The sequence below is a fragment of the Maridesulfovibrio bastinii DSM 16055 genome (genome assembly GCF_000429985.1).
Taxonomy (GTDB): Bacteria; Desulfobacterota; Desulfovibrionia; order Desulfovibrionales; family Desulfovibrionaceae; genus Maridesulfovibrio; species Maridesulfovibrio bastinii.
The window spans coordinates 1-111,133 of sequence record NZ_AUCX01000019.1 but is presented as its reverse complement, the minus strand read 5'-3'; the positions used below and the strand labels follow the sequence as shown (position 1 = coordinate 111,133).

General features: G+C 41.9%; 95 protein-coding genes, 2 tRNA genes and 1 other RNA gene. 44 read left to right on the top strand and 54 right to left on the bottom strand.

The features are described 5' to 3' along the window. Together tnpA and G496_RS0110880 are read right to left on the bottom strand one after the other, a co-directional pair. Positions 1-174, bottom strand: a 174-nt coding sequence (tnpA, locus tag G496_RS20900) for an IS200/IS605 family transposase (protein WP_027179321.1), incomplete at its 3' end; no start/stop codon positions are given. 200 nt (positions 175-374) lie between these two features. Further along, complete coding sequence (locus G496_RS0110880; RefSeq protein ID WP_027179320.1) at positions 375-1,262, bottom strand: mechanosensitive ion channel family protein; 888 nt, start codon at positions 1,260-1,262, stop codon at positions 375-377. A 228-nt stretch (positions 1,263-1,490) separates the two neighbouring features. Between G496_RS0110880 and ffs the strand changes: the two genes are divergently transcribed. The 6 genes from ffs (at position 1,491) to G496_RS0110855 (ending at position 7,161) form a co-directional block, all read left to right on the top strand. Next, positions 1,491-1,586, top strand: an RNA gene (gene ffs, locus G496_RS20895) — signal recognition particle sRNA small type. 321 nt (positions 1,587-1,907) lie between these two features. Further along, on the top strand, positions 1,908-2,375 hold the full coding sequence (locus G496_RS0110875; protein WP_051294983.1) for a rhodanese-like domain-containing protein: 468 nt from the start codon (positions 1,908-1,910) through the stop codon (positions 2,373-2,375). Further along, positions 2,375-2,791, top strand: coding sequence for a MauE/DoxX family redox-associated membrane protein (locus tag G496_RS0110870; RefSeq protein WP_027179318.1), 417 nt, complete (start codon positions 2,375-2,377; stop codon positions 2,789-2,791). The genes G496_RS0110875 and G496_RS0110870 overlap by 1 nt, the downstream gene beginning before the upstream one ends. Positions 2,792-3,087: 296 nt before the next feature. Beyond that, positions 3,088-4,980, top strand: a complete 1,893-nt coding sequence (locus G496_RS21565; protein WP_051294982.1) for a HAMP domain-containing methyl-accepting chemotaxis protein — start codon at positions 3,088-3,090, stop codon at positions 4,978-4,980. A gap of 9 nt (positions 4,981-4,989) precedes the next feature. Next, the gene (locus G496_RS0110860) at positions 4,990-5,490 is read left to right on the top strand and encodes a CBS domain-containing protein (protein WP_027179317.1); all 501 of its coding nucleotides are present in this window, start codon (positions 4,990-4,992) and stop codon (positions 5,488-5,490) included. Positions 5,491-5,628: 138 nt separating this feature from the next. Continuing rightward, positions 5,629-7,161 (top strand): DUF4139 domain-containing protein, encoded by a 1,533-nt coding sequence (locus G496_RS0110855; protein ID WP_027179316.1) that lies wholly within the window; start codon positions 5,629-5,631, stop codon positions 7,159-7,161. Between the two features lie 126 nt (positions 7,162-7,287). On the opposite strand, the gene G496_RS0110850 is transcribed toward G496_RS0110855, so the two are convergent. The 13 genes from G496_RS0110850 to G496_RS0110790 form a co-directional block, all read right to left on the bottom strand. After that, a complete protein-coding gene (locus tag G496_RS0110850; protein WP_051294981.1) occupies positions 7,288-8,580 on the bottom strand; it encodes an OmpP1/FadL family transporter in 1,293 nt (430 codons plus the stop codon). Between the two features lie 697 nt (positions 8,581-9,277). Continuing rightward, complete coding sequence (locus G496_RS0110845) at positions 9,278-10,021, bottom strand: TlyA family RNA methyltransferase (RefSeq protein WP_027179314.1); 744 nt, start codon at positions 10,019-10,021, stop codon at positions 9,278-9,280. Beyond that, positions 10,022-11,470: a threonine synthase gene (thrC, locus tag G496_RS0110840; protein ID WP_027179313.1), complete on the bottom strand. Its 1,449-nt coding sequence runs from the start codon at positions 11,468-11,470 to the stop codon at positions 10,022-10,024. A 480-nt stretch (positions 11,471-11,950) separates the two neighbouring features. Then, positions 11,951-12,451, bottom strand: coding sequence for a DUF456 domain-containing protein (locus G496_RS0110835; RefSeq protein ID WP_027179312.1), 501 nt, complete (start codon positions 12,449-12,451; stop codon positions 11,951-11,953). A 6-nt stretch (positions 12,452-12,457) separates the two neighbouring features. Next, positions 12,458-13,756, bottom strand: a complete 1,299-nt coding sequence (locus G496_RS0110830) for a phenylacetate--CoA ligase family protein (protein WP_027179311.1) — start codon at positions 13,754-13,756, stop codon at positions 12,458-12,460. A 44-nt stretch (positions 13,757-13,800) separates the two neighbouring features. Further along, positions 13,801-15,267: a replicative DNA helicase gene (dnaB, locus tag G496_RS0110825; protein ID WP_084407545.1), complete on the bottom strand. Its 1,467-nt coding sequence runs from the start codon at positions 15,265-15,267 to the stop codon at positions 13,801-13,803. Beyond that, positions 15,194-15,706 carry a 50S ribosomal protein L9 gene (gene rplI, locus G496_RS0110820; RefSeq protein WP_027179309.1) on the bottom strand — a complete coding sequence of 171 codons (513 nt, stop codon included), beginning with the start codon at positions 15,704-15,706 and terminating at the stop codon, positions 15,194-15,196. Before rplI ends, dnaB begins: the two co-directional genes overlap by 74 nt. A 12-nt stretch (positions 15,707-15,718) precedes the next feature. Next, complete coding sequence (rpsR, locus tag G496_RS0110815) at positions 15,719-15,979, bottom strand: 30S ribosomal protein S18 (protein WP_027179308.1); 261 nt, start codon at positions 15,977-15,979, stop codon at positions 15,719-15,721. Between the two features lie 2 nt (positions 15,980-15,981). Next, positions 15,982-16,296 (bottom strand): 30S ribosomal protein S6, encoded by a 315-nt coding sequence (gene rpsF, locus G496_RS0110810; protein ID WP_027179307.1) that lies wholly within the window; start codon positions 16,294-16,296, stop codon positions 15,982-15,984. 298 nt (positions 16,297-16,594) lie between these two features. Next, a complete protein-coding gene (locus tag G496_RS0110805) occupies positions 16,595-17,359 on the bottom strand; it encodes an enoyl-ACP reductase FabI (RefSeq protein ID WP_027179306.1) in 765 nt (254 codons plus the stop codon). A gap of 33 nt (positions 17,360-17,392) precedes the next feature. Next, entirely contained in the window at positions 17,393-18,295 is a 903-nt protein-coding gene (locus G496_RS0110800) for a phosphoribosylaminoimidazolesuccinocarboxamide synthase (protein WP_027179305.1), read from the bottom strand. A 16-nt stretch (positions 18,296-18,311) separates the two neighbouring features. Next, positions 18,312-19,616, bottom strand: coding sequence for a histidinol dehydrogenase (hisD, locus tag G496_RS0110795; RefSeq protein ID WP_027179304.1), 1,305 nt, complete (start codon positions 19,614-19,616; stop codon positions 18,312-18,314). A gap of 191 nt (positions 19,617-19,807) precedes the next feature. After that, a complete protein-coding gene (locus G496_RS0110790; RefSeq protein WP_027179303.1) occupies positions 19,808-21,241 on the bottom strand; it encodes an outer membrane homotrimeric porin in 1,434 nt (477 codons plus the stop codon). Positions 21,242-21,542: 301 nt separating this feature from the next. On the opposite strand from G496_RS0110790, the gene uvrC reads away from it, so the two are divergent. Next, positions 21,543-23,345, top strand: a complete 1,803-nt coding sequence (gene uvrC, locus G496_RS0110785; RefSeq protein ID WP_027179302.1) for an excinuclease ABC subunit UvrC — start codon at positions 21,543-21,545, stop codon at positions 23,343-23,345. A 391-nt stretch (positions 23,346-23,736) separates the two neighbouring features. Continuing rightward, positions 23,737-24,870, top strand: a complete 1,134-nt coding sequence (locus tag G496_RS0110780) for a 5-methyltetrahydropteroyltriglutamate--homocysteine S-methyltransferase (protein ID WP_034633024.1) — start codon at positions 23,737-23,739, stop codon at positions 24,868-24,870. 82 nt (positions 24,871-24,952) lie between these two features. On the opposite strand, the gene G496_RS0110775 is transcribed toward G496_RS0110780, so the two are convergent. Both G496_RS0110775 and G496_RS0110770 read right to left on the bottom strand, forming a co-directional pair. Beyond that, positions 24,953-25,642: a metal-dependent hydrolase gene (locus G496_RS0110775; RefSeq protein WP_027179300.1), complete on the bottom strand. Its 690-nt coding sequence runs from the start codon at positions 25,640-25,642 to the stop codon at positions 24,953-24,955. A 12-nt stretch (positions 25,643-25,654) separates the two neighbouring features. Continuing rightward, on the bottom strand, positions 25,655-26,230 hold the full coding sequence (locus G496_RS0110770; RefSeq protein ID WP_027179299.1) for a UbiX family flavin prenyltransferase: 576 nt from the start codon (positions 26,228-26,230) through the stop codon (positions 25,655-25,657). Positions 26,231-26,541: 311 nt separating this feature from the next. Between G496_RS0110770 and G496_RS0110765 the strand changes: the two genes are divergently transcribed. Genes G496_RS0110765 through G496_RS0110755 form a run of 3 tightly spaced genes read left to right on the top strand, consistent with a single transcriptional unit; the run spans position 26,542 to position 29,964 of the window. After that, a complete protein-coding gene (locus tag G496_RS0110765) occupies positions 26,542-27,108 on the top strand; it encodes a TetR/AcrR family transcriptional regulator (RefSeq protein ID WP_027179298.1) in 567 nt (188 codons plus the stop codon). A gap of 60 nt (positions 27,109-27,168) precedes the next feature. Further along, positions 27,169-28,380 carry an HlyD family secretion protein gene (locus tag G496_RS19420; RefSeq protein WP_051294980.1) on the top strand — a complete coding sequence of 404 codons (1,212 nt, stop codon included), beginning with the start codon at positions 27,169-27,171 and terminating at the stop codon, positions 28,378-28,380. Between the two features lie 9 nt (positions 28,381-28,389). Beyond that, positions 28,390-29,964: a DHA2 family efflux MFS transporter permease subunit gene (locus G496_RS0110755; RefSeq protein ID WP_245577900.1), complete on the top strand. Its 1,575-nt coding sequence runs from the start codon at positions 28,390-28,392 to the stop codon at positions 29,962-29,964. Positions 29,965-30,110: 146 nt separating this feature from the next. Here the strand turns inward: G496_RS0110755 and G496_RS0110750 are convergent, their stop codons facing one another. After that, a complete protein-coding gene (locus G496_RS0110750; protein ID WP_027179296.1) occupies positions 30,111-31,457 on the bottom strand; it encodes a DEAD/DEAH box helicase in 1,347 nt (448 codons plus the stop codon). A gap of 415 nt (positions 31,458-31,872) precedes the next feature. Here G496_RS0110750 and G496_RS19415 point away from each other — a divergent pair, with 415 nt between their 5' ends. Then, a complete protein-coding gene (locus G496_RS19415; protein WP_084407544.1) occupies positions 31,873-32,805 on the top strand; it encodes a tetratricopeptide repeat protein in 933 nt (310 codons plus the stop codon). 86 nt (positions 32,806-32,891) lie between these two features. On the opposite strand, the gene G496_RS19410 is transcribed toward G496_RS19415, so the two are convergent. From G496_RS19410 to G496_RS0110725, 3 genes are all read right to left on the bottom strand, one after another. Further along, on the bottom strand, positions 32,892-33,281 hold the full coding sequence (locus tag G496_RS19410; RefSeq protein ID WP_051294978.1) for a hypothetical protein: 390 nt from the start codon (positions 33,279-33,281) through the stop codon (positions 32,892-32,894). A 457-nt stretch (positions 33,282-33,738) separates the two neighbouring features. Beyond that, the gene (locus tag G496_RS20575) at positions 33,739-36,024 is read right to left on the bottom strand and encodes a carboxypeptidase-like regulatory domain-containing protein (RefSeq protein WP_084407543.1); all 2,286 of its coding nucleotides are present in this window, start codon (positions 36,022-36,024) and stop codon (positions 33,739-33,741) included. Positions 36,025-36,144: 120 nt separating this feature from the next. After that, positions 36,145-37,857, bottom strand: a complete 1,713-nt coding sequence (locus tag G496_RS0110725) for a hypothetical protein (protein ID WP_027179295.1) — start codon at positions 37,855-37,857, stop codon at positions 36,145-36,147. A gap of 588 nt (positions 37,858-38,445) precedes the next feature. Here G496_RS0110725 and G496_RS0110720 point away from each other — a divergent pair. Beyond that, positions 38,446-40,617 carry a malate synthase G gene (locus G496_RS0110720; protein ID WP_027179294.1) on the top strand — a complete coding sequence of 724 codons (2,172 nt, stop codon included), beginning with the start codon at positions 38,446-38,448 and terminating at the stop codon, positions 40,615-40,617. 215 nt (positions 40,618-40,832) lie between these two features. Here G496_RS0110720 and G496_RS0110715 read toward each other — a convergent pair whose 3' ends face one another. From G496_RS0110715 to G496_RS0110655, 10 genes are all read right to left on the bottom strand, one after another. Further along, entirely contained in the window at positions 40,833-41,753 is a 921-nt protein-coding gene (locus G496_RS0110715; protein WP_027179293.1) for an FkbM family methyltransferase, read from the bottom strand. Between the two features lie 681 nt (positions 41,754-42,434). Then, positions 42,435-43,412, bottom strand: a complete 978-nt coding sequence (locus G496_RS0110710; RefSeq protein WP_027179292.1) for a caspase family protein — start codon at positions 43,410-43,412, stop codon at positions 42,435-42,437. Between the two features lie 79 nt (positions 43,413-43,491). Next, a complete protein-coding gene (locus tag G496_RS0110705; RefSeq protein ID WP_027179291.1) occupies positions 43,492-44,094 on the bottom strand; it encodes a hypothetical protein in 603 nt (200 codons plus the stop codon). A 70-nt stretch (positions 44,095-44,164) separates the two neighbouring features. Next, positions 44,165-44,992, bottom strand: a complete 828-nt coding sequence (locus tag G496_RS0110700) for a DUF4384 domain-containing protein (RefSeq protein ID WP_027179290.1) — start codon at positions 44,990-44,992, stop codon at positions 44,165-44,167. Next, entirely contained in the window at positions 44,979-45,281 is a 303-nt protein-coding gene (locus G496_RS21125; protein WP_156900633.1) for a hypothetical protein, read from the bottom strand. The genes G496_RS0110700 and G496_RS21125 overlap by 14 nt, the downstream gene beginning before the upstream one ends. Before the next feature lie 577 nt (positions 45,282-45,858). Continuing rightward, positions 45,859-46,860 (bottom strand): caspase family protein, encoded by a 1,002-nt coding sequence (locus G496_RS0110690; RefSeq protein ID WP_027179288.1) that lies wholly within the window; start codon positions 46,858-46,860, stop codon positions 45,859-45,861. A 2,283-nt stretch (positions 46,861-49,143) separates the two neighbouring features. Continuing rightward, positions 49,144-49,455, bottom strand: a complete 312-nt coding sequence (locus tag G496_RS0110670; RefSeq protein ID WP_027179285.1) for a HigA family addiction module antitoxin — start codon at positions 49,453-49,455, stop codon at positions 49,144-49,146. A 13-nt stretch (positions 49,456-49,468) separates the two neighbouring features. Then, positions 49,469-49,747 carry a type II toxin-antitoxin system RelE/ParE family toxin gene (locus G496_RS0110665; protein ID WP_027179284.1) on the bottom strand — a complete coding sequence of 93 codons (279 nt, stop codon included), beginning with the start codon at positions 49,745-49,747 and terminating at the stop codon, positions 49,469-49,471. 37 nt (positions 49,748-49,784) lie between these two features. Continuing rightward, positions 49,785-51,002, bottom strand: a complete 1,218-nt coding sequence (locus G496_RS0110660; protein ID WP_027179283.1) for a tyrosine-type recombinase/integrase — start codon at positions 51,000-51,002, stop codon at positions 49,785-49,787. 180 nt (positions 51,003-51,182) lie between these two features. Further along, positions 51,183-51,259 (bottom strand) — tRNA-Arg (locus G496_RS0110655). Between the two features lie 178 nt (positions 51,260-51,437). On the opposite strand from G496_RS0110655, the gene G496_RS0110650 reads away from it, so the two are divergent. From G496_RS0110650 to argH, 10 genes are all read left to right on the top strand, one after another. Beyond that, the gene (locus G496_RS0110650) at positions 51,438-52,481 is read left to right on the top strand and encodes a hypothetical protein (protein WP_027179282.1); all 1,044 of its coding nucleotides are present in this window, start codon (positions 51,438-51,440) and stop codon (positions 52,479-52,481) included. Further along, on the top strand, positions 52,478-52,936 hold the full coding sequence (locus G496_RS0110645; RefSeq protein WP_027179281.1) for a hypothetical protein: 459 nt from the start codon (positions 52,478-52,480) through the stop codon (positions 52,934-52,936). Before G496_RS0110650 ends, G496_RS0110645 begins: the two co-directional genes overlap by 4 nt. Before the next feature lie 184 nt (positions 52,937-53,120). After that, the gene (locus tag G496_RS0110640; protein ID WP_027179280.1) at positions 53,121-54,365 is read left to right on the top strand and encodes an HD domain-containing phosphohydrolase; all 1,245 of its coding nucleotides are present in this window, start codon (positions 53,121-53,123) and stop codon (positions 54,363-54,365) included. Between the two features lie 243 nt (positions 54,366-54,608). After that, positions 54,609-55,766, top strand: coding sequence for a THUMP domain-containing class I SAM-dependent RNA methyltransferase (locus G496_RS0110635; protein ID WP_027179279.1), 1,158 nt, complete (start codon positions 54,609-54,611; stop codon positions 55,764-55,766). Between the two features lie 137 nt (positions 55,767-55,903). Further along, the gene (locus G496_RS0110630) at positions 55,904-56,272 is read left to right on the top strand and encodes a response regulator (protein ID WP_027179278.1); all 369 of its coding nucleotides are present in this window, start codon (positions 55,904-55,906) and stop codon (positions 56,270-56,272) included. A gap of 99 nt (positions 56,273-56,371) precedes the next feature. Further along, on the top strand, positions 56,372-57,343 hold the full coding sequence (locus tag G496_RS0110625) for a PhoH family protein (RefSeq protein WP_027179277.1): 972 nt from the start codon (positions 56,372-56,374) through the stop codon (positions 57,341-57,343). 12 nt (positions 57,344-57,355) lie between these two features. Continuing rightward, the gene (gene ybeY, locus G496_RS0110620) at positions 57,356-57,802 is read left to right on the top strand and encodes an rRNA maturation RNase YbeY (RefSeq protein ID WP_034633022.1); all 447 of its coding nucleotides are present in this window, start codon (positions 57,356-57,358) and stop codon (positions 57,800-57,802) included. A 199-nt stretch (positions 57,803-58,001) separates the two neighbouring features. Continuing rightward, positions 58,002-58,979, top strand: coding sequence for an ornithine carbamoyltransferase (gene argF, locus G496_RS0110615; protein ID WP_027179275.1), 978 nt, complete (start codon positions 58,002-58,004; stop codon positions 58,977-58,979). Positions 58,980-59,000: 21 nt separating this feature from the next. Further along, positions 59,001-60,230 (top strand): argininosuccinate synthase, encoded by a 1,230-nt coding sequence (locus G496_RS0110610; protein ID WP_027179274.1) that lies wholly within the window; start codon positions 59,001-59,003, stop codon positions 60,228-60,230. 278 nt (positions 60,231-60,508) lie between these two features. Continuing rightward, complete coding sequence (gene argH / locus G496_RS0110605; protein WP_027179273.1) at positions 60,509-61,891, top strand: argininosuccinate lyase; 1,383 nt, start codon at positions 60,509-60,511, stop codon at positions 61,889-61,891. A gap of 271 nt (positions 61,892-62,162) precedes the next feature. Here the strand turns inward: argH and G496_RS0110595 are convergent, their stop codons facing one another. The 3 genes from G496_RS0110595 to G496_RS0110585 form a co-directional block, all read right to left on the bottom strand. Then, a complete protein-coding gene (locus tag G496_RS0110595) occupies positions 62,163-62,564 on the bottom strand; it encodes a bacteriohemerythrin (protein ID WP_027179272.1) in 402 nt (133 codons plus the stop codon). A 3-nt stretch (positions 62,565-62,567) separates the two neighbouring features. Next, entirely contained in the window at positions 62,568-62,990 is a 423-nt protein-coding gene (locus tag G496_RS0110590) for a bacteriohemerythrin (RefSeq protein WP_027179271.1), read from the bottom strand. Between the two features lie 267 nt (positions 62,991-63,257). Then, positions 63,258-63,351: transfer RNA gene (locus G496_RS0110585), tRNA-Sec, on the bottom strand. A gap of 190 nt (positions 63,352-63,541) precedes the next feature. On the opposite strand from G496_RS0110585, the gene ftsH reads away from it, so the two are divergent. The 9 genes from ftsH (at position 63,542) to G496_RS19400 (ending at position 76,115) form a co-directional block, all read left to right on the top strand. After that, on the top strand, positions 63,542-65,638 hold the full coding sequence (ftsH, locus tag G496_RS0110580) for an ATP-dependent zinc metalloprotease FtsH (protein WP_027179270.1): 2,097 nt from the start codon (positions 63,542-63,544) through the stop codon (positions 65,636-65,638). 10 nt (positions 65,639-65,648) lie between these two features. Next, entirely contained in the window at positions 65,649-66,491 is an 843-nt protein-coding gene (gene folP, locus G496_RS0110575; protein WP_027179269.1) for a dihydropteroate synthase, read from the top strand. Next, positions 66,491-67,237: a diadenylate cyclase CdaA gene (gene cdaA / locus G496_RS0110570; protein ID WP_027179268.1), complete on the top strand. Its 747-nt coding sequence runs from the start codon at positions 66,491-66,493 to the stop codon at positions 67,235-67,237. Before folP ends, cdaA begins: the two co-directional genes overlap by 1 nt. Before the next feature lie 4 nt (positions 67,238-67,241). Further along, the gene (locus G496_RS0110565; protein WP_034633021.1) at positions 67,242-68,168 is read left to right on the top strand and encodes a CdaR family protein; all 927 of its coding nucleotides are present in this window, start codon (positions 67,242-67,244) and stop codon (positions 68,166-68,168) included. 32 nt (positions 68,169-68,200) lie between these two features. After that, complete coding sequence (gene glmM / locus G496_RS0110560; RefSeq protein ID WP_027179266.1) at positions 68,201-69,550, top strand: phosphoglucosamine mutase; 1,350 nt, start codon at positions 68,201-68,203, stop codon at positions 69,548-69,550. Positions 69,551-69,603: 53 nt separating this feature from the next. Beyond that, entirely contained in the window at positions 69,604-70,473 is an 870-nt protein-coding gene (gene galU / locus G496_RS0110555) for a UTP--glucose-1-phosphate uridylyltransferase GalU (protein WP_027179265.1), read from the top strand. After that, complete coding sequence (locus G496_RS0110550) at positions 70,464-71,228, top strand: hypothetical protein (protein ID WP_027179264.1); 765 nt, start codon at positions 70,464-70,466, stop codon at positions 71,226-71,228. The genes galU and G496_RS0110550 overlap by 10 nt, the downstream gene beginning before the upstream one ends. A gap of 12 nt (positions 71,229-71,240) precedes the next feature. Beyond that, positions 71,241-73,583: a replication restart helicase PriA gene (gene priA, locus G496_RS0110545; protein WP_027179263.1), complete on the top strand. Its 2,343-nt coding sequence runs from the start codon at positions 71,241-71,243 to the stop codon at positions 73,581-73,583. Positions 73,584-73,967: 384 nt separating this feature from the next. Next, on the top strand, positions 73,968-76,115 hold the full coding sequence (locus G496_RS19400; protein ID WP_051294976.1) for a molybdopterin-containing oxidoreductase family protein: 2,148 nt from the start codon (positions 73,968-73,970) through the stop codon (positions 76,113-76,115). A gap of 84 nt (positions 76,116-76,199) precedes the next feature. Here G496_RS19400 and G496_RS0110535 read toward each other — a convergent pair whose 3' ends face one another. Then, positions 76,200-76,850, bottom strand: coding sequence for a flavodoxin family protein (locus tag G496_RS0110535; RefSeq protein WP_027179262.1), 651 nt, complete (start codon positions 76,848-76,850; stop codon positions 76,200-76,202). 142 nt (positions 76,851-76,992) lie between these two features. Here G496_RS0110535 and G496_RS0110530 point away from each other — a divergent pair, with 142 nt between their 5' ends. Next, positions 76,993-77,361 carry a winged helix-turn-helix transcriptional regulator gene (locus G496_RS0110530; protein WP_027179261.1) on the top strand — a complete coding sequence of 123 codons (369 nt, stop codon included), beginning with the start codon at positions 76,993-76,995 and terminating at the stop codon, positions 77,359-77,361. Positions 77,362-77,467: 106 nt separating this feature from the next. On the opposite strand, the gene G496_RS0110525 is transcribed toward G496_RS0110530, so the two are convergent. The 6 genes from G496_RS0110525 to G496_RS0110500 form a co-directional block, all read right to left on the bottom strand. After that, the gene (locus G496_RS0110525) at positions 77,468-78,139 is read right to left on the bottom strand and encodes an adenylate kinase (protein WP_027179260.1); all 672 of its coding nucleotides are present in this window, start codon (positions 78,137-78,139) and stop codon (positions 77,468-77,470) included. A gap of 70 nt (positions 78,140-78,209) precedes the next feature. Next, positions 78,210-79,244, bottom strand: coding sequence for a tRNA lysidine(34) synthetase TilS (gene tilS / locus G496_RS0110520; RefSeq protein ID WP_027179259.1), 1,035 nt, complete (start codon positions 79,242-79,244; stop codon positions 78,210-78,212). A 9-nt stretch (positions 79,245-79,253) separates the two neighbouring features. Further along, on the bottom strand, positions 79,254-79,589 hold the full coding sequence (locus G496_RS0110515; RefSeq protein WP_027179258.1) for a hypothetical protein: 336 nt from the start codon (positions 79,587-79,589) through the stop codon (positions 79,254-79,256). 6 nt (positions 79,590-79,595) lie between these two features. Then, positions 79,596-80,924, bottom strand: coding sequence for a glutamyl-tRNA reductase (gene hemA, locus G496_RS0110510; RefSeq protein WP_027179257.1), 1,329 nt, complete (start codon positions 80,922-80,924; stop codon positions 79,596-79,598). Positions 80,925-80,927: 3 nt separating this feature from the next. Next, positions 80,928-81,755 (bottom strand): cytochrome C assembly family protein, encoded by an 828-nt coding sequence (locus G496_RS0110505; protein ID WP_027179256.1) that lies wholly within the window; start codon positions 81,753-81,755, stop codon positions 80,928-80,930. After that, the gene (locus G496_RS0110500; protein ID WP_027179255.1) at positions 81,742-82,419 is read right to left on the bottom strand and encodes a precorrin-2 dehydrogenase/sirohydrochlorin ferrochelatase family protein; all 678 of its coding nucleotides are present in this window, start codon (positions 82,417-82,419) and stop codon (positions 81,742-81,744) included. Before G496_RS0110500 ends, G496_RS0110505 begins: the two co-directional genes overlap by 14 nt. Positions 82,420-82,548: 129 nt before the next feature. Between G496_RS0110500 and G496_RS0110495 the strand changes: the two genes are divergently transcribed. From G496_RS0110495 to G496_RS19395, 4 genes are all read left to right on the top strand, one after another. Next, on the top strand, positions 82,549-83,781 hold the full coding sequence (locus tag G496_RS0110495) for a glycosyltransferase family 9 protein (protein WP_027179254.1): 1,233 nt from the start codon (positions 82,549-82,551) through the stop codon (positions 83,779-83,781). Between the two features lie 8 nt (positions 83,782-83,789). Next, a complete protein-coding gene (locus G496_RS0110490; protein WP_027179253.1) occupies positions 83,790-85,067 on the top strand; it encodes a CgeB family protein in 1,278 nt (425 codons plus the stop codon). 417 nt (positions 85,068-85,484) lie between these two features. Beyond that, positions 85,485-86,705, top strand: a complete 1,221-nt coding sequence (locus tag G496_RS0110485) for an HDOD domain-containing protein (protein ID WP_027179252.1) — start codon at positions 85,485-85,487, stop codon at positions 86,703-86,705. A 50-nt stretch (positions 86,706-86,755) separates the two neighbouring features. Next, complete coding sequence (locus G496_RS19395) at positions 86,756-87,133, top strand: STAS domain-containing protein (RefSeq protein WP_051294975.1); 378 nt, start codon at positions 86,756-86,758, stop codon at positions 87,131-87,133. On the opposite strand, the gene G496_RS0110475 is transcribed toward G496_RS19395, so the two are convergent. The 11 genes from G496_RS0110475 to xerD all read right to left on the bottom strand — a co-directional run bounded on the left by G496_RS0110475 (position 87,097) and on the right by xerD (position 100,812). Beyond that, a complete protein-coding gene (locus G496_RS0110475; protein WP_027179251.1) occupies positions 87,097-88,230 on the bottom strand; it encodes a two-component system sensor histidine kinase NtrB in 1,134 nt (377 codons plus the stop codon). The two genes, G496_RS19395 and G496_RS0110475, sit on opposite strands and share 37 nt — an antisense overlap. 129 nt (positions 88,231-88,359) lie before the next feature. Further along, positions 88,360-89,616 carry a replication-associated recombination protein A gene (locus tag G496_RS19390; protein ID WP_034633017.1) on the bottom strand — a complete coding sequence of 419 codons (1,257 nt, stop codon included), beginning with the start codon at positions 89,614-89,616 and terminating at the stop codon, positions 88,360-88,362. An 18-nt stretch (positions 89,617-89,634) separates the two neighbouring features. Then, positions 89,635-90,363 carry a 16S rRNA (uracil(1498)-N(3))-methyltransferase gene (locus G496_RS19385; RefSeq protein ID WP_034633009.1) on the bottom strand — a complete coding sequence of 243 codons (729 nt, stop codon included), beginning with the start codon at positions 90,361-90,363 and terminating at the stop codon, positions 89,635-89,637. A gap of 148 nt (positions 90,364-90,511) precedes the next feature. Then, positions 90,512-91,750, bottom strand: coding sequence for a diaminopimelate decarboxylase (lysA, locus tag G496_RS0110460; RefSeq protein ID WP_027179250.1), 1,239 nt, complete (start codon positions 91,748-91,750; stop codon positions 90,512-90,514). A gap of 21 nt (positions 91,751-91,771) precedes the next feature. Beyond that, entirely contained in the window at positions 91,772-92,224 is a 453-nt protein-coding gene (locus G496_RS0110455; RefSeq protein ID WP_027179249.1) for a hypothetical protein, read from the bottom strand. A gap of 3 nt (positions 92,225-92,227) precedes the next feature. Further along, positions 92,228-94,858: a DNA mismatch repair protein MutS gene (gene mutS / locus G496_RS0110450; RefSeq protein WP_034633030.1), complete on the bottom strand. Its 2,631-nt coding sequence runs from the start codon at positions 94,856-94,858 to the stop codon at positions 92,228-92,230. A 41-nt stretch (positions 94,859-94,899) separates the two neighbouring features. Continuing rightward, entirely contained in the window at positions 94,900-96,042 is a 1,143-nt protein-coding gene (locus tag G496_RS0110445) for a tetratricopeptide repeat protein (RefSeq protein WP_245577899.1), read from the bottom strand. Positions 96,043-96,056: 14 nt separating this feature from the next. After that, positions 96,057-96,410, bottom strand: a complete 354-nt coding sequence (locus G496_RS0110440) for a LapA family protein (protein ID WP_027179246.1) — start codon at positions 96,408-96,410, stop codon at positions 96,057-96,059. A 17-nt stretch (positions 96,411-96,427) separates the two neighbouring features. Continuing rightward, positions 96,428-96,916 carry an HIT family protein gene (locus tag G496_RS0110435; protein ID WP_027179245.1) on the bottom strand — a complete coding sequence of 163 codons (489 nt, stop codon included), beginning with the start codon at positions 96,914-96,916 and terminating at the stop codon, positions 96,428-96,430. 252 nt (positions 96,917-97,168) lie between these two features. Continuing rightward, positions 97,169-99,883 carry a CBS domain-containing protein gene (locus tag G496_RS0110430; RefSeq protein WP_027179244.1) on the bottom strand — a complete coding sequence of 905 codons (2,715 nt, stop codon included), beginning with the start codon at positions 99,881-99,883 and terminating at the stop codon, positions 97,169-97,171. Positions 99,884-99,894: 11 nt separating this feature from the next. Next, a complete protein-coding gene (xerD, locus tag G496_RS0110425; protein ID WP_027179243.1) occupies positions 99,895-100,812 on the bottom strand; it encodes a site-specific tyrosine recombinase XerD in 918 nt (305 codons plus the stop codon). A gap of 123 nt (positions 100,813-100,935) precedes the next feature. Here xerD and G496_RS0110420 point away from each other — a divergent pair, with 123 nt between their 5' ends. From G496_RS0110420 to G496_RS0110395, 5 genes are all read left to right on the top strand, one after another. Further along, positions 100,936-102,102 carry an LL-diaminopimelate aminotransferase gene (locus G496_RS0110420; protein ID WP_027179242.1) on the top strand — a complete coding sequence of 389 codons (1,167 nt, stop codon included), beginning with the start codon at positions 100,936-100,938 and terminating at the stop codon, positions 102,100-102,102. Next, positions 102,081-102,596 (top strand): 2-amino-4-hydroxy-6-hydroxymethyldihydropteridine diphosphokinase, encoded by a 516-nt coding sequence (gene folK, locus G496_RS0110415; RefSeq protein ID WP_342665378.1) that lies wholly within the window; start codon positions 102,081-102,083, stop codon positions 102,594-102,596. The genes G496_RS0110420 and folK overlap by 22 nt, the downstream gene beginning before the upstream one ends. 72 nt (positions 102,597-102,668) lie before the next feature. Continuing rightward, entirely contained in the window at positions 102,669-102,980 is a 312-nt protein-coding gene (locus tag G496_RS0110410; RefSeq protein WP_027179240.1) for a transcriptional regulator, read from the top strand. Then, entirely contained in the window at positions 102,940-103,716 is a 777-nt protein-coding gene (locus G496_RS0110405; protein ID WP_027179239.1) for a beta/alpha barrel domain-containing protein, read from the top strand. The genes G496_RS0110410 and G496_RS0110405 overlap by 41 nt, the downstream gene beginning before the upstream one ends. A gap of 2,351 nt (positions 103,717-106,067) precedes the next feature. Beyond that, a complete protein-coding gene (locus G496_RS0110395; protein WP_034633029.1) occupies positions 106,068-108,143 on the top strand; it encodes a tetratricopeptide repeat protein in 2,076 nt (691 codons plus the stop codon). A gap of 167 nt (positions 108,144-108,310) precedes the next feature. Here G496_RS0110395 and G496_RS0110390 read toward each other — a convergent pair whose 3' ends face one another. Further along, on the bottom strand, positions 108,311-108,505 hold the full coding sequence (locus G496_RS0110390; RefSeq protein ID WP_027179237.1) for a hypothetical protein: 195 nt from the start codon (positions 108,503-108,505) through the stop codon (positions 108,311-108,313). Positions 108,506-108,700: 195 nt separating this feature from the next. Between G496_RS0110390 and G496_RS0110385 the strand changes: the two genes are divergently transcribed. Beyond that, positions 108,701-109,054, top strand: a complete 354-nt coding sequence (locus G496_RS0110385) for a DsrE family protein (RefSeq protein WP_027179236.1) — start codon at positions 108,701-108,703, stop codon at positions 109,052-109,054. A 497-nt stretch (positions 109,055-109,551) separates the two neighbouring features. Continuing rightward, positions 109,552-110,688 carry a Rid family hydrolase gene (locus tag G496_RS19380; protein ID WP_051294974.1) on the top strand — a complete coding sequence of 379 codons (1,137 nt, stop codon included), beginning with the start codon at positions 109,552-109,554 and terminating at the stop codon, positions 110,686-110,688. Positions 110,689-110,929: 241 nt separating this feature from the next. Here G496_RS19380 and G496_RS0110375 read toward each other — a convergent pair. Next, positions 110,930-111,133, bottom strand: a 204-nt coding sequence (locus tag G496_RS0110375; RefSeq protein ID WP_027179235.1) for an IS200/IS605 family transposase, incomplete at its 5' end; no start/stop codon positions are given.

Genomic DNA, 111,133 nt, shown 5'->3' with positions numbered 1-111,133 from the left:
GCAACATTCTGCCTCAACTATCTCAACGCCTTTCCACTCACAGAGCTTTCGTAAAATTTCACCTATTGCTCTTTTAGTTTCATAGTAGAAAACTTGGCGACGATATTTTGGAGCAAAGACTATATGATATTTACAGTTCCATTTTGTATGGGCTAAACTTTCAGTGTCTCGCAAAGGGACCTCCTTTTGATTTGTTACTACCGCAGCTGCTAGACCGCGGAACTCATTTAACAAATCAAAAGGAGTTTTGCTGATTTATTCATAGCTGTAAGCTTTACGGAACCCCCCGCATAGCGGGGGGTTTTCTACATACAAAAAAAGCCCCCCGTCTGGAATATTCCTGACGGGGGCTTTTATGGTTTCTATATTGAATGCTATTCTTCTATGGCTTTGGGCTCTTCACCTATAATATGAACATCCTGCTGAGGGTAGGGGATTGAGATTCCTTCTTTATCAAAAGCTACTTTGATAGTTTCAAGCATATCCCATCTAACGCTCCAGCAGTCTTCGGTGCTTGTCCATGGGCGTACATAAAGGTTTACGCTGGAATCACCAAGTTCACCGACAACAATTTTAGGTTTAGGATCTTTAAGGATTCTTGGATCGCTTTCAATAAGCTTCCATAAAATTTCTTTAGCCCGTTTAATATCGTCCTCATAGCTGATTCCGATAACCATATCTACACGGCGGGTAGCATAAGCTGTTGTATTAATGATTGTAGCATTAAGAATTGAAGAGTTGGGTACAACCACTTTCTGATTGTCTGTTGTTGAAAGCTCTGTATAAAAAGCGGTCAGCCCCTGTACCGTTCCTGATTTGCCGGCAATAGTGACAAAATCGCCTTTTTTGAAAAGTCGCAGCAGAATAAGCACTACACCTGCCGCAAAGTTGGACAGTGTGTCTTTTAATGCCAGACCAACAGCCAAGCCTGCAGCACCTAAAACAGCGAGGAACGAGGTGATGTTGATTCCAGCCTGTCCCAGAGCTGCTACGATGAAAGCTGCCAGAACAGTATAGTAAACTATATTCTGCATAAAAGAGTTGAGTATGTCGTCAACTTTGGCTTTCCGCAGGATTCTGGACATTATTTTTGAAGACTGGCGGGCTACAAGGATTCCGAATAAAAGGACTACGATTGCTACGATAAGGCGTAATCCGTAAATACTGGCAAAAGAGATAGCTTTCTCTACCAGAGAGTTAAGGGAATCAGGACTGAGCATATCCAGACTTAAGTTGTCTACTATAGGCTGAGTTGCATTCATTATAAATAACTACCCCGTAAGCTTATAAGTTAATTCTATAAAAGTTTAATACAGACCCCATATCTAAGTGGCTAGTGCTTAATTTTTTATACTATAAAAGGCAAATTATTAAAAGGATGTTTTAGTTATAGATTTAAGTTGGCATGAAAATATTCTTTATTCCTTTTTTACTTGACAATTAACCTCTCAGAACATAGTTAAACCACCTGCGCACGGATAGTGTGTTTTTCAGGGAGGCCGGACGGCGGGTGCGTCGTGAACCCCGTCAGGCCTGAAAAGGAGCAGCGGTAACGGTATATCCCGGGTGTCTGGTCTCCCTGAAAGAAGGGCGTATTCATAAAATTATGAATACGCCCTTTTTTTATATAATTTACTGTTTTTCTTATTGTTGCAGGAAAATGGTACAAACTGTATGCTTTGCCTGAATATGTCCGATTATATCTGAAAGTAGTTTTAATGCTAAAATTGATATTTACTCTGGAGGGCTTCTACAGATTAATTCGTATATATTTATGGCTGTTATGGCAGCAATGAATTAATGAAAACATTAAAAATTGATGTTGTTTATAAGCTGCCAGCAGCTGCGGGTTAGGCTGGTTATCTGTCGTATTAAACAAATTATACGGTATAGTTGCAGGTATAAATTTGAAAAAAATAGTTATAGTTGTTCAGATTATTATAATCGTTGCGGTTTCATCTTTTCTTGGATTTGCAATGAATAAATTGCGTCTTGAGCCTTTCCCTATGGCATATTCGCATGAAGTGCAGGACGAATCTGTAGGGCTTGTTGATATAACCAGTCAGGACTTATCAGAAATTGCGGATAAGAACGGGACTGTGTTTGTGGATGCCCGTGATTCAATGGAATTCAGTATGGGGCATATACCCGGAGCAATCAATATACCTTCCACCGCTGAGGGAGATATTTTACAGGACGCGGTTGCAAAACTTAATGCTAATGCCACTGTGGTTGTTTATTGTGACGGCCTGACCTGCGGTAAAAGTAGAATTGCCGGAGAAAAGCTTCTAGACCTTGGATTCAAGGATGTCCGGGTATATCCGGATGGCCTTGATGGCTGGTTGAACCTTGGAAAAGATCTGGAGGCACAATAATGACTTCATTTTTTAGAATAGTCAGAATCCTTTTAGGTTTAATTTTTATTGTTGCCAGTGTGGATAAAATATTTGACCCGATGGGATTTGCGGGCATCGTTTATAATTATCAGATTCTTCCTGATTCATTTATATCTCCAGTGGTTATAGTTCTTCCGTGGCTGGAATTCGTCTGCGGAGCTTTGCTGATTACCGGAGTTATGACCAGAGCTTCCTCATTTATTGTTTCACTGATGCTTTTTATTTTTATAGCAGCTCTGGCTTATAATAGTTCCAGAGGTCTGGATATTGCCTGTGGCTGTTTTTCTACTGATGCCGAAGCTACTGAAAGTATCACAACACTACTTGTCCGTGATGCGGTATTTCTGGTTATGTCGTTGATAACTTTTATATCTTCTTCCAGAATTAAAAACTGAAGTTACACATCATAAAATCTGCATAAGCCCTTCATTCACTGAAATGTGTTTGAAGGGCTTTTTCAATTTATACATTATTCCGCCTGTTGATTTTTTTTACACACTGCAAACATCCCCGACATGGTAAATCCACTGTTAAAATTGATTCCTATTTTTAAAAATATAAAATTTAATTAAATTAGAATGTTGAAATAAAAATCAAAACGAATGTTCTGGTACATTAATTGCCATTCCTTAGATGACGCCACCTGATGTGCGTAAAAGGTTTACAGGCGTCATACTTAAGGGGGATCTAAATGTTCGGCAATTTAAAAATCAGTTTAAAACTTTTAATCGGATTCGGTCTGGTTTTTATTTTTACAGCCACAGTAGCGGTTTTTGGAATTATCGCTGTAAACTCAATAGAAACTAATTTGAAAATTCAAAGCGCTGCTTCACTTATGTCTAATGATATTCTGCAGGCTCGGAGGCATGAAAAAAATTATCTTATCAGAGGCGATGGCGAATATATCAGCAAAGTTGAAAAATTAAGTAATGATGTAGTTAAATTGGCTGAGCAGTTTTCAACTCTTGAAAGCGGCGACCGTCTTGGCGAAATTTTTTCAGGAGCAGCCGTTGCCGCGCGGTCTTATTATGACAGTTTTCGCGAAATGGTTAATCTGTTCGAACTTTCCAGAAAACATGAAAAAATTCTGGATAAGAAAGTATCGGAATTAATCAGGCTTGGATTCGCTACTCCTCAGGATTTTCATGCTGTGGGCAAGAATATTTATAATCAGATCACAGGACTTGATTATAGAAATATCCATCTTGAAGCCAGAACGGTTGAGTCTTCTTTAAATAAACTGGATTCAACGATAGCGGATTTAAAAAATAAATTTCCAGATTCTGCGGAAATAACAGCATTTCTGGATAAAGCCTCAGCTGTTGAAGCTGATTTCAAAGAGCTGGTAAAGAAAAGGCGAGAAATGGGTAAAGCTGATTCCAGAATGGTTCACCATGCCCGTGAAGTTCATGCTCTGTGTGAGCAGATTGTTGAGTTACAGCAGCAGCATAGTGAAGCAGCTATTCATTATGCCGTGATGATGATTCTTATGTGCAGTGTGCTTGCAGTTATAGCAGGAATTATTTTTGCGGTGATCATTACTCGCAGCATTACAGGCCCGGTTCGTCTGGGGCTGGATTTTGCCAGAAACCTTGCTGAAGGGAATATAAATGCCCAAATCACTTTAAAGCGTCGGGATGAACTTGGGCTTCTGGCAAAGGCTCTTAGTGACATGGCTTCAAAATTCAAACAGGCCATAATGGATGTTCAGGAAGGTGCTGATAATGTTTCCAGCGGTAGCAGGGAGCTCAGTTCGGCATCCGAAAGTCTTGCTAATTCCGCAGCGGAGCAATCTTCTGCTGTAGAAGAGATTATGGCCAGCGTTGAACAGTTCTCTGACAGTGTCATCCATAACAGCAAAAATGCTTCTGAGGTAGATAGCGTTGCCGGTAGTGCGCTAAGTGATGCTGAAATAGGAGCGAAGGCCGTCAAAGATACTGTTGAAGCGATGAAAAATATTACTGAAAAAGTTTTGATAATTGATGAAATAGCCCGCCAGACGAATTTGCTGGCTCTAAATGCAGCCATAGAGGCGGCCAGAGCCGGAGAAAGCGGTAGAGGGTTTGCAGTGGTTGCTTCCGAAGTCCGTAAACTTGCGGAGCGCAGTGGGGCAGCCGCATCAGAGATAACTGAACTTTCCGGTAAAAGTATGAAAATAGCCAACGAGGCCGGTGATAAGTTTGACAGCATCCTGCCACAGATACGCAAAACTTCGGAGCTTGTTCAGGAGATTTCGGCCGCATCGCGGGAACAGAGTTCCGGCTCTGAACAGATAAGTACAGCTGTTAAGCAACTTGAGCAGACAATTCAGCAAAGTGCGGCGGCATCACAGGAAATGGCGGCAACATCACAGGAATTACAAGCCCATGCCGTACGCCTTAAAGATTCTGTGGGATATTTTAATCTCAAATCTGAATCCTACCGCGCCGATGATTTTTCCAACCCAAATAGTAATCAAACACCTAAGAATAAATTTTCGGCAGATGGTTCGGGGCTGAATGATACTGATGAAATACGCCGGAATTATTATGCGGCAATTCCATCTGGTCAGGATTATGAACATTGTGAATTTGAAAGATTCTAGGGGGAAATCATGCAGGTTAAAGATCACATGCGTTTTAATATAATAACTGTGGATAAGGACCTGAAAATTATTGATCTAATCAAAATTTACCGCACTGTAAGTTTAAAATCTCGTCTTAGTTATGTTGTTGATAAAAAATACAAGTTGTACGGAGTTATTTCCATGTATGACATCGTCAATCTGCTTTGTACCAATGAGTTGCAGATAAAATGGCTTGAGGAAGCAGATGATGAGCATCGTTCAGAGATATTTGAAAGTATTTACCGTCACCGCCTTGATATAAATGTGTGTGAGATAATGCAGACTTCATTTCTTTCAGTAAAACCAGATGAAGAGCTCATGTCCGCATGCAGGGTTATACAGGATAATAAAGTTACTGCTGTTCCTGTTATAGATGAGAAGGGAGTCCTTCTTGGTGAAATTTCCCGCAGAACAATGCTTGAATATCTTACTGATCTGGTTCTTGAACCCCAACAGGATGTGATGCAGCAGTTTTTTCCATGTATATGAAAATATTATTTCAAGGTAGACCTTAAGGTATAAAAACTGTTATTGAGAGCATGTTGTTTTAATTATTCCACTGTCGCCTTGATGTGATTTTTATACGTTAAATTTAAACACTAAGCATCTTGTGTTTTGGAGGTTGGTTTGAAATTCAGGTTATTTTCATTGCTGATAATGCTTTTTATGTTTTCAGCACAGTCCGTTTCAGCTCAGATGAGGGTTGTTTTTTTTCCAACAGGTGCCGAAGTAACATCGAGTTCTATTTTTACAGTATCAAAAGATTCAGGTGAAAGTATTTTAAACCTGAAGCTCCCCGGTCACGCCCGTCCTGAAACATTGACGGTTTCCAGTTCTGTTCCTGGAATATCGGTAACGGATATTATCTGGACCCGTGACAATATCAGTGAAACGCCTGCTGTAGCAGCTGTCAGAAAAGATCTGGATAAGGCTGTTGTGGATAGAGATTCCATTGCCGCTAAAATTAAAGCGGTCGATGGAGGTATAGCATACTGGAGTCAGGGTAATGCCGGAGATGCTTCCAGACCGGTGCTTTCAGAAAAACTATCCGATATGGTTGTTGCCAATTTATCCGAGTATTATTCTCAGAAATCCAAGCTTACCAGAAGTCTGGCTGTGCAACAGAAAAAAGTTGAAGAGTTACAGGCGAAGCTTAGAGAAGTTTCCGGTAAAAATTTAGGAGTCTGGAAAGTAAAAGTTTCTGTTTCCGGACTAACTGCACCTAAAGCTGAGTTTACTTTGAAGTATATGGTTGATGGTTGTGGCTGGAGTCCTGTTTACAGTCTGGATGCCAATCCTGATTCTAAACAGGTTAACTTTCGTTTTGATGCTAAAGTCAGACAGGCAGCCGGTTTTGATTTGAAGAATACCGAGGTGGAATTGGCAACTGTCAGACCGGGATCACGAATTTCTCCGCCATACCTGCCAAACTGGAATATCAGGCCGGACCGGGTGATGGATAATGCTCCGGTTGTAGGGCGCGGGGTAATGATGGTGCAGGAAGCTGCGGTAAAACGTTCAAAAAATACCTACTCAGCACCAAGCGTTCAGCATAAGGCCACCTATTCATTATGGAAACTTGGCAAGCGCAATATCCCCGCAGGGGAGAGCAGGCTTTTCAATATGAGTAAGGAAGTCTGGAATGCTGATTTTTCATATCTGACAAGGCCTTCGCTTGGTTCGGAGGTTTTTGTATCAGCATCGGTTACACATGCTGAAGCTAAGGATCTTCCCAGAGGTACGGCTTTTATTTACATGGAAGGAACAATGCTGGGCAGCATACAGCTTGATCTGACAGGAAAAACAGTTGAAATGTTTTTTGGTTCCGACCCGTTACTCAAAGCTGAGTTTAAAACAATTCAAAAAGCTTCCGGTGAAAAAGGTCTGTTTGGATCAGACCAGACATATAGCTGGAAATATGCTATGACAATAACCAACAGTAGGAATTCAGCCCGAAAAATAAAAGTTGAAGAGCCATTCCCGGTTGTTGGTGATAAGAGAATTGAGATTGAAACAGAATCTAAACCTAAGGCTGAAACCGAAAATAGAAAATTTGTCTGGGAAATTGAAATTCCGGCATCTTCTAAAAGTTCAATAGAATATGGAGTTGAACTTAAAGCTCCTGAGGATATGAAACTTGATCTTGGTATCGGCAGGTAACTTATAGATAATCAGCTGGTTCCTGTTATCTCCCCCCCCTTGATATTCAGGAACACAGAAAGGTTATAAAAAAAGCCGGATCAGAATTTTTAACTTCTGATCCGGCTTTAATTCATTGTTTTAATTTTAAAATGTACATTTTAAGCTGGCTGCGAACATGTGGGACTGGTTGTTTGTTGAGGTCGTATCAAGAACCCCTGAACCCGCGCGAGCTTCAATTTTTCTATCTTTCATCCACAGATAACTGTAAGAAAGGTCCAGAACTGTTTCTCCGAAGTGAAGACCGACACCGGTTGAAATGATCTGACGGTCATTTGTGGGCATCATGTAATCTTCATAGCCGTCACGGATAGGGCTTTGGTCATAAACATATCCAACTCGTAAATCCAGATCCTCAACAGGGGAATATTCTACACCCAGCTGAAATCTCCAGACATCACTCCATTTCTTTGCTACGTCAGCTTCTTTTCTGCCGATAGCTGTAGCACTCTCGAAACGGTATGACAGATTTTTAAATGAACTCCACTGTGAGAATATGGCGTCACCTTCAATACTGAAATTCTCGAATGGTTTGTAGGCCACACCAATAGAATATGTGTTCGGTGTGGACATCGCCATAGTGACGTTTGTGTCATTGAAGTAGAGTGGGGAGCTTATGCCTGCTGGAGAATCATAAGTGACATCACCCTTGGCATGATGATTCATCTGGCTGCGATATACAAAGCCAATGGCCCACTGATCATTGGGGGTTACCCTTAAAGCTGCGTTGAATCCGGGAGTAATTCCGTCAACACGGATACGCTGGTCTATGTCTGTAGCTCCTGAAGAATCAGGGTTGTTAACTCCGGTAGGGTCTCTTTTGCAGCGCAGGTCAGCTTTTACATACATCAGTTCCATGCCTATTGCGGCTGAAAAATATTTATTGAACTTGTATGCAAGGTTCGGGTTGACAGAATATGTTTCAATAGAAGTGTCATAAGATGAGTATCTTCCACGCCAAGTTTCAGAGTATTTGGTTCCGAGACCGTATTTGGAGTAAAGTCCAAGTCCGAACCATGCATTATCATTAATTTGATGTGTTAAATAGGCGTGTGGAGCCAGATAATACTGTTCTTTAAGACTCTCGTTTTTTTCATCTCCACCATAATTTGTAATCAGACTGTTGGTTAGAGTCAGCGTGGTGAAACCAGCTAATGTCTGCGTTCCATTAAGCTGTGTAATACCGGCAGGGTTATAGGCTACGGCAGAGGGATCATCGGCCCTGGCAACAAGGGTTCCGCCAAGTGCATTACCTCTCGCGCTCCATTCATACAATGCAAACCCGGAGGCGTATACTTTACCAGAACAGACCGTAACCATAGCGAAACAGAAAGTCAGCAAGGCGCAATACAACAGTTTCGCTTTAAAAAAATTCTTCATGACCACTCCTTAATAAAAATAATCGGCACATATGGCACCGTGCCGTAAACCTGAGCATCTTCCTCCTGTGCTCAAGTCCCTGAGTCAGATAGTCATATTGTATAAAAATGTAAAGATATTATTTAGTAGTGCATAGATACTAGGTTTTATTTTAATTTTATGTATTCGATAGCTGAAGGATTTATCCATACATGTGTGTAGGTATATTTATTGGAATATAATAAAATCAAAAAAACAACATATATATTACAGTTGTTTTTGATTTAAAATTAAAATATATAAAATTAACACATCATAAAATTATATAATAAAGAGTAAATAAAATATAATATGATATTGTAATGTCTTAATTACATTATTATATAGTTTTAATTTTAAAAAATATTAGTCTTTAATATGATGATTTTAAATTTTGAATACTTGAAAGAAGTAACAATAATAAAACATGCCTAACTCTGCTAAATATAATATGCTGTATTATGTATTTAGTAATTTTAAATTTGTTAGAAATTGAAATTGAAATTTTAAAATATATAAGAATGTAAAAAAGCCCGGACAATTTGCCCGGGCTTTTAAATTATTACATATAACTATAGTATGTTACTTAATTATAAGTGAATAAATTATATTGATCTGCTTATAAGCTCTGTTGTTAGATATAAAGAATAAGACCGTTACACAACAGAATATACTAATTTTATCCAACAAAATAAGTCAGATATTCCTGATTCCCTTTGGGACCTTTGATGCTGGAAGGTTTGACTCCCTTAAGGTGCAATCCAAGTTCTGTCTCGGCGAAGTTGACAATCATATCAACCATTTGCTGGCGCAGAGATTCATCGCGCACAACTCCTTTATCAGTCATCCCCGGACCTACTTCAAACTGGGGTTTGACCAGAGTCACGATTTCACCACCTTCTTTTAAAAATCTCATAAGTGGCGGCAGAACTTTGGTGAGTGAAATGAAAGAAACATCACACACGATCAGATCCACTTTTTCCGGTATCAGGTCAGCTTCGGCATGGCGCAGGTTGACCCTCTCAATATTTACAACCCGTTCATCCTGCCTGAGCTTCCAATGCAATTGGCCGTAACCAACGTCAGCAGCATAAACTTTTTTGGCACCGAATTGCAGCAGGCAGTCGGTAAAACCGCCAGTTGATGCTCCGGCGTCAAGAACAACCATACCTTGAGGATCAAGACCTAATTCTTTTATCGCGGTCAGAATTTTATATCCCCCACGGCTTACAAATCGGTCCTGACCTTTTACAACCATTTCTATATCAGGTGGCAGCTGTTGCCCCGGTTTATCTACCGGTAGCTTCTGCCCGTCTTTCAAGTAATGAACCTGACCAGCCATGATCAGGCGTTTGGCCTGTTCACGGCTTTCAGTGTGTCCATTGGAAAAAAGAATCTGATCAGCGCGTTCCTTTTTAGGCACTCACTTTTTCTCCAGTCCAAGCATTTTTACTACTTTTTCAGCAGCTTTCGTAGTGTATTCAGCTGGGGTTGAACTTGTTTTAACTTCCGGCTCAATCACCAGTTCCGGTTTGTTGCCTCTGGAACTGTCAGGGGTGATTTCATATTCTTCCGGAAATTCATTTTCATAATACATGTTCTGGAATCCGATAAATTTAAGCTGGTGGGCCGTGGAATCAAGTATTGCTGCTTCGTGGTCAGCTATAAGTCCAAGTTTTCTGGCCTGTAGCAGACCTGCAAAGCATTCACCACCCTGTGTACAGGCAATATGCCCTTTAGAGTTGGCAAGCAGCATGCCTTCAATAATATCCTGCTCGCGCACATGAACAACCTGAAATCCTTGTTTGCCTGAAATAGCTTCATATCTCTCAGCAAAATATTTTACTCTGGGGAATGAAACCGGGTTACCGATCATTGCAGCCTGAGCAACTGAGGGACGTACTGCAACAGGTTCAAAATTGCGTTCCTTAGGATCGTCAACGGCGTAATAGCGGTATACAGGATCAGCGTGTTCAGACTGCACTCCAAAAATTCTGGGAAGTGTCTCAATGATGCCCAGATCGTACATCTTGAGAAATCCTGCCATGATGGCTGTTATATTTCCGGCATTGCCAATGGGAACGAATACACATTTGTCTTTAAGGTCCCAATCGTACCACTGGGCAACTTCAAAAGCATAAGATTCCTGACCCAAAATGCGCCATGCGTTTTTGGAATTAAGCAGGGCAACACGATAATTATCTGCAAGGTGTTCAACAACTTTCATGCAGTCATCAAAGACACCCGGAATTTCGAGCACGGTAGCTCCACTTCCTAGAGGCTGGGCAAGCTGCTGTGGAGTTACTTTTCCCTGAGGCAGCAGAACAACAGATTTTACCGGTCCGCCGAGGTAGGAAGCATATAACGCGGCCGCAGCAGATGTATCTCCTGTGGATGCGCAGACGGTAAGCACCTGATCCCATTTATTTTTACGAACCAGAGCATTGAGGTAACTGAATGCACAGGCCATTCCGCGGTCTTTAAAAGATGCACTGGGATTTTGACCGTCATTTTTGAAAGCTGTTTTAACTCCGGTGACTTCGTTGAGGGCAGGGCTTGATGAAACAATAGGTGTATTGCCTTCACCAAGGTATAAAATATCTTCTTCTTCGATTACAGGAGCAAAGAGTTCATAAAATCTGAAAATTCCGCGTAATTTATCATTTTTAGTAGATGCACGCTCATCAAATATTTTGCGCCATTCTTCTCCGGAAGTCTTTTTAAGGCTTTCAAAGTTGTCATCCTGCAGGATAAAAACAGATCCGCATTCAGGGCAGGTATAGTAAAGCTCATCAATTGCCAGCTTAGCGCCGCAGCCAAGGCAGTTATAGTGAAGGTCACCCCTGTAGTTGGGAAATGATTCAGTCGCCATGAAATCCTCCAGATATAAAATCTTACGTTTCCAGCTCGGAATGTCTTTGGAATTTTATAAGTCCTGAGCTGGTAAAAAATTTGCAATTAAAATTTAATTCCTGACACAGATCGTAAAAGTATGCGGAACAAAATATGTACCAAATATGGTGACAGAAATTAGTTCAATGCCCCAAGAAAATCCAGAACTTTACTGGGGCCGTGAATCAAAAAAGAACGATTGTCCCTTTTTAGGCTAAAACCGGAAAATTAACCGTTCAGCACAGATCAGGAACTATTTTTTATCGGCCTGAGTTTTTGGCAGAGGACTTACACTTAATTTATTTGCAGCATAAATAAATGCAGACTGCTGATCAGCATTTTACAGATCAATGCTCGTGCTCCATGAAGGCCCAGTATGATAAAGCTTCGCTGTTTTGAAACTCAAAACAGCGAAGCCTGTTAATTACTATAGAGTGCTGCAAAGCCTGCGGAAGCTTATTTAAGGCCAGACTCTGGAAACGCTTAAAGCAAACATCCAGACTCCGAGGCTTACTTTAACTGTCATGCCGAAAGCTTTTCCCCAGAAGGCTCCCCATGCACATCGCTGTGCTTCCTGAAAACTTCTGCCATGCGACATTTCCAGAATCAGGCATCCAGCGAAAGCTCCAATAAGTGCTCCGGGCAAAGCTCCCAGACCGAAAAAAAATGGTGCTCCGAGCATTGCTCCGGCTATGGCTCCGATAAAAGCTCCGAAGTTGCCCCGTCCTGATGCACCGAATTTTTTACCACCCATATATTGGGCAGCAAATTCGAGTAGTTCTCCAATGAGAGCAATGACCGCAATCCATGAGATAAAATTCCATGTCATTGCATGAGGCTGAAAGAGTTTCCAGCCCACAACAAGCAGCAGGAGAACCCAGTTACCGGGGAGTCCGAATACATGCAGACATAGTGAAAGCAGCATGAGGAGTATTAAAATGATTGCCAGTGCGGTAATCATCGCTTGTTATCCCTCCACGTCTCTCAGGTCTACCACACGCTGGGCCTTACCTTCGGATTTGGGAATTGAATTGTGCATGACAAGCTCAACCCTCGGGGTAACCAGAATTTCATCACGTAATTTTGCCGCAATACGTTTTTGCAGTGATTGCAAAACACGCATATCTTCGACAAAAAATTCATCTTTAATTTCAACTTTTACTCTGATCTGATCGATGAATTTTTCACGAATGAGTTCTATCAGATAGTTCTGTCCGACTTCAGGCATGGCCATGAGGATTTTTTCAATCTGCATGGGGTAAATATTAACACCCTTAATAATCAGCATGTCGTCAGCACGTCCGGCTATGCGGTCCATTCTGCGGTGAACTCTTCCACAAGCGCATTTGCCGGGTATAAAACGAGTAAGGTCACGCGTTCTGTAGCGTATGAGCGGCATTCCTTCACGGGTCAGGGTCGTCATGACCAGTTCTCCGATCTCGCCTTCTTTAACGTGTTCACCAGTCTGCGGATTGATTATTTCAGGTAAGTATGAATCTTCCCAGATATGCATACCGTTTTGATGTTCACACTCGAAAGCTACACCGGGACCATTCATTTCAGTCATACCGTACGAATTGAAAGCCTTGATATTCATCAGCTCTTCAATTCTTTTACGGGTGTCCTCGGTATGCGGTTCAGCACCTATTAAAGCTATACGCCAGGGCATTGTTTTCGGTTCAAAACCTTCATCGCGGACTTTCTGTGCAAAATAAAGGGCAAATGAAGGAATGATATGCATTACCGAAACATTAAAATCTCGGATCAGTTTGATCTGGCGTTTTGTATTTCCGGCACCTGCTGGAATCGTCAGGCAGCCAAGCCTTTCTGATCCGTAGTGGATGCCAAGTCCTCCGGTAAAAAGACCGTAACCGGACATATTTTGAAGAACGTCAGACTTGCGCACTCCACAACAGTACATCGATCTGGCCATAAGATCGGCCCATTTATCAAGATCGCTCTGGGTATAATATACTGCTGTAGGTGTTCCGGTTGTACCGGATGAGACATGCAGCCGGACAAAATCTTCAACCGGTCTGGTCAGGAAGCCGTCAGGGTAATTGTTGCGGAGATCATTCTTAGTGGTGAAGGGTAGTCGGCGGACATCATCTACTGTTTTTATGCTTGCAGGATCGATATCCGCTTCAGCATATTTTTTTTTGTAGAAGGGTGAAGCCATTGCTGTTTCAACAACTTTCCTGAGCCTGTCTGCTTGAAGAGCGTCAATTTCATCACGCTCAAGACTTTCCACCTTGTCGTAGTACATTTTGAAATCTCCGGATCAATTTGGCCCCTCGCCGGAGCAGAACATTATTCTGCGTCGTATTCGGAGGGATAGGGTTCTGCTGCGAGGTTTTCAAAAGCGGTATACGGACCGAAAAAGGCCAGTTCAACAATGCCTGTAGGACCGTTTCTCTGTTTGCCGATTATGACTTCCGCTTTATTGGTAAGAGGTTTATCCTCTTTTTTATTGTAGAAATCCTCACGATAAAGGAAAAGGATGATATCCGCGTCCTGTTCGATAGCTCCTGATTCACGCAAATCGGACATCATCGGACGTTTATCCGTGCGTTCCTCAACTTTACGGTTGAGCTGGGACAAAGCGATGACCGGTATATTAAGTTCTTTTGCAAGAGCTTTAAGTGTACGGGAAATATCAGAAATTTCCTGCTCGCGGGAATCAACACGGGAACTTGAACGCATAAGCTGTAGATAGTCAACCATTACAAGCCCCAGATTATGCTGGGCTTTCAGGCGACGACAGCGGGCGCGAAGCTCCATTGTTGTGATAGAAGGAGTATCATCAATAAAGATAGGGGCTTCTGTAAGATCCTGAGCGGCATCATACAACCGGGCCCAATCTTCATCTTCCAGAAAACCACTTCTGATGCGGGATAATTCGACCCGCGCGTGACAGGCTAGCATACGGGTCATGAGCTGACCCATGGACATTTCAAGAGAGAAAACCGCTGTAGTTGTATTGTTGTTAAGAGCGGCTCTCATGGCCACGTTCAATGCAAAAGCGGTTTTACCCATACTCGGGCGTCCGGCTATGATAATCAGGTCTGAATTCTGCAATCCGGCAGTCATTTCATCGAACTTGTGGTAAGTGGTAGGGATACCGGTTACCAGTGATTTTTGTTCAACCCTTCTTTCAAGTTCTTTGAAAACGTCTTTAATCAGTTCCTGACTGCCTTTGACAGTGGAACCTTTTTTAGCATCGGTAATATCAAAAACAGCCTGTTCTGAATGGTCAAGAAGTTCTTTGACGTTAGCAGTTTCAAAACAGTCGGTTATGATATTGCTTGCAGTATTTATCAGATTTCTCTGTATGGATTTGTCAGATACGATTTCCGCATGATGCAGGGCATTAGCCGAGCTGAAAACCGAGTTTGCAAGTTCTGCCAGATATACAGGTCCGCCGGCACTTTCTATTTCTCCAATTTCAGTCAGATAGTTGTTGACCGTTACCAGATCTATAGGAGTGTTGCGGGAATACAGAGTCTCAAACGCTCTGAAAATTACCTGATGTGTGGGAGAGTAGAAATCATCGGCATTGATAATGTCGACAAGATCGTTGAATATGAGGTTATTAACAAAAACACCACCAAGCACAGCCTGTTCTGCTTCCAGATTGTGTGGTGGAACTTTTCTTAAAAGATCGGACGAAGCTTCAGAAGCTTCGCCCGAATTATAATTGGAGTTACGCCTCTTCTGATTCCACTGCTGTTTCTTCAACTGTGGGCTCTGATTCGGGTTCTTCCTCGATTTTTCCATGCTTGGTTACCGCAACTTTAATTTCACCACGAACTGCGGGGTGAAGCTTGACTTCAATTTCATATTCGCCAAGTGAACGGATTGGGTCGGAAAGCATAATTTTTCTGCGATCGACTTCAATTCCCTGCTCAGCAAGAGTTTCGGAGATGTTGGTGGCTGTAACGGAACCGTACAGTTTGTCACCTTCACCTACACGAACTTCAATTTTGATAACAGCTGCTGCGAGCTTTTCAGCCATGGCTTCAGCTTCAGCGCGAACACTGTCGGCCAGAGCCTGCAGTCTTTTCTTTTCAAGTTCGAACTGTTTGATGTTAGCTTCAGATGCGGGCATGGCAAGTCCCTGAGGAATCAGGTAATTGCGACCGTAACCGGGCTTAACGGAAACAATTTCGCCGAGGCTGCCGAGAGCGTCGACATCAGCACGTAAAATAAGTTTCATTGATAAGCCCCCTTAGATGCTCTTTTTCTTAACGTCAGTGCTATGCACAGTAGTGTAAAACATAAGAGCCATCTGCCTTGAACGCTTGATCTCGGTAGTAAGCTGACGCTGGTGCTTTGCACATGTTCCAGTAATTCTACGAGCGATGATTTTACCGCGTTCGGTTACAAAATCTTTCAGAATATCAGGACGTTTGTAGTCCAAAGGAAGATTTTTATCTGCGCAGAAACGGCAGAATTTCCTTTTCGGTGTGAATTTTCTTTTGAATGCCATGATTAAGCTTCCTCCTGAGCCTTTACGCTGTCGTCAAGTTTGACGGTAACGAATTTGAACACGCCATCGGCAATGCGGATGTTACGTTCGAGTTCTGCAACAGTTGCACCTGGAGCAACATAGTCCAGACGGACGTAGTAGCCACGGGACTGTTTCTGAACAGGGTAGGCCAGCTGACGGGAACCCCAATCATCTACTTCATTGATCTGTCCGCCTTCACGTTCAATGATGGCGGTGAACCCTTCAACCAGAGCAGTGCGGTTATCACTTGCCAGTTCGGGGCTCAAAAGCAAAAGTGTTTCATACTTTTTGAGCATTTAAATAAAACCTCCTTGTGGTCTATGGCCCTCTCCTTTTGATAAAGGGCAAGGCGAAAGAAAGAGTTGATAGACTCTTTCCCCTTAGGTGTCAAGCACTCTATGTCAGATTAAGAGTTAAATCAAGATTTTCAGAAATTTATGGTCTTACACAGGAAATCTGATCAGTGTTTTTTTAATTAGTAAACAAATTCAACACTGAGACAGATCACTTAGAAAAAACGTCAAATGCGCTGCCTTCATTTAAATGACGGCAGCGCATTATGAACCGATTAAAATTAAAATCGGTATAATATTTTTAAATGCCCATATTGCGGTAACCGCAGTCTACGTAATGAACTTCTCCTGTTACGCCGTCTGCAAGATCAGAAGCGAGATAACAGGCAGTTTTACCTACGTTTTCAGTAGTTACGTTTCTTCCAAGCGGAGCACGGTCTTCAATATGCTTGAAGATGGATTTAAAGCCGGAAATACCGGATGCAGCCAGTGTTTTGATAGGACCTGCGCTGATAGCATTAACCCGGACATTGTTCTTGCCGAGATCATTAGCAAGGTAACGGACGCTGCATTCAAGGGCAGATTTTGCAACACCCATGACATTATAGTTGGTTATTACCTTGGATGATCCCAGATAGGTCATTGTCAGCACGGAAGAGCCCGGTTTCAGCAAGGGTTCAAATGCTCCACATAAAGCCACAAGGGAATATGCAGAAATATCAAGAGCAAGATGAAAACCTTCGCGTGAAGTTTCAATGTAACGGTTTTTAAGGTCGTCACGATTGGCAAAAGCAACAGAATGAACGAGGATATCGATATCACCCCATTTTTCTTTTACTATTTTGACAGCTTCGGCGATCTGCTGATCATCGCTGACATCACATGGAAAAGTAAATTCACCGCCAAGCTCTTCACTTATCGGATCAACTCTCTTCTGGAGTTTTTCATTAACGTAACTGAAGGCGAGCTTCGCGCCCTGTTCTTTAAACTGCTTTGATATTCCGTATGCGATACTCTTATCATTGGCGACACCGAAGATGAGGGCTTTTTTTCCTTCGAGTAACATGCGTTGTATCTCCTTTAATTTTAGGGTGCGAAATTATGCTTCCAGATCTGATCCTGTAAGAAGTTTATATGCTTCCAGATATTTGTTTCTGGTTTTGGTCTGAATTTCTTCCGGAATTTCAGGAGCCGGGGGCATTTTATTAAATTTTATATCCGTCAGCCAGTCACGCAGGAACTGTTTGTCAAAACTTGGCTGGGACTTGCCTGCTTCATAGCCTTCCATAGGCCAGAAGCGAGAAGAATCAGGAGTTAAAACTTCATCAATGATGATTAGCTCACCGTCGACCAGACCGAATTCGAATTTTGTATCAGCAATGATAATTCCTCGTTCACGGGCATAGTCACGAGCGCGTTTATAGATAGAAAGGGTAGTATTCTGTACCTTTTCAAGCAGATCATCACCAAGCATTTCCATAGCCTTTTCCACGGTGATGTTTTCATCATGTTCACCGAGGTCGGCTTTAGTTGATGGAGTAAAAAGCGGCTCAGCAAGCATTTCGGATTCTTTAAGACCTTCAGGAAGGTTGTGCCCGCTTACTTTGCCTGTTTTAAGATAATCTTTCCAGCCTGAACCGGTGATGTAGCCGCGAACAATACATTCGATGGGCAGTGGTTTTGCTTTGCGGACTATTACGCTTCTACCTTCAAGCTGATCTTTGTATTTGTGCAGAACTTCAGGATATTCCTCAACCTTGGAAGATATTGTGTGGTTGGGGATGATATCTTTTATTTTATCCATCCAGAACAGAGTGATCTGGTTCAGGATTTTACCCTTGTCATCAATGGGATTGGGCATGATGACATCGTATGCGGAGATTCTGTCAGTTGTTATTATCAACAGTTTGTCAGCATCAATTTCATAAATATCGCGAACTTTACCACGTGAAAGAAGCTTGAGCTCCTTGATATCCGTTTCAGTTACAGCTGATTGTGACATTATGATTTTCCTCGCTTTATTTGTAGCGTGATTCAATTGAGCGGGCGTGAGCTTCAAGCCCTTCCAGACGTGCCATGCGGGCTATTTTTGCTCCGTGGCGCGTGACATAATTTTTGTCTGTATAAATCAGACTTGATTTTTTGCAGAAAGTTTCCACGGAAAGAGCGGAAGAAAATCTGGCTGTGCCGACAGTGGGCAGAACATGGTTTGGTCCTGCAAAGTAGTCGCCGACCGGTTCAGGACAGTGATGTCCCATAAATATTGCACCAGCGTGGGAGATTCTACCCAGAATGGACCATGGATCGCTAACCGAAAGTTCCAGATGTTCAGGAGCTATGCGGTTAACCAGATCAATTGCGGCATTCATACTGTTCACAGTTACAATAGCTCCCCATGCGGCAAGGGATTTGAGTGCTATTTCACCTCTTGGGAGTCTTGATGCCTGTAATGAAAGCTCTTCGGTTACTTTTTCAGCAAGGGCTTCATTGTCGGTAATGAGAATTGAAGAAGCAAGAGGATCATGTTCGGCCTGTGAAAGCATATCCGCAGCAGTCCAGATCGGATTGGCTGAAGAATCAGCAATGATTGCAATTTCACTTGGTCCGGCAATCATATCAATTCCTACTTCACCAACCAGCTGGCTTTTAGCAGTTGCTACAAAAACATTACCCGGTCCGGCTATGACATCGCACGGCTTTATAGTTTCTGTTCCGTAGGCAAGAGCAGCGATGGCCCATGCACTGCCGGAAACGTAGACTTCGTTTATACCGAGTTCTTTAGCTGTAGCAATAATATATGGATTGAGAGTTCCATCTTTTCTCGGAGGTGAGATTACGGCAATTTCTTTTACTCCGGCAACCTGAGCCGGAACAGCATTCATTATCATGCTGGAAATAAGGGGTGTTTCTCCGCCCTGACCACCAGGAACATAAAGTCCAACTCTATCAACCGGGCGAACTATCTGTCCCAGAATAGTACCGTCTTCCTTAGTGGTCATCCATGATTCTTCAACCTGCCTGCGATGGAAGTCGCGAACATTTCTTATGGACTCTTCGATTATTTCGAGATCTTCATTTTTAACTTCGGCAAAGGCCATGGACATCTGATCCAGACTGACTCGCATCATAGATTCGTTGAAATCCGGGCAGTCGAATTTTCTAGTATATTCGATCAGCGCACTGTCTCCGTTTTTACGGACATTAGCCAGAATTTCGCGGACGATATCGTCAACTTTGCTTTCAGGGTTTTTTCTCAGGTCAAGCCAGTCTTTAATTTCAGGCCAGTCTTCGGAACCGGAATAAAAAATTTCTTTACAGGCCATATCTAGGCTTCCTTGTTTAGTAATTTTGATGAAGTTAACTTTGTATCATATATTTATGCCGGGTTATCTATCCCAATGCAAATTAAAAGTCGAGTCTTGTCCCACAGGTAACAAGGTTTGATTCAAATAAAAAAAGGCCGGAAGCTTATGCTCCCGGCCCCGGCGTATGGTCTATGTAAAATCAGCTGTAATTAGAAGTTGTAGATGAGGCCAACAGCGAACTTGTAAGCGTCGGAGTCACCGTTACGAGGAGTTGCTCCGTAATTTTTCCAAGTATCCTGATCGAAGTCTGCATTGATGTAGCTGAATTCAACGATAGCTGCCAGTTCGTCATAGATCTGGTAGTTGGTGTTGATGTCAACTTCAAACAGATGATCTTCGTCAGTCAGGAAGGAACCGTCACTGTCGATGTTAGTAAGACCACCGGGGTTCTTTTTGATGAGGTCAGCATCGTTGGTACCCTGGTAGTACAAGAAGTTTACGGAGTGGGTCAGTTTTTCGATGAAAGAGATATCGTCAAAGCAGAGACCGATTGTCCAGTAACCATTCTGGTCGCCCTGGAGACCATCAGTGTCGCCGGTGAAAGCGGAACCAACCTGGTAGTAGGAACCGAAACCGAAGTCACTGTGGAGAACGGGAAGACGTTCAGAACCGTTATCTTTGTCATCATCTTCACCAGAGGTGTAGGTGAATACGAATTTGGGTTTTACGAAATCAAGACCGGTGTAAGCAACAGAACCATCAAAGCCCCAGCCTTCACGATCATTTTGGCTCTGATCGGCATCTACGGAACCGTAGAAAACGTCAGCTTTAAAGATGATCGGGTCGAACATGGTTACTTCGAAAGCACCACCGAGCCACCATGCGGTAACATCATCGGTGAAGTATGTAGCATCGGGACCTGTCATACCTGCAAGAGAGCTAACACCCTTTTTGGCTGAAGTTCTAGTGTCATCAAATGTGTCCTGACCGATCATAGCGTATGCAAACCATGGAGTTGCCTTGAAACCATCAATGGTAACAGGAACGGTTGCAAAGAAAAGATCCATTTCATCGTCCATGTTGGTAGATGAAGTCAAATTTTCTTTAGTGTCACTTGAGTTGGAGTCGAAAGGACGAGCAAAACCAACAGTCAGTTTAACTGCGTCAGTGATAGGAGCTTCAACAGCGATAGCACCAGTGTGATAGTCACCAATGATCATGTTGTTGTTACCAGCAGCCTGAGGCATGTTCAGGTCGAAGATACCAGCCTGAGTGTATACTTCAGTACCGGGGTAACGGAAGCCCAAGTAAGCCTGTTTAACTTTAAGAGTACGGCTATCGGTTCCGCCACCTCCGAGGGTGTCAGCACCTTCTGAGCCGATTCTTGCTTTGTATTCAGTGTACAGAACTGCCCACAAGTTTTCATTGGCAATCATGCGGAACTGTGTACGTGCGCGGAACCAGAAGTTCAGACTGTCATGGTCGTCGCTATTCTGGTCAGCGTCTTTAAAGTTAGGATTCTGAGTGAAGTCGGCCTGGAACTGGAATTTACCAGTTGCTTCCAGGTCAACGCCGGCAAATGCGGAGCCGATCATGCCGAGCACGAATGCTGCGGTGATGGCAAGTACTACCAAACGTTTCATAATTAAATTCCTTCCTTCTTTTGCTAAAAAAGATAATTAAACAATAGACCAACGCCTACCTTCAAGACCCCTTGTATATGCAAGGAAAAAGCTTTGCAAGACAAAAATTACATTTTTTTGACTAAAGTTTAAATTTTTTTACCGTCAAAATTTTTATACCGGCTATTTTTATAAAACTTATTAAAACTGATGGGCCGAAGCCTGTTTTTTGCTTACAGTTCCATGGTTGACATGGATCATTGCAGGTCATATTTCAAAATTGTTCATAGAAACAGTATAAAAAATTGTACAGGATGTCTGAATGGAATTTGAATTCAAAAGTGCTGATTATACAACCTCACCCGGCGTATATTTAATGAAAGACGAGTCGGGTCGTATTATATATGTAGGTAAAGCTTTAAATTTAAGAAAAAGACTTTCGTCATATTTCAGATCCGTTGACCGCCATACACCTAAGACAAAGGTTATGGTTTCTAAAATCAGGAAAATAGACATACTTGCCACTTCTACGGAGAAAGAAGCTCTGCTGCTTGAATCCAGCCTGATAAAAAAGCATCGTCCGAAGTACAATATAGTTTTGCGGGATGATAAACAGTATGTTTTATTTCGTCTGGATAAAAAGGCTGAATATCCGAGGCTTAGGATCACCAGAAAAGTTGTCCGGGACGGTTCGGTATATTTCGGACCTTACACATCCAGTTATTTTGCAAGGGAAACATGGAAAATTCTGGGCAAGGTTTTTCCGCTTAGAAAATGCTCGGATACATCATTTAAAAACAGGTCCCGCCCGTGTTTGTATCATGACATGGGCCAGTGTCTGGGACCGTGTGTTAATTTTGTTCCCCGGGCGGATTACATGGAACATGTCAAAAAAGTGGAACAGCTTCTTTCCGGTAAAGCCTCGGAGCTTGTAGGTTCGCTGGAAGCGGATATGAAAAATGCTTCTGAAAATCTTGAATTTGAGCAGGCTGCAAAATTCAGAGATCAGCTAAAAGCTATTAGGCGGACAATTGAAAAACAGTCAGTTGTTCTTAACTCCTTTTCAGATATGGATATAATTGCTCTGGCTGCAACCGATCAGGGTCTCGGGCTCGGGCTGCTTTTTATAAGGCAGGGACGGCTCCTTGATAATAAAAGTTTCTTCTGGCCGGGGTTAACTATGGATGACAGTGAAGAAGTTCTCTCCAGCTTTTTAAGCCAGTTTTACTCTTCAACAAAATTCATACCCGGAAAAATTTTGATTCCGTTTGAGCTTGATCTTGCATCTGCAATGGAGCTTCTTTCTGAACGCAGCAAATCTCAGGTGAGTATCAGAGTACCTCATTCTCTTGAGGAAAAGAATCTGCTTGAAATTGCCCGCAGGAACGCTTTGTTAAATGCCTCAGAGCGTAAAAAAGAATCTATTCTCGAAGTTCTGGCTGCAAAATTGAAATTATCCGAGCCTCCAGCGCGAATTGAGTGCATTGATGCTTCCCATCTTGGCGGGGAAGGGATGCGGGTCGGCATGGTAGTCTATGAGGAGGCCCTGCCTGAAAAAAGCCAATACCGTGTTTATTCGTTTCCAGAGCTTGAAAACTCCAGCGATGATTATGCCGCTCTTTATAACTGGGTTTCCCGCAGGATAGAATCCGGCCCTCCGTGGCCAGACCTTATACTTATAGATGGCGGACTGGGGCAGTTGAATTCTGTTGAGAAAGCATTCGCAGAATTCTGGAAGGAAGAAGAACCTGCTCCGGCATTATCTTCAATCGCCAAAGGTCCGACAAGAAAAGCAGGGGAGCTTGATGATAGAATTTTCAGACCGGGGCGTAAAAATCACCTGCCGCTCAAACCGGGCAGCCCTGAATTGTTATACCTGCAACAGATTCGTGATGAAGCTCATAGATTTGTAATCGGGCGTCAACGCAAAAGTCGTAAAAAGAAAACATTGAACAGTGAACTATTATCCATGCCGGGAATCGGTCCTAAAACTGCGCGCTTACTCTGGGATAATTTTAATTCGGTTGAAGATATGAAGAAAGCCTCAACAGAGGAGCTTTCCGCTATTGAGGGTATAGGACAAAAGAAGGCTGAGCAAATTTATCATGCCTTTCAGAGCCTGTGAAATATTCTTACAGTAGGATTATACCTACTGCCTGTTTAAGTATTGCCAATAAAATTAATTAGTTAGTAATCAGTTTTAAAGATATGCAAGTCACATTGTTAAATGTGTTGCAGTCTTATTTAATTGAATATTTTAAGAGCTGATCCTGATTGGTTCGGATTATTTTTCAGAATAAATTGTAATCCTCATTTAAGTTTGATCATTAATTAAATGATAATATTTATCTTTTGAAAGTGATTTTCAATTGACAATATCTATTATGGTCTATATATAAATATCTTTATATAGTTCATTAAGAATTGAGTTGTTGGTTGCTTTTGCTTGAAATGCTTTTCTAGTGGCCCTGTGACGATTAATTTTAGATAACTTATAGATAAATAGAGGTTGAGATATGAGCAATTTATTCGAAAATGCTACTGCAAGAGATATTCCCCCTTTTCGTGCTGATCATGTTGGCAGTTTTCTGCGTCCTGAATCTGTAAAAGTTGCCAGAGCTGATTTTCAGGAAGGAAAAATTAATTCCAGAGAATTGAAGGAAATTGAAGATAAAGCGATTTCAGAACTTGTTGCCAGACAGATTGAGTGCGGATTGTCGTCAGTAACTGATGGTGAATTTCGCCGCAGCTGGTGGCATCTTGATTTTATGGAAGGTTTGGATGGAATAAATAAAATAGTGCCTGAAAAAGGTTTTGTTTTTCATGGAATGCACACAAGAGCCGAAACCGTTGAAGTTGCAGGACATATTGGTTTCTCAAACCATCCGATGATTGAACATTTCAAATTCCTTAAAAGTTGCGCTGGTTCGCATACGGCAAAGATGACCATTCCTTCTCCTGCAATGCTGCATTTTGTTCTGGCTATCAGAAATGTAGAATTTGAAGTTCCTGATTTCTATAAGAGTGAAGATGAATTTATTGATGAAATTGTGCAGGCTTATAAAGATGCAGTAGCTGCGTTTTATGCAGCCGGATGCAGATACCTTCAGCTTGATGACACCAGCTGGGGCGCATTATGTTCAGGAGAGCAGCGCGAAAAACTTCTGGAACGCGGTATTAATCCCGATTTTCTGGCAAAGAAATATGTGGAAATAGTGAACAGAGCTATTGCTGACCGTCCTGCTGATATGCGCATTACCATGCACATCTGCCGTGGTAATTACAGATCCACATGGTTTTCAAGCGGTGGCTATGAACCTGTTGCTCCGTTTCTTTTTGCTGATGGCAGACTGGATGGATTTTTCCTTGAGTATGATACTGAAAGGGCCGGTGATTTTTCACCACTAAGATTTATAAAAGATCAGCAGGTTGTTCTGGGGCTCATATCGTCTAAAACAGGTGAGCTTGAAGATGAAGAAGCAATAAAAGAGAGAATTGCTGAAGCTGCTGAAGTTGTCCCCATCAATCAGTTGTGTTTGAGTCCGCAGTGCGGATTTTCTTCAACTGAGGAGGGTAATACCCTGACTGAAGAGGACCAGTGGAATAAAATACGCCTTGTGACTAAAATTGCTGCTGATATCTGGAAGTAATTCTAAGTAAAGTCATTAATAAATAAAAATAAGCTGCCAGTTGTAATAATTGGCAGCTTATTTTTAAAAGTATTAGTGCAGCTTATTTTTCAAGTGTCACACTCTTACCTGGTGAAAGTTCAAGCATTTCGGTTTCAGGAGAGTAGTCCTCAAGATATTTTTTGAAACTGTCAGTGCCCTGTTCCAGTATGGGGAATGTGCTGAAGTGCATTGGAATTACCTTTTTGCATTTAAGCAGAGCGCACGCATAGGCGGCTTCTTTGGAATCCATAGTAAACCAGCCTCCAGTAGGCAGTAGAGCCAGATCAATATCATGGAATTTTGCAAAAAGCTCCATGCTCGAAAAAAGGCCCGTATCACCGGCAAAGTAAAAGCAGAAACCATCTTCCGAGGTGACAATAAACCCAGCCGGTGCTCCTGTTTCGGCTGAGTGCATAGCCTGAACCATTTTTATTTTTAGACCTGCAACGGTAACAGTGCCGCCTATATTCATGCCAACCAGTTGTTCGTTAGGCATTCCTTTCTGGGAGAATCTCTGGAGGGTATCAAAAATACCAACTATGGAGGCTCCTGTTTTAATTCCGATTTCAAGAGCCTGTCCAACGTGATCACCGTGGTCGTGGGTAACCAGAATTACATCTGCTTTTTCAATCTCTTCGTAACTGATATCGGCACTTGGGTTTCCTGAAAAAAAAGGATCGATGATAATTGTTTTATCACCCGATTCAACCATGAAATTAGAGTGTCCGTGCCAGGTGAAGGTATGTTTCATAAGTCACTCCGATTATTCCTGACCCCAGCGTTTATAAAGATTGTGGGGCAGTTTTAATTGTTCAAGTATCCTGCCGCAAAGATGGGCGGCTAAATCATCAATAGTTTCAGGACGGTGATAAAACCCGGGAGATGCGGGCATTATTATTCCACCGGCCATGGTTACAGTGCGCATATTGTTGATATGTATCAGGCTTAGCGGTGTCTCGCGGGTGATGAGAATAAGTTTTCTTCTTTCTTTGAGGCATACGTCCGCGCTTCTGTGGATCAGATTATTCCCCAGTCCTGAGGATACAGCTGAAAGAGAAGCCATCGAGCAGGGGCAGATCACCATGCCGTCGTGTTCCCATGAACCGCTTGCCGGTGCAGCCGCAATATTATCTTCAGAATATATGAAATCGGCTGTATCGGTCAAATCACTCTGTTTGAAAGATGTTTCCAGAGTCATCACTTCAAATGCGGCATTGGATATGATCAGGTGCAGTTCAACGTTTTCTATACACTGTAAGGTTTCAGCAAGTTTCACAGCATAAAGAGTTCCACTTGCTCCGGTGACAGCCAGAATAATACGTTTTTTTGGGTTCGACATTTAATATCCGAAATTTTTTTAAATTTTTATTGCTGATAGTTGTGTGTTCAAAATTATAACTATTTAAATTTTACTGGATGGATAGCCGAGGGAGTTCTGCATTGCAAGAATCAGTTAATGATTGGGAAAATATTTAAATATTAAATTTTAACTGATTATTTATAAATTGTTAACAAAAAAAGTGAAAATACTGTTTTTGTCTTTGACAATGCCTGTTGCGAAGCATAATTGTTGCTGAGAACTGACTGGTCAGTTCTATAACTGAAATTAAGTTTTTCAGGAGTTAACCGGAACAGACAGTAGCTAAAACTATGAAAAAATATTCTGAGAAAGAAATAAGAATACTTGAATCAGCAGGAGTTATGTTTGCTGAAAAGCCTTACCATAAAGTTCTTTTAAGCGAAGTCGCCAAAGCAGCTTCAGTGGGTAAGGGTACTTTGTACCTTTATTTTGAGAGCAAAGAGGATCTCTATTTTGCGGTCCTTTTTCGTGAATTTGTCATGCTCGTCAATAAAATGGAGCAGTCCGTCAAGCGTGAAGATATCGGCAGTAAAGAAAAAATGTCCTGTATTGTCAGAGAAATGGTCAGACACCTTGCCCGTAAAGCTTCCAATGTAAATCTCGTCAGCAGGGGGCTTATCTGTCCGCGTGATGCTGACTGGGAGGAAAAAAAGGCGGAATTGTGGGGACTGATTGAGTCCGTAATCATCAGCGGCATTAATGAAGGAGTATTTAAGGATGATAAGCCCGAGCTTTCAGCTATTTATATTCCCGGAATGATACGCTCAGTCTGCATTTTCAAGCCGGGAGAGATCAGCTTTGATGATCTTTGCAAGCATGTCTTAGGCTTTGTGTTTAAAGCACTTGGAGCAGCCTGATTAAGTTTAAGCCTGTTCTGATAATATTTAATTGAATAAAAATTTATCCCATAGAAAAGTATGAATACAGAAGAAAAAAAATCAGGAGCTTCAAAAGGCGGATTATTGCGCGGTAAAAAGAAAGTTTTCCTGATCTCAATAATTGCAGTGTTGTGTTGCCTTGGAGTTGCGTACCCTTTTTATCATCACGCTATGACGCATGAATCAACTGATGACGCTTTTGTGGAAGCACACGTTGTTTCAATAAGTCCGCATATTTCAGGGCATCTTTTAAAGGTTGAAATTAAAGACAACCAATATGTGAAAAAAGGTCAGCTGATAGCTGAAATTGATCCTGTTGATTATAGCATCGCAGTGGAAATAGCTAGAGCCGGGGTAAAATCGGTGGAGTCATCGATAAAAGTGTCTGAAGCACGTTACCTTGCCGCCAAAAATGTTCTTGCACAGCAGGAAGCTGAACTGAGATCTCAGGTGGCCGAGCTTGATGATTACAAGGCACAGATTGCACAGTACAAAGCGAGCTTTGATCGTGATGAGACTGATTTCAAACGTATGACTAAAATAGTCAGGGAAGGTGCTGTTAGCAGGCAGGAATTTGACCATGCCAAAGCACAGCAGAGAGAATCCCGGGCAAAGTTTAATTCTGCGAAATATAAGCTTAATACCCAGTCGGCTGAAATTCAGAAAGCCGGGGCCGCTGTAAAAGCTGCTATGGGTGATGTTAAACGTGCTGAAGCCCAGATAGAAGTGCAGAGTGCGAACCTTAAAGAAGCAAAAGCAAGGCTTGATAAGGCCCTGCAGAATCTTTCGTATACTAAAATAGCAGCTCCTACTGACGGATATATAACAAAGAAAAGTATTGAAGCCGGTGATTATGTTCAGGTCGGACAGAATCTTGTTTCCATAGTCAGCCCTAAAGTCTGGGTGGTAGCCAATTTTAAGGAAACACAAATTGAAGATATTCATCCCGGACAGCCGGTTGAGATTGAAATTGATACATATCCTGACAGAGTTTTCAAGGGACGTGTAGATTCCGTCCAGCGTGGAACAGGGTCACGTTTTACCCTGCTTCCTCCTGAAAATGCTGCCGGCAACTTCATCAAAGTTGTTCAGCGTGTACCTGTTAAAATTGTTTTTGAGGACAGTGGCAACGAGAACATGCCGCTGCTTGCGCCGGGTATGTCAGTGATCCCGAATGTGGACGTTTCGGATGTATATGAAGGTGACGGCACTTATACCAATGTAGCTTCTTCGGAACTGCCGGAAAAATAGGTGGCGAATATGTTCAAAGAACCTGAAGAGATGTCTTCGGGCGAACAGTGGACCATTGCATTCACTGTTGTCTTCGGTGCTTTTATGGCTGTGATGGACACCAGTGTTGTCAACGTGGCCATGTCGCACATGATGGGATCATTCGCCACTAATCTTTCATCGATAACATGGGTCGCCACAAGTTACAGTATCGCTGAAATTATCATGGTCACTATGGCCGGATGGTGGAGCTCACTTATCGGGCGTAAGAATTTATATGTCTGGTCTTTTGTGCTGTTTACCATTGGTTCCATTTTATGCGGTACCGCAACATCATTCACCCAGATGATTGTTTACAGAATTATTCAGGGTATCGGTGGCGGTGCGCTTATTCCTGTTTCTCAGGCTATTCTGCGTGAAACTTTTCCGGCTTCCAAACAGGGAATGGCAATGGCTGTTTTCGGGATGGGAGTTGTGCTCGCTCCGGCTTTGGGGCCTATCTGCGGAGGATGGCTTACAGACCGCTGGGGATGGCCGTGGGTTTTTTATATCAATCTGCCGGTATGCGTGGCTGGAATTATCCTGACCATTAAATTTGTGCATGACCCGCCTTATCTCAAGCGTGGAGTAAAATCCATCGACTGGGTTGGAATTATTCTTCTTTCCCTCTTTCTGACAGGCATGCAGATAGTTCTTGAACGTGGACAGGAAGATAACTGGTTTGATTCCAATTTTATTCTGGTAACCACCATAATTACCTGTGTCAGTATGCTGGTGATGATTTTTTGGGAACTATATCATGATGAGCCGGTAGTAAATTTGAGGGTTCTCAAAGATAAAAACCTCAGTCTCGGATTTGTTATGGGGCTGATATTCGGGGTTTCACTTTTTGGAACAACCTTTGTTCTGCCACAATTTACTCAGGACCTTCTTGGATATCCTGCTTTTGAATCAGGACTTGCCCTTGCTCCGAGAGCTTTAACCCTGATGTTTTTTATGCCGATTGTCGGCTGGCTCTACCCCAGATACGGCGCAAGAGTACTTGTGCTCTGCGGAATTTTCATCATCATGTATTCCTATTATGACCTCGGACAACTCAGCACAAATGCCGGTATTGGTGATCTTATCATGCCGCTGCTGATCATGGGTGTGGGAATGCCGTTTATGTTTATTCCTTTGAGTACTGTTTCACTCTGCTCGGTTGATCGCAGTAATATGACAGATGCTTCAAGTCTGTACACTTTATCCCGAAGGGTCGGTGGCAACATCGGCTATGCCCTTGTCGCTGTGATCCTTGATCGCCGTGTTCAGATGCATAGAGCTTACCTTTCCGAACATATCAGTAGTTTCAGTGATATCTCACGGCAGACCCTGCAACAGATTCAGGGGATGCTGCATCATCTGGGCTACAGTATCCTTGATTCCACCCATCTGGCCATAGGTGTGCTGGAAAAATCTCTTGTAAGACAGGCTACTATGCTTGCATACAATGATATCTCGATAATATTCGGGCTGTTTTTTCTTTTGCTCATACCACTCGTTTTTATGATGCCCAGCAAAAAGAAGCTGGATGAGCTGACCAAAGATAAGCCTAAGAAAAAATAAATACTCTTAATTGAATAATAGCAGGGCCGGAAATCATGATCACGATTTCCGGCCCTGCTATTATTGAATAAGTGCTGTTTTTAATAGCGTCTCGTTATCTGCTGCTAACAGTTTTACTGCTTAGGCTCAGCTTAACGAAAATTGATTTAGACTATTTCGAGATATATCTTTTGACGAATTTCCGCACTGTGTTTAAGCACTCCAACTTTGTCATCCACAAAATCATATATTCTTGGCCGCTTGCCATCGGCAGGTCTTAAAATTCTGCCGATGATCTGGATCAATCTTCCTTTTGACTTGATAGGAGAACACAGGAAAAGTGTCGAAAGTCCGGGACAGTCGAAACCTTCGCCAATGAGTGACGATGTGCTGGCAAGAACTTTTATTTCGCCGGCATTAAGTTTTTCAACAGTTTCTTCCCGTTGAAGTGCCGGAGTTTTACCGGTCAGAACAGCAACATCTACGTCTAATTTTGCCAGCAGTGCTTCAAGCCAGTCCAGATGCGCTGTGCGATCTGCAACAAGAAGCAGGGTTCCTTGACTTTTTTCCAGTTCTTCTTTGACACATGAGGCTATTACTGCATTGCGTGCCGGGTCTTCAGCTATAGCCGTCATCATCTGGGAGTACTCTGTGGAGGCATCACCTTTGAAGAAAAAATCCGTCTCAATGGTGATTACTTCCGGCTTGAGAATGGCTCCATTGTTTTGAAGTCTTCTGGGGTCCACACGATGAACCACATCGCCAAGTGTTAGATTGATGATCTTATCCAGCCCGTCGGCCCGGTATGGGGTTGCTGAAAGTCCTGTTAAATATTTGGCATCAAAAGAAGTCACCACATCCTGAAAAGTGCTTGCCGGAGCCCGGTGACATTCATCCACAATAACATGCCCGAATTCGGGAACAAGCTTGTCCAGTCTGTTTCTTGCTGTCTGTATGGTCGCCACGGTGATCGGTTTGAGTTTAAATTTACCATTCCCGACCTGTCCGGCTTCAATCCCGATAAACTGCCTTATTCTTTCAATCCATTGCAGGAGGAGTTCCTTGGTATGGACAAGGACTAATGTCGGCTGTTTTCGCTGTGCGGCAAGGGCCAGAGCAACAACCGTTTTGCCTGCTCCTGTGCCTGCTTCCAGCACGCCCTGAGAACGGTTGGCAAAACTTTCCAGAACTTCCTGCTGATAGTCCCGCAGCTCTCCTTGAAATTTAAATTCTACTTCTTCCAGCTCCCTGCGGTTATCTTCATAAACAATTTCTTCATGTGAAGCTTTAAGAATTTTGTGGAGTTCAACTCCGAATCCTCGCGGGCAATGCAGGCGTCCACTGCGATCAGCGGAATACATTTTGATATATTTTTTAATTTTCCAGGCTCTACCCCTGTATTTCATAGCGTTTAGATATTCTGGATTGAGCATTACCAGAGCGTCTTTTATTTCTTCAGCTATTTCTTTGGATAAGCCTTCAATGGTCAGGTCTTTGGATATTTTTACGAGCATTCTTATTCCTGTGTATCTGTACCGTCATTCTAAGTGGTGAAATAAATGGCTGCGTGCGTTGCGGCAGGACGAGACAGACATTCAATCAGTATGAAAGCTGTCTATATGATTTTGTCAGCGGGGTAAAATTAAATAAATATCAAGCTATCATACTCCTAAAGTAGAACATATAATCATTAATTTTTTATGCTTAGAGGTACAGAATATTAAATTAGATAATATATTGATATTTAATAATAAATTAAAAATTGTTTTTAGAATAAATTTTCTTTTTGCTGCAATGTTTTTACAGACAACTTCCTAATTAAATTGTAAATAATTTTTATAGATTTCAAGATCTGTTTAAAAGTTCAGAGAAAGAGATTACACTAAGCAAAAATTAAAAAATGAATAAAATATTTCAGGAGAGATAGCAGTGACGGAAAAGAATAGTTCATTCTTGTATAATCAGGGTGTGGATTTTTATGATTCAGGTCGTTTTTCCGAAGCTCTTGAATCATTTAAGGAAGCTTTAAAACTGGATGAAGATGATCCTGATTTATGGAACGGCAAAGCCTGCGCGCTGCGTGAACTTGATCGTTACGAAGAAGCTGTAGCAGCTTATAAAAAAGCTGTTGAATTAAAGGATGATTTCGCTGAAGCGTGGAGTGGAATGGGAAATGCCCTTGATGAAACAGGTAAGACAATTGAAGCTCTTGAAATGTTTGAAAAAGCACTTTCAATAGATGAGAATTGCTCTGATGCGTGGAATGGCAGGGCCAACATTTTTAACTCACTGGAAAGAAACGAAGAAGCTTTACAATCTTTTGATAAAGCTATTGAGCTGGATGACGAAGACGACTACGCATGGAGCGGCAGAGGCAATGTCCTTGATGATATGGGCCGTCCGACCGAAGCTCTTGAGGCTTTTGATAAAGCTCTGTCCATTGATCCGGAAAATGTGTTCTCGTGGAACGGGCGCGGAAATGCTCTCCATGATCTGGGAAGATACAAGGAAGCTGTAGAAGCGTTTGATAAAGCAATTTCTCTGGATGCGGAAGATAAGTACGCATGGCATGGCCGCGGTAATTCTTTTTACACACAGGAAATGTTTACTGAGGCTATGGAGTCTTATGATAAGGCTTTGTCACTGGATAATGATTTTGCCTCATCGTGGTATGGCAAAGGTAATATCTATAGAGCGCTGGGAATGCTGCTCGATGCTCTTGAGGCTTATGAGCGGAGTCTGGCTTTGAACGATGAATTTGCCAAGGCATGGTATGGCAAAGGTTGCGTTCTTAGAGAGTCGGGTCGAGAGGATGAAGCGGTACAGGCTTTTAAAAAGGCTGTTTCTCTGGAAGAAATCTAATGTAATTACAAAATAAATTATGCTCAGGTTGTGAGCATAGAGCTTTTTATCACAGCGGCCTCCCCTTGGTGGCCGCTGTTTTTAGTTCAGTCAGCCTGATTCTCTTCCATAATATCAATAAATACTGTTGCTGCGGCAACAGCTGAATCCAACAGTCTGAAAATTATCGGAGTGAGAGTCTTTTCATCCGCAATAAATAATTCAGCGGAAGACCAGATGTTGTTTTCAACAGGGAAAATTTTTGCAACCTTGGCTTGAGCTGTTGCTTCAAGACAAGCCATGCCCACAGTCTCACGAATCTCATCCGTAAATTCCCAGAAGTTCGGAAGTATAATTCTAAGAAAACACGGATCATCTTCATCAATATCCAAAAAGAAAGAATTACCCTCATACTTAAAGAATAAATCTCCATCATCATCAATTTTAGGGCGAAGTCCCTCATCTGCCAGTAAGCTTTTAATATTCTCGATTCTCATCATCATGTCCCGTTACAATATAATGTTGTCAGCAAATGCCATAAGCAAAAATCATTTGAACACAGCTGAATATATCAGATTCACAATCAATGTCTGTCCGTAAAAAGGACTACAAATGGAAAGACTGGAGAATTGAATGGCTAGGTCAGAAATCTAAAGTGGGTGTGAGGGGGGATGATTTTTATGGATGGGGGAATTGGGAGGAATTATTGGGTGCCGGGGTCACAATCTAGTACAAAACTAGTATAATATTAACGGTTTAACTCATTATTTGGGTTAACCTTTTTTGCGTGTAGTTGGGGTGTTTGGGAGGGCTGTCGATTTTTGGTGTCAACTGGTGAGGGTGAATGATATTGTGATTTTATGTATATCTTGTGTAGTCGTTAAAGATATAGAAATAGAAAGGTCTGCCCAAAAATTGAACAGACCTTTTTACGGTTTATTACGAGAGTATTATTTATGGAGCTGAATTGGACATACAATTTTCTGTGCATGCGTTTATTTCGCCATTGTTGATTTCAAATACCTTCCAGTAACGACCTTCTTCGCTTGGTGGGTAAAATGTTCTTTCCGTATTTCCTGTGGATATTTTTACACTAGCACCAGAATCTTTAATTTCAGCACTATCATTAGAGAATTTGTAAACATAGTATTTGTAATCTGAACGAAAAGAGACATCTTTGATAGTTACAGTTTCTGGGCCGAAGCTGTCAGTGTCGTCTCGGTCAAGGTTGTCGCCTCCTGTACCGGTTTTCGAACCATAGTAAATATGGTACTCCTGTGCTCCACCTGTTGTTTTAATTAAATGGCTATCAAGGTCATTTGGAACTTCACCCCATGAAAGCCTGATACGAGCCTCTCCCGGTTCAAGAACAGGTGATATGGAGAGCTCTGTTTGTGAATTTGTGTCACCACTTACTTCTAGGTTTAGTGCTGTTGAGATATAACCATTCTTATTGAATACGCAGTTGTATTGACCGTAAGGCATCTCAGCTATTTTAAATAGACCACTGCTATCAGTTGTTTCGCTGTAAGCTACAGAGTCATCATTCCTATCCAATCCAAATTTTACTGTTACATCTGCTCCAGCTACAGGGTTAGATGTTACCGCGTCAGTTAATTTGATGCTGACTTCTGGTTTAAAAAGGTTACGCTCCAGTGTGACCTTGGGCAGGTTTATTGTTTTTGAGTTTTCAGTTACTTTGAAAATAAGTGTCTGTGGTTTATAGGTTGTATAAATTTCTTTATTGTTTTGAGATGTTGCTGCAGCCATTGCCCTAGGAGTGAAAGACATTGCTCTTGCGCCTTCAACTATACGATCAACCTCAAGAGTTTCACCGTCTTTAAGTGATATTATGAGTTTGTATTCTCCCTCTGTTAGGTTGTCCACCTCATATTTATAACTTGATCCAATGCCGCCTCGGTCAACGTAGTAAGTCTTTACCTTTTCATATTTGCAAAATAGACCTAAAGTACAGCTTTTTTTGTAGACATCTATTTGTATTTTGAATGCAATATCTCCAATGTCTTTGATTGAAACTTCCCCTGCTGCTTTTGCATCGGCAAGTATTGCTTTTGCTGATTGCACCTTGATTCCATCAACCACAACATAGTGTTGATTTGTGTTTTTTACACTGAGTTTTTCTGTTCCGCTTAGATTGAATAAATATCTTGATCCGCCTGTTTTTTTCGGATCATAAAGCATATACCAGTTTTTAAATGCTGATGATTTTAGACTTTCTTTAAGTTCACGAGCTTTAAGCTGTATTTCTTTGTTTCCTGAATGCAATGTGTAGCTAGTGTGTATGATTTGGCTCATATGTCCTGTGGGAATGTTGACCATTATCGTATGCTGCCCAGCTAAGGCAAAATGCCATTCTGCCTCTCTCTCTTTACCTAATGTCATAAAGTAACCATTGATCGCACGATCATCTTTGTAGATACCATTGGGCTGAAGTGTGCTTGGTGCGCGTCTGTCATTGGGATTAAGTATAGTCAATCGCGCTTCTTCATTATTAGAAGCAGTGTCGTCACGCGTAATGTTATTTCCGTATGAACTCCAGAAGCCGATGGGGATGTCTGGTTTATTGTTTTCTTTTCCCCATGAAATGTAATAATCATCAATGACCGTGGGGCTGAAAAGAACTTTTTTGTTACCTGTCACGGAGTTGTCATCTGTATTAACTCTTAGCTCGTAGCGCTTGGCAAAGGTTTCAACTCCATTTTCTGGGATCATTTTGAATTCCGCAATGTTGGTTTTGTCTTGTTCTAGTCTTTTGAGGGTGTTGCCATCAAAATTAAGTGAAATGGAATTCTTTTCAGGGACAATGAGGTCTTTGATCGTGTTGCCCTCCGACTCATTACTCTGTTCTATCGTGAAGTTGGTGAGTCTGAATTTTTTGTTTTCACCAAAGTAATCGCTTACATATATTTCATATCTTGAGTCCTCATCGCTTGCGATACTGCCATTAGTATTAATTTTTAATGGGGAGACAGGCAGTAGGTCTGGATCGAAACCGTAGTATGCGGCTCCATCATCATCTTTTCTTCTCAAACCATCGCCTTCATTCGCTACAAGAAAATATAACCAGGGTGCTTCTTTTTTTGGCCAGCAGAAGCCCAATGGCTCATTATTGGATACAGTTGAGTAAAATCTAATGCGTTTAGTTGCTTGTTCCTTATATGTTTCCGAGAAATGTTCATGACTAAAGACGACGAAACTATTTGCTTCGGTTGCTTTCATTTGTAATAATTTTTTGTCTTTATCGTATGAAATTGCAAATTTAAGGTTTTTTGAGATAGACTCATTAGGCCTAATTCTGAATCCACTTGCAGTATTTTTCTTTCCTTTTCCTTTTAAGTATTATCCTCCCAATTCATTTTCTTTATATAGTGGGTCTTCATCGATCGGAAAATTAGAATCTAAAAAAGCATCATTGCTGACTGCTAGCATAGTGTGCCCTGGCGAATTACCTTTACCATAAGAGTATATTAAGTCTCCTTTTTGGATTTTATTATGGGTAAGCCTGATTAGTTTATTTAATTTAGTATACTTTTCTTCAAATGAATATTTTTTGTTATCAATAATATCTTTAATCAAATTATAGGACTCTCTGCCCTCTTGATCTAGAAATCGTCCATGTGTAACACCTGCCAATGTGTCTGCAGTTATTACACATTGTGCTCCACAGTTGCCAATTTTTCTGTTGCCGAGCGAACTCCCTTTGAACAGTCTATTCGATATGAGAGTTTGAACACGTTTCATTCCGTTAGTGGTATCTATCTCAAATCCAAAATTACGCCTTGAGATATGTACAAATGAATATGGTCCTAAATCAACATACTCTTGCCCCTTCAATGTAGAGATAACCAAATTACTAAAATGTTGGACGCGTACATAAATATATTTATTCTCAGTATCTATGCTGACAATATCTGCTGCTTCATATCCTCCGTCTGCAGATCCATATTTCCATTGTACGGAGTTGGGGTCGGTTACTCCAAAATTAGAGTATTTGATTTTGATCGTTATCGGCATTTCAAATTGCAGACCTGAAGGCTGCATATCAAGAATCATTTTTCCATCTACTGTTTCGCCTTCACTTTGGACTTTATTGAAGGTGATATTGGTATCCTCATTTAAGGAAAATGGAGGAATAGTAGCTTTTACGCCTTCAGCATCGCTGCCTAAGGTTGCTCCTCGTTGTGGTGTTACATTTTGACTCGCAATTTGGGTAAGCTGTTTTGCTTTTAATTCAACTGGGACTAATGAGTATGTCCCAGCCTGATTAATTTTCAGATATACTGATTGACCACCTTCGTTACCTGTTCCGATGGTAAATCTGCCAGCTCCTTTGGAAGTAATGAGAACATTATCTGAACTTACTGAAACTCCGGGAGGAAGAATTATGTCTCCACCGCTCATGAGTGTTCTTGTTGATATGTAGGAAGTATTATCGGATTTAGAAGCAACTTTAGCATTACCAAGATGATTGATGGATTTTGTGAATAAGTTTCCGGGGTCAGGTTTGTTGGCCCCATGCATAAAGTAGTCTTTTACATCTTCTCTGATATCCTTGATGAAATCAGCGTTAGGACTGGAGTCTTTGATGCGACCTTTTACTAGTTCAGCATTAAATTCTACCAGTTTTTCAGCATTCAACTTACCTATACTTTCCAGATACTGGGCATAAGATTCTGAATCGTTGGTTATGTATAAATTATCTTTACCTGTAAGGTCTCGTGGCAGTGCATTGCGCAAAATTTTTCCGTTCTTCTTGGCCACAACAAACAGACTGTCAGTGGGGCCATAGCTACCTGCTGGAACCGTGGGACTCACTTTCGACATGTCTTCATCTGATAAGGTCAGTTCATATGAACCATCGGCTCCTGTAATAGCTTTGGTAGAAGTCGTGCCGTCACCAAAGTCGATGTATACTTCTGCTCCTTGTACAGGGTCATCATCTACAACACCTGAAATTACAATTGAGCTGGAGCTCGAGCTTCCGCCTCCCCCTCCGCCACACGCGAATAAGATAAAAGAGATTGTGAGCAGTAGTAGAAGTAATTTTTTCATAGTGGCATCCTCGGGAGATTGAGCTGAGTTAAGTTCAATAGAACAGATAAAATATAAGTAAGTACTTCTTAATGTCGTGTTTATCGGTACTTACTTAAAAGTATGTTTTTTAATTTGCCTATCAGTGTACTGTGATTTTGTCTATATTTGCCATGATGTTTCTGACTAAATAAGTTGTGATCACCGTCATCTTCGGTCAACCGAAGAATCACGAAAAACAATCAAACAGCCCCACCAGACCTCTCCCCACCTAATCACCACCCCCCAGTGACCAACTCAAACCAATCAGGATATCCTTCTATTTACTGATGCTACATCTATGCCTATCCACTGCCAATCAACCGGCTATAAAGGCTGAGATTGCCAACAGCGTGGAATATTTTTAATTCTATAGCGTTAATGGTTTGAGCTTCTGAATGTATTAAAATAAATTCTATCAAACCAGACTTTCTAAACTCGCATGATAAATTATGTACTTATATTTAGCCCCATCTATTCGCATTGACAGAGAAATACTCGGATGTTTTATTGGTCTGACCAATGGGAAATGTTTTGATGCGCGAATAATTAGAAAACAGTGAGGGAAGGATTGTGGAACACGTTACAGTTGGCGGACTCAAGGTCGCCGAACCTTTGTATGAGCTGGTCAAAAATAAGATTATACCGGGAACAGGAATTTCTTCATGCACTGTTTTTTGGGAAGAGCTGCAATCTATTTTGACTGATCTGATGCCTCGAAACAGGGAGCTGCTGGAAAAGCGTGAAGAGCTGCAAGCGCGTATTGATGAGTGGCATTTATCCCGTAAGGGGCAAGCTCACGATGCTGCCGAGTATAAAAAATTTCTTTATGATATAGGATACATTCTTCCAGAAGGTGAGCCTTTTAGCATCGGAACAGAAGGGGTGGACCCTGAACTGGCAACCATCGCCGGGCCACAGCTTGTAGTGCCTATTACCAATGCCCGCTATGCGTTGAACGCTGTCAATTCCCGCTGGGGCAGTCTTTATGATGCTCTTTATGGAACAGACGTAATTCCCGAAGATGGCGGCGCAGAAAAAGGTGAGAGTTACAACTCCGTTCGCGGTCGTAAGGTCATGGAATACGCTTCTGTATTTTTGGATAGCGCAATCCCTCTTGCTGCTGGAAAACATGCTGATGTTGTGGAATACAAAATTTCATCGAAAGAAAATGTTGAGTTCAGTGCGGTTCTGAAAGATGGCTCGGAATCCTTGCTTACTGATTCTACTCAGTTTGTAGGTTATGCGCACGATGGTTCTATACTTCTTTTCCGTAATCATGGTCTTCATATTGAAATCCATATTGATCCAGAAAATATTATCGGGCGTGATCATCCTGCCGGAGTAAAGGATGTTGTTATGGAAGCCGCAGTCACCACTATTCAGGATTGCGAGGATTCCGTTGCAGCTGTGGATGGCGAAGATAAAGCTCTGGCGTACAACAACTGGTTGGGACTTCTCCGCGGTGATCTCGAAACGACTTTTACTAAAGGCGGTAAAGAGGTTGTGCGCCGTATGGTTGCCGATCGTGAATACACCGGACCTGACGGTGCGACTTTTTCATTGTCCGGTAGGTCTATGCTGCTGATTCGTAATGTAGGGCTGCTCATGACAACCGATGCAGTGCTGCTTGCCGACGGAACAGAAATTCCTGAAGGCATACTGGATGCTATGATGACCGGACTTATTGCTCTGCACGACATAAAAAAGCTGGGCCGCTTTCAAAACAGTAAAACCGGAAGTGTTTATATAGTTAAGCCCAAGCAGCATGGACCGGAAGAAGTTGCCTTTACCTGTGAGCTTTTTGCAAGAGTTGAAAAAGCTCTGGGCATGACTGCCGGAACTATGAAGATCGGGGTTATGGATGAAGAGCGGCGTACTACAGTTAACCTTAAAGAATGCATCCGTGCGGCAAAAGATCGGATTATTTTTATCAATACCGGATTCCTTGACCGCACAGGAGATGAAATCCATACCAGTATGGAAGCCGGACCCATGGTTTGTAAGGCGGACATGAAAAATGCCCGCTGGATGAAAAATTATGAAGACTGGAATGTTGATGTTGGCCTTGCCTGCGGTTTTTCGGGTAAAGCGCAAATAGGTAAAGGTATGTGGGCTATGCCGGATCGCATGCGTGAAATGGTCGAAACCAAGCAAGGTCATCCACTTGCCGGAGCTAATTGCGCATGGGTTCCATCGCCAACTGCTGCGGTGTTGCATGCCATGCATTATCATACCGTGGATGTTTTTAAGCAGCAGGCCAAGCTTTCAGGGGCAGCTAGAGCAACTCTTGATGATCTGCTGACTATCCCTCTTTTGGAAGAAACATTAATTCCAGAAGTCATTCAGCGTGAGATAGAAAACAATTGTCAGGGAATTCTGGGCTATGTGGTCCGCTGGGTAGAGCAGGGTATCGGTTGCTCAAAGGTTCCTGATATCAATGATGTGGGACTCATGGAAGACAGGGCAACACTGCGTATTTCCAGTCAGTATCTGGCTAACTGGCTGCATCATGGGCTTTGTTCCGAAGCTCAGGTTATGCAGTCTTTGCAGCGGATGGCTGCCGTGGTTGACCGCCAGAATGATGGTGATCCGAATTACCATAATATGGCCCCTGACTATGAAAAAAGCATTGCTTTTCAAGCTGCCTGCGACCTTATATTTAAAGGCTGCCAACAGCCTAGCGGATATACCGAGCCTATTCTGCATGCCAAACGGAGTGAAGTTAAGGCTGCTAAGTAGTTTTAACGGTTATTGATGTTTAAAAAGGGTTAACTCATTTGTAGAGTTAACCCTTTTTCTGTTTATTAATAGAGGGTTGCAATATTCACCCACAATACACCCCCGCATACTCCACGCCTACATGAAACTTTTTGAGGGCGTTGGTATGAATTGGTGTTTTCGTGTATATAATTGGTGGAGTTTTTTGAGTTATTTATCTTTAATTAACATTTAATCTAAATAATTTGGTCTAATTTAATCATTTTGGGGTTGAAATTATCGTCTGCAATAAAAAACCAGTCTTTATATTTTTTATCTGGAATAATAGAATCATGTTCTTTCAGTCCTTCGGCAGTAATAAGAAATTTTCTATATGAAAAGTCTGTAAGAATTTTATCATATATTTCGAAATTTTTAGCCCTCATTAAAACTTCACAGATTATAACAGGTTTAATTTTTTTAAGTGTTTCTAATCCATTATTAAAGATATCTACTTCTGTGCTTTCTACATCGATTTTAATACAAGTCTTCTTACCAATATATTTAGGAATGCAGAGCTGATCAAGAGTAATAATGGGAACATTAACGTATTCACTGCTGGTTACAGAATCTTCAACAGAAAGTGCAGTCGGCATTTCACTAGAAATTTCGTTGCTTGGAGATTTGAATACTCCTTCTACCCCAATTCCTGTAAGTCTAGCGTCAATTATGCCTTCAAAATTGTTCAGTTTGATGTTGTTAATGAATATTTTATTTGCTTCTAACAAGATATCAAAGGCTAGTATTTCTGCGGTAGGTTTAGCCTTTGCCGCAGCCAGTGCGAATAGTCCAGAGTTTGAACCTATATCAAGAATAATTTCAGATTCCATTGCGAATTTCACGAACAGATCCAAAGCAATTCTATCTTCAGCTGGTTCTCGTCTTCCACTGGTCCAAAAAAATTTTTTAGCAATGCTGCAACGTTCAGGGCGGCACATATTAAAGTTACCTATTGGCAACAATACTGGAACAATAATACCTGGCTTTACAGGTAACCGGCTTATCCAATCACGCTCTGTAGAATAAAATTTACGAATAAATAAACAAAATTTATTATATCCGGGTAAATACGGCACGGTTATTTTGTATAATTTTTTAAGGTAAGTGCTGAATTTCATAATTAAGACTCCATTTTTTTATGGCGAGATGCATATGGTATTTATTGTTTGACTTGTTAACAAATTTTAAGAAAATAAATGTTAAATTTACTTGGCCTTATCTGATTGTTGCGACAAAAGCTAATAAATTTAATGTGATCTAGTAGTTAAGTATAAAACAAGATATCGTTATCTAATCAAATACTTTCTTGCAATGAAAAACATAAAATCTTCTGCCATAGGGGGGATTTATTTTATTCATATAGCACCGGCCCCCAGTCACCAAATCAAACCAATCAGGATAATATTCAATTTTCATAATCATTTAACAAGTTGAAATTAAAGTATTTTTGCCAATTTACGGACTTGACGGTCCACTGTTCAATGTAGTTTTTTTCGTACACCAGAAAACAGGTAATTGAAGGCGGGATTATAACTTATATGATGGCGGGTAGAGTAGTTGTCAGTGGAGCACTGAATCATTTTGATACATACTTGTTTATTTGTTTTAGCTTTAACCATGTGTAACTTACTATTAATCACAAAATTAAAGGGTTAACTCATTTGTAGAGTTAACCCTTTAATGTTTATTAAGTCCAATTAATTTTGGAAGCGTTTGATATTGTTGATGGTGATAATATATAGCTATTTTTTGACAGATATCAGCTATAATATAAATCTTATTTTAGCTTTTGAAATGTTCTATTTTAAATAAACTATTACATTACTTTTATTGTCTGCAACAAAAACTGGGTGTTGTTCCATGCCGTTCAGTCGTCTAGCTCTGTAGCTGACCTGAGATTGAACATAATTTTGTAATTCCAACATGGTTATGTCTTTATCTTTATTAGTATCAGCTTCTCCTTGTAGACCTTTTATAAAGTAATAGGTGAATAAGCTATGCTTCATTTTAGGATACCAATTACTAAGTTCTCCTACTGAAGTACTACTGATGAGGTAAGATTTTTTTAAATTTTTAATGTGGCTGCTTGTTTTATATAAAGCCGGGGAAACGTTTTTAAATAAAGCTCCACCACCAGAATCTCCACTGAAGCAGGCATCAAGTATCACAAAGTTTTGTACTGAGGGTATTTTACCTAGATTTTTATAAAGCGTATCTACAGAATATCCTGTTTCAGATATATAACTTACGGAAGCATCCACAGGGACAAGATAAGCGCCTTTTTTATTTAAGCTCGGTGCTCCATGGCCAGAGTAGTACACAATGACTTTTGATACATTAGGCTTTACCCAATTATAAAGTTTTCCTTTGTAGTTTTTTTCAGAGCCAAATATAGAAATCATATTAGCCTGAGTTGCATCTTCCAAATAAATGATATTTTCCGGTAAGATACCAAGCAGTTGTATAAAGTTTTGTTTAACTGCTGCGGCATCGGATGCGGCAAAGTTGACATCCGGAATACCTGAATTGTACCGACTGTAATTCTTATTGCCTATAATAACTGCAATAGTCTCAGGACTTTTTGTATTGGCGTCAGGTATATTTTTGACCAGCTCTGACGCTGATTTTTGTTTAACTTTTGTCTTTTTTTTGTGTGTTGACGAGGCTACCTGACTATAATTAATTTTTACTGAACCAACAGGATCTCTATATTCGTATTTTCCGCAACCTGTCAGAAGTATTAACATGCCCATTGCTATAGCTAATTTATGAATCATATTATTGCCTTGCAGTGTTTTTTATACAAATAGTATTATTGGTTTATGTTTTACTATTTTTAAAAAGAATTGACGTAACTTAGTCTTCTTCCAATATTTTTATGATTCGCGGTAGAGAATTGCTTACAGCATCGGTTAAGGCATTTCGTGCAGCCACGCCATATAGCTCGTTGGAAATAACAGCAGATCGTTCTTGTCCTTTACCTTCAACTCTAACAGTGGCTATTTTTTCATCATCACCCCATATAATTACATCAAAAGAGACCTCAGCTACTCCACCTAAAGTCATAAAACCCATATCAGTGTCTATAACTAAATTTTTAAAAGAGAATGATATTCCTTTAGGAACTGATTCCGGCATACTCAGGATTGTTTCTACTTCATATCCGGCCGCAGCAAGCTCTTCTGCATAGGCATAGGCTATCCAATCTCCAATATCAGAAGCAGTTACGATATCAGCAGTTTCCATTCCTGCGGAGTTTTTAACATTACCAATTATTTTAAGGCCTTTCTTATTTTTAGGTATATTACTTACATCTTGTGGCTTTTCGATATAAATTTTACCTTCATGTCCGGATTGTATTATCTTTCCGGGATGATAGGTCAGTTCAACATCACGATCTACGAGGGCGCACCCTGAAAAAAAAGAAAGTGACAATAAAATAATGAGTAACCGTTTCATAACTCCACCTGTTTTAGCAGTTAATGCACTGTCGCTAAAAAAATCAGCGTCCCCCGATCAATTATAATGATTAAAAGTAAACTTCGTATGGAAGTACTTTATCTTCTGATAAGTGTGCTACTTTTGAATATTTTTTGAAGAATGAACAAAAGTCATATTGTTCATTAGGGATAAAGCAGTCTAACCAGGATATTTGTTCATTGGTGTGCATGGCAGCTATCATAAAACCTTCAGCATCGTGTTTATGTCCATCCATGGTAACCATTGTTAATTCCATACCGGATTCTGGACGGGGGAACAGTAATGTTGCTGACTGTGAAATTACATTTTTTGAGTCGTAGTCTTGGGGAAAGAGCATAATAACTTTATTGTCGGCAGTGATGTTAAAGATAGCTACTTCTGCTCTTTTTCTTGAACTGACGGTAATAAAAGATTTTTCACCATACTTGAATACGGATTTATTAAGTTTGGCCTTTAGCCCGAGGTGAGTTTTTTTAGGATTAGTAATTACTGTGGATGTTAGTTCCACTCCATAGACAGGAATGGGGGGATTATCAGCCACTTGATGTTGACTGATAGGCAGCCATTTGACTTTTTCTGCGATAATGAATCCATAAGAAAAAGATTTAATAAAATTTGCTGCCACTTTTCCATTTGTAACCAGGGTAGAAGATGAAACCGAAACACCGGCAGCTTTTTCTATTGCAGCGGATCGCGCTCTTTGTTTTGCAAGGTAGCTGGCCTGATCTGGAGTCATACCAACAATTGCGCATGATCCTGTTGTCTTAACTATTTTTTGTTCCGCAAAGCATAAATTTGAAAAACCGAAAATTAATAACCCGATAAGAATAAGAAGTGATGGTGCTTTTTTTATAAAAGAATAATTACTTAACATCATCAATCAGTCCTTTCACTAAATCACTGACTCCACCGGAACGAAGCCCCAGTTTCAGGCATACTTCAGCTTCACCAGACTTTTGATCATATTTTTCACCACAGACTGAAGCAAATTTTATGGTTCCTTGGCTTTTCGCTACAATGGAATCCATATCAACTTTTCCATTTTTGATCGAAGTGCTTCTCTCAATCTGTAGGCCGTTGATAATTCCAATCAGTTTTGCCTGAGCAACTGATCGTGCAGCGAGCAGGGCCATATATTTAGAGTCTCCATGCCCATAACCAACCACTTGAAAATGTCCGGCATAGAAAGCTTTTTGTTTATCAGTAATCTCTTTAAATGATTGATTTTCGTCTGCAAAAGAATGTTGAACAATTATGAGACAGGAACTAAATATTAAAACTCCCAGAAAAGTTTTTTTGAATAATTTTAATAAGGTTATTTTCATGTAGGTTATAATATAACATTTTAGCAATAATTGAAAGGCGTTTTTTTAAAGATTCCATAAGATAACAGATCAACTTGAGACCAGCCGACCTCAGTGAATAAATCACACCAATCGGGATGATCTTACTTTTCAGGATTCTTTAACACTCTGAAATTGTGGGGGGCAGGGGGGAATTATTCCTACTGTGGGTAGTATCTAGTGTGGAAGGAGCGTCATATTAACTGGTTAATTCGTTTTTAGAGTTAACCAGTTTTCGTTTTTTTGCGGTGTGATTGTTGTGTGATGTGGTGAGACAAAAGTTGGGGGATTATGTGTACAATCTTTATTTTGTTTTTGAGGTCAGAGAATCTAATGGTAAGTCCCTTGATGGGGCTCATTCGTTAGGACAGAATATTTTGTGACATTTTAATGATCACAACTATTTAAAATATACTAGCGCGTTGTTCTTGTCTTTTGCAATAAAAATTGGATGTTGCTCTCTTCCTGTTAATCTGCGTGCTTTATAGTTGACCTCATTAGTTACATAATTTTGAATTTCCCCAAATGTAATTCGAGAGTCAAGGTTCATATCAGCTTTTCCATTTAGTCCATCAAGTAAATAGTAGGTAAACAAACTATGTTTTTTCTCTGGATACCAGTTGCTTAGTTCTCCTACTGATGTACTACTCATTAAGTAAGTGCGTTTAATATTTTTTATATGTGAACTTGTTTTATACAAAGCTGGAGAAGCATTTTGAAAAAGAGTTCCACCACCAGATTCTCCACTAAAGCAAGCATCAAGAATAACGATATTTTGAGTAGAAGGAATCTTGCTTATATTCTTGTATAATAAATCAATTGAATACCCCGTGTCAGAGATATAGCTAATATTAGCATCGACAGGCACTAGATATGCCCCCTTGTTATTAAGGCTTGGTGCACCATGTCCTGAATAGTAAATAAAAATTTCAGATTTTCCAGGTTTTACCCAATTATAAAGTTTGCCTTTAAAATTTTTGCTTGAACCAAAGATAGAAATTAAACTGGCTTGGGTTGCATCCTCAACATATATAATATTTTCAGGGTTTACCCCTAATACATCTATGAATGTTTTTTGGGCTGCTTCTGCATCATTGTGTGCAAAATCAACGTTAGGAATGCCGTTTTGGAACTTTTTATAGTTGGCGTTGCCAATGATTACAGCAATAGCATTAGGACGTTGTATATTACTTTTATTTTTGTAAGTGAGATTTTCAGTTTGAGTAAGTTTCAAAAGCGTGTTGTTGGGGGTATTCTCCTTCATTCCTTTTTGTTTGTATTGATCGTTATAATATTGCGATAAAGTCGTGACTTTATCTTTCGCAGAGTAATAAGCCGTCTTTCTGCCGCAGCAACTAAGCGTAATCATTATTATCAAAATTAAGAAAGTCTTTTTAAACATTTTATGATCCTATTGTGGCTTTATTAATTTCTTCAAATATATTTTCTAGTAAATCATAAGCAACAACTACAGCATATCCTTTGGGGTCTGTATAATAAAACATAGCTGAGGATTTCATTTCATCCTTAATTTTACCATCCCATGTGCTCCAATCAGATTCACTGTCGAAAGATAATTTTTTATATACGGCTGCTGTCCTAGGGTTATATATAGATATTTCACCCGCCCAATCATTTGTAGGAATAACAACTAACGCTGCGGTTACTGTTTGATCTTGGACTATTGCACCACTAGCTATTGGCCTACCCTCAAGATAGTGTGCATTAAATTCATTTGTTATTTGTCTGTCAAAATGAGCTGCTAGGACGAAATAGTTAGATTCCTGAGTAAAATCAAATTTACGGTCAAGTACGATAATACACCTAAATATTTGCTCTTTGTTTTCATTAATACAAATTTTAGCCTCAATAACTACGCCAAATTGAACATCAGATCTTATGTGGTCTTCGTGGGGATTAAAGGGATTAGTGGCATAAAGTCGTTGTCGGTCTTAGTTTCTTCAATTACGGAAGCAACTTTATTTATTGTTATATTAACTCTGTAGTCAGCAGAAGATGCTTTTCTTGTGACCTCCGCGCCATTTTTTTTAGCAGTGTAATTAATTTTTTTTCAATATGCCGGTTTCTTAAAACTTTTTCTCGTTAATTTTTGTTGTAATGAAATTGTACTTTTGCCATCTGAAGTCACCAGATTGGGAAAAGCTAACATTGACATGAATTTTACGACCTTTTAACGAACTAAAAGAGAAATCATGCTGTGGAAGTATTTTTTGTATGTCTGTTGAGAAATCTTTTTCCGTGAATTGTGCAACGTGGACTGGCGCACATCCAAATAGAAAGCTTAGTATAGCAAGAGTAGTTAATATTCGCCTCATATTATTATCCTAAATTTTTTTTAGTTAATAAAAGTTTTAACTTATTTTAAATCAGTGCATATTATATTTATTATTTTACATAATTGTAAAACTCTATATATCTAGATTAGTAGCTTTGTATGGAACATACGTAGCCGTTGTTATCTTTTGCATATCAAAATATTTGTTAGAAAATTTGTCTGAGTCATAGAAATGTTAGGACTAAATATATCTGTACATGCAACGCCTATTGTTTTCGGAAATGCTGCTATACAAAATTATTCAATGTCAACTTTGTACTTAGCTAGTGTGAACATAGCCAAATTTATTCCTGAAATTAGGAGAGGGAAATAAGAAGTTTTTTCCTGCCTCAATCATATTTTAAGATTCCATGTGAATTGGAAAAAGTCTTGTAACTGAAGCATCTGCTGCAAGATATTGCTGATCTGTCATGGATGATAAACAACATACTGTAATTGTTAAAAATTATTTTATGACGTCTTTCAGCGTGACTATTCTTATATGTCTTAATTATCATAATATATATAATTATAGTATATGAAGAATAATTGAAAGCTTTTTTATTTTAAACAATATTTCAGCTCGCCGTCATCTTCAATCAACCTGAGATCAGCCTTCCACTAGAAATAAATCAAACCAATTAGAATAATTTTAATTTTAAGTATCATTTAACAATCTTAAATTGTGGGAGATTTGTTGATGATAATCTATTCCTTTTAAATTTATGGACAACTCCAAGTGGAATTAAAAAAATTAGCACAGTGATTGAGATCAATCTTGATAAAAATCAAAAAGATATTTTAATTAAATGTTTACAACTACAGGATAAAAACAAAACGGCCTAGCCCCTTTTCTTCCTTACACTAGTCACATATCCATCAGAACCAATTGTGACTGCTAACTGTCTCCACCCAATATGGCACACCGACATCCACCAAAAATCCCCGGCACACACCAGAGTACACACAAGTGGTCCCGGATTTTGCTCTATTATATCGTAAGTCTTAGCCTTAAAACAAGAAAAGCCCCGTAAAAACGGGGCGTAAGACGTCCTATTGGACTGTATGATTTTATATAGTGGTGGGCCATCACATCCGCACCATCGAACAAAAAGCTCAGAGGCAGAAATATAGTTACTAGGAACTGAAAAAGTATTCATACCAAAGCTCTCCTTTAAGCTCATCCTTAAAAAATGCAGGGTCAGCTATCAAGGAAACTGACTTTACGGGAGCGACCCTAGACCCTGTAAGTATGTTTACAACAACACCCTATATCCTACTTTCAGTGCAACAGCATAGGCGGGGCATCTCTATCTTACTGGAAAGTATTGCGTCATGTGATAAACTGGTTTACTCGCTCAACTCTGAGATACCCGGCAACGGGGTCACATCAAGAAAGCTTGGTGTATTGTTTTCTGCCTCCCAAAGATCACGCTTACGCTGAAGATTGAGCCATAAATCAGGTGTGGTATTGAATGCCCGTGACAGTCGTAAAGCCATTACAGGGCTTACGCTGGTTTTTTCATGAAGGACTTGTGATAAATGCTTACGGCTTACCCCAAGATGCGCAGCTAAGGCTGTTACTGTCAGCCCTAAGGGTTCCATATAGTCATATTTAATAATTTCTCCGGGGTGTGTCGGCCTGCGTGTAGTAGTGTGCATAGAGCCTCCTTGCTTAATGGTAGTCTTGATAGTTCACAACATAGGCGTTGCCATTTTCAAATTTGAAAGTCAGCCTCCAGTTGCCTGAAATTTTAATAGAATAGTGGTTTATAAGATTTCCCTTTAAAGGATGAAGTCCAAAGCCCGGTGCATTCATATCTTGAATATCTAAAGCGGAATCAAGTCTATCAAGGATTCGGCCTAATTTTGATGCATGCTTGGACTGAATTCCTCTTGTTGTTCCGGTATTGAAGAAATCTTCTAGCCCCTTATGGGCGAATCCTTTAATCATAATGTAACCTCTCAGGTAACAATGGTCAATATACGTATTAAGCTCTTTTCTTAAACGGAATCACACTTCCACCATCACGGAGGCTATCGAGATAATCTGAGAAAATTTGCATCATTCTGGTTCGTTCTTCCATATATTGGGCATGATCATAAGCAGCTCGAACTTGGTTTGTCTGTACGTGCGCAAGCTGGCGTTCGACCATATCTTTAGGCCAACCAGTTTCATAAAGCAGGGTAGTGCATGTTCCACGGAAGCCGTGATAACAAAGCTGTTCTTTAGTATACCCCATGCGGCGTATAGCTGTGTTGAGGGTGTTTTCAGAAAGAATGCTTGAATTATTCACAACGCTAGGAAATACAAATTTTGATGGATTATTAAGCTGTTTCACTTCCTTAAGAATTGTTAGAACTTGATTTGAAAGTGGTACGATGTGAGGTTTGCGCATTTTCATGCGTTCTGCTGGAATTCGCCACTCTTTGCGGTCAAAATCAATTTCATCCCATTTCATTCCGCGAATTTCTTTTGAACGTGTAAAAGTGTACAACCCGACACGTAAAGCCTGTTTTACAATATAATGCCCAGAGTATTCTTCGATATACCGTAAGAGTTTTCCTACTTCCATTGGATCAGTGAGAGCCGCCCGGTGTTTTCTGCTTTTTGTTATTGGAGGCAAAGCCCCTTTAACAATCTGTACCGGGTCGATTTCTACCTTATTGATAAAGACTGCATATTTGAAAATTTGCGAACATAAAGAAGCAACTCTGTGTGCGGTTTCAAGAGTGCCCTTAGCTTCAATTCTTTGAAGTAATCCAAGTATGTCTTTAGGGGAAATTGCTGAAATGGGCAGGTGTCCGATGTAGGGAAAAACATGATTTGAGAGACGGCCTTCATTGGTGCGGTACGTTTTTGTGGTCCACGATTCGCTGTTTTTTTTCAGCCATGCCCGCGCCACCAGTTCAAAAGTATCATTTTGTGCTTGTGCTTCAGCCAGTTTAACGTTTTTTGCCTGCTTCGGGTTAATTCCATTCTTAAGAGTCCTCGACGCCTCCATATGCTCTATGCGGGCATCAGCTAGACTTACTTCGGGATATGTACCAAGAGTCAGCATGGTAGCTTTACCGTCAAATCGATAGCGATAACGCCAGAACTTTTTACCAGTAGGCTTTACTTCAAGGCATAATCCACCTTGATCAGCAATGCGGTACAGTTTGGCTTTGGGTTTGGCGTTTTTTACTTGTGTGGCAGTAAGTGTCATTTGCATCTCCAATTTTGTGAGTATGTCTTTTGGGAATATACTCGACATACTCACAAACATACTTACAAAAAATGGGTATGTCTATACACCTTATGAGAGTGTATGACACAAATGACAAAAGAAAAGCCCCTGAAATTCAGGGGCTTAAGACGTCCTATTAGACTGTATGATTTTATATAGTGGTGGGCAATACAAGATTCGAACTTGTGGCCTCTAGCTCCGGAGGCTAGCGCTCTATCCAACTGAGCTAATTGCCCACGAGGTTGAAGTTGATATACCTCATCGCTTTTCCATGTCAAGCAAAACACCGGGATCTGTTCGTTTCTTTTTCATTTTTTCCTGCCGGCGGACATGAGTCGGCTTAAATATGTCCGCTTACAGACGCAGAATATAGTTAAAGGGCATACTTTAACTACTATAAAAAGGAGAAGTTCGTTGAACAGAGGGTATATCAAACTCTGGCGCAGGATTGAGGATAATGTTTCATGGAGCAGGGGGCTGGCCTACCGTGGTCTTATGCTTTCGCTTCTGGTCAGAGTCTGCCGCAAGAAGACAGCTTTTCGAGGGGTGGAGCTTAAATGCGGTCAGACCGGGATAGTGGTCTCCTCATGGTGTGCGGAACTCGGGCTGGACCGCACCAGCCTGACACGCATGCTGAAAAAACTGCAAGCCGACGGTTTTATTAAAATTAGCAGCAGGGCCAACAGGTTTACAATCATAACCGTGCCGAACTGGGACAAATATCAGTCGAGCACCATGATCGATGGAAAAATAGTTTCCTCAGACCATGTTCAGCCACTGAGACAGCAGGACAACCTGCCGAATGCTCATCCGAATACTCAAGCGATTGCACAACCGAATACTCAAGCGATTGCTCATCCGAATACTCAAGCGATTGCACAACCGAATACTCAAGCGATTGCACAACCGAATACTCAAGCGATTGCACAACCGAATACTCAACCGGGAACTCAATCAGCAGCTCAACCGCAGACGCTTTCATCGCCGCAATGTGAGCTTCATCCTGCAAGCAATGTCTGTAGCAGCACGGCATCATCCGGTGCCGCAACAGAACAAGATATAAAGAAAGAAAAGAATAAGAAATCTCTCTCTCCTGATTCTGTGGCAGAGCCAGTGCAGAACCCTGATGGAAAAATCTCAGGAGCAAAGGAGAGCGGGTGTGACGGCTTTGATCTTTTCTGGAAGGAATACCCGCGCAAGCAGGGCCGTTCGGCCGCCTTAAGGGAATGGAAAAGGCTTCACCTCAAGAATCTGCTCCCGGACCTTGATAATTTACTTTCAGCACTGAACACCCAGTCGCTTACCAGCCAGTGGCAAAGAGAAAAAGGACGCTTCGTACCCTGTGCTTCGCGCTGGCTCAAAGAGGAAATGTGGAACGACTGTCCGCAGCCCGGCAATGAATTGATAAGCGAAAATGAATTTCTAAAACTTGCACAGCTTCAGAGGAATAAAAAATGACCGAAGTTGAATTTCTCGACCTCTGGAAAAAAATACATGCTACATTCGGACTTGATGGCACTGCTCCGGGACGGCTGGACTCTTTTAACAGCTGTCTGGACAGAGTCAGGGCTATGTCTGCGGATTCACGGAACTATATCTTGCAGTCTTTTCAGAATCTGGATCGTCTGCCGCTGAATATTGGTAAAACAGCACAGGAATATTACCGGCTGTGGCAGGCTGACAAAAAAAATTATCTGGAAAAAAATAAACCTGTTTTTTTAAAAAGCGATTGCCCGCACTGTATTAATGGCTATATTTATGCCTCAAAGGATAACAATTGTGGTCAGAAATGTGTCTATACCTTTGCGTGTGGACATTGCGGGAAGGGGAGTGCTGGTTTTATCACTGCGACCCGTGAAAAAATTCTCGCAATAGGGTATGAAATAGAAATGCCTGTAAGTGCGGCGCAGTAGAGAATTTACAAATCTGAAGACGTCCCGGCAATGATTGATTATGGTCTGGTTTTGGGTGTATCAGGTGACAAGTTTTTTACCAGTAAGACTCGTTTTATAATCATACGATTGTTCTGCTGACAATGATAGGCATTGCCGTTTCCGGATTCTTTCGATGATTTTTAAGTATGTATGAGGTTGGGAAATGAGTGAAAATTTAGGTGTTCGGTTAATCGAGCTTATCAAGTCGCTTTCACTTGGCATGGATCTGATTTCGTCAGCAGTCAGCAACCATCATGTCAGAGTAGGATTTCTGGCAGCACGTCTTTCCCATCAGCTTGGCTATTCCGCAGAGGTTCAGCGCGATCTTCTTTTTGCCGGGTTGATGCATGATGCTGGTGCTCTTTCATATCGGAGCCGGCTGGATGCCCTTGAGTTTGAAACTGACGGCATTGTTCATTGCGAAGCCGGTTACAGACTGGTCAGACCGTATCCAAGATTTTATTCAGTCGCACAATATATCCGCCACCATCACGATAAATATGCTGATATAAAAGATAAAAACAATTTTACTCTGGAGTGTGGCAATGTTGTTAATCTGGCTGACAGAATTGATGTCCAGATCAAAAGAGATGTTCCGTCAGCAGGGCAGCTGGAAAGGATACGCCAAAAAATTATCGAGAAAAAAGGTATAATGTTTAATCCCCTGCATGTTGAAGCATTCTGCGATTTGTCTGTTCAACCGGGATTTGCTGATCAGCTTGATAATCCTCAGGATAATCTTTTCACTCTGGCACCCGAACATCTTGAAAATGAAGAACTCAGCCATAACGAGCTTCTTGAGTACACCAGACTTTTTTCTAAAATTATTGATTACCGCAGCAGTTTTACGGCAACCCACTCCAGAGGTGTGGCTGAAATCGCCGGAACGCTGACCTGTCTTATGGATAGCCCCAGCATAAAATGCGACTACATGCGTATTGCAGGTAATCTGCACGATCTCGGTAAGCTGGCTGTCCCGGAATCTATTCTGGAGAAAAACGGGCCTCTCAAGGATGAGGAGTGGACCGTGATGCGCAGCCATCCAAAATATTGCCGTAAGATTTTAAGCGCGGTGCAGGGTTTTACAAATATCACGGAATGGGCCTGCAACCACCATGAAAGGATTGATGGCAAAGGATATCCTTTCGGGCTTACAGGAGCTGATCTCAGTCTGGATTGTCAGGTTCTTGCTGTTGCCGATGTTTTTACCGCCATAACCGAAGATCGGCCTTACAGAGATGGAATGCCTATGGATATAGCCCGTGCCGTGCTTAAAGATATGTCCGGTTCTGCGTTTAGCAGCGATGTTGTTGACCTGCTTCTTGATAATTATGAAGATTTGAACTCAATAAGAAAGGTGGCTCAATCCAACGCGAGGAAAGAGTTTTTTGATCTTTATGAAGCATAATGGACCCTTTTTTTAATCTATTTCTGTCAAATTTACCTTAATTGTTGTTTTTTCCCTCCAATGACAGTATGTCACCTCAAATAATGGTGGTATATGTTTTTTGGGGGGAATAATTTTTTCTGTGGGAAGCAAAGTTTTCGCATCTCCTGTTTTTATTTTATTCCAAACAATTTTTATGATAATAATTACTATAAGCGCGAGTTTTATAAAATTCGTGACGATATTCTATGCTGAAGGGATGCAATGCTTGATTTTGAAAGAAAAAGTATAGTTCTGGTTACCTGTCCGAAAGGTTTTTCTCCATATCTAGCCAAAGAGCTGGACAGAATGGGTTTTAAAATCAGGGAAGAAAAGGTTGCCGGAGTAGAAATAAAAGCTTCATTAAACGAATGTATGAAGCTTAATCTTTATGTTCGTTCCGGTCACAGGGTTTTATACCAGCTTAAAAGATTTCAGGCTTCCACTCCCGAAGAACTGTACGATAATGTCAAATCAATAGTCTGGGAAAGGGTGCTAACCTCTGACGATTATCTCACAGTCACTTCCTCTGTGAAAACGGAAACTGTTAACGACTCCAGATTTGCCAATGTAAAAGTTAAAGACGCAATAGTAGACAGAATGCGTGAAGTTACGGGAAAACGTCCACATTCCGGTCCTGATCTGTGCGGCATAATTCCTTTTCTCTATTGGCGCGACAGTGATTGCGTGGTTTACCTTGATACATCCGGTGAACCGCTTTCGAGAAGGGGATACCGTAAATTTCCGCATAAGGCTCCTTTGCAGGAGACTCTTGCCGCGTCCATCATTTCCGCAACCGGCTGGTTTGGAAAGGGCAATTTTATTTCTCCCATGTGCGGTAGTGGAACTCTGGCTATAGAAGCCGCTCTTATCGGGCTTAACGGAGCACCCGGACTTTTGCGGGACGATTTCGCCTTTATGCGTTTGCCCGGATATGATGAAAATTATTTTGATCAGCTCTGCGCCGAAGCTGAACAGAAGGAACGCACTGAAATTACAGGCAGAATTATCGCCACAGATATTGACCCGGAAGCGATTGAAGCCGCAAGGAAAAATGCCCGCGAAGCAGGTGTTGAACATCACATTGAATTTGATGTATGTGATTTCAGGAAAACAGAGATTCCTGACAATGGCGGAGTTGTGGTGATTAACCCTGAATACGGGGAACGTCTTGGCAACCCTGCCGAGCTGCAAAACACATATTCGGCCATAGGCGATTTTTTAAAGACCAGTTGTCAGGGCTATAGGGGTTACGTCTTTACGGGTAATTTTGACCTGGCTAAATGTGTCGGGTTAAGATCGTCCAGAAGAATACCTTTCTACAATGCAAAAATAGAGTGCAGACTTATTGAATATAAGATTTTCAGAGGAAGCATGAAGTAGCATATTGGGTTTATAATAGCCTTTCTATATTGTTTTTGTAAGCTTTTTTGAGTGAATACTAGACATTTAATAAATATTTAATGTATATTTAAAACATACGTTTTGAGATTGATTAAACTGTTTTTTAGGAGAAACTGATGCCCCGAATTCTTGTAGTTGATGATGATCCCATTTCACGCCAGATCCTGCGGGCGATGTTTGAAAATGAGCATTATGAGGTAGAAGAGGCTGAAGATGGTGTTGAAGCTCTGAAATTATATTCTGACAGCGATATAGATTTAGTTGTGACGGATATTTTTATGCCGGAAAAAGAGGGTGTCCAGACTGTAAGGGAATTAATGAAAGAAAATCCTGATGTTAAAATCATTGCGGTGTCCGGAGGAAGTTCCTCGGCCAATTATGATTCTCTGGACTGGATAAAAATGTTCGGCGTCAAATATACTTTCACCAAACCTTTTAACTCCACAGCTCTTCTGGCCGCAGTAGAGGATCTTCTTTCTGAATAAAGACTTAAGCCCCGAATCCGTGAAAATCATACTCAAAACGGTTGCATATTCCGCTTTGGTGCCGTATCTCTGCCTGATGTTTTTCGTCAGGACAAAGAAATGAATAATTCAGATAAAGTCTGCGTCAAACTGGAGTTCGAGAGCATCGAGCTGGCCAGTACCCTTTTCGGGCCGCAAAATTCAAATTTAGAAAGCATTGCCGCAAAATCAGGTGTTCGTATAGACAGCCGGGGCAGCAGTCTTGTTTTTCAGGCTGCCAGCGAAGAAATTATTGATCCCGTTGCTAAAACATTTTCTCAGCTCTACGGGCTGATGAAATCCGGCAAAGCAGTTTATCCTCAGGATGTGGAAAGTGCCTACCGCATTCTTTCCCGCGATCCTTCGGCCGATCTCGGCAGTATTTTCAGGGACGAAATTTTTGCTGTTTCCCACCGCAAAACGCTTATCCCGCGTTCTCTGGCCCAAAGGGCTTATTTTTCAGCTGTAAGGGAAAGCGATATGACTTTTGCTCTTGGACCGGCAGGAACAGGCAAGACATATCTGGCGGTGGCTATGGCGGTCCATGCGCTGACCCGCAAAGAAGTTAAAAGGATAATACTGACCAGACCTGCGGTTGAAGCCGGAGAAAAGCTGGGCTTTCTGCCCGGCGATCTGGTGGAAAAAATTAATCCTTATCTACGCCCTTTGTATGATGCCCTCTACGATATGCTTGATCAGCCCAAAGTTCTGGAAATGCTTGAGGAGAATACTATTGAGATAGCTCCGCTGGCTTTTATGCGCGGCAGAACTTTAAATAATGCTTTTATTATCCTTGATGAAGCCCAGAATACCACTCCTGAGCAGATGAAAATGTTCATCACCCGCATGGGCTTTGGCTCAAAAGTGGTTGTGACCGGAGATATCACCCAGATAGATCTCCCGGACAAGCACCGCTCAGGTCTTGTAAATGCCGCTAAAATTCTGCAGGGTGTGGATGGAATAAGCTTTATACGTTTTGATGAATCAGATGTCGTCAGGCATCCGCTTGTTTCCAAAATTGTCCGCGCTTATGATCTGGAAGATAAAAAATAGACCGGGTTTGCAATGGCCGATATAACTTATGATACAATTCCGCATCCACTTTTCCCTTTAAGCAGGGGAGAAGTTGAAGACGCTGTGGAACTGCTGGAAAATTTTTTCGGCATGGAAGAACTAAATTTCGGTTTGAGAATTGTTGATGACGGCAGAATTGCAAACGTTAACAGTGCTTATTTGAATTGTACCGGACCTACGAATGTGCTCAGTTTTCCTTCTACGGAAGATGGAAAAGGCGATGAGCAGGGAAATCTTGGTGAAATCGTTCTTTCTGTGGATACTTTGAACCGGGAAATAAAACTTTACGGTCAAAATCCGGAAGAACATTTTGTCAGACTGCTTACCCATGCCCTGCTGCATCTTATGGGCTACGACCACGGTCCTGAAATGTTTTCCATAACTGATTCCGCTGTAGAAAGCGTTTCCCCGGACCTGCGACTGCGAACTCGGGGCTGATCGCTTTAAAAGAATCATCGGTCAGCCCTTTCAACAGGGACGAGCTTTTCCGGCCTTTCGTCCTGAAATCATTGAACATGGAAATGGCCGCGGGATATTCCCGGTGTCCATATTGTGGTTTACAAGAGTTTATGACTCGGGCAATAATATCAACCTTTATTGCACCAAGTCTCATATTTCACGATCAGGAGAATTTCGCATGATAAGACACATGCTGCGCATCAATGACATTCCTCGTTCCGAACTCGGTCAGCTTCTTTTAAGGGCTAAGGAACTCAAGGATAATAAAATTAAAAACGATGTCCTCAAAGATAAAACAGTTATTCTTATCTTTGAAAAGGCTTCCACCAGAACCCGTGTTTCATTTGAGGTTGCCGTTCATCAGATGGGCGGAAGCACTGTCTTCATGACTCCCAATGAATCCCAGCTGGGCAGAAGCGAACCGCTTGAAGATACCGCACAGGTTCTTTCAAGATATGCCGATGCACTTGTGGTCAGAACTTTCGGACAGGAAAAAGTCCGCACTCTGGCCGAGCATGCTTCCGTGCCGGTTATCAATGCCCTTACTGATAAATATCATCCCTGTCAGGTGCTGAGTGATATGCTCAGTATTTACGAGCGCACCCCGGACCTTTCCAATGTTCACGTTGCCTGGATCGGCGATGGAAACAATATGGCTCAGTCATGGATCAATGCCGCTATCTATTTCCCGATCTATCTGACCATGGCTTTCCCCAAAGGTTATGAGCCCGACCCGGAAATAATCGCGCGTGCTCTCGGCATGGGTGCCAAAATCAATATGTCTTATGATCCTAAGGAAGCAATCAAGGGAGCGCATTACGTCAACACCGATGTTTTTGCTTCCATGGGACAGGAAGAAGAACAGAAAAAGCGTATGGAAGCCTTCATGCCGTTTCAGGTGAACAGCGAACTGATGAAGCTCGCTGATCCCGACTGCAAAGTAATGCACTGCCTTCCTGCACATAGAGGTGAAGAAGTCACTGCTGAAGTTCTGGACGGTCCGCAGTCTATTATTTACGATCAGGCTGAAAATCGTCTGCACATGCAGAAGGCTATTCTTGAATGGGCTGTAAACGGTCTGGAAGTTGATCTTGAAGCGGTAAGCAAAGTTCTTGCACCCGTTCCCAATGTCGCTTCCGTTCACGCTGTTGAATAATTTTAAAAGGATTATTTAAAAATGAGCAAAATAGAAAAAGTAGTACTGGCTTATTCCGGCGGTCTTGATACTTCCATCATTCTTAAATGGATCAAGAATACCTATGATTGTGAAGTTATCACCCTCACAGCCGACCTCGGTCAGGGTGAAGAACTGGACGGTATTGAAGAAAAAGCTCTGAAGACCGGCGCTTCCAAAGCCTTCATCGAAGACCTTCGTGAAGAATTCGCCCGTGATTTTATCTTTCCGTGTTTCCGCGCTTCAGCAGTTTACGAAGGACGTTATCTGCTTGGTACATCCATAGCACGTCCGCTTATTTCCAAAAGACTTGTGGAAATTGCCGAACGTGAAGGTGCTCAGGCTGTTGCTCACGGTGCCACAGGTAAAGGTAATGATCAGGTTCGTTTTGAACTGGCTGCCATGGGTATGAATCCCAAATTGCAGACCATTGCTCCGTGGCGTGAATGGGATCTGGAATCACGTTCCGATCTGGTTAAATTTGCTGAAGAAAACGATATTCCGGTTCCGACCACAAGAAAAAAACCATGGTCTATGGATGCCAACCTTCTGCATGTAAGCTTTGAAGGCGGAGAGCTGGAAGACCCTTGGAATGCTCCTTCTCCTGATTCATACAGACTGTGTTCTCCCATTGAGAAAGCTCCTGATGAACCGGAAATTATTACTATAGATTTTGAACAGGGTAATCCTGTAGCCATCAACGGAACCAGCTATTCTCCGGCAGCTCTGGTGCAGAAGCTGAATGAGCTTGGCGGAAAACACGGCATAGGCCGCGTAGATATGGTTGAAAACCGTTTTGTCGGCATGAAATCCCGCGGTGTTTATGAAACTCCCGGTGGAACAATCATGCATGTTGCCCATCGTGATCTTGAAGGTCTCTGCATGGACCGTGAGATGATGCATCTGCGTGACAGCCTTATTCCTAAATATGCAGAGATGGTTTACTATGGTTACTGGTACGCTCCTGAAAGAATTGCTCTTCAGGAAATGATTGACAAGAGTCAGGAAAAAATCACCGGTACTGTAAGGGTAAAACTTTACAAGGGTAATGCTATCCCTGAAGGCCGTAAATCACCTTACTCACTTTACCGTTCTGATCTGGCCACCTTTGAAAAGGATGATGTCTATAATCAGAAGGATGCCGAAGGCTTTATCAAGCTCGTCGGACTCCGCCTCAAAGGTCACACTGCTGAAGCAGGCAGCAACTGGCTCGGCGGTAATAAAGAAGATTAATCAGCTTAAAGATTATCAGCGGGTCGGATTTTTTCCGGCCCGCTTTTTTATAGTGTGGCCGGGTTTATAGATTTATAGCCATACATATTTCCCTGAATTTTCTGATTGTGTTACTTATAATTTGCTAAAGCGATTTTGGGAAAGCAGGAGGACCGCTGGGCAGACAGTTCTTTTTATGCTGGGCTGTGTAATCATCGGGACCTTTTTTCCGCTAGCATGAGGCAATTGATAAAAGTTAAACCAAGACTTCAAGTTTTAACTATGGAGATTTGATAAAAATGGCAGACGATAAGTTATGGGGCGGCAGATTTTCTCAAAAAACAGCTGCATCAGTTGAAGATTACACCCAGTCCGTAGATTACGACTGCGCTCTTTATGAAGAAGATATAGCAGGTTCCAAAGCCCATGCGGGTATGCTTGCAGAGCAGGGTGTGCTGACCGTGGCTGAAGCTGAAAAACTTTCAGCCGGGCTTGATCAGGTTCTCGAAGAAATACGTTCCGGTAAATTTAACTGGAAGCGTGAATATGAAGACCTGCACATGAATATTGAAAGCAGGCTGACTGAGATTGTCGGTCCTGTAGGCGGTAAACTGCATACCGGCAGAAGCCGTAATGATCAGGTTGCCCTCGATTTCAGACTTCATGTTACCCATCGACTTGCTGACTGGAAAATAGTTGTAACAAAGCTTATCGGAGTTCTGGTTGATAAAGCAGACCAGTACAGGGATGTTCTGCTGCCCGGCTATACACACATGCAGCCGGCTCAGCCTGTCAGTCTTGCCCACCACATGCTCGCCTATGCCTGGATGTTCAGGCGTGATTTTGAACGGGTCTGCGACTGCATGAAGCGTTCAAACGTATCACCACTCGGAGCAGCCGCTTTAGCCGGAACCACATACCCGATCAATCCTGCCTCAGTTGCGGAAAAGCTTGGAATGGGCGGCACATTCAACAACAGTCTTGATGCTGTCTCCGACCGTGACTTTGTAATGGAAGCAATGTTTACCGGAAGTCTGATGATGACCCATCTCAGCAGACTGTGTGAGGAACTTATAATCTGGTCCAATCCGTGTTTCGGATTTGTTAAGCTGCCGGATGCTTTTTCCACTGGATCATCAATTATGCCCCAGAAGAAAAATCCTGATGTCTGCGAACTTATGCGTGGTAAAACAGGACGGGTTTACGGTGATCTTTTCTCACTGATGACAACCGTCAAAGGACTTCCTCTGGCCTATAACCGTGATATGCAGGAAGACAAGGAACCATTTTTCGACTGCGATAAAACAGTACATGATTCCATTTCCATAATGGCGGAAATGATGTCCGAAATGGGCTTTAACCCTGAAAATATGCGCGCGGCCCTGAAAAAAGGCTTTCTGAACGCAACCGAACTGGCTGACTATCTGGTGACTAAAGGTATACCTTTCAGAGAAGCCCACCATATCACCGGATCAGTTGTTGCTTTCTGCGAAAAGCAGGGTGTAGGCATTGAAGATCTGAATCTTGAAAAGCTTTGTGAATTTTCAGATAAGATTGAGTCAGATGTGGCTGAAGTTCTGTCGTATGATGCAGCTGTAAACAGAAGGGTCTCTCACGGAAGCACCGGGCCGGAATCTGTTTCTGTTCAGATTGCTGATATGAAAAAATGGCTCGAATCATAGCAGACTATTTTAAGCAAGCCTTTTTGCCGGGGCAGTAGTCTGTGCCGGATAGCCTTACATATAATAACAGGCGGAACATGAATATCATGTTCCGCCTGTTTGTTTTTAATTAAGCTGATCTCTGACTGCTGCCGGGCAGGGGTGGCCCAAATCCGTCCGGATTCGAGCACTGTATAAATTTATTTCTTGAAATGATTTTTATTGCGATAACTGAATATAAAATTCAGTCCGGCAACAGGGCCTTAAAAGCAGCGGACGAAAAAGTTAAAATCTAGTTGTGGGGGATGCTTATGGATTTAAATGCTTTCCGGTCAGATTTATTAATGTGGTTTTGCAGCCAGTTTTTAAGATAATCCAGCATATTTTTACCCAGATCAGGGTCTCCAGTAACCAGATCAAAGTTAAAGTCACCCATCTTGTCGGTAAAGGCTTCATGCTCTTTGCGGTGCTGCTGAAGAGCTTCATAGCTGAATTTTTCAAGCATCTTTTCTTCAGCTGAAAAATGGTAGCGCATATAATTTTTCAGTTCTTCGATGATGACAAAAAGGGAGTCGTCGTCTTTATCCTCAATGGTGCATTTAAGCATATTGAAGATTCTAAAAAGATTGGCGTGCTGCTTATCCAGCTCTTCGAGATCAGCATATAAATCATCATCAATTTCAAACTCAGTCATAAACTATTTCCCGATATCTTTTTTATCCGTTAGGTTTAGTTGTCTACAGGCGCTTACATCCAGATGCTGTATATGTATTATAAGCCAATTTTCTAAAAATTCCAGCATCTCTTCACCAAGGCCGGGAGTTCCCAGTGCGTTTTCAAGTGAAAAAGCTTCCACCTGCTCAATAAAGGATTGATGTTTGGCCCGGTGCAGATCGAGATTTTTATACCCGTGTTCTTCAAAAAAAGCTTCTTCGGTTTTAAAATGAAAATTTGTGTATGCGTTCAGTTCTGCCAGAACATTTATCATTTCAGCGTAATCAGGTTCCCCGATGGTGAGGATTGTCTTGAGTTTTTTTATAAGTTTGAACAGGATTGAATGCTGTTTATCCAGTTTTTCTATATTAGTGATTATTTTTTTATCTTTTAGATAATTCTTCATTTAAAATATCCTGAGTGGTTTCGTCAGTGTGTAATTTTTTGCCATCAGGCAACGGAATGTGGGGTCGTAATCGGTTTTAAAATAAATGAAAAGCTTATAATCAGACTATGAATAATACCAGTATATATTAATTTGAAAAGAAAGGATATGAGCTGAATCTGGTAATAAAAGTACTGCGTGTCTGAATGTGACCCTTGCGACAATTCTGCAACTCGGTTATAGAATCTGATTTTGAAAAGAGATACCGCAATTGTCTGCTGAAAAGTATGGCGGAAACGTATAGGAGTCGAACCTACCGGCGATTTCTCAACCGCCCACTGGATTTGAAGTCCAGGCGCCACACCGGTGACGATACGCTTCCGTTCCAAAGGGATTTCAGGTATCAATTTTAAAAAAATAGAGCAAGCTTTAATTATTTTTTTTGAAGGCTTGCAATTTCACACATAGGATATATTAATTCTTTAGAAACGCTACAATTTAAGTAAGAAAATTGGTCTGCATACGGTCAAAAGGCCTGTTCGCCTGACCATACGAATACGGAGGAAATTCTTTTGAACAGCTTTGCCAAGAATCTCTTGGTCTGGGTAACAATCGCGATGGTCATGTTCGTGTTGTTCAACCTTTTCAACCAGCCAGCGGCAACCCAGCTCAAAATCCCTTATTCCGACTTTCTGTTGAAAGTGGATACCGGGGATATTATTCAGGTTAAAATTCAGGGTCAGAAAATTTCGGGTATCATGGTCGGTGATAAAAGATTTGTCACCTATAGTCCTGACGATCCGAATCTGGTTCAGAAACTAATAAAAAATAAAATTGAAGTCGTTGCGGAACCGGAAGAAGAGGCTCCGTGGTATATGACTCTTTTTATTTCATGGTTTCCCATGCTGCTGCTTGTTGGTGTATGGATATTCTTTATGCGCCAGATGCAGGGCGGCGGTGGAGGCGGCAAAGGCGGGGCTATGTCCTTCGGCCGCTCAAGAGCCAGAATGCTTAATGAGGAAACAGCCAAGGTTACCTTTCAGGATGTTGCCGGCGTTGATGAAGCAAAAGATGAACTTCATGAAGTTGTTCTTTTCCTCAGTGAACCCAAAAAGTTCACCCGCCTTGGCGGACGTATTCCTAAAGGTGTATTGCTGGTAGGCCCTCCCGGAACCGGTAAAACCCTTCTTGCCCGTGCAGTTGCCGGTGAAGCAGGTGTTCCCTTTTTCTCTATTTCCGGTTCTGATTTTGTAGAAATGTTTGTCGGTGTCGGAGCCTCCCGTGTGCGTGACCTTTTTGCACAGGGTAAGAAAAATGCTCCATGCCTTATCTTTATTGATGAAATTGATGCCGTAGGACGTCAGCGCGGAGCAGGGCTCGGCGGCGGACATGATGAACGCGAACAGACCCTTAACCAGTTGCTGGTTGAAATGGATGGTTTTGAATCCAATGAGGGTGTAATTCTGATTGCGGCCACCAACAGACCGGATGTTCTTGATCCGGCACTGCTGCGTCCCGGACGTTTTGACCGTCAGGTTGTTGTGCCGACTCCTGATGTGCGCGGCAGAAAACATATTCTTAAAGTTCACACTCGCAAGAGCCCGCTTTCCGATGAAGTCAATCTTGACCTTATCGCACGCGGAACTCCGGGATTTTCAGGTGCTGATCTTGAAAACCTCGTAAACGAGGCTGCTTTACATGCAGCGAAAAAGAATCAGGACTACCTCCTGATGGACGACTTTGAGGAAGCAAAAGACAAGGTTATGATGGGTAAGGAACGCCGCAGCGTAATTCTGAGCGATGAAGAAAAAAGGACCACTGCCTATCACGAAGGCGGACACGCTCTGATTGCCAAACTGCTTCCTAAAACCGATCCTGTTCACAAGGTATCCATTATCCCGCGTGGTATGGCTCTTGGTGTAACCATGCAACTGCCTGTCGACGACCGCCACAATTATTCACGGGAATACCTTGAGAGCATGCTTGTTATGCTTTTAGGTGGACGTGTGGCCGAGGAATTAATCCTCGACCAGATGACCACCGGAGCAAGTAACGATATAGAGCGCGCCACTAAAATGGCCAGAAACATGGTCTGCCAGTGGGGCATGAGCGACAAGCTCGGACCCATGTCTTTCGGTGAAAGCAATGATCAGGTCTTCCTTGGCAAGGAACTTGTTCAGCACAGAGATTTCAGTGAGGATACTTCCAGACTGATCGACTCCGAAGTTCGCCGGATAATAGACACCGCGCACGATACCGCCCGTAAGCTTCTTGGAGAAAACAAAGATATTCTGCATAAAATTGCGGAAGCTCTCCTTGAGCGTGAGACCATCTCTGGAAATGATATTGATGTCATTATGAAAGGTGGAGAACTTCCTCCTCTCGTAAACGGCGTTAATGCCAAAAATCCTTCAGATGCAGCTCAGGCATATCGCGAAAATGATTCTTCAAATCCTGCTTATAAGCCAGTTGAAGAAAGTTCACATGAATTTTCATTTGATGAAGAGCAGGAAAAAGAGAATGCCGCTAAAGCGGAAGAAAAGCCCAAGGCTGAAAAAACTGCTGAAGTTGAAGCTGATGTAAAAGCATCAGTTGAAGCCGAAGAAACAAAACCCGCAGATGATGCGCAGGATGTTTCCAAGGACGAAGATAAAAAAGGTTCGGAGTAAATATAATCCAATGTTAAAGGAATATACTTGGACCGTAAGAGGGGGCAGGGTGTTAGGCCCTGCCCCTTTTCTTGTGGCCGGAATAGTCAATGTCACCCCTGATTCGTTTTATGACGGCGGAACGCATGACACCACTGAAAGTGCTGTTAAACACGCCCTGAAATTAATTGCTGACGGAGCTGATATGCTGGATATCGGAGGTGAAAGTTCACGTCCGTTTTCAGATAAGGTAAGTGTTGCAGAAGAACTTGCGCGGGTTCTTCCTCTTGTTGAAAAATTAAGCCCTGATTATGTTGTCAGTGTTGATACAATCAAAAGTGAAGTCGCCAGACAATGTATTGAAGCCGGAGCACATATCATAAATGATGTTTCAGCTTTTACTTATGATCCGGAACTTCTGGAAGTTGTAGGACACTATAAGCCCGGATATGTTTTGATGCATACAAAAGGGCAGTCTGACACAATGCAGGTTGATCCAAGGTATGATGATGTTGTTGAAAACATTTTGACTTTTTTTAAAAAAAGTCTTGAAAAACTCAACAAAGCTGGATTACCAGATGATTATATAGTCCTTGATCCCGGTATAGGCTTTGGAAAAACTCTGGAACACAATCTGGAGATTCTGAAAAATATAGACCGTTTCATGGACCTTGGCTTTCCTGTTTACATGGGGTTGTCAAATAAATCCTTATTTAAAGGACTTCTGGATCTTGAAGTGGGTGACCGTAAAAATGCCACACAGGCTGCAACGGCCTGCCTTGCTGCCAGAAGTGTTCCGATTCACAGGGTTCATGAGGTCAGGGAAACCTGTCAGACACTTGCTATTGTCAAGGAGCTTTTCGGGGATAAGTAATGATTGAAATTTTCGGATTTCAGATTTCGTGGAGAGAACTCCTGGATATAGGACTGGTCGCAGTCGTCTACTATTACGTGATCCTTCTGGTCCGCGGGACCAGAGCCGTGGCCGTAATCTGGGGATTAATGCTGCTGCTTCTGGTCTATTACGCTTCAGACGAACTAGGGCTTAATACACTTAACTGGCTGCTTGCCAATTTCCTGAGTTCGATATTTATTGTTATCATAGTTCTTTTTCAGAAAGATATCCGAAAAGGTCTGGCCCAGATGGGTGCGGGATGGTTCTGGCGTAAAAGCGATATAAAAAATATCGTTGTCGATGAAATCTGTGAAGCTATGGAAACCATGGCCCGTCAGAAAATTGGGGCTCTTGTCGTTATCCGCAAAAGTGTTCCTCTAGGGGATATCATTGAACGCGGAGTTGAAATCAATGCCGAAGTCAGCAAACAACTGCTGGTTAATATCTTCTGGCCGGATACCCCTCTGCATGACGGAGCCGTTGTAATCAGCGAAAATAAAATAGTCGCCGGTTCCTGTATTCTGCCGCTGGCGCAGGTTTCAACAAGACAGAGCGCAATTGGAACAAGGCACCGGGCCGCACTGGGTATCAGTGAGGAAACCGATGCTCTTTCAATAATTGTTTCCGAAGAAAGAGGCACAGTTTCGGTTGCCGTGGACGGTAATCTGGAAACCAACCTTGATACTTTAAAGCTGAAAACGATTCTTTTAAGGGAATTGAGCTGAAATAATGATCAGACATAGATGGCACATTGTACTTATAGCCATAGTGATGGCGGTTTTTACCTGGTACCTCGTAACCGGAAGAGATCTGGTGGAGACCTGGGTTGATTTTCCGCTGGAAATAACAAATCCGCCGGACGGTATGATCATCCGCGGTGGTATGGTCAGCCATATTTCCGCGCGTCTTAGAGGACCCAAAGGGCTTATCCGTAATCTTGAAACCAAGAAACTTGCTTATTCACTTGATACCGGCAAGCTCAAGGTCGGGGATAATGCCATCAATGTTTCAGCTGCTCATCTGAGTCTGGCCGGAGCCATAGAAGTTATGGAAATAAGGCCCTCTTCACTGAATCTTTCAGTGGATATGTTTGTTGAGAAAAAAGTTGATGTAAGTGTTAAACATAAGGGTTCTCTTCCAAGTGATTATAAACTGCTTGATACTTCTGCGGAACCTTCACAGGTTACTTTAAGAGGCCCGGCATCAATCCTCAAGAAAATTGACAAAGTGCAGACCAGAACACTCAGCCTTGCCGAACACTCTCCGGAGGACTTTTCCGGTGAAATCCCACTGGACCTTCCTAAAGAGGTGGAATCATCTCCGGCTGTAGTCAAAGTTATTCTGGATTTTGTCGTGAAAAAGGAAAAAATGTGGGTTAAAGTTCCCATTAATTTTCTTGCACCGGAAGATGTTGACATTGATGCCAGTCAAAATTACGTCAGGCTTCTGGTTGAAGCACCCAAGCCTTTTTTCAGAAAAAGTAATTTCAGGGATGAAATAGAAGCATCTGTTGATTTAAACGCTGCCGTTGCCGGTGATATCATTAAAAATGAAAAGAAAAATTACCCTATCAGCATCAGCCTTCCTGACGGATGCACCGTAGCAGAAATGAAACCGCAGCAGCTGGCAATAACAGTATTAAGGAGTCAGGAGTAACTTTTTAAGCTTCTGACTGCCGGAGTTTAAATATGAATAAAAGATTGTTCGGGACCGACGGATTGCGCGGTCAGGTTAATATATTCCCGATGACAGCAGATATTGCGCTGAGACTCGGGCTTGCATCAGGCCATGTGTTCAGAAACGGCAAGCAGAAACACCGTGTAGTCATAGGTAAGGATACCCGCCTTTCCGGTTATGTCTTTGAAACAGCTCTTACCTCCGGCTTATGCGCTATGGGTATGGATGTTTTTCAGGTCGGTCCGCTTCCTACTCCTGCCATTTCTTTTTTAACGCAGAATATGAGGGCTGATCTCGGTATTGTGATCTCGGCATCACATAACCCCTTTATTGACAACGGAATCAAATTTTTCAGCAAAGACGGTTTTAAACTCGCTGATGAAGTTGAAGACAGAATTTCAGAAATGGTTTTGTCCAAAGATCAGCAGTGGGATTACCCGGAACCTGAAAAAGTAGGGCGCGCTTATAAAATTGAGGATGCCCGTGGTAGATACATTGTTTACCTTAAATACAGCATTCCTCAGCAGATGAATTTCAAGGGATTGAAAATAGTACTGGATTGCGCCAATGGTGCGGGGTACAGTCTCGGTCATCTTTTTGAAGAGCTTGGTGCGTCTGTTGTAACCATCGGTGATAAACCCAACGGCCTTAATATCAATGACAAATGCGGTTCTCTCTATCCTGAAGTTGTCGGCAGAAAGGTTGTGGAAGAAAAGGCCGATATAGGTCTTGCCCTTGATGGTGACGGCGACAGGCTTATTGTTGTTGATGAAAGAGGCACCATTCTTGACGGTGACCAGATCATGGCAATGTGCGCCCAGAATATGATGGAGCGTGACGAACTTGCCGGTAATATGCTGGTATCTACTGTTATGAGCAATATGGCGCTTGAAGTTTTTATGAAAGAACGTGGCGGAACCCTGCTCAGAACTCCTGTCGGCGACAGATATGTTGTTGAAGCAATGCGGGCAAAAGGTGCGGTTTTCGGCGGTGAGCAGTCCGGTCACCTCATTTTCAGAAAATACAGCACAACCGGGGACGGACTCCTTGCAGCCTTGCAATTATTACGTATACTCGTAGAAAAGGATAAGCCTCTCTCTGAACTTTCAGGGCTTCTTATTCCTTTCCCGCAGGTTTTGAAAAACGTGCACGTTGAGCGCAAAATTCCTTTCGGGGAAGTTCCCATTGTTCAGGAATCCGTGGAAAAGGTTGAAAAAGCTCTGGCAGGAAAGGGCCGAGTGCTGTTACGCTATTCAGGAACCGAGCCTGTGGCCAGAGTTATGGTTGAAGGCGAGGATAGAGACAAAGTTGAAATGTACACTGACGAACTAGCGGAAATATTGGAAAAAAATTTATGTTAACCGTCCCTGTTGATGGCGGTCTTATTTTTTGAAATCTTTAAGGAGTGTAATCAATGGTCATCAAGAAAGTTGTTGTTCCGGTTGCAGGGTGGGGGACCCGGTCGCTGCCAGCTACAAAGAATATCCCCAAGGAAATGCTCCCTATTTTTAGAAAACCGGCTGTCCAGCTTGTTGTTGAAGAAGCGATGGCCAGTGGTCTGACAGATGTTGTTTTTATTAATAACCAGAATAAAAAAATCATTGAAGACCATTTTGATTACAACCTCTCCCTTGAGGATGTTCTCGAACGTGCCGGCAAGACTGATATGCTGCATGAAGTTCGCAAAGTTGCTGAAATGGTTAATATTATTTCAGTGCGTCAGAAAAAACAGCTGGGACTTGGCCATGCGGTGCTGTGTGCAAAAGAAGTCTGCAAGAATGATCCTTTTGCTGTTATGGTCGGTGACGACCTCATGTTCGGCATTGAGCCGGGCATCAAGCAGCTTATTGATGCTGCAAGAACTGAAAATATGGCTGTTGTAGGCGTTATTGAAGTTCCGGCCAACAAAGTTAACCGTTACGGCATTATTAATGGTGAAGAATTTGCTCCGGGCATGTACCGGGTGCGAAGCCTTGTTGAAAAACCGAAAATCGGCGAAGCCCCCTCAAGGCTGGCAATAGTCGGTCGTTACGTTCTGCTTCCTGAAATTTTTGATCATCTTGAGAGACTTGAACCGGGTGTAGGTGGAGAAATTCAGCTTACAGACGCTCTACAGGGACTCGCTTCAAATAATAAACTTCTGGCGGTGAAATTACGCGGACAAAGATTTGACGCCGGTGACTGGGTCGATTATCTTACTGCAAATATTTATTTTGCTCTTCATGATGAAGAACTTCGTGATGATCTTGTAATTCGCCTCAGGGAGCTTTTATCTTGTTCCTGATTAAAAAAAATTTAATCATTGTTTTTGCAGTCCTTGCCGTGATCCTCGTTACTTTTGGTCCGGCAAGGGCTTTTTTTCCTTCGGATGAAGAAATTTCATCATCCGTACACTCTTCGTATGCCCGCTTCGATTCTTATGAAGCACAGATCACTTTTCCTGATTATCCCGGCCAGACTTTAAACATTTCAGCCGACCACAGCAGATGGAGGCAGGACTGGACTGTTCAATATTCAGAAAACGCAACAACTACATCCGCAGTTGGTGTTCTTCTCGATGTGGATCGAGTCTGTCCTGAAGGTGCGGCTTTTCCCGTACCCTTAATTCAGCTCTGGCTTCCGCAGGACCCTGTTCAGGACTGGATGTCTCTTGGGGTGAATAACGCTACCAGAAGTTACGGATTTTCCGATGATACTCCCGTTCTGGTCTTCGGTGCTGAAATCGGGGATGACGCAAGTCCGCAGGTCTGGCTCAGCAACGAGAACTATGCGCCTATAAAAATAATTTTCAACTCGATGAACGGTAAGACCGAGCTTGATTTCGGTTCATACAAACGCATCGGGGGATTTGAGCTTCCGGAGTCCGGGAATATTGTTTCCGCAGGCAATAAAGTAGCTTTCCAGATCAAATGGATATCTGTTAACAAGCATCTTGATCCTTCCATTTTCAGCGAAGATTCTATTGAAAATTCATCCTGCATCTTGCCGGAAGGTGAACCTTTCTATACCTTTCGCAGTTCTCTGCGTCTTAAAAACTAAACGGTATTCAAGATGAATAATTTATGGCAGGTCTGCCTGACAAGCCCGCCTTATTCATTCTATACTTATATTGAGCCTGAATCTTTTCCGGCCCTCCTTCCGGGACAGAGGGTTTTAGTACCACTCGGTAAATCTATCCGGGTGGCTTTTCTTGTTGAAAAAACAACTGAAGCTCCACAAAATATTCAATTGCGCAAGCTCATCTGGCCGCTGGAAAAATCCCCCATGCTGGATGACAGCTATTTTTCCATGTGCAGAAATATTGCTGCACGCCAGCTGATGCCTCTCGGTAAAGTGCTGGAGAATGTTATCCCAACCCGTTTTAGAAGTGCCGGAATTTCTTTTAAGGTTGCCGACCGTGCTTTTCCGACAACGCTTAAAGCTGCCGCGATCAGAGATCTTTCTGCTTCAATGCTTCCAGGCCTTGTTGCAGCCTTTAATGAAGGAAGAATGAAAGTCAGACTGCCAGCTTCCAAAGAAAAAGAAGAATATGTAAGCCTCACGCAGGACCCGCCGTGGCCGGTGCGTCCTAACGCTGCTCGGCAGATTCAACTGCTTGAATATATTTATGAAAACGGACCAAGGGATAAATCATTTCTGCGTAATGTGCTTGGAAGCTGGATAAATCAGACCGTTTCAAAGCTCCATGCTGATTCACTTGTTAAGGTCGGCCCGCCTCCTGAGAGTGAAAAAGAAGCTGTTGAAGCCTGCACCAGTGCCAGTGCGGAAATTGATCTCGTCCCGACCCAATGCCAGCTGGATTCCATAAAAAATATGGAAAAGGTTCTGGACGGAGGAACAGGTGGAGTCCGCCTGCTGCACGGCATTACCGGAAGCGGAAAAACCCTTGTATATCTATCACTTGCCCGCAAATGTCTGGAGCAGGGCCGCTCAGTCATTTTGCTTGTGCCGGAAATAGCTCTGGCCTATTCGCTGTGGAATACGGTCTGCCGTCATTTTTCCAGCTGCCGCAAATATCTTTATCATGGCTACCAGACCCCTGTGCGCCGGGAAGCTGTTTTCCGGGAACTTGCGGAGGACAAATCTCCGGCTCTGATTATCGGAACGCGATCAGCTTTATTTCTGCCTGTTCACAATCCCGGAATGATTGTTCTGGATGAAGAGCATGATGAATCCTTCAAACAGGAAGAACGTCTACCGTATCAGGCCAAAGAAATTGCTTTTTTTCTTGCATCCAGAGCAAAAGCATTACTCATTCTCGGTTCGGCAACACCTGATGTTAAAACTTTTTACGCTTCAACCCTAGGGGCCATTGAAACGGTCAGCATGGATTGCCGGGTTGGTGAGAGTGTTCTTCCTGAAGTCAGAGTTGTTGATATCAGCGCAATAAAAAATCCTGAACAGCCACTGGCACCGGAAACTGTTGCAAAACTTCTTGAAGTTCTTGAAAAAGGTGAACAGGCTGTAATCATGCTTAACCGGCGGGGATACTCTCCGCTTATGTATTGTGTTGATTGTGAAGAGCCTTTTCGCTGCCCCCACTGCAATGTGAGCATGACTTATCACCGTGGACGTGAACGTCTGGTCTGCCATTATTGCGGAACAAGCTTTCCTTTCCCGGTAGCCTGCTCAACCTGCGGTGGAATGAATTATCTGCCGCTTGGTGGCGGTACTGAACGTCTCGAAGAGCAGATAGCTAAAATTGTTCCGAAAGGGATTAAAATTTTACGCATGGACAGGGACAGCACCAGACGACAGGAAGTTCTGGAAGATATTTTAAAAAGATTTGCAGCTGGTGAAGCGCAGGTTCTGGTTGGCACCCAGATGCTTTCAAAAGGTCATAATTTCCCCGGAGTTACCCTTGTAATTGTGTCCGAAGGAGATTTGGGATTGAATCTGCCCGACTATCGCAGTGCCGAAAGAACTTTTCAGCTTCTGGTTCAGGTCTCGGGGCGTGCCGGAAGGGGAGATAAGCGCGGTGAAGTCATTATCCAGACCCGCAATCCGTCAAATCCTATCTGGAGTGCTGTCAGCACCGCGGATTATAAAACTTTTTTTGAGCAGGAGATCGAGCGCAGGCGAAAATTCCGTTATCCGCCATTCTGCAAACTGGCTCTTATCCGCATAAGCCATCCTCTTGATTGGGATAACGAAGCTCTGCTTCAGGAATATTTTACCATGATCCGTGAAGCTGCACGGGAAAAAGGACTCATGCTTATGGGACCGGTCCCGGCACCATTATCTCAGCTTAGAGGACGGAAAAGATATAATTGTCTTATCAAAGCTGACCAGTGGCTGATTGTCAGAGAGCTTTATTCCAAAATGATGCAGATTAATCCTGACCGCAATAAAATCAGAACATCGCTTGATCTCGATCCAGTGAACATGCTCTGATTTCTGTTTAAAAAAGCATATAACCGATTATTATTCATATCTATTTGTATTTTATTGATTTTTCTGAAAAATAATTTTTAGAGGCTCTCTTTATCTCACTAAGATTATGCCAATTTTCGGCATATAGTTTTTCTTTTTATGCATTTATCCCTTTTGTAAGTATGATATTTATATAAATCAGACTTGTTTTGAAGGTTATTCAAGACAAAACGATTTATTAAATTTGCTGACAGAAAATAACCTGATATGAATATGGATATTTTCCTTTTTTACAGTCCATCCATTTTTTTTGGTGAGAAAATGAATGATGGATGACTGTTTTCTGTTAGTGAATTAAACGAGTCATCAAGCAGCGATTCTCAAATCGCTTGAAAGGAGAAGAGTATGGCCGGGACAACAGTTACTAGATCATCGTGCAGAGGATGCCACGGTGTATGTCAGGTTCTTGTTCACAAAGATGAAACCGGAAGGATTGTGAAAATTACCGGTGACAAGGACAGTCCGACCAGTCAGGGATTCATTTGCCCAAAAGGAGCCAGAGCCGCAGACACTCTGTATCATCCTGACAGGGTTACAAGACCGATGCTCCGGTCAAAAGGTCGTGGCGAAAATGCCTGGCATGCAATAGAATGGGACGAAGCCCTTGATTTAATGGAATCAAATTTTAAAAGAATTATAAATGAATACGGCCCGGAATATATTGCCATAGCTCAAGGCACAGGCCGACCTTACACTGAATTTACTCCCAGATTCTGCAATGCTCTTGGTTCTCCTAATCATGTCTCTCCGGCGCATAATTGTTATGTGCCAAGAAATATCTGTGCCGCTATGACTATGGGCTGGTTCCCCCAGCCGGATATTTACGGCCATTCAGGAACAATGCCGCGTTGTGTCATGGTTTTCGGCAGCAACATCATGGAGTCAGGCGGTGAAGGCGGTTATTGTGGCAAAATGGTCAGCAAAGCTTTTAAAGGTGCTGAAAAAACAATTGTTATCGACCCTAGAAAAGTTAAAGCTGCTGAACACAGTGATTATCATCTGGCATTGCGTCCGGGAACAGAATGCGCTCTGATGCTTGGATTCATACATGTGGTTATCGCAAACAATGCTTACGATAAAAATTTTGTAGAAAATTATTGCTCCGGATTCGCAGAACTGGAAGCACATATCAAGACCTTCACTCCGGAATGGACTCAAAATGTGACTGGAATCCCGGCAAAGCTGATTGAAGAAGCTGCGCTCACTTTTGCCAGAACAGGTCCGTCAACACTGATCTGGGGTAATGGAATTGACGAGAGCGTTTCTGCTTTCCAGACCGCAAGGGCCGTTTATCTGCTTTTGGCTCTGTGCGGCTCAATTGATGTTCCCGGCGGCATGGTGCGCTGGGTTCCACCGTCCAACCTCAGGCCGAAGTCACATATGGTCGACCATGCAATGCAGGGCGACCAGTTCCTTTCCGAAGAACAGCGCAAAAAATGTATCAGTCCTTTTCCGTTATGCCCCGGTGCTCATCCACCGTCTTTCTGGCAGGCCTGTATTGACGGAAAACCTTATAAGCCGAAAGCAATCTGGCTCATAGGCACCAATCCGATTCTCACTCATACCCGTGGGGATATTGTCCGGGACGCCTTGCGTGATCATATGGAATTTACAGTTACCTCTGATTTCTTTATGACGCCAACAGCTTCATTCTGTGATCTTGTTCTGCCGGCAGCCCATTGGCTTGAGCAGGACGACATTGTTTATTTCCACAAAATCTGGTGTGTATTATCACGCAAAAAACTGGCCCAGATCGGCGAAACACGCGATGACCGGGCTGTAATGCTGGAAATGGCCCACAGGCTTGGACTAAATGAAGCTTTCCCATGGAAAGACTGGGATGATTATCTTAAATGGATTCTTGAACCATCCGGTATGACTTTCGATGAATTCGCCGAAAAAGATATCATCCTCGGGGAAATGCAGTACAGGAAATATGAACAGGATGGATTTCAGACCCCGAGCGGTAAATTTGAACTCTTTTCAAATGTAATGGCCCACATGGGACTGGATCCGTTACCGGTCTATACCGAGCCGCCGCTGTCACCGGTTTCATCTCCGGAGCTGCTGGAAGATTATCCGTTTATCCTGATGACCGGATGCAAGCTTAAGCCGTTCTTCCATACTGAAGGCCGGAATGTTCCCGGTTTACGTAAACTGCATCCTGATCCTATGGTTGATATGCATCCCGAAGATGTTGCTGAAATGGGATTCAAAGAAGGGCAGACCGTTGAAGTCGTCACCCCTTATGGTCAACAGCGTTTTCTGGTTCATCCTGATGAACGCCTTCAGAAAGGTGTTGTGCATGCCGAACATGCCTGGTGGTTCCCGGAGCAGGAAGGCCCGGATTATGGCTGCTTTAAAAGTAATGCCAACCTGTTGTTCGGTAATGAGCACTTTGACAAAATATCCGGTGCGCAACCTTTAAAATGCTCACTGTGTACAGTGCGGGCAATTACCGACTCGGAAGAAATAATACGCTACGCTTCATAGCCGCTAAATTATTCCAAATAAAAAGGTCCGCTGTTAAAAAACAACGGACCTTTTTTCTACTTTCGCAGTAGTTATTTGCTCTATTTATTTTTTACACATGGAGATTCCGAGGTTGAAGGCCTTTTCACAGTCTGCATCGTAATACTTTTCACGGTAAGCGCGTTTGTCCTTTTCGGAGAAAGCATCAGTTTTGTATTTTGAGTAGTCGGTAAACTGCATAGTATTATTGACGTACAATACTTCTGGATCAGTAAGAATTCTGCCAATGAAATTATCCATAACTCCAAGGCGTTCGGGGTATTTGAATTCGTTCATAATTTCTTTGGTCACATTCATGGTGTAGATGAATGCGGTAGGCATTCTTTTGGGAGCCAGTGAACTTTTTTCCTTGTCATAAACAAGATACTGGAAAAGCAATCTTTCAAGGAATGAACGCATGTAACCTGAAGTACTTCCTAAATAAATAGGACTTCCGAAAATAATGCCATCCGCTGTGGCCAGTTTTTCAAGAACCGGGCTCAGCTCATCCTTATAACCACACTTTCCATAACTTTTTCCATCTATTTTTTTACACAGAAAACAGCTCATACAGGGTTTGAAATTTAATTCATATAAATGAATCAGCTCCACTTCATTGGAAGCATCAACGGATTTAATACCATCCAGACTTTTTTGCAGCATCTGCGCGGTGTTCCATTTTTTTCTGGGACTGCCGTTAATTGCATAATATTTCATTTTATCTCCTTGAATTTAAATTGAGGGTTGAAAATTACCAATTGATCATTAGCTTTATCAAATTCAGGAACCTAATGGTAGATACTCATTTTTTTCTGCCTTAACTTTTTTTAAGATTTTTTAAAAACAGACAGTAAATTTTATGACTAAAAATAAGAAAACAATGTCCATTTATGACTGCAAGTGCCCCATAATCAGAACTCTTGAAATTATCGGCGGCAAATGGAAAATGCCTATTTTGTGGAGTCTTTCTGAAAATGGATCAGTAAGGTACAATGAACTGCGCAGATCCGTTCACGGAATCACCAATATGATGTTGACCAAATGTCTTAAAGATCTGGAAAAAAGCGGTCTGATTTCAAGAAAGCAGTTTGATGAAATCCCGCCTCATGTGGAATATTCACTAACTGTAAGAGGCGCGGAGCTGTTACCGGCCATGCACAATTTGTATAAATGGGGAGAAGAGCAGATCAACATTGAGGAAGAGTCGTTAAAAAACAGTTCTGATTAAGATTTGATTTTTGGTGTAAACCTATTTTCGGACTGGACATAGGAAATAAAAAAGCTCCATCCTGAAAGTAGAATGGAGCTTTTTTTAACAATATGAAAATAACAGACTAATCGAGCTGGGAAATCAGAGTTTCCTTGATGGAATCAATGGTGCCTTCACCATTCAGTTCGATGTATTTGAAACCTTCTTTAGCAGCGAGATCTTTGTAGAAGTATGCGCCAGCGAGGGTTCCGGTCTTGTCATCGTAGTAAATATCGTGACGTTTGTTGATTGCGCCTTCGTCCTGATCGTCAGCACGTTCGGTCAGGTCTCCACCACATACGCGGCATTTGTCACCATCAGGTTTAATGGCATCAATGAACTTGTTGTTGGGGTGGTTAGGATCGTTAGCGCAGAGGCGACGGCCCATGATACGGTTTTTAGCAACTTCGCGGGGAAGAAGAATTTCAATTACGTAGTCGAGTTTTACACCGTCTTTCTGCAGAGCTTCCCAAAGCTTTTCAGCCTGAACGATAGAACGGGGGAAACCGTCGAGGAGCCAGCCTTCGGCATCAGAGGACTGGAGAACTTCAAGAACCATAGGAATGGTGATGTCGTCAGGAACGAGTTCACCTTTGTCGATGTATTCTTTTGCCTTGAGTCCGAGTTCGGTTCCACCGCCGATATGTTTACGGAAGATAGCGCCGGATTCAATGTGATCAAGGTTGTATTTTTTCTTTACCAGGGCACCCTGAGTTCCTTTACCACTGCCGTTAGGTCCGAAAATAAGAATATTCACCTGTAGTCCTCCTAAAGAATTAGTAACAAATTTCACAAGGTTTAAACCCTGATCAAACGCCTGTCAATGGTCATCTCGAATCTGGTTTGAAAACAACCGAATTTCTTTTGATTTCGGCACTCTTATCACCCGGGAACTGAAATATTTTGCCGGTTTTTTTTTCGGCAACAGCTTTTACGAGCATATTGATGCTTTCGTAAAGAGCCTGTCCCGGACCTAAATTATCGAGTATTTTTTTAAAAAACCGGCATAGCAGGGCCGGATGCAGATTAGCGATAGTTCTTTTAGGCACAATGATTTCACGGCCTGAAGATTCAAGACCGGCAACAAGCTTCTCAATTTCCGACTTAAAAAAATCGGCATCAAGTTCAGCCTGTTCATGCAGACGGTGCAGCCCTGATTCCAAGTTGGGATTCTCTTCAATTAAAAGGGGTAGAATGCAGTTGCGGATGCGGTTTCTGGTATAATTTAAATCGGTGTTCGATTTATCCTCACGCCATTCACAGCCGTGTTCAACCAGAAAATTTATAAGCTCTTTTTTGGAGCAGTTTAACAGCGGGCGCAAAAGTTTGCGGCCGGAATCATAAGCCGGCATGCCACCAAGGGCCGGCCATCCTGTCCCACGCAGCATACGCATGATGATATCTTCGCTGAGATCACCCTGATGATGCGCTGTCAGCAGAAATTCCGCATTGAATTCTTCACGCAGGCCGGAAAAAAAATCATACCGCAATTTTCTGCCGGCTTCTTCAATCCCGATTCCGTTAAGGCGTGCAAATTCGGCCGCATCAGTACGCAGCAGCCTGAACGTAATGTCGAGTTCAGAGCAGAGCGCAGCAACAAAGTCCACCTCCTCAGCAGACTCGGCTCTCAGCCCGTGATCAACACTGGCACAGATAACCCTGCCCCCTGATTTCCGGGCCAGCAGTTCTGAGATAAGCAGAAGGGCGGTTGAATCAGCTCCACCGGAAACAGCTACAATATTTGTATATTCGCTGAATTTTTTACCGCATGATTTTGTGCCTGACTTTTCAACTTCCAGACAAAAACGAGCCCATCCAGAGGACAGCTCTTTTATTTTCCGCGGCAGGGAGCTGTAATCCATGAGAATAAATTAAATTACGATTCCAAGATCTTTCAAAAAATCATCCAGATAATTGATCATGTGGTTTCTCTGCTCTTTATTGGCATAACAAACACATGAACAACGCATTTTATTACGCGCGCGGACCAGTAATTCCATTTTCAAAGCTCCGGGCATGGTTTCCAGAGCCATAAAATAGGGACCGCATGCATCATGGTGGTCCAGCTGTTCAGGCTGAAGAAGATTCGGAGGAACCGGCAGATAAAAAATGCCTTCAATTGAGCCTTTAAAGCCGAGTTCGGTCAAAGCTTCAGTGATCTTGACTATATCTTCTTCATAAAGTTCATCGATGAAATAATTTTTCATAGCCAGCTAACCTTCATCCTTGCGGCAACAGTTTTTCTTGCGGTTGCAATGGGCGTTAGTAGGAATCGTTTCATTGTCCAGATTGAACATTCTGCGGGCGAGGTCCACAAATCTTTCAGCCGCACCTTCTTCTTCCGTTCTGCGTTTCAAGAATGAAACCGGTTCGTGCAGCAGCTTTTTACCAATTGATGTTGCCAGAGTTTCAAGGGCCAGCAGGGTTTCTTCATCTTTGATTCCCAGCCTTTTAACGGTCTTGGCAAGTTCTTTGTGGGCGACATTGTCTGCGCGGGAAAAAAGATCAACAATGGTCGGTTGCAGATCAAGTGATTTCAACCACCCTGAGAAATGTTCCGCTTCACCATGAACTATGTTTTTAGCTTTTACAGCTTCGTCCATGCGCTGGGCGCGGTTTTCTTCAACAACATCTTTAAGATCATCTATATCATAGAGATAAACATTATCCAGTGAGTTTACATCCGGATCAATATCTCTGGGCACAGCAATATCAATAAAAAACATAGGACGATTCTTGCGCTTGCGCAGAACCTTTTTCATTTCTTTGGCTTTGATGACTGCATAAGGAGCACCGGTCGAGCTTATTATGATATCGGAATCCCCGACATGCATGTAAAGATCTTCAAACGGTACAGCCTCACCGTCCATACATTCGGCCAGTTCCTGAGCGCTGGCGAAAGTTCTGTTGGCAATGAGAACTTTCTCAACGCCGTAGCGTTTAAGATGGGCTACAGCCAGTTCAGCCATTTCTCCGGCACCGATGAGCATCGCCTGATGGCCTTTGAGATCACCAAAAATCTTTTTGGCAAGTTCAACCGCGGCATAACTTATGGACACTGCGCTTGAAGCGATATCGGTCTCGGTACGAACCCGTTTGGCAACAAAAAAAGCTTTGTGCAGAATTCTGTTGATAATGGTCCCTGCGGAGCCTTCTTCAACAGCATTGCGGTATGATTTTTTGAGCTGTCCCAGAATCTGTGGTTCGCCGATAATCATGGAATCAAGACTTGAGGCGACCTCAAAAAGGTGGCGCACAGCATCAATTCCGCGATATATGTACGAATTTTCTTCAAGGCAGGAAGCATCACCACAACATTTTCCAGACCAGTACTGGTAAATGCTGTCCTGTTTAAGCTCCACTTCCCCGACAACAACGACTTCAACCCTGTTACAGGTTGAAAGAGCCATGACTTCTCTAACTCCGGGAACCTTCATCAGCCCTTTTTCAAAGTTTTCAACATTTGTAAGGGCGTAGCGTTCACGGACATCCACCCCGGCAGTGTGGTGGTTGAGTCCTATCAGATAAATATTTTGATCCATTTTCTACGGCTTAAAGCTATGATGTGTATTCATGAAAAAGTTGATGCCCCAGAGTGACACCATAGTAATTACAAAAACGATAATGACAAGCATGGCCGGTTTTCTTCCCTTCCATCCCAGAGCTATGCGCTGATGAAAAAGAAACGCGAAGAGAAACCAGACAACAAGGGTTACAATTTCCTTTGGGTCCCAGGAGAACATCTGCTTGTAAACGCTTCTGGCCCAGAGAAATCCTGCAGCCAGACCAAGGGTATAGAGCGGAAAGCCGACAACTATGGCCCAATGGTTAATTCTGTCAAACGAATTAAGCGAAGGCATATCCTTGCCGAAACCGGAAATAGCGGCTTTGCTCTTTATCTTGTTGTTAAGATAGAGAAAAGCAGCCCCGGCACCGGCAGCCATAGCCATAAGGGCAATACTCACGAATATGGTTCCGATATGCAGGCCGATAAACAGCCCGGCCAGATGTTTGGGCAGGGTTACCTTAAGACTTTGAGCCGCGAGCGAGGAAATAAAGAGCAACAGCGCCAGAGGTGAAGCCGTCAGCGCAAAAAAGGTGTTGCGGAATTTCCACCAGAAAAAGAAATATACAAGGATGAGTCCCCATCCCAGTATGCTGTAATAGAAGTACCCGCCGTCCAGAACTGTTTCATGATACAATGTAACCGCAACAGTAAGGTCCACGGTATGCATAATGAAACCCAGAACGGCAAAAATATTCCCCACTCTGATCAGTGAATTACGGGAAACAAGGCTTCCGGCAAGGAAAGCTCCCGTACCGACCAGATAGAGACCGATAATCACATATTGTAAAATCTCAAACAAGGCCATCAAGTAACTCCGGAATATGTATGCTAAGTTCGTCCGGCAGGTTTTTATTCAGAATTTCAATCACTTTTGCCTTATCCTTATCTTCAAGGGCATCAAGAAGTGAGGATGAAGCAAGTTGTCTGAACAAAGCGGTGTTTTGGCTTGTTTCCTGACCGAGGTCAAGGACCAAAGGCCGCAGCCTGCCCATAATTGTAAGAAAAAAACCGTAATGCTCACCGAAAGTATCTTCAAGCTCTCGACGGACAATCCGCGCGAATGCCGGGCTGTTACCACCGGTCGAGACTGCAATGGTCATTTCTCCGCGCCTTATGGAGGCCGGGACAATGAAGCTCCCGGACTCAGGATCATCAACTATATTACATAAAATCTGTTCATTGTTACACAGCTCATTGATATGTTTATTTAAATCTTTATTGCTGGTTGCTGCTATCACCAGAAATTTTTTTTCAATATCCTCAGCTCTGAAATCACGGCTTTCAAACCTAACCTTTCCGGATTGTTTGAGGGCATATAATTCATCGGATTCAGGGGCGTTGTCGATAACAAGAACTTCGCGGACTCCTCCTTCTATTAAAGAAGAAATTTTACGCAGGCCGACCTTTCCGGCGCCGACAACTAAAGCATCGCGATTTTTCAGATTGAGGAAAACAGGATAACAATTCATAACGGTGCTTATAGCAGGGGGTGGTAGGGGTTGTAAAATGACAAAAGACAAATTGTCGGATAAATAGAACAAAATAGCTGGTGATAAATTTATTCACCTGTAAAAATCTTTTACTTTTGCAGGATAATTATGAAACGTGAACTGGTAGTCCAACTGACTCGCTTTGGAGATCTGATTCAGACCAAACGACTTGTCCTGAGCCTGCAAAGGCAGGGTAGTGAAGTTCATCTGATGATTGACCGTTCACTTAAAAAACTTGCCGGGCTTGTCTATCCTGACGTGGTCATACATTCCATAATTTCACATGGTTCGGCTATTTCAACTGCTGACACATGGCGGGTGCTTATTGAAAACCGCAAAACATTTGATCAAGTCTCCGGAATTAACTTCGACAGAGTTTATAATCTTAATTTTTCAGCCATGAACTATGCTGTTTCAGCATTATTTAATCCGGCCAAAGTTGTCGGATACAGGCTTGAAAACGGTCAGGAATTGAAAAGTCCGTGGATTGAATTAGCTTTTAGATTCTCTGCAAACAGACGCTGCGGAATTAATCTTGTGGATTACTGGGCCGCATTTGCCGATAAAATGATTGCACCGCAGGATGTTAACCCTGTTCCCGAAGCTAAAGGCGGTGGAATCGGAGTGGTTCTTTCCGGCAGAGAATCACGAAGATCACTACCGATAAATGTTCTGGTCCCGATTATCGGAGCGGCCCGGTCTTCAGCCGCAAACAAAAAAGTTTTTCTGCTTGGGAGCAGTGCTGAAAAAGAAAGTGGTGCAAAACTTAAACAGGCTCTGCCGAAATCATTCTCCGGTGATGTAATCAATCTCGCAGGTAAAACAGACTGGGCTGATCTTTATGAAATTGTATCGGGACTGGACAGAATCCTGACCCCGGATACCGGAACAATGCATCTTGCCGCCCATCTCGGCATCCCGGTTACAGCTTTTTTCCTGTCTTCGGCATGGGTTACAGAAACAGGACCTTACGGGGAGGGCCATCGTATTCTTCAAAGCTCTGCACCCTGCGCTCCCTGTCTTGAATCAGCTCCCTGTCCCAATCAGATTGCCTGTCTTGATGCTTTTAAATCCGGGGAAACTTCAAGGTATGCGGCAACCGGAAAACCTTCCCATCTTTCTGAAAATATGTTTCTTTTCGAAAGTGGATTCGATGCTCTGGGGGTACGCTTCAATTTAATCAGAGGAGCTGAGCCCTATGCTGAAGAACGCCGGAGGATGCGTGATTTTCTAGCCGCTCACCTTGGACTGGCGGACCCGGCGCAACACGGACCTTTTTTTGATATAGCTGAAAGATATTACCGGGATAAAGACTGGATAACTTTTAACCGAAAAAGTTAAAGTAAAAGATGAACAAAAAATCCAAGCCTCTTAGAATTCTTGTTGTTCTGCCGCTTTACGGCGGGTCTCTTCCCATAGGAAGGTTCTGCGCCCGTGGTCTTAGTGATCTTGGACATCTGGTTGAAACATTTGAAGCACCGGCTTTCAATGCTGCTTACAATGCCCTTGATGATCTCCGGGTTTCTTCACAGAAACATCAGTATCTCCAGAACAGTTTTCTCCAGATGCTCTCCAATGCCGTGCTTGCCAAAGTTGAAACTTTTGAACCGGATATGGTTCTGTGCATGGCTCAGGCTCCTCTCAGCCAGCAGGCACTTAAAAGATTGCGCCGTGATAAGGTGACCACAGCGATGTGGTTTGTTGAAGATTATAAAATTTTTACCTACTGGCAGTCCTTTGCCCCTCTGTATGATATTTTTGCGGTTATCCAGAAGGAACCGCTAAGCTCGGCCTTAAAAGAGGTCGGGGTTGAAAATTCAATCTATCTTCCGCTTGCGGCCCAGCCGGATTTTCATTTCCCATTCCGCTTAAGTGCGGAAGACAATAAAATTTACGGAGCTGATGTTTCATTTCTCGGAGCGGGGTATCCCAACCGGAGACTGGCTTTCCGCAAGCTCATACACCACGGTCTTAAAATCTGGGGAACTGAGTGGGATGGGGATCACGTTCTTGAACCTTATGTTCAGCTTGGCGGTCGCAGAATATCATCTGAAGAATGTGTAAAAATCTATAATGCTACAAAAATAAACCTTAACCTGCATTCTTCTGTTGAGACCGACAAACTGGTCAGCGGTGGTGATTTTATAAACCCCAGAACTTTTGAGCTTGCAGCGTGCGGAGCATTTCAGCTTGTTGACCGCAGACAATTGATGCCTGAAGCCTTTGCTGATGATGAGCTTGCTGTTTTTGACAGTCTTGATGAGCTTGACCATAAAATAGAATATTATCTCAACCATAAAGATGAACGGGAACTGACAGCCAGAAAAGGGCGGATGAGAGTTCTTAAAGATCATACTTATGCGGCACGCATGCAGAAGCTTATTGACTTTACCGCTGCAAGAATTCCCGGATGGCCTAAAGTAAGAGACGAAAAAGAAATTTTCGGGCCGGATTTTCCTGAAGAATTAAGATCGGAAGTGCTGGAACTGCTAGATAAACTGGGTCTTTCTCCAGCTGTTGGATTTGATGATCTGGTTAAAGCCATACGGCAGCAGCAGGGCGAATTAAGCAGCCTTGATACTTCTATTCTGTTTCTTGATGAATGGCGTAAACAGTATTCAAAATGATAAATAGTGGCCGTGCGCTGAATATTATAATTACAGAATGAACATTTTAATGATTAATATCACGCAATAATGTAGTTTTAAATATATAGGATTTAAGTTAACAGTAGATAATTGAATTTGTAATTTAATTGTTTTTTTCAAGCGGAGCCGGGGACAAGGTGGAGCTTCGATTTGTGGTTTTGAAATGATTATTCATTTCCTGAAAGAAATGATGTAAAAATAAATCAGGTCTAAAAAGTGAGTTTTAATTTTAAAAACGTTGCTACGTTGAATTTAAATTTATTGTATTTGATCTGGTAATTGTCATTCACTTCAGGATATCAATAAAGCGGATTCAGTTAATTGAATTTATATGTTTGAATCTGTTAAAACCATCCATCAGACCTGCTTTCAGGATTGGTGAAAATGGAGGTAACTGTGCCTGCCACCGCAATTGAAGATGTAACTGCCGGTATGATTCTTGGTGAAGACCTCATGCATTCAGGAAGGATGCTGTTGCCTGCTGGAACAGTGCTTACTGAGAACCATGTTTCCATATTAAAAAGACAGGGCGTTGAAAGCTGCGAAATAAAAGCTGAAGATCTCGGTGATCCTGATGATGAAACTTTTGAAAGGGCTTTTCAATATACCCGTGAATTTTTTATGTATGTGGATCATGATCATCCCCTGATGGGCGCAATTTTCGATATGGCGGTGAAGCGTACAGCTCTCAGACTGATGCAGGGATGGGTGCCACCGACAACGGAAGATCTTACTGCTGTTGCTTTTGATCATTTGCGCGACCTTTTTTACCGTGATGAAGGATCGGTGCAGGATGTGGTCAATGCAGAAGTTCATCTGGCTTCATTTCCGGATATTTTTCTGAAAATTAATGAAATTTTAAATGATCCTAAAGCTTCCTCGGATGACATTGCCAGAGTGGTCAGCATGGATGTCGGCTTTTCGGCCAAACTGCTCAAACTGGTCAACAGTGCCATGTATGGATTCCCTTCCAAAATTGAAAGTATCTCCAGAGCCGTAACCCTAGTCGGTGGAGAGGAACTTTCAACTCTTGCGCTGGGGCTTTCAGCCATCAGTTATTTCAAGGATATTCCACCAGAACTTATTGATATGAAAACTTTTTGGAAACACTCACTCAGTGTGGCTGTTTTTGCAAAAATCATAGCTGATAATCTTTCAGGAATTTCGTCAGAAAAAATATTTACGGCTGGTCTGCTGCATGATGTCGGCAAGCTGGTTCTGTATAAAAAAATGCCTTATGCCTCGGTTCAGGCCATGCTCTATGCCCGTGAAAATTTTGTCCCGCAGATTGAGGCCGAAGACATGTGTCTTGGATTCAATCATACTGATATCGCCTCTGTATTGCTGAAACGCTGGGATTTCCCGGACTATTTAACAGAAATAATCAGTCATCACCATTCCGCTTTGAACAGTGAACATAAAATGGAAGCAGCCATTTTACAGGTTGCCGACAATCTTGCCAATGCTACCGGCATAGCTGAAGGCGGCATGTACGTTATGCCCGGAATTGATACCGGAGCATGGGAAATGCTTTCGCTGGATATTGAAAAAGTTACTGACTTTGTGGAATGTTATGACAATCAGATCACCGGGCTGATGAATGCATTTTTCGGCTGATTTTTCAGACAGAATAATTAATAGTTCTCTGAAACAGGGCAGTGTGTTTTATGTCTGATTCACTGATGGATATTTTATTTTTCAAAAACGGCGATATTGATATCGTTAAGCTTAAGGGAAATCTCGATGCCTCATCGGTAGAGATGTTTCATAAGTTGACCGCTGAAAAATTAGATCAGAAATCTGCTAAAATTATTATCGATCTGTCAGGAATTGTTTTTATAAACAGTTCAGGTCTTGGTGCGCTGGTCTTGTTTTTCAAAAAAAGAAGTCAGGCCGGGCAAAGGGTCTGCCTTTGCGGACTTAATGAGAACGTATACCAGATTTTCAAACTGGTTAAATTTGATGATATCTATAATATATACGATGATCTGGACGAGGCTTTAAAAGCCTATTCTGCTGCTGGTGACGACTCTTCAGCAGGGTGATCATAATCAGGCTTCGTTTCCGGCAGCTCTATGAGAGCCGTTGTTCCGGTATCTTTACCTTTACTTTTTAGAATAATTTTTCCGCCGTGTTCAAAAATTATTCTTTTAACCCTTGGCAGTCCCATCCCGACTCCTTTGGGTTTAGTAGTATAGAAAGGATCAAATACAAACGGAAGCTGCCTCGGATCAATACCCATACCTTTATCTTTTACCGCCAGATAAATTTTTTTATTTTTTGCAAATACCTTAACTTTTACAACTGTATGCTTCTGCGGTGTAAAGTTACTTGCATTCATAAAAAGTTCTCTTAAAACCGAAACAAATAATGCTGGATCGACATTGAGATTTTCTACAAGGCATTCAAGTTTCATCTCAATGGATTCATCAATGCATTTTAGTAAACTATTTGCTGTAGATAGGGAATTTTCCAGAAGATCTATGGTCTTTTCGCGACGTATTGATAAATTTTTGACTGAGGCATAGTCATTAACTCCCCGCACCAGATTTTCCAGCCGTCCGGCTTCTTCCTCTATAGCTTCCACATATTCACGAATCGCCGGATCTTCGGTTTTTCTATGCACAATTTTTGAAAGGCCGCTGATTGCCATTGCAGGATTTCGAAGCTGATGAGCAACAGCTCTGGCAAGGGAGTTAAGGCCTTCCATCCTGTCTTTCTGCAAATCGGCATAACGGGAAAGAATTTTCTTTTCACGCTCGGTTCTGCGGTGATCTTCAGTTACATCCTGCATCAGCAGAACCAGACCGGCGACATTGCCTTCCTCCTTTAAAAAGGAAGATGTCATATTAAACAATTTTTTACGCCCGTTATGATCAGTGTAGACGACCTCGGTTCGCTTCATCGTGTGATGGTTTGAAATTGTGTCTATAATAACCTGATTGAATTCAAGATTTTCATTTTCTCCGGTAATAAACAGTTCTGCCCAGCCACAACCGAGATGCTTTTTACGTTCCAGACCAAGCATCTGGCAGACAGCTTCATTCAAAACTATTATTTCACCTATAGGAGAAATAACAATCAGCCCTATGGGGAGGCTTTCAATGATGTTGTCTACAACAAGGTTGTTAAGTGATTCCATCAAAAACTCCGCTGAATCATTAAATGTAAAGCAGCAATATCAGTAGCTGCTACTAAACTATACATGTCTTGATGGGTACGGGCAACAACCCCGGCTGATTTATACGGATGATTTTATGAAATTTAAAATTTATCGTTTTTTTCCATCTTTATTTGGAATGACGGGTCTATTTCTAAAATGTGCTTTGAGCCAGGCATTCAGTCTGGGTTCTTCTCCCTGATCTTTTGCAGCGTAAAATTTACGCCCTAAAAGTTCTTCAGGCAGATAGGCCTGCTCGACCCATGATTTAGGGTAAGAATGCGGATATTTATAGTTCCGTCCGAATCCCCATTCTTTCTGCTGTGCGGTTGTTGCATTTCGAAGATGCAAAGGAACCTGCATCATCCCGTTCTGGCGAATTTCCTGTGATACCGTATGATATCCGGCGTAGGTGGAATTACTTTTAGGGGCAAGGGCCAGATATACGGCAACTTCAGCAAGAGGGATGCGACCTTCCGGCATACCGATGAATTCAACTGCCTGCTGGCAGGAAACGGCCATAGTTAGAGCATAAGGGTCAGCCAGCCCGATATCTTCACCGGCGGAAATAATAAGACGTCTGGCAATGAACTTAGGGTCTTCACCGCTTTCAATAAGGCATCCAAGATAATACAGGGCTGCATCCGGGTCACTGCCGCGGATGGATTTGATAAGTGCCGAAGCCAGCTCGTAGTGGGAATCACCATCCCTATCACCTCTGATAATTACGTCCGGCATAACCTTGCGTAAATTTTCAGGCTCTCTTTTATCCTCAGGCAGTTGTGCTGTATATTCCAGTAGATTTAAAAGAGTTCTGCCGTCACCACCTGAAAGGGCGGCAAGCAGGCTGTACACTTCATCATCCATCTCTACATTCAGTTCCTGAGCTCCACGGCGGGCGATGCTGATGAGATCACTTTTTGAAAGCTGGCGCAGACGCAGAACATGAAGTCTTGAAAGCAGTTGTCTGGTTACACTGAAAGACGGGTTTTCAGTTGTTGTAGCCAAAAGGGTAATCTGACCGGATTCAAGCAGAGGAAGAAAAAAATCCTGCTGCGATTTTGAAAAACGGTGCAGTTCATCAAGTATGAGAATATCCATACCTGCAAGCTGCTTCCGCAAGGCTGCAATTCCGGCTTCGGGAGCACTGATGCGCACAAAATGTCTTCCGCTTATTTTGGCAAGCAGCAGAGCCATTGTTGATTTTCCACACCCCGGAGGACCGAAAAGGAGCAGACTGGACAGTCTTTTGGCTCTCGCAAAAGCCTGAAGCCTCTCACGAATATGATTCTGCCCGACAAAATCATCAATACTTTGTGGGCGAATACGGTCAGCAAGGGGCTGGTTGTCTGTCAGTTCCAATTTCAATTTCAACTCCGTGTGCTATTACTGCGCATGTTTTTGTGATTCCAGATAACAGGCAGACAAACACAAAACAGCAGCGGTTTCCCATCTCAGAATACTGGTCCCGAGGCTGAGCGGCTTAAAACCATTCAATTCAAGTTTAGAAACTTCAAGCTCTGAAAGTCCACCTTCAGGACCGATGACAACTATGGATTGACCTTTTGAAAAATCAGCCGGATTAAACAGGCTGCCCTTGCCCTGATTTTCCCACAGCACGGTTTTATTATCAAATTCTCCTGATATTTCAGTCAGTCCGTCAATTCCACCGCCGATGGTTTTAATTTCAGGCAGCCAGACATTGCCGCATTGTTTAGCCGCGGTTATCAGCGCATCCTGCCATTTTTCCTTATTTTTATCAGGAATTTTTCCCTGACTTCTTTCCGCTTGAAAGAAAATAATGGAACGGCAGCCAAGTTCAACTGCTTTTTCTAAAATCCAACCTCGGCGTGAAGATTTATTCCAGCCTATAGCCAGGGTCAGATTGCGGGAATCTTCAAAGAACTCCTCATTTAGCGGCGTAAGTACGGCTTTGCTTTTGGTCGCTTCCAGCAATTCAAAAAGACCGCTCCTGCCCTGACCGTCAAAAATTCTGACAGTTTCACCAACCGGAGTCCGCAAAACTTTAAGCATGTGCCGGGCTTCACCGTCCTGTAGCGTGAACGGTTTCTGCCATTTATCTGGGGAAAGATAAAATGAGTTCAATCTGGCCATATAAGTCCATCAGCTGAATTAAAAAAACACGGTTTAAAACAAAAAGACAGATTCGAGGCACGAAACAGGTCATGCTGGAAACTGTCTTTAACAACACCGGCGTAAAATATACGCCGGTGTTGATTATAAGCTTAAGCCTACTTGATTATCAGCATTCAAGATTAACGAGATCCTCGTAAGATTCTCTTCTGCGGGCAACTATCACATCATCACCGTCAACAATGACTTCCGCAGCGCGGGGACGTGAATTGTAGTTTGAGGCCATTGTAAAGCCGTAAGCTCCGGCAGAGTATGCAGCCAGCAGTTCTCCCTGTTCCATTTCAGGAAGGTTGCGGTCACGGGCGATAAAATCTCCTGATTCGCAGATAGGGCCGACAACATCGCACTCAATTTCCGGGCGTCCTTTTTTTACAACCTCTTCCAGACGGTGATAAGAACCGTAGAGAGAAGGGCGGATCAAATCGTTCATACCGGCATCTACAATCAGGAAATTCTTTGTAGGTGATTTTTTAGTATAAACAACTTCAGTTACCAGAATGCCGGAGTTACCGGCAATAACACGTCCGGGTTCAAGTATTACTTTAAGGCCCTGATCCTTTAATGCCTTTGTAAGAGCTTCTCCGAATTCTTTAGGATGAGGCGGTTCTTCTTCATCATAAGTGATGCCGAGTCCTCCACCGAGATCAAGGGTGGAAATATTAATGCCGATATCTTTAAGTCTCTGGTTAAACTTGAGAAGTTTTTCCAGAGCTTCAAGGAAAGGTGCAATCTCTGTCAACTGTGAACCGATGTGGCAGTCCATTCCAACAGGGTCGACATTGGGAAGATCTTTAGCGGTCTTATATGCTTCAAAAGCATTTTCAATTTCCAGACCGAATTTATTTTTTTTCATTCCGGTTGAAATATAAGGATGGGTTTTCGGATCAACATCAGGATTGATACGGAAACTGATGCGTGCTTTTTTACCCATGGAACCGGCAACTTCGTTGATGCGATGAAGCTCTCCGACACTTTCAACATTGAACATAAGTATGTCGGCTTTCAGAGCTTCAGCAATTTCATACGCTTTTTTGCCTACACCGGAATAAACAATGCGGTCTGAGGGAACGCCTGCTTTAAGGGCGCGATAGAGTTCTCCTCCGGAAACGATATCCATTCCGGCTCCTTTTTCAGCAAGGAGTTTAAGAACACTGAGGTTTGAGTTGGCTTTAACAGAAAAGCAGGTCAGATGCTCAAGACCTGAAAAAGCAGAGTCAAAAGCATCAAAATGACGGCGCAGGGTAGCCGCACTGTAAACATAGAGTGGAGTGCCATACTCGTGGGCAAGTTCCGTAACGCTGATATTTTCAGCAAAAAGTTCGTTATCTTTAAATTCAAAATAGTTCATATCAAGGGACTCCGTTTAATTTTATGGTGCTGCAGTAAAAACATCCGAGATAGCAAGACCAAGTGTATCATACACATTGCTTGCAACAATTCTCCAACGATAACTTTTCTGCGGATCTAACCCGCATTCGGTGAAGGACAGAATTGCTCCGTCAGATGAAATATTACTGCTTCCGGGTATATAGTTCTCACGGTTTGCTGGAAAAAACGGACAGGTGGGGCATCCTTCTCCGGGACCGTCTCCATCAGCCTGATACTGCATGCTGATATTGGCCAGATTCTGGTATGCTCCGGAAAGCTTCACCGTGACTGTAAGGCAACTGCCGCTTCTGGTGCCGTTTACCGATGCGATTTTAAAAATGTCTTCACTTTTAACCGGTGAGGGCCATATTTTGACTCCGCAACCGGATAAAGCAAGGCACAGCATCAGCATGGCAGGAACAACAGCCTGCTTCAACCAGAGTGATTTTTTCATTTACTATTCTCCAAGAGATTTTTTCCATCTGTTAATCACAGTCAGTGCTTCAATAGGGGAGAGCCCGTTGACATCAAGATCCCTGAGTTCCTGAACAAACGGAGGTTCCACATTATTAACAGGAACATTGTGTTCCTTGTTAATAAGTCCGGGCAGAATGTTTTGAACAACAGACTGTTTTGAACCCGCAGATTCCTGATTCTGTGATTTTTTTTCCAGTTCAGCCAGAATTTCCCTCGCCCTTATAACCACAGGGCGCGGAACACCAGCCAGTCGGGCAACTTCAATACCGTAACTTTTATCTGCCGGTCCCGGAACAAGACGTCTTAGAAAAAGAATGTCTCCTTTCCATTCCCGCACAGCGATATTAAAGTTTCTCAGTCCCTCTATAACCCCTTCAAGCGAGGTCAGCTCATGGTAATGAGTTGCAAAAAGAGTTCTTATTCCGCCTTTGGCCCTTTTGGAGAGCTCTTCAACAACCGCCCATGCCAGGGCAAGGCCGTCAAAAGTGCTGGTTCCACGTCCGATTTCATCCAGAATTACCAGACTTCGTTTGGTAGCCTGTCTCAGAATCCTAGCGGTTTCCATCATTTCGACCATGAAGGTGGATTGACCCTGGGCAAGGTTATCCGAGGCTCCAACCCTAGAGAAGACCCGGTCCACCAGTCCTATCACCGCGCGGGATGCGGGAACGAAAGAACCTATCTGTGCCATGATCGCCATAATGGCTACCTGTCTGAGAACTGTGGATTTACCAGCCATGTTAGGACCGGTAATCAGCAGAATACGTCTTTTCTCGTCAATAGTGATACTGTTGGGTATGTAATTGGCTGATCCCTGAACCGCCTCCACCACAGGATGGCGTCCTTCATCAATTTCAATTTCCATTCCCGAATGAATTTCCGGACGGACCCATGAATTGGTTCTTGCCGCCTCGGCAAGTCCCTGCCAGAAGTCCAGAGCCGCAACAGCATCTGCCATGAACATAAATCTGCTTCGCTCCGCGGCAATGCGCTCACGCAGCTGCTGAAACAGATTATATTCCAGCCTCTTCCTTTCGTCTGAAGCTGAAACCAGTTTTTCCTCTAGCTCCTTAAGTTCCGGAGTAATATACCTTTCACTATTTACAAGTGTCTGGCGTCTTTCAAAGTAGTCCGGAACCTGTCCCTTATAAGCTTTGGAAATTTCGAAATAATAACCGAAAACTTTATTATAGCCTATTTTAAGCTTAGGCAGATCATTTTTTTCTTTTTCACTGCCGAGCAGATCATCAAGCTTTGCTTCACCATGTTCGGTCAGTTGAATCAGTTCGTCAAGTCTATCATCATATCCGCTGCGGAAAAGTCCGCCTTCGGTAATAAGCGGCGGAGGAGAGTTGACCAGAGCTCTTTCAAGCACAGCGGCAATATCCGCCATGGAGTCCCATTTTGAAATTATCTCCCTTAAATTATCAGAAAAGCCCGAATCTTCAGCTGAATTCTTTTCAGGGACAACAGAAGCCAGAATATCGCCTATTTCCGGAAGTTCTCCGAGACTCTGACGAAGGCTGATAAAATCCTTGGGGGTAGCTCTGCCAAGGACGACTCTTGTTGAAAGCCTTTCAAGATCATAAATGGAATTAAGTTTTTCTCTTAAGGTTCCCCGCAGTGAATCATTTTCATAAAAAAAAGAGACTGCTTTCTGGCTGTTCTCAATGGTGGTAAATTCACGCCACGGTTCTCTAAGTCTCGCCGCGAGCATTCTGCCCCCCATCGGGGTGAGGGTACGGTCAATCGCGTTAATTAACGTGCCTTTACCGCTTCTGCCATCCAGCCTTTTAAAAATTTCAAGATTTCGTTCTGTAACATCATCCAGAATAAGATGTCTGGCAATATTTACAGGCGAAAATTCGCGCAGATGCTTCATTTCACACATCTGGGTCTGCCGCAGATATGCCAGTACGGCACCGCATGCTTTTGTCAGCTCAGGCTTGTTATGAAGGTCCAGAGCATGAAGATCAGCCACATTCTGGCATTCAAAAAGACTTTGCTCCGCACTTTTAAGATTAAAATATCCGGCAGAAGGAGCATAAGTAATTCTGGCATCAAGATCAGAATATCCGGAAGGAACTTTATACTCGCGCTGGAGTATAATTTCTTTCGGACTGATTTTCATAATCCATTGCCATAGTTCGGCTTCGTTTCTGCTGGAAATACCTGTAAATTGTCCTGTTGAAAAATCCACCCATGCGAGTCCGCCATAATTTTTATCATGATCATAGGAAAGGGCGGCAAGGTAGTTGTTGGTCTTAGCCTTGAGGGTTGAGTCTTCAACAACAGTTCCGGGAGTATAGATTCTCGTTACGGCACGTTTTACAAGGCCCTTGGCTTCTTTGGGGTCCTCAATCTGGTTGCAGAGCGCAACTTTGTAACCCTTATCCAGCAGTTGCGAAAGATAAGCTTCTACAGCGTGATGCGGAACTCCGCACATCGGAACCTTTACGTCCGAATTGGGATTACGGCATGTTAAAGCGATCTGAAGTTCGCGGGCTGCGATTTCAGCGTCTTCAAAAAACAGTTCGAAAAAATCCCCCATTCTGTAAAACAGAAGTGCATCCGGGTGCTCCTCCTTTATCTGGAGGTATTGTTCAAACATGGGGGTGAGTTTAATTTTGCTCACAATATGGCGGGTCTCTTTTACTGGTTCAATTCTTTACGGAAAGTTATGGAATACCAACTATGGCATTTAGGACAGACGAAGAATAACCTGTCTCCTTTAAGTCCGCAACCCGAGCAGGTGAAGCGTTTAACTTCGCAGGCAACGTTGACAAAAAAGTCAAGCTGATTGCTGAAAAATGGAGTCAGAGTCTGTTCTTCTTTGGCATGGCGGAAAAGCTCAAGACGGGCCAGCCAGAAATTCTGATTGAGAACCAGTGTTTTTTCAAGCCAGAGGCGGGCCTCTTTCTCCTCTCCACAAAGATGGAGGAGTCTTGCTCCGTAATAACAAAGGGTTACATCTATCTCGGATGTAGCTTCGAGAGCTTCCAGCATAACTTTATAAAAAGCGCGGTCACTTTCGGTTACCAGATCTGTTTCTATAGCCGTATGTCCGCATGAAGAAGGAGCTCCTGTCAGAAGGCCTTCAACAAGCGTAAACCTGAGATCCAGAGGCACATGGTTTAAAGCCTCGGGAAATCTTTTTGAAAATTCTTTAAGATTTGCTTCTTTTTTTAATTCTGAAAGCAACAGCAACCATGCTTCAATAGAACCGCTTGCAACCTTGAGAGCTTTTTTGACGGTTCTAAAGCCTTTGCTCTGGGATTCTTTAAATTCATCCTCAGCCGCGCGGGCCAGATAATGGGCCTCTTGAAGAGGCATACGCAAAGTGGAATAAAATTGTGCCGCTTTTTCAAATTCGCGTACACCGGCAGCGAGTCCGGCAAGCTCACGAATTATTTCAGGAGAATCTCCTACAATTTCACGGGCTTTGTCAAATGCGTTTTCAGCTCTGTCCAGAAAGCCTCCACGCATAAAATCTCTTCCAAGCTCATACAGTGTTCTTGCTTTGAGAGTATCGTCCAGTCCCGGACGGACTATAAGACTGTTTCTGATCTGTGCAGCGCGGTCAAATTCACCCTGTGAGCGGTAAAGATTGCCAAGGGCAAGGTAGATTTCAACAGCCTCGGGGTTATCTTTAACAACCTGAGACAGTTCATCAATGGCAGCACGGGTATCAGCCAGTCCCGCTTCTGATTTCAAAAGAGAAAAAGAACCTGAAGACGTCCGTGATGCGGACGCCGACAGGTTCTTATTTTTAAACAGACCGAAAAATGACAACATGCATCTCCGGATATTTATTCGGCAGTTTCTTCGCTGTCGCTGGAGGAGGGGTAATTCTTTTCCTCAAGGGGAAGATTGCGCAGTGAGTTAACTTCCTGTTCAAGAGTAGCCATTCTGGTTTTATAAGCACGCAAAATACCTGTAAGACGCAGTTTGTCAGCCATGAAATAAATCAGGCAGAGAATTGCGCCTATACAGAATGAAACCAGAATCAAAAGATAGTAAGGAAGCGGTACGCTGACGAATTTATAATGAACCAGCTCAAGTGAAAGAGTCACTTCCTTTGATAACTCGGGTGTGTTCTGTACAAAAAAGACCATTGAAAGGAAGAAAAGCAGAATCAGAGCCAAAACTTTCAAGTAACGCATTAAACCCTCCTTAAGTGTTACTTACCGTACCTGTCAAACAGCGGCTTAAGCTTTTTGTAGGTAGAGGACAGATGTTCCGGGATAACAGTAGTTTCACCGAATACAGCCATAAAAGAGGCATCCCCGCTCCACCGGGGAACCAACTGGAAGTGAAGATGGGCGGCTATGCCCGCTCCCGCAGCTTCTCCGATATTGAGTCCTACATTAATTCCCTGAGGATTAAACGTTTCCTCTAAAATCTTGCAGCTTATGGTAACGCATTTCATAATTTCGCAAGACTCTTCTTCCGATAAATCAGTCAGGCTGCTGACATGCCTGTAAGGGCAGACCATCAAATGTCCGTTATTATACGGAAATTTATTCAGCAGCACAAAACAGTGTTCGGCTCGAAGCAGAATACAGCGTTCTTCATCTTCATCTGTATGCTCAGGAATGCAGAAAACACATTCATCAGGCTTCGGGCCTAATATGTAGTCCATTCTCCAGGGAGCCCAGAGTACTTCCATAACTTTTATTAACCTTGCTATCCGACTTTAGGGTATATAAATAATAAGCGCAATATCACAAACAAAACAGGAGTAAAGCCTGTTCTACTCCTTGCCGTGATTATTAGCGGGACCAAGACGATTACGGCTGCCAGTTCATCCGGCTGATTAAAGCAATACACCGAAGTCGACGTGAAGCCAACGGCAAACCGAAAGTGTTGTTGTTCTACACACCTTGCACCTTAAGGGCAATAAAAAATACAAATAACTATATCACATATCATTAAGCTTTCCGAATAGTGGACCTGTTGTCATACTTTGTGATTTTTCTCTCAAAGAGAGGACTTTTTTCCTCAAAAATTCAAGCTGATCTTCACGAGTGCGGGCAACCCCGTCAAGACAAGCCATTTTCACTTCATTAAGCAACTCTGTATAAACCGGCCCCGGAATCAGTCCCATATCTTTAAGATCATCCCCGCCGACTTCAATCTCTTTGTTTCTTATTATTGTCAGGTACTGGGAAATATTCTTTTTTACATTCTCCCTTTCTGCTCTGGCCATTATAAAGAGGATTCCTTCAACCGGAACAGGGGAGAGTATTTCATAAATTTTGCTCGGGGCCAGCTCCTGTTTAACATTAATTATACGTCCTGAAGCCATGAAGATTGCTTCTCGCATGTGAATAAATTCTCTTTCTTCACTTTGAGAAAAGCTAAGACGCTGATATACTTGGAACATATTTTTTTTAGAAATTCCGAGGCACATTCCAAGAAAAAATGTTTTCCAGCGTGAAATCTCGGGCTCTAGGTAAAGTCTTTCATACCAGTCCAGAACTTTTTCTAGTTCAGCAAGAACTTTTGTCCGGGCTGAAGACAATTTCAACAAAGGGTGAACAGCTTCCAGAATCCCAAGTTCATCCAGTCTGCTAAGACAAGGCAGAACTTTTTCTTCCTTTAAAATTATTTTTAATTCATGAAGAATTCGATAGCCTGAAAGTTTATTGAAAAGTTTAAGTTTGAGAGCATTCTTTATAAGTCTTGAGGTCTGCCCGCCTATGGTGAATCCAAAACGTTGTTCAAAGCGTATCGCCCTTAAAATTCTGGTAGGATCTTCAACAAAGCTAAGAGAGTGAAGAACTCTTAAAACTCTTTCCTTTATATCACGCTGCGAACCGAAAAAATCAACGAGTTTGCCAAAATTAGAAGGGTTCAGATGAACCGCAAGAGCATTTATGGTAAAGTCCCGTCGGTAAAGGTCCATCTTTATAGATGACAGCTCAACGGTCGGCAGGGCGGCAGGGTATTCATAATATTCAAGACGGGCTGTCGCCACATCAATCCTCTGGCCGTCAGGTAAAATAATTACCGCTGTTTTAAATTTGTTATGGGACTTAATGCGCCCACCAAGATTATCAGCTAGTTTTTTAGCAAAAGAAATACCTTCGCCTTCAACAACCAGATCAAGATCAAGATTATTTCGGGTAAGAATTATATCCCTTACAAATCCCCCTACAATATAAACTTCAATTCCATATTCTTCAGCCAGTCTGCCGGCAGTCTCCAGGATATTAAGAATATTTTCCGGGAGACGGTTGCGCATGATATTAGCGATATTTCTAACCTGCTTTTTAGCAGGATAGAGTGATTCAGGTATTCTGGCCGGGTCCTGAACCATGAGATTTATTAAATCTGTTCTTGTTATTACCGCCATGACTTTATCTTTATCAACAACAGGGACCAGACGCTGTTTGCGCCCCAGAATGATGTCCATCACATCAAAAAGCGGAGTTGTTTTAGTTATTGTTGAAAAAGTCTGCTGCATATAAATTTCAACTTCAACATTATCGAGTTTATGGGAAAGAGCCTTGTCTGCTATATTATGTTCCAGAATCCCGACAACGCGCATATTATCCAGTGAATCTACTACCGGCACACCTTTAAGGCTGTATTGAGTCATTTTTTCAACAGCCTTGGCAATTGTCATATTGCGCGGAATGACTACCGGGCGTTTTGACATCAGTTTTTCAATTGTAATTGAAGGATTGATCTGTGAATAGAGCAGGGCAAAAAGTTCATCACGGACCTGCGCCGGAGTGCGGTCTTTTATTGTTGCGGAAGCAGCATAAGTATGCCCGCCACCGCCGAAACTTGCACAGATAGCTCCCACATCAACTTCCGGTGTTTTAGAGCGGGCCACAAGATGAACCCTGTCGTTCATCCGGGCGAGAGCAAATAATATTTTAACATTTTCAATATCCATGAATTTATGGACCAGAAGTGAAAAATCTCCAACATAATCAGGAGTACTGACTTCTGAGATAACTATATCTATATTATGTATAGAATGTGTGGCGGCGTTGCTTACCAGCTCACCAAGCAGAGAAATTTGCTGCCCATCAAGTTCCCTGTTTATCAGGTCGGTTATTACATCAAGCTCCATTCCCTGAGAAAGCAGCCACTTTGCAGCTTCGAAATCATGCTCGGTAGTGGAATTGAAAGTGAATGAGCCGGTGTCTTCATATATACCGACTCCGAGAATCGTTGCTTCTTCCTGATGCAGGGTCAGATTTTCTTTCCTTATTTCATGAGTCAGGATGGCAACGCTGGAACCCCACGGCTTTTTAATTATTTTTTCAGGGTTCAGATCACACTGGGATTCCATGTGATGGTCATAAACATGTATGCGCAAATTTTCTTTTTCCAGAAGACTCTGAACGTGTGAAATTCTTGGGCTTCTGGAGGTGTCTACAACAACCAGCAACTCTACGGAATCTATATCGATATCTTTAAAATTCTTAAAATTAAAAAAGTAAGTGGCACTTTCAATATAAAAATTTCTAAGATTTTTTTCCTGACTGCCGGGGAAAACAAGTGTCGCCTCGGGATACAATTTTCCCGCAGCAACTATTGCGGCAAGACAATCGAAATCGGCATTAATGTGGCCGGTGATCACAGTTTTACTTTGAATTTTATTATCATTTGATGACATGGTTAATGATCTCACATTGTTGAGCGTGGGTGAAATTTTCTATGCATTTGAATGAGTCTTCCAGCTTGAATATGTGTGTAAATTTCGGTAGCACTAATATCGGCGTGGCCCAAAAGAAGTTGTACGGTTCTTAAATCCGCACCGCCTTCCAGAAGATGGGTTGCGAACGAGTGCCTGAACGTATGAGGAGATATTGATCTCTTTATTCCCGCCTCCTGCGCATACCTTTTGATCATCTTCCAGACCCCTTGGCGGGTCAGGCCTTTGCCGGATCTATTCAAAAAGATGTTATCTTCTTTAGGATTGAATGCCGGACGCCAATTGTTAATGTACTGGTTTAAGAAATCCTGGGCAATATAATGAATCGGTACAAAGCGTTCTTTGGAACCTTTTCCAAAAACAGTTAATACACCTGTCTGAGCATCGAAATCCCTGATACTCAGGCTTATAAGTTCTGAAACACGCATACCTGCGGCATAAAGAAGCTCAAGCATTACCCTGTCTCTGAAACCTAATTTATCGGTTGTGACCGGACGTTTGAGTATTGCCGCAATTTCTTCCCGGCTTAAAAATACCGGGAGTTTCTTTGGTAGTTTCGGATTTTCAAGAAGGGCGGCGGGATCGTCTTTCAAAAGATCATTCGAAGCGCAAAAACCAAATAAGCCTCTGATTGATGAAAGATGACGGGCTATGGAACGGTTTTTTAATCCGCGCGATCTCAAATATGTGAGATAGAGCATGAGGGTTTGACTGTTCACCTCTTCCAGACTGGAAGAGCGTTCTTTGAGGAAAGCGGAAAAAGTATCCAGATCGGCCATATAGCCACTCAGACTGTTTTCCGAAAGCCCTCGTTCAATCAGCAGATATTCAAGGTAACGCTCAATAAAAGCGTGACGCGTGTTTTCATTATTGTTAGTGGTATCGGTCATATGTATTAGTGTTGTACACTTATGATTCACGCTAAACAAGGCCGAGTGCTGATTGACAGCAGCCGAATCCCCATTTAAAAGAATAAGTTAAATTGAATAAAAAACTCAAGGAGTAAGAGAGTAATGCCAGAATTCAAGCTTGCCGACAGGCTTGCCACCCTTCCACCGTATCTTTTCGCAGAAATTGACCGTGTAAAGCAGGAAGTGGCAGCTCAGGGTGTCGACATTATCAGTCTCGGTATCGGTGATCCCGATCTCCCGACTCCCCAATTCATTATAGACGCTCTTTACGAATCAGCTAAAAAACCTGTAAACCACCGTTATCCTGACTATATAGGATTACTCACATTCAGACAGGCTGTAGCTGACTGGTACAAAGAAAGATTTAATGTTGATCTCGATCCACATAAGGAAATAGTCAGCCTCATCGGTTCAAAAGAAGGTATCGCACATTTCCCCCTCGCTTTTGTTAATCCGGGCGATCTCGTTATTGTTGCTTCTCCCAATTATCCTGTATATCCGGTTGCTTCCGGATTTGCCGGTGGTGAAGTTCTGACAATTCCCCTTGTTGAAGAAAATGATTACCTTCCTGATCTTGACGCTATTGATGATGATACATGGAAGAAAGCTAAAATTTTCTACACCAACTACCCAAATAACCCGACTGCAGCAACTGCTACTCCTGAATTCTACCAGAAGCTGGTTGATAAGGCCCGCGAATTCAATGTGATTATTGTTCAGGACGCAGCCTACACTGAAGTTTACTATGATGATAACAAAAAACCTCTTTCTATTCTGGAAACTCCGGGCGCAAAAGAGGTTGCTATAGAATTCCACTCACTTTCCAAAACATACAACATGACCGGATGGCGCATAGGTATGGCAGTTGGTAACGAAACACTCGTTGCCGGACTTGGAAAAATTAAAGAAAATTGTGACTCTGGAATTTTTCAGGCTGTTCAGGAAGCCGGTATTGAGGCATTAAAACACGGTGAACCTTATGTGAAGGAATTTCGCCAGATTTATAAAGAGCGCCGTGATTATGTTATTGACGCTCTGCGTAATATCAATATCTCTTGCCGGGTTCCGGAAGCATCAATTTATGTTTGGGCGAATACCCCCAAGGGTTACACTTCTGCAGAATTTGTTTCCAAACTTTTACGTGAAACCGGCGTTGTTGTTACTCCCGGTAACGGTTTTGGTGCTCCCGGTGAAGGATATTTCCGCATTTCACTTACGGTTGACACCGATAGGCTAAAGGAGGCTGTATCACGGATTTCCCAACTCTAAAAGTTTACATCGGTCTCGGCTCCAATATTGGAGATACTGAGGATAACCTCAATGAGGCTGTTGCAAGACTTGAAAAATATGAAGGAATTGAACCGGCAGGTTGGTCAGAAATTTATTTGACCGAACCGCAGGGACTTAAAGATCAGCAATGGTTTACCAATCAGGTTGTAAGACTTGATGTTGATCCTGAACTCTGGTCCCCGCAGGGAATTCTTTCAACCCTGTTGGCAGTTGAAGGGCAGATGGGCCGCAAAAGAGGTCTTGAAAATGGACCGCGGGTAATTGATATCGATTTGCTGACTTTCGGTGATGAAGTTATTAATGCTGGCGACTTTTTGCAGGTTCCGCACCCTCGCATGAAAGACAGGGCGTTTGTTCTATATCCTCTCAAGGATCTGGACCCTGATTTTGTTTTCCCGGATGGAGATTCTCTTTCCGCATGTCTTGAAAAAATTGATTTCAAGCTTGAAGAAAATAAAATTTATCAGGATTAAAATATTCGGTCATGGTCGATTTTTTCGGCCATGACCGTTATACAGACGCCCTTCGTTAACAACGGAGAATTAATGATTAAATTTCTGGTTATAGCTGTTGCTCTTTTTATAGCCTGGAAACTTTTTTCAGGTGATAAGCAGAAAAAACAGGAACAGGCTGCTAAAAATCAGCAAAAAATGGCCAGTACCGGAGAAATGATAAAAGACCCGGTATGTGGCACTTATGTAAAAAAAGACAGTGGGATTAGAGTAAAAAATGGGGATAAGGTTTTTTGCTTTTGTTCTTACGAATGTCGTGACAAATATCTTAAAAGCATAGGTGCTGAAATTCCCGGTGAAAAAATTGAATCCGAGGAAAAAGAAAAAGAAAAAGAAGAAGCCTGATTTTAAGATTTTTGCTGCTCTTTGTGGAATAGCAATATTCCGGCTTCACCGTATCAAAGATCAGCATAATACCTGCATTTTTTTTTATAATGTTTCTAAAAAAGACAGAACCTTATGGTATAAATCATTAAGGCTCTGTCTTTTCTTTTTTAATCAAAATATTAAGGGTCTAATTTTGAAATTTATTCTTTGCCCATCAACAGTGGATGAAATTAAACTTTTTTTGCAACTTGGGATTTTACATGGAGTGTATATTTCAGAAATAGAGAACAAAGAGAGTTCTGAAATTTTGAAATATATGCAGCACACGAACATCCCCTTGTTTATTCAAATTAAAGAAAAGTATGAAAATGATATTTTGTGTGCTTCTCGAAAAATTTTAACACTCAGCCCCAACATTATTCCTACGCTCAAATTTTCAATTGAATCTCTTAAAGCTTGCAACACCATGAGCAAAGGGCAGGTTAATGTCAGCATTAATGGAATTGTAAATAGTTCCCAAATGTTGGTCGCAGCTGGAGCAGGAGCTTCACTTATATTTATGGCTTCTAAAAATATAAATGAAATAGCCAATGGAAGTCAGATTTTAAAAATTCATGAACTCGATTGTTCACTCACAATATCCAGTCTCAATTCAGAATATAATCTTTCAACAATTGCTTTAACCGGAGCAGACTACGTTCTTGTAGATAGCAATTTTATAGAAGAATTTTTTGGACAAAAAGCTGAAGCTTAACTTCAAGAACTGAACATATTCCTAGGATCAAAAAATAAAATTAAATTGAAGATAAGGCTATAAAGAACAGGTCCCTAATTTAGATACTGCCAGAATTCATACCAGCGAGAAGTAAAAGAGTATCCAGCAAATCAGTAAAAATTTAGGAAGTCAATTTCACTTTCTCTAGCAAAATACGCCAACGCGATATTCATATCTGTAGCAATCGTTCATAGAATAAGTTTGAAAATTTTATCAAATACCAAGAAGGGCGCTTGCTCTTAGATAGAAAGAGCCTCTCGATTCGGCGAGAAAATTTCTCTGCAATAGACAAAGCAAGATTGACAAAGTTTGCGATATTTGAGGACTAAATTATAGCGCATGAAGGTGTTTTAAGTACTTATTTCACCTAGATATGATCATTTATTTCGTTATAAAATTTTGAAATAGGTCTAATTCTTTTTAAATTCCCCTAAATTAGCTTCTGTTGCAAAAATCTAATTTTTCGAACTAGATATCAATTTATTTTTTTTAAACCCTTAAAATAGAAATTTAGACTTATAATTTTAGAAATAATTTTTTATTAACGCTACACCAATATTATAACCGGATTAGGGTGGTCTGCAATTATGGCAACCAAAAGTTGACCTTTACAAAGGGTATTATCCGTTAAGTTAAAGTAGAACATTAACTTAAGAAACTATCCCATAACCCTGAAAGGTTGGAATAAATGTTAACGCCATGCTAAACGATCATAATAATTTTTGATTCAGGATGACCTATCATGAGTAGGGTATTGGTTATTTAATGACTAGAGAGAATTGAATAAGAAATTAAAGTATTCATTTAACAGCTCGCATAATCAGATAAAATTTTTGCAAACAGATTCCATTAACTTTGAAAGATTAAATTTAGTAACAGCCTAAAAAATTGAGAATTAATTACATTGCTCTTCGTTCTAATCCCATAAATAAGTTGCGATCCTTTGATCTAACGCTGCAGTCTTTTTATTTCCGCAGTCCTTGAGAGCATGCATATAGAAACAGATATTTCACGCATGGTGCTGAGCATACTAACTATAAGCAGACACCCATATAATTTTTTCATTACCTCATTAGGCAGTAATATTTACTATTCATCTCCATAAAAGGGGAGAGTGAGTTATCTCAACTATCCACAAGTAATTCTCGGTATGGTGAGGCCTAATGAGAAAATAGTTCTCAATTGTAAGTTAACATTTAATTAAATTAATATTGAGAATTTAGTGTGAAAACTACCTTTTGTTAATTTCTCATTTTGGAAGTCTGACAAAATATCATAAATGCAAATTTCTCATCCAAAATTATCGAGTAGAATTTAGATTGAAGCTCATTATAGAATTGAGAATTTAGAAAAGTAATTTCTCAACCCCAGCCAAACATATAAGAATAGCTGCTCCAGTTTTACCAAAAAGTAAACATAATAAGGATACATTTCTAACCACCTGAGAACTGCATCTGTGTCTTAAAAGTGAGAATAAACCTATTTAAAACAGGATCACAACAAGTCAAAATTAAGCTCAAACCATTAAATTGATATCAATATATGCCTAGGCATCTAAATATCCATTTGAGTGTTCTGAATGGGGTTCAGCTTATTGGCAGTTACAATTTAAAACCGGATTAGCTCATTAATTAGCAGGTCAATTTGGTCAAAGCTTAATAACTCACTGTATTTTATGATATTAATTTTTGTCGCATAATGTAAATTATGTAAACTTTACTAAAAATAAAAATACTCTACCTACCTGAAATAACTAACTTATCGATAATTTTACAAATATAATAGTAATGTCTCATTCTTCCCCTTTGAATATCTATTCTATTAACATATTAAATTTATACATTATTTATTTATATAAAGGTCAGCTAAAACTTTCCTATAAATTTAGTAAAAAAAGCCGACTCAAATTTAGCTCCTAAGCGTTTTTTTTGATTACATCCTTATCCATATTCATATTTTTGAGATTTTAAGCTAAGAGCTAAATTTAAAAAATACCATCCTTCTATGCTCATGTTTTACTATTTTTAATCTTAAATTAAGGTTCATCGAAGACATCCTTATAATGCGAATTCAATTAAACCTGATTAGACCGCTTGAGAACTTTTTATATCTCCCAAGTTGGCTCATGGATATTTGACCATATTCTTAATTGAAATTTCACATTTTCATTTTCCTCTTCATAGGACTTTGTTATTTACATTTGACTTTACCGCTGACCTGATTCAGGTCATTAAGGCAATCAAGTTTGATAGATGTTACCGGATAAATTTAATCACGAATTTATCCCGGTATTTTTCATATCCATTTTATTGATTATACAGGCTGGTATTATGATGAAAAATAAAAAAATATTTATGTCTGCAGCATTGGCTCTATCTCTATTCGGATCTGGACTTAATGTTTCTGCCGCTCCCCAAAAACAAAGTTTTGAATCCTGGCTTGAAGATTACGGAGCCTGGGATATTCTTTCTGATTCATACTCGCAACATGATGAATCTCCGGAACTTATAATGAAACGTGCTAACACCTCATACTTACTTGGGCGTTACTCTGAAGCTATGAAAATTCTTCAAAGCACCCCTTCTTTTAATGATAATTCAACAGAAGTTAAAAGACTCTGGTTGGGTGGACAGGTTTTAAGATCCTTCGGTAAGCCGGATCAATCTTTTATATGGTTTAGTCAGGCTGCAAAATTAATGGATGACCAAAAACTTAAAAAGCAGTTTGAAAAAGAAACTGAATTTAAAAGCTATTGGTTTGATGTCTGGAGGAACATGTTCTGGAGCTATCTAGTTACTCCGGTCCCTGCTTCGGAAGCAAGACGCATGATTTTAGACCAAGCCATTAAACAGGCTTCAACTGTTTGGCCTACCACTTACTTTGTTCTGAATGTCAGTAAGCAATGGCATAATGGCGATGTGAACAGCACTGCTCCTGAAATTATTTCCGGTAACGCTACAATGGTAAACGATAATGACCGGATTCTGATTTCAAAATCTTTGGCAGCAGCAAGCCTTGGATCAATAGAAAACTCAAAAGAAATTATCTCAGAATTATCCGATGACCTTGTTAAAACTTTTTGGCAAGGAGTTTTGACTTTTGCAGAAACAGGAAAAACAACTCAGGAATTAAACAAGTTTAAAGATAACGGCCTGATTCATCCCTGGGCTTTTCTTGCTTCAGGAACACTCTCCTCTGCCATTGGATCAGATAACATTTGGAAACTACCTGACCCATCTTCTCCAGCATGGGCTGCTTTCAGAGTGAAATTGATGAAAATGGACCCCAACGAAGCCCTTTCCACAATTGATCGCGAAACAGGTTCTCTCTTATTATCAGGTGATCTGGTAAACGCCCTTCAAAATTACAAACTGGCTTTCAGCTTTTTAAGCGATAATCTGGAACAAGCTAAAGCAACATGGGAACATATTGATATTTCAAACTTACCCCTCAGCTTGAGGCTGGCAGGATGTATAGCTTTCAAAACCCCATTCAGCAAAATTCTTTCCTCAACAGAGGCAGGACGAAAAGATATTTTCTTTATAGCTTCAAGCCTTTGTTCTGCTGCCGGTCTGGAATATTTCCCTGATATTAATTCTTCGTTCTGGAAAGCTGTATCTGAAAAAGATATTAATTCAGTTATAAACAGTCATCCTTTAGATAGACTACTCCTTTTTGCTGAGATGAACCGAACAATAGAATCAGATCATAATGTCACTAATTTACGCAGAGCAGCATATCTTTTCCCGGAATCAGCACTTGGCGCAGACAGCTATATAGCTTTATCAAGAATCGCGATAAGCAAAAGAGAGTTTAAGCTTGCAGGATTTTATCTTAAACATATTGATGTCGAAAAATTAAATCCGCAGGCAAAAATTGAATTCCTTGTAGCTAAAACGGAATATGAGCTTCTTCTTGGTGATGAAGCTGCGGCCTTAGAGCTATACTCTCAATTATCAAACGCAGGAGGCTCTTTAGAGCCTGAAAAAGAATTGAAGCTGGCCTTATTAATTCAGCAGAAGGGAGACAAGCATAAAGCTCAAGTGATACTTGAAGAAATTTGGAAAAAACACGCAGAACTTAAACCTGAACTACAAGCTGAAATATTATTCTGGATAGCTGAAGGTGAATACGCCATGGGCCAAAAGGAAAAATCCCTTAAGTTATACTTGAAGCTTGCTTATGAATATCCAGAGCAAAATATATGGGCAGTAACTGCAATGTACCGGTCCTCAATGATTTATGAAATGAAAGGACAATATGAAACAGCTAAGAAACTTTTAAAAACAGTTATTAAACGTGCTGATACAAAGACGCAGAAAGAGGCAGCAAAAGCCAGAATGAATGCTATTGATGGAAAAATGTCAAAAATTGGCCCAACTAAAAGCCAGATTTTCCCATACTAACCAAGCTGGACTCTACTCTCCCCCAATTAATTGGTTATTATGAAAAGTTTTAATTTTAATGAAACAGAATAAACTAAGTTCTAAACAGTAAGTTAAAAGGGCATCCGCAAAAAAACGGATGCCCTTTTATTTCTTTTACCAAAACAGTAGATTTATTTAAAAATCATTTATTCTTTTGCTTTCAAACCGCTACGAGCCTGCAATTCAGTTAAAGCACGCCTTTTGGCATCCTCCAGCACAGGATGAAGTAACCCAACAATTTTTCTTACATCAAGATTTTCAGCTTCTTTAGAACAAAGCAGTATATCAAGAGCATCCAGACCATGAAAAATATAATCTACACTTTTTTTAGGCTCGCTCATATATCCCTCTTCTATGTTTGTTTGAGACAAAATTTTTATAATATATACAACCTTAATAATATAATGTCTATATCAAGCTATAAACATCAGACTCAAGAAATTTAAAATTGGCAGCAACTCATGCTTGCCTGTTCATTAATGTAGCAGTATGGTCCCGACCTATAATTTAAACACCTTTTAGGGAGAATTAGTCCGATGAATTACAAAGTGGTTTTCCACCTCGATCAGGATGATGAAGGCAGCGCACTTGTTATGGGATTAACTAACATTACCAATATGCTTGCAGCTGTTTCTGGAGAGGATGCGGAAATTCATATGGTTGCAAATGGCGATGCAATCAAACTTTTCAAGCAGGATCTGGCCCAAAATCAAGTTGAAACTATCAAAACTCTTCATAAGCAGGGCGTAAGATTTTGCCTCTGTAACAATTCAATGAAGAAATTTGGTTTCAAAAAAGAACAAATGCTTGAACAGTGTGAAATTGTTCCAGCTGGTATAGTAGAACTATGCAGATTACAGCACGAAGGCTGTGCTTATATCAAACCTTAGTTTTTTAACTGGAATCCTGCAATTTAAATCAAAAGTTTGAATTGCAGGATTTTTTTGAATAACAAAATATATTCGCATCAATATTGAACAATACTGAATACCCGCACATAGCTATTTTAATTAATAAGTCTGCCAGCATTACAATTTTTCTATTATTTCAACTCTACTAACCAAAGCCTTAAAAAATATAATACTACTTTTTATCTTTCTCAAAGCTCAAGCAGGCTGAAAGAAAATCTATGCTTAGAACAAATTTTGCTTCTGACTAATAAAATCTCTTCAAAAAAGACTTTGATTATCTAATGCAAATGCATTCAAAATCTTCTTTTTAGCTATAGAAATTATATTCCTTGTAATTGTTGCTTTATTGTAGATTATAAATAGATATTCTTTTTAAGAAAATTTTAAATTGTATTTCAAGATATCTATTCAACTGCTTTTAAATTAAAATTTTGCATTTTTTTAAGCACCTAAAAGAATATTTAATGGTTGTATAAATGAGTAATCCTATCTCTTTTTCAAAATATAAAAGTAATCTTGGCGATGAAATATATATAGCTGCAGAATCAAGACATGGACTGGACTTTACTGGATCAGTTCAGGATATTTTAGGGCAATATAAAGAGGTAATGCAACAGGAAGGACTTTCAGATGAAAGTGGAATTTTTTTAAGATTCCATCTCAGTGATATAGCAAACCAACTTCCGCTGTTGAAGCAGAGAATTAAGGATATTGAGGAACAAAGTTTCATAAGCATAATAGGACAGCCTCCAGCTATGGGAGGAAAGATTGCATTAGAAGCGTACCACATCAAAACCACTGCCGGCAGTATTAAAGTAAACAAAGCACAAGAAAATATTTCAGTAACACACGGTAACTATTGTAGCCAATGGATCAAAAGTAAAATTGGTATAGCTGGTTCATCCTATGAACAGACACATCAGGCTTTTACATATCTTGATTCGGCAATATCAAAATACAAAGCAACAATCCGCGATAATGTCATAAGGACATGGATATATGTGCGGGATATAGACAATAATTATCAGGGAATGGTTGATGCTCGACGTGAATTGTTTGATTCAGCAGGATTAACTAAAGAAAGTCATTACATTGCGAGTACTGGAATAGAAGGATCAGGCTACTGTGCTTCTAATCTGATCAATATGGATACTCTTTGCATCACAGGAATAAACCCGGATCAGATAACTTATATGAATGCTCCAGATTATTTGTGCCCCACCTATGACTATAATGTCACTTTTGAAAGAGCAACGAGAGTAATGTACGGAGATCGTTCTCATTATTATATTTCTGGTACAGCCAGCATTGATTTAAATGGTGAAATTCTTCATCCTCAAAATGTAATAAAGCAGGCTGAAAGAACCCTGATCAATATAGAAGCTCTATTACAACAATATAAAGCTGAGATGGAAGATCTCAAAATTCTAGTCATTTACCTGAGAGATCCGTCAGACGCTCAACTTGTTAATTCATTTTTGCGGGAATCACTTCCAGAATCTCTAGCATGGATAATGGTTAAAGGAGCCGTCTGCCGTCCAGGATGGCTTATTGAAATGGAAGGAATAGCTATTTCTAAGTTAGCTGATTCTAAATATGGGGCTTTTTGTTAATTAACTTTCTATAGCTAATGACAGACTTAAACAAATTCATAACATTAGGTTAGACCTGTACAGCCACTATCCATAGTTGTGGTGAATATACAGTTAACGATCTGAGCATCGTAAAACAATTTTTTTCACATAATAAGTATCCACCGGCATAGCCGGTGGTTTTTCATATGCGCCTGTAAGGCTCTGTTACCAGCAGCGCCCTAACAGGCGCATATTTAAAAGTCTGACAGCTGCATTTCTGTTACTTGCGACCCGTGAACGGGTTACCCGGATATGGGAGAGATAATTGATCTCCCAATTTATCACTTTCAAGTTGGTGCCGGATATATTCTTTTATCTTTGCAGTATTTTTACCTACCGTGTCGACATAATAGCCTCGACACCAAAACGATCTATTTCGATACTTGAATTTTAAATTTCCAAACTGCTCATACAGCATAAGACT

Excerpts from the sequence above, each read along its gene's own strand:
- G496_RS0110880 (WP_027179320.1), bottom strand. The coding sequence starts at position 1,262 with ATGAATGCAACTCAGCCTATAGTAGACAACTTAAGTCTGGATATGCTC.
- G496_RS0110870 (WP_027179318.1), top strand. The coding sequence starts at position 2,375 with ATGACTTCATTTTTTAGAATAGTCAGAATCCTTTTAGGTTTAATTTTT.
- G496_RS21565 (WP_051294982.1), top strand. The coding sequence starts at position 3,088 with ATGTTCGGCAATTTAAAAATCAGTTTAAAACTTTTAATCGGATTCGGT.
- G496_RS0110860 (WP_027179317.1), top strand. The coding sequence starts at position 4,990 with ATGCAGGTTAAAGATCACATGCGTTTTAATATAATAACTGTGGATAAG.
- G496_RS0110850 (WP_051294981.1), bottom strand. The coding sequence starts at position 8,580 with ATGAAGAATTTTTTTAAAGCGAAACTGTTGTATTGCGCCTTGCTGACT.
- thrC (WP_027179313.1), bottom strand. The coding sequence starts at position 11,470 with ATGGCGACTGAATCATTTCCCAACTACAGGGGTGACCTTCACTATAAC.
- G496_RS0110835 (WP_027179312.1), bottom strand. The coding sequence starts at position 12,451 with ATGATTACCGCACTGGCAATCATTTTAATACTCCTCATGCTGCTTTCA.
- G496_RS0110830 (WP_027179311.1), bottom strand. The coding sequence starts at position 13,756 with ATGTACTACGACAAGGTGGAAAGTCTTGAGCGTGATGAAATTGACGCT.
- dnaB (WP_084407545.1), bottom strand. The coding sequence starts at position 15,267 with ATGGAAAAATCGAGGAAGAACCCGAATCAGAGCCCACAGTTGAAGAAA.
- rplI (WP_027179309.1), bottom strand. The coding sequence starts at position 15,706 with ATGAAACTTATTTTACGTGCTGATGTCGACGCTCTCGGCAGCCTCGGC.
- rpsR (WP_027179308.1), bottom strand. The coding sequence starts at position 15,979 with ATGGCATTCAAAAGAAAATTCACACCGAAAAGGAAATTCTGCCGTTTC.
- rpsF (WP_027179307.1), bottom strand. The coding sequence starts at position 16,296 with ATGCTCAAAAAGTATGAAACACTTTTGCTTTTGAGCCCCGAACTGGCA.
- G496_RS0110805 (WP_027179306.1), bottom strand. The coding sequence starts at position 17,359 with ATGTTACTCGAAGGAAAAAAAGCCCTCATCTTCGGTGTCGCCAATGAT.
- G496_RS0110800 (WP_027179305.1), bottom strand. The coding sequence starts at position 18,295 with ATGTCACAATCAGCTGTAACTGAAACGGATATCAAGGAGCTCAAGCTT.
- hisD (WP_027179304.1), bottom strand. The coding sequence starts at position 19,616 with ATGGCCTGTAAAGAAATTTTTTATTCCGGTTCCGAAGACTGGCCTGAA.
- G496_RS0110790 (WP_027179303.1), bottom strand. The coding sequence starts at position 21,241 with ATGAAACGTTTGGTAGTACTTGCCATCACCGCAGCATTCGTGCTCGGC.
- uvrC (WP_027179302.1), top strand. The coding sequence starts at position 21,543 with ATGGAATTTGAATTCAAAAGTGCTGATTATACAACCTCACCCGGCGTA.
- G496_RS0110780 (WP_034633024.1), top strand. The coding sequence starts at position 23,737 with ATGAGCAATTTATTCGAAAATGCTACTGCAAGAGATATTCCCCCTTTT.
- G496_RS0110775 (WP_027179300.1), bottom strand. The coding sequence starts at position 25,642 with ATGAAACATACCTTCACCTGGCACGGACACTCTAATTTCATGGTTGAA.
- G496_RS0110770 (WP_027179299.1), bottom strand. The coding sequence starts at position 26,230 with ATGTCGAACCCAAAAAAACGTATTATTCTGGCTGTCACCGGAGCAAGT.
- G496_RS0110765 (WP_027179298.1), top strand. The coding sequence starts at position 26,542 with ATGAAAAAATATTCTGAGAAAGAAATAAGAATACTTGAATCAGCAGGA.
- G496_RS19420 (WP_051294980.1), top strand. The coding sequence starts at position 27,169 with ATGAATACAGAAGAAAAAAAATCAGGAGCTTCAAAAGGCGGATTATTG.
- G496_RS0110755 (WP_245577900.1), top strand. The coding sequence starts at position 28,390 with ATGTTCAAAGAACCTGAAGAGATGTCTTCGGGCGAACAGTGGACCATT.
- G496_RS0110750 (WP_027179296.1), bottom strand. The coding sequence starts at position 31,457 with ATGCTCGTAAAAATATCCAAAGACCTGACCATTGAAGGCTTATCCAAA.
- G496_RS19410 (WP_051294978.1), bottom strand. The coding sequence starts at position 33,281 with ATGAGAATCGAGAATATTAAAAGCTTACTGGCAGATGAGGGACTTCGC.
- G496_RS20575 (WP_084407543.1), bottom strand. The coding sequence starts at position 36,024 with ATGAAAGCAACCGAAGCAAATAGTTTCGTCGTCTTTAGTCATGAACAT.
- G496_RS0110725 (WP_027179295.1), bottom strand. The coding sequence starts at position 37,857 with ATGAAAAAATTACTTCTACTACTGCTCACAATCTCTTTTATCTTATTC.
- G496_RS0110715 (WP_027179293.1), bottom strand. The coding sequence starts at position 41,753 with ATGAAATTCAGCACTTACCTTAAAAAATTATACAAAATAACCGTGCCG.
- G496_RS0110710 (WP_027179292.1), bottom strand. The coding sequence starts at position 43,412 with ATGATTCATAAATTAGCTATAGCAATGGGCATGTTAATACTTCTGACA.
- G496_RS0110705 (WP_027179291.1), bottom strand. The coding sequence starts at position 44,094 with ATGAAACGGTTACTCATTATTTTATTGTCACTTTCTTTTTTTTCAGGG.
- G496_RS0110700 (WP_027179290.1), bottom strand. The coding sequence starts at position 44,992 with ATGATGTTAAGTAATTATTCTTTTATAAAAAAAGCACCATCACTTCTT.
- G496_RS0110690 (WP_027179288.1), bottom strand. The coding sequence starts at position 46,860 with ATGTTTAAAAAGACTTTCTTAATTTTGATAATAATGATTACGCTTAGT.
- G496_RS0110670 (WP_027179285.1), bottom strand. The coding sequence starts at position 49,455 with ATGCACACTACTACACGCAGGCCGACACACCCCGGAGAAATTATTAAA.
- G496_RS0110665 (WP_027179284.1), bottom strand. The coding sequence starts at position 49,747 with ATGATTAAAGGATTCGCCCATAAGGGGCTAGAAGATTTCTTCAATACC.
- G496_RS0110660 (WP_027179283.1), bottom strand. The coding sequence starts at position 51,002 with ATGACACTTACTGCCACACAAGTAAAAAACGCCAAACCCAAAGCCAAA.
- G496_RS0110645 (WP_027179281.1), top strand. The coding sequence starts at position 52,478 with ATGACCGAAGTTGAATTTCTCGACCTCTGGAAAAAAATACATGCTACA.
- G496_RS0110640 (WP_027179280.1), top strand. The coding sequence starts at position 53,121 with ATGAGTGAAAATTTAGGTGTTCGGTTAATCGAGCTTATCAAGTCGCTT.
- G496_RS0110635 (WP_027179279.1), top strand. The coding sequence starts at position 54,609 with ATGCTTGATTTTGAAAGAAAAAGTATAGTTCTGGTTACCTGTCCGAAA.
- G496_RS0110630 (WP_027179278.1), top strand. The coding sequence starts at position 55,904 with ATGCCCCGAATTCTTGTAGTTGATGATGATCCCATTTCACGCCAGATC.
- G496_RS0110625 (WP_027179277.1), top strand. The coding sequence starts at position 56,372 with ATGAATAATTCAGATAAAGTCTGCGTCAAACTGGAGTTCGAGAGCATC.
- ybeY (WP_034633022.1), top strand. The coding sequence starts at position 57,356 with ATGGCCGATATAACTTATGATACAATTCCGCATCCACTTTTCCCTTTA.
- argF (WP_027179275.1), top strand. The coding sequence starts at position 58,002 with ATGATAAGACACATGCTGCGCATCAATGACATTCCTCGTTCCGAACTC.
- G496_RS0110610 (WP_027179274.1), top strand. The coding sequence starts at position 59,001 with ATGAGCAAAATAGAAAAAGTAGTACTGGCTTATTCCGGCGGTCTTGAT.
- argH (WP_027179273.1), top strand. The coding sequence starts at position 60,509 with ATGGCAGACGATAAGTTATGGGGCGGCAGATTTTCTCAAAAAACAGCT.
- G496_RS0110595 (WP_027179272.1), bottom strand. The coding sequence starts at position 62,564 with ATGACTGAGTTTGAAATTGATGATGATTTATATGCTGATCTCGAAGAG.
- G496_RS0110590 (WP_027179271.1), bottom strand. The coding sequence starts at position 62,990 with ATGAAGAATTATCTAAAAGATAAAAAAATAATCACTAATATAGAAAAA.
- folP (WP_027179269.1), top strand. The coding sequence starts at position 65,649 with ATGTTAAAGGAATATACTTGGACCGTAAGAGGGGGCAGGGTGTTAGGC.
- cdaA (WP_027179268.1), top strand. The coding sequence starts at position 66,491 with ATGATTGAAATTTTCGGATTTCAGATTTCGTGGAGAGAACTCCTGGAT.
- G496_RS0110565 (WP_034633021.1), top strand. The coding sequence starts at position 67,242 with ATGATCAGACATAGATGGCACATTGTACTTATAGCCATAGTGATGGCG.
- glmM (WP_027179266.1), top strand. The coding sequence starts at position 68,201 with ATGAATAAAAGATTGTTCGGGACCGACGGATTGCGCGGTCAGGTTAAT.
- galU (WP_027179265.1), top strand. The coding sequence starts at position 69,604 with ATGGTCATCAAGAAAGTTGTTGTTCCGGTTGCAGGGTGGGGGACCCGG.
- priA (WP_027179263.1), top strand. The coding sequence starts at position 71,241 with ATGAATAATTTATGGCAGGTCTGCCTGACAAGCCCGCCTTATTCATTC.
- G496_RS19400 (WP_051294976.1), top strand. The coding sequence starts at position 73,968 with ATGGCCGGGACAACAGTTACTAGATCATCGTGCAGAGGATGCCACGGT.
- G496_RS0110535 (WP_027179262.1), bottom strand. The coding sequence starts at position 76,850 with ATGAAATATTATGCAATTAACGGCAGTCCCAGAAAAAAATGGAACACC.
- G496_RS0110530 (WP_027179261.1), top strand. The coding sequence starts at position 76,993 with ATGACTAAAAATAAGAAAACAATGTCCATTTATGACTGCAAGTGCCCC.
- tilS (WP_027179259.1), bottom strand. The coding sequence starts at position 79,244 with ATGGATTACAGCTCCCTGCCGCGGAAAATAAAAGAGCTGTCCTCTGGA.
- G496_RS0110515 (WP_027179258.1), bottom strand. The coding sequence starts at position 79,589 with ATGAAAAATTATTTCATCGATGAACTTTATGAAGAAGATATAGTCAAG.
- hemA (WP_027179257.1), bottom strand. The coding sequence starts at position 80,924 with ATGGATCAAAATATTTATCTGATAGGACTCAACCACCACACTGCCGGG.
- G496_RS0110505 (WP_027179256.1), bottom strand. The coding sequence starts at position 81,755 with ATGGCCTTGTTTGAGATTTTACAATATGTGATTATCGGTCTCTATCTG.
- G496_RS0110500 (WP_027179255.1), bottom strand. The coding sequence starts at position 82,419 with ATGAATTGTTATCCTGTTTTCCTCAATCTGAAAAATCGCGATGCTTTA.
- G496_RS0110495 (WP_027179254.1), top strand. The coding sequence starts at position 82,549 with ATGAAACGTGAACTGGTAGTCCAACTGACTCGCTTTGGAGATCTGATT.
- G496_RS0110490 (WP_027179253.1), top strand. The coding sequence starts at position 83,790 with ATGAACAAAAAATCCAAGCCTCTTAGAATTCTTGTTGTTCTGCCGCTT.
- G496_RS19395 (WP_051294975.1), top strand. The coding sequence starts at position 86,756 with ATGTCTGATTCACTGATGGATATTTTATTTTTCAAAAACGGCGATATT.
- G496_RS0110475 (WP_027179251.1), bottom strand. The coding sequence starts at position 88,230 with ATGGAATCACTTAACAACCTTGTTGTAGACAACATCATTGAAAGCCTC.
- G496_RS19385 (WP_034633009.1), bottom strand. The coding sequence starts at position 90,363 with ATGGCCAGATTGAACTCATTTTATCTTTCCCCAGATAAATGGCAGAAA.
- lysA (WP_027179250.1), bottom strand. The coding sequence starts at position 91,750 with ATGAACTATTTTGAATTTAAAGATAACGAACTTTTTGCTGAAAATATC.
- G496_RS0110455 (WP_027179249.1), bottom strand. The coding sequence starts at position 92,224 with ATGAAAAAATCACTCTGGTTGAAGCAGGCTGTTGTTCCTGCCATGCTG.
- mutS (WP_034633030.1), bottom strand. The coding sequence starts at position 94,858 with ATGTTTGAACAATACCTCCAGATAAAGGAGGAGCACCCGGATGCACTT.
- G496_RS0110445 (WP_245577899.1), bottom strand. The coding sequence starts at position 96,042 with ATGTTGTCATTTTTCGGTCTGTTTAAAAATAAGAACCTGTCGGCGTCC.
- G496_RS0110440 (WP_027179246.1), bottom strand. The coding sequence starts at position 96,410 with ATGCGTTACTTGAAAGTTTTGGCTCTGATTCTGCTTTTCTTCCTTTCA.
- G496_RS0110435 (WP_027179245.1), bottom strand. The coding sequence starts at position 96,916 with ATGGAAGTACTCTGGGCTCCCTGGAGAATGGACTACATATTAGGCCCG.
- G496_RS0110430 (WP_027179244.1), bottom strand. The coding sequence starts at position 99,883 with ATGTCATCAAATGATAATAAAATTCAAAGTAAAACTGTGATCACCGGC.
- xerD (WP_027179243.1), bottom strand. The coding sequence starts at position 100,812 with ATGACCGATACCACTAACAATAATGAAAACACGCGTCACGCTTTTATT.
- G496_RS0110420 (WP_027179242.1), top strand. The coding sequence starts at position 100,936 with ATGCCAGAATTCAAGCTTGCCGACAGGCTTGCCACCCTTCCACCGTAT.
- G496_RS0110410 (WP_027179240.1), top strand. The coding sequence starts at position 102,669 with ATGATTAAATTTCTGGTTATAGCTGTTGCTCTTTTTATAGCCTGGAAA.
- G496_RS0110395 (WP_034633029.1), top strand. The coding sequence starts at position 106,068 with ATGATGAAAAATAAAAAAATATTTATGTCTGCAGCATTGGCTCTATCT.
- G496_RS0110390 (WP_027179237.1), bottom strand. The coding sequence starts at position 108,505 with ATGAGCGAGCCTAAAAAAAGTGTAGATTATATTTTTCATGGTCTGGAT.
- G496_RS0110385 (WP_027179236.1), top strand. The coding sequence starts at position 108,701 with ATGAATTACAAAGTGGTTTTCCACCTCGATCAGGATGATGAAGGCAGC.
- G496_RS19380 (WP_051294974.1), top strand. The coding sequence starts at position 109,552 with ATGAGTAATCCTATCTCTTTTTCAAAATATAAAAGTAATCTTGGCGAT.